The sequence below is a fragment of the Thalassovita mangrovi genome (assembly GCF_009857745.1).
GTDB classification, from domain to species: Bacteria; Pseudomonadota; Alphaproteobacteria; order Rhodobacterales; family Rhodobacteraceae; genus Thalassobius; species Thalassobius mangrovi.
On sequence record NZ_WWEN01000003.1, the window covers coordinates 56,338 to 168,209 of the forward strand.

Below are 111,872 nucleotides of genomic sequence, written 5' to 3' on the forward strand. Positions count from 1 at the left end.
TCCGAGATCGCCTATTTCGTCCGGATCACCCAGCTGGCAACCGATGCCGCCGATGACGCCTTGCAGCAATCCGACGAAGCGGCCCGGGCGAAGGGCGAATTCCTGGCCAATATGAGCCACGAGATTCGCACTCCGATGAATGGCCTTGTCGGGATGATCGAGGTGCTGGAAACCACCGACCTGACCGATCAGCAGACGCGGGTGATCGGCACGATCCGCAATTCGGCCTTTTCGCTGCTGCGGATCGTCGACGACATCCTGGACGCCAGCAAGGTCGAGGCGGGCAAGCTCACCTTGGAAGAAACCAAGACCGAGTTGCGCCCGCTTGTCGAAGGGGTGGCGCAGACCCTGCAAACCACCTCGGACCAGATGGGCGTTCATATCCGCATGCTGATCGACCCGGAGCTGCCGGACTGGATCATGACCGACCCCGGGCGGCTGCGGCAGATCTTGCTGAACCTGCTCAGCAACGGTGTGAAATACTCCTCCAAGCAGCTGACCGACCGTCAGGGCGAAGTGCAGATGCTGGCCGAGATGGGGCCCGACGACACCCTGCGGTTCCACTTCAAAGACAACGGCATCGGCATGAGCCGGGATTTTCTGAACAAGCTGTTTGACCCCTTCACCCAGGCCGAAGCCTCATCCCACCGGATTGTCGGGGGCACCGGGTTGGGATTGGCGATCACCCGCAGCCTGATCGATATGATGGGGGGAAGCATCGCCATCGACAGCGCCCAGAACAAGGGCACCGAGGTGACGCTGGACCTGCCGCTGGCCCCCGTCGACGGGCCAAGCAGCATGCCCGACCTGTCCGGGCTGGAAGTGGTCTGCTTCGACCTGCTGGACGAAGCGGCGCGCGACGGCATGAAACGGCTGGTGTCGAAGGCCGGGGCGCATATCAGCTTCGTGCGCAATGTCGAAGACATGATGCGCCTTGACGGCGCCGTGACGGACAAGCCGATCGTCCTGCTGCCGACCAGCAGCGACGCCCAGTCAAAGTCCCTGCAGACCGCAGTGACGGCACAGGTGCCGAATGCGAAATTCGTCCGGTTTTCCTCAAGCAGAACGGCGCGCTACGGATTGCTGAGCGGTTCCTGCTACCTGATCCAGATCTTCCCGATGATGACCAGCGAACTGCTGCAGGCGATTGCCGTGCTGGCCGGGCGCGCCAGGGGTTCGGACAGCCCCCTCGGCGAAAGCGCGGCGCACGGCGGCCTGGCGGCGCCGGAAACCGAAACCGGGCTCGGCGACGCCAAGAACGTGATGATCCTGGTTGCCGAGGACAATGAGATAAACCAGATCGTGCTGAGCAATCAGCTGGATATCCTCGGCTACCCGCATGACATCGCCGCCAATGGCCGCGACGCTTTGACGAAATGGAAAAGCGGGCTTTACGACCTGGTCCTGACCGATTGCCACATGCCGCTGATGGACGGGTTCGAACTGACCAGCGCGATCAGGGAGCTCGAGACCGAACAAGACGCCAGCCATACGCCGATCATCGCGATCACCGCGAACGCGCTGGCCGGCGAAGCCGAGAAATGCATCGACATGGGTATGGACGGGTATCTGGCAAAACCGGTCGAACTGAACGAATTGAAGAAAAAACTCGGCCAATTTGCATTCTGATACAGTAGTATCCACCTATAGTTCTTCTGTCCCCCTGCATGAAGGGGCGGGGGCCGAAAGCCCCCGGAGCCGGTTAAAAACTCTTGCACTGTGGACGTATGTTATAGACTGGGGGAGTTGTGTTTAAGAAATTTTGGAGCGGCATAGCCTTGGCGCAAGGGACTCAACCCGCTGGCTTTTCTGACCTGGAACAAAGGGTCAGGTTCAGCAAATTCGCTCTGCTCCAATCCGCGGTCATGCTCGCTTTTTGGCTGGGCTATTTCGCCTGGATCGGCAACACCGAATATTTCTACATGGTTCTGCTGGCCAGCGCGTCCTGCCTGCCCACCGCGTTTCTGCACCTGCTGCGATGGGATTACCTTGCGCGGGTCGCCTGGAATATCGCGGTCCCCGCCATGTATCTGGCGCTATCGATCCGATACGGCAAAGACATCACGCCCGAATATTTCTTCTTCTTCCTGCTCGCCCTGCCCTTCCTGCTGTTTTCCTGGACCGAGGAACGGCGCACCCTGTTCTTCGCCGCGACGATCCAGACGCTCGTCAGCCTGTTCGCGCTGAGCCTCGATTTCCTCGACATTCCCCAGGGCGGGGGGCTCACCCCGCTGACCGAAGAACAGGCCCGCACGATCGAATGGAGCATCCGCATCGCCGTCGCGGCGCTGCTGCTGATTCAGATGGTCTATTTCTCGTGGCTGAACGGGCGCGCCCAGACCGAGGCGACCAAAGCCCTGAAAGAAGCGAATTACGCCGCCCGCACCAAGGGCGAATTCCTGGCCAATATGAGCCACGAAATCCGCACCCCGATGAACGGCGTGATCGGGATGATCGAGGTGCTGGAAACCATGGACCTCAATGCGCAGCAGGCGCGGTCGGTGGGCACCATCCGCAATTCCGCCTTCGCGCTGCTGCGGATTCTCGACGACATCCTCGACGCCAGCAAGATCGAGGCCGGCAAGCTGAACGTGGAAAAGACGAAGGTGGAACTGCGGCCGCTGCTCGAAGGCGTGTCGCAGACCCTGCAGGTCATGGCCGATGAAAAGGGCGCGGAACTGCGCCTGCTGATCGACCGCAAACTGCCGGAATGGATCTGGGCGGATTCGGGGCGGCTGCGCCAGGTTCTGCTGAACCTGCTCAGCAATTCGATCAAGTATTCGGCCAAGAACCTGACCGGCCATACGGGAACGGTCGTCCTGAATGCGCAAAGCCACCGGGGCAACCAGCTTGTCATCATCGTCAAGGACAACGGCATCGGGATGAGCGAAGAAGTCCAGTCCAACCTGTTCGAACCCTTCGTACAGGGCGAACAATCCACACGGCGCCGCGTCGGTGGCACCGGGTTGGGGCTGGTCATTTCGAAGAACCTCATCGAACTGATGGGCGGCACCATCAGCGTCGAAAGCAAGGACGGCGAAGGCACCAAGACGACCATCACCCTGCCGCTGGAACCCGCCGCCGGGCCCAGCCGCCTGCCCGACCTGACCGGGCTGAACGTGGTCTGCTATGGCATGGATGATCCGCTGATCCGGGAAGGCATGGGGCATATCCTGGGTGCCGGTGGGATTTTCAACAATTTCATCGACGAGAAACACATTGTCGAGGCGCAAGACCCCGAACGGATGAACCGATCGATCATCATCTTCCCCCCGATGGAGGAGGAAAAGCGCAACGAGCTGCAGGAGGATTTCGAAAATCTGTTCCCCGGCGCAGGCTTCATCCATTGCAGCCCGGTGCGCTCGGACCGGTTCGGACTGATTTCGAAAAACACCTACCGGATTCAGATCTTCCCGATGATGACGAGCGAACTTTACCACGCGCTGGCCGATCTGAGCGGCCGCGGCGACCATGGCGGCGACGCCGCCGCCGATACGGCGACCAATGCCGGGCCCGAACATGCCCCCGGAAATCATCGCATCCTTGTCGTCGAGGACAATGAGATCAACAAGGCCGTGCTCAGCAAGCAGTTGGAAATCCTGGGCTACCCGCACGAATTGGCCTCGGACGGGGTGGAAGGCTATGCCAAGTGGCGGTCGGGCGATTTCGATCTGATCCTGAGCGATTGCCATATGCCGCGGATGGACGGGTTCGAACTGGTCGGGGCGATCCGTTCCGAGGAACAGCGGGAAAACCTGCCGCGGGTGCCGGTCATCGCGATCACCGCCAATGCCCTGCAGGGCGAGGCGGAAAGATGCAAGGCGGCGGGCATGGACGGCTATCTTGCCAAGCCGCTGGAACTCAATGCGCTCAAGGCGCAGATCCTCAAGCTGCTCAAGACCCGTCAGCGGCAAGCGGACGTTTCGTGATCCGGCGCACCGCCCGGAAACGCAAACGGCCCGCCAGGATGGCGGGCCGTCCGAAACGATAAAGGCCGAAGCTTACAGGCTGCTGTCCAGCGCCGCGACGATCGCGTCGCCCATTTCGCTGGTCGACACCGGGGTGACGCCCTCTTCGCCCAGCAGGTCGGCGGTACGCACGCCATCGGCCAGCACTTTCTCGACAGCCGCTTCCAGACGATCGGCCTCGGCGCCCATGTCGAAGCTGTAGCGCAGCGCCATGGCGAAGCTGAGGATACAGGCGATCGGGTTGGCCTTGCCCTGACCCGCGATATCGGGGGCCGAGCCATGCACCGGTTCGTACAGGGCTTTCGGGCGGCCATTGGCCATCGGCGCGCCGAGGCTGGCCGAGGGCAGCATGCCCAGCGAACCGGTCAGCATCGCGGCGGCATCCGACAGAAGGTCACCGAACAGGTTGTCGGTGACGATCACGTCGAACTGCTTGGGCCAGCGGCACAGCTGCATCGCGCCGGCATCGGCATACATGTGGCTCAGCTCGACGTCGGGGTATTCCTTTTCGTGCACTTCCGACACCACGGCGCGCCACAGGATACCCGATTCCATCACGTTGGCCTTCTCCATCGAGCAGACCTTGTTGTTGCGCTTGCGGGCCAGTTCGAACGCCGAACGTGCGACGCGTTCGATTTCGCTTTCGGTATACCGCTGGGTGTTGATGCCGACCCGTTCGTTACCTTCCTCGAAGATGCCGCGCGGTTCGCCGAAATAGATGCCCGAGGTCAGTTCGCGCACGATCATGATGTCCAGACCGGCCACCACGTCCTTCTTCAGCGACGAAAAATCGGCCAGCGCGTCGAAACACTGCGCCGGGCGCAGGTTGGCGTAGAGGTCCATTTCCTTGCGCAGGCGCAGCAGGCCGCGTTCCGGCTTCACGCTGAAGTCCAGATCGTCGTATTTCGGGCCGCCCACTGCGCCAAGCAGAACCGCGTCCACCGATTGCGCCTTTTCCATGGTTTCGTCGGTCAGCGGGGTGCCATGCGCGTCGTAGCTGCAGCCCCCGACCAGACCTTCGCTGACGTCGAAAACCAGCCCGCGCTTGTCGCCGTACCAATCAATGATCTTGCGCACCTCGGCCATCACCTCGGGGCCGATCCCGTCACCGGGCAGAATAAGAAGCGAAGGGTTGGTCATTTCACTGTTCCTCGGTTTTAAATTCAGGCAAACGCCTATCCTTTAAAGCCGGAAAGATCAAGAAACGAAGGGCGCCAGACCGCTGCAAAGCCGGTCCCAGACCGCCGCGATCCGAGGCACGTGGCGCAGCCCCTGCGGCGCGGCCAGCCAGACCGGCAAGGGCGGGATCGTCACCCCGATATCCAGCAGCTCGACGCCCGGGTCGGCATCGATCAGATTGCGCTGCCCGAACCCCACGCCGCAGCCCGCCCGGATCAGTTGCCAATAGGCGTTCTGGTCATCGCAACGGGTGGTGAACCAGTCCCGCGTCGCCGGCCAGCCCAGATCGCGCATGCCGCGCAGGATCAGCTCGCTCTGATCGAAACCGACAAGCGCGTGATCCATCATGTCCTGCACCGTTTCCGGGCGGCCGTGCTTTTCCACATAAGACGTCGCGGCGCAGACCCCCATCCTGATCTCGCCCAGCTTGCGGGTGACGATTTCCAGCTGCTGCGGCTGGTACATCCGAACGGCGATATCGGCTTCGCGGAACAGCAGGTTGTCGCTGCGGTCCGACGCCACGAGGTCGATGGTGATCCCCGGCAGGGCTTCGCGGATATCGGCGACAATGCCGGGCAGGTAATTCAGCGCGGTGACTTCGCTGGCGGTGATCCGCACCGTGCCGCTGGTGCCCGCATCGCGCCCCGCCACCGCCATGGCGATTTCGCGCATCGCCTCCTGCATGCGGCGGGCGGCGGGCAGGATCGCCTGCCCCGCCTCGGTCAGGTCGAAGCCGCGCGGCTGCCGGACCAGCAGCGACACGCCCAGATCGGTTTCCATCTGCTTGATCTGGCGCCCCAGCGTCGGCTGGCTCAGCCCCAACTGCCGCGCCGCCGCCGATAGCGACCCCCGTTCGGCCACGGCAAGGAAACTGCGCACCAGCGCCCAGTCGGTTTGATCGAGATTTGCCATTCACAAATGAATACACAACCTTCTGTTTCAGGCAATAGGCATTCAAAACAGAACGGCATATTTCAGTGGCAGAAAATTCAGACAAGCAATTCAGAAAGGAACAGATCAATGCAACAGACAGTCCTGATCCTGGGTGCCAACGGCCGTTTCGGCAGCAACGCCGCCCAGGCCTTCGCCGCCGCCGGATGGCAGGTGCGCAAATTCGACCGCAGCCGCGACCGGCTGGAACAGGCGGCGCGCGGCGCCGATGTGATCGTCAACGCCTGGAACCCGCCCTATCACCATTGGGCCAAGGAAATCCCGGCGCTGCACGCAAGGGTGCGCCGGGCCGCTTTGGAAAACGACGCGACGGTGATCATCCCCGGCAATGTCTATGTCTTCGGCCCCGATGCGCCCTTCCGCTGGACAAGCGACACGCCGCATCTGGCGACCAACCCTCTGGGCAAGCTGCGGATCGATATGGAAAACGCCTATCGCCGCGACGGGGTGCGCACCATCGTGCTGCGCTCGGGCGATTACATCGACACCTCGGCCTCGGGTAACTGGTTCGACATGCTGATGGGCAAGCACCTGTCCAAGGGCAAATTCTACTATCCCGGCCGCGCCGACATTCCCCATGCCTGGGGTTACCTGCCCGATGTGGCGCGGGCGGCGGTGATGCTGTCGGAAAAGCGCGATCAGCTGAAGCGGTTCGAAGACGTGCCGTTTCCCGGCTACACCCTGACCGGTCAGGAACTGGTGGCGGCGATTTCCAAGGTGTCCGGCCGCGACATCAAGCTGAAGAAAATGCTCTGGTGGCCGATGAATTTCGCCCGGCCTTTCGCGCCGGTGCTGAACGGGATCTTCGAAATGCGCTACCTGTGGAACCTGCCGCACCGCCTTGACGGGGAACGGTTCAACGCCCTGCTGCCGGATTTCCAGCCCACCCCGATGGAAGAGGCGCTGGCCCGGGGCATCGCGCCGCTGATGCCCGATGCCGCATCGCCCAAGCCGCGCCGCGCCGCCGCCTGAGCGCTAGTCGGGCAGGGCCAGGTCGACCCAGACCAGCCGGTGCCGGCTGGCCGCCTCGGCCACCGGCGCGAAGGGATCGCCGGGGGCGGGCCACAGAACGCCCGCCCCCAGCACCTTCAGGTCGGCCGAGGGCAGGACGTAATCCACCCGCATCGGGCCGGTCGCCTCCCAGGCGACCGTCGCGGCGTGATGGGTGTCGGACAGCGGCAGAGGATCGCTCAGGCGCGGATCGCCCAGCAGCGCCCTGATCGCCGCTTTCCGCCCTTCGCCCCGTTCGGGATCGGCATTCGCATCGCCTGCCAGAACGAAGGCCCCTGTCACCGCCCCACCCAGATCGCCATCCAGATAGGCCCGCCACAGGCGCAGCTCGTCGGCGTTGCGGAACCCGTTGCGATCCTCCGGCCCGTCGAAAACCGGCGGCGTCGCGTGGAAGGTCAGCAACGTGATCCGCCGCCCCGAGGGCAGAACCACCGGCACCACCCAATGCCCGATCGAGCTGAGCCGTTGCACCCTCGCGGCCTCAACGCTCAGCACGCCCTCGGCCTTCGGCCCCTCGGCCCGCGCCAGATCGGCCCAGAGCAGCCCCGACAGATCGCGCACCCCGTCGTGGTCGATGGGAAAGCGCGACAACACCGCCATGCCGCCCTGCCCGGAAAACAGCCCATATCCCTGCGCATCACGCGGCCCGCCGATCCGCCCGTCGCCATCCAGGTCGATGCCGCTTTGCCAGCCGCTATTGGGCCGCAGGGTGAAAACATGGGGATACTCCAGCCCCGCCGCTGCGACCGCCTTGCGCAGCTCGGATAACGCGGCGCCGCCGTGATCGTAATCGATCCCCTGCAACGCCACGACATCGGCCCCGGCGCGGGCCAGCACCCGGGCCATCGCCCGCACCTGTTCATCGCCCCTGACGATATCGCGCAGCAGCAGGCCCGGGCCTTTCCGGCTCAGCTCGGTATTGAAACTGGCGATGCGCAGGGTTTCGGCCCAACCGGCCGATCCCGCGACAACCAGCGAAAGCAGAAGGATCAGGCGATATGCACCTTGGATTCGGCATAGGCGCGGCGGCGCTTTTCGCCGATCATGTCGGCGACGCGCCCCAGGGCGATCCCGCGCAGCATCATCAGGCTTGGCAAACAGGCCCATATCGTCACCGACCAGATCAGTGCATGCGGCTCAGACAGGATATCCAGGCTCATCGAACCCCAGATTCCCTTGATCACCGCCGGGATCAAGAATGGCAAAATGAAACCTAACATAACGTTAAGCCGGGCATCCCGCGTCAGCCGGGTCAGCACATCGCCCTGGGTCGGGTCGAACATCGGCAGGTTGATCCAGACGTTGAAGCCGCCATTGCCGCGCGGCCAGTTGCCCAGATGCACGGCGGCAAAGAAGAACAGCACCGCCATCGCGGAAATCGCATAGGCCATCGCCGCGGTCATCCGCAGCGTGCTGACCAGCGCCGCCGGCGTCTCGGGCGGCAGCGTCAGCAGCGCCAGCCGGATCGGCGAATAGGGGAAATCCATCAGGTTGCCGAGAATCCGCGCAAACGCGGTCAGTACCAGCGAAATCTGCGTCGGATAGGCTTCGGCCCGCAGGATCATCGCCAGGATGAAGACCACGATCAGGACGGTGGTGAAGCGCAGCCGGTTGAACGGCGCGGCATAGCGGAATTCGATCACCGATGGGTATTCCGCGATATATTCGAAGAAGATCATCGCACCGGCGAGGATCGCCACCAGAACGACCAAAGCCGAGGCATCGCCCGCCGTGCCCGGCAACAGCATGGACGGCATAGCGATAAGAAACGCTACAAGGAATGCACGGCTAGCCGCGCGTGCCACATGTTCGATCACTGCCCGATCCCTTAATCTTGGCCGGATGCAATTCTTTGCCGCATCCTGGTTCCAATTCGATCCCGCACGTTGGCGGACTGCCTCATTCTTGCCCCAATCCTGCCTTGTTTCGAAATTTGCCTCAAGATGGGATGATTGAAATCGCTGCAATCTCCACGCCTTACCGGGGGAAGTGGTGCCGGTTTGCATCATTGCGGCGGCCACAATTGGGGTTTTACGGCATATTTTGGGGCTGGATTGGACCGAAGCCATAGGCGGGGAAGCGGGGCACAGCCCGCCCCTAAACAAAAAAGCCGCCCCGAAGGGCGGCTTTCTCAAAGGGTGTTCTCAAAGGATCAGACCCAGGGGCGTTCGGTTGCCATCTTGTCTTCGAAGGACTTGATCGCACCGGCCTTTTCCATCGTCAGGCCGATGTCATCGAGCCCGTTCAGCAGGCAATGCTTCTTGAACGCATCCACTTCGAACTTGATCACTTCGCCGTCCGAGGTGGTGATTTCCTGCGCTTCCAGATCGACGGTCATCCGGGCGTTCGATCCCTTCTCCGCGTCCTTCATCAGCAGATCGACCTGTTCCTGCGGCAGCGCGATCGGCAGGATGCCGTTCTTGAAGCAGTTGTTGAAGAAGATGTCGGCGAAGCTGGTCGAGATCACGCATTTGATGCCGAAATCGGCGATCGCCCAGGGCGCGTGTTCGCGCGAGCTGCCGCAGCCGAAATTGTCGCCCGCCACCAGGATCTGGGTGTCGCGATATTGCGGCTTGTTCAGCACGAAATCGGGGTTTTCGTTGCCTTCGCGATCATAGCGCATTTCGTCGAACAGGTTCACGCCCAGCCCGGACCGCTTGATGGTCTTCAGGAACTGCTTGGGGATGATCATGTCGGTGTCGATATTGACCAGCGGCAGGGGCGCCGCGATACCGGTGAGTTTTTCAAACTTTTCCATATCTTCGGCTCCTCAGGCGTCTTCCAGTTCCATCAGCTCGCGCACGTCGGTCAGGTGACCGGTCACCCCGGCGGCCGCGGCCATGGCCGGGCTCATCAGGTGAGTACGGCCCTTGTAGCCCTGACGCCCCTCGAAGTTGCGGTTCGAGGTCGAGGCGCAGCGTTCTTCCGGCGCCAGCTGGTCGGGGTTCATCGCCAGGCACATGGAACAACCGGCCATGCGCCATTCCAGACCCGCATCGGTGAAGACCTTGTCCAGGCCTTCTTCCTCGGCCTGCGCCTTCACCAGGCCCGAACCCGGCACCACGATGCCGCGCACGCCCGGGGCCAGCTTGCGGCCCTTCAGCACTTCGGCAGCGGCGCGCAGATCCTCGATCCGGCCATTGGTGCAGGACCCGATGAAGACCGCGTCGATCTTGATATCGGTGAGCTTCTCGCCCACTTCCAGCCCCATGTATTCGATGGCGCGCTTGGCCGCGTCCACCTTGCCGCCGGTGAAATCCTCGGGCGCGGGCACGTTGGCCGAAATCGGCAGCACGTCCTCGGGCGAGGTGCCCCAGGTGACGACCGGTTCGATGTCTTCGCCCTTCAGCGTGACCACCTTGTCGAAATGCGCGCCCTCATCGGTGTAGAGCGTTTTCCAATAGGCCAGCGCCTGTTCCCAGGCAGCGCCTTTCGGCGCGTGCGGGCGGCCCTTGACGTATTCAAAGGTGGTTTCGTCCGGCGCGATCAGACCGGCGCGCGCGCCGCCTTCGATCGCCATGTTGCAGACGGTCATCCGGCCTTCCATCGACATGTCGCGGATCACCTGGCCGGTGTATTCGATGACATAGCCGGTACCGCCGGCGGTGCCGGTGGCGCCGATGATGGCCAGCGTCACGTCCTTCGGGGTCACGCCCGGCTTCAGCTTGCCGGTGATTTCCACCTTCATGTTCTTGGATTTCTTCTGGATCAGCGTCTGGGTGGCCAGCACGTGTTCCACTTCCGAGGTGCCGATGCCGTGCGCCAGCGCACCAAAGGCACCGTGGGTCGCGGTGTGGCTGTCGCCGCAAACAACGGTCATGCCCGGCAGGGTCCAGCCCTGTTCCGGCCCGACGATATGCACGATGCCCTGACGGACGTCGGTCACCGGGTAATAGTTGATGCCGAATTCCTTGGCGTTCTTGTCCAGCGCGGCAACCTGCACGCGGCTGTCCTCGGTCATCTGCTCGGGGTTTTCGCGGCCCGGCGTGGTCGGCACGTTGTGGTCCGGCACGGCGATGGTCTTGTCCGGCGCGTGCACCGGACGATGCGCCATGCGCAGGCCCTCGAAGGCCTGCGGGCTGGTGACTTCGTGCACCAGGTGGCGGTCGATATACAGAAGGCAGGTGCCGTCTTCGGACTGGTCGGCGACATGCGCATCCCAGATCTTGTCATAGAGTGTCTTCGGGGCGGTCATGGTCCTCTCCCGTGGATTGTCTTGGATGAATTCAGGGTGTGACAGAGATGGGCGCGCCTTATAGGCGGGCCAGAACAGTATGCGTGGCGCCGAAGAACCTCCAGGGCAGGCGCGCGCGATCATCCATGTCGAAAATCCGTTTCATGCTTGGGCAAATAGCGCCTCTGCCCGAGTCTTACAAGTGTCTTACAAGTGTCTTGCCGGATCGCGCGCCCCATGCCACCCTGCTTGCATGGACCAGACCCAGGCCGACACCGCCCTGCCGCAAAGCACCGAGGAACTGGCGCTCGGGCTGTGGGCTGATGCCGAGCGTTTCATTTCCAGCCTGCTGCGCCCCTGGAGCGCCTATCAGATTCTCATCGCGCTCGGCCTGTTCCTGGCCGCCCACCTGCTGCAAAAACTGATCGGGCCGAAGCTGCACGACTGGATGCGCAGCAAGGGGCACTGGCCCAACTGGCGGCTGCGCATCCTGGTGGTTCTGCACCGGCGGCTGCGGCTGATCCTGTTCGTGGCGCTGATCTGGCCCACGGTCTGGATCATGCGCGACCGCACCTGGCCCAGCCGGTCCTACATGCTGGGCATCCTGGCGCAACTGGCCTTCGCCTGGCTGGTGATCGCGGTGCTGACCCGGCTAATCGTCAATCCCTTCCTGCGCCAGGTGGTGCGCTATGCCGGCTGGATCTGGGTCACCCTGTCGATCCTCGGCCTGACCGAGGACACCCGCCTGCTGCTCGACAGCGCCGCGATAGACATCGGCGGCACCCACCTGTCGCTGTGGCTGCTGCTGCAGGCGGTGGCGGTGCTGACGGCGCTGTTCACCCTGGCCCGGGTCCTGTCGCGCGCCAGCGCCGACAGTATCCGCGGCAACAAGGATATCAGCCCCTCGATGCAGGTGCTGCTGATGAAGTTCCTGCAGGTGCTGCTGTACGGCGCGGCGGTGTTCATCGGGCTCAAGACGGTGGGGGTCGACCTGACCGGGCTGGCGTTTCTGTCCGGCGCCATCGGCGTCGGGCTTGGCTTCGGGCTGCAGAAGGTCGTGTCCAACCTGGTGTCGGGCGTCATCATCCTGATGGACAAGTCGATCAAGCCCGGCGACGTGATCTCACTCGGCCCCACCTTCGGCTGGATCGAGGCGCTCGGCGCGCGCTATGTCAGCGTGGTCACCCGCGACGGCAAGGAATTCCTGATCCCGAACGAGGACCTGATCACCGGGCAAGTGGTGAACTGGTCGCATTCCAACGATTACGTGCGGCTCGATATCCATTTCGGCACCGCCTATAGCGACGATCCGCACCGGGTGCGCGAGATCGCGGTGGAGGCCGCCAAAAGCGTCGACCGGGTGCTGACGATCAAGCCGCCGGTCTGCCATATCGTGGGCTTCGGCGACAGTTCGGTCGATTACGTCCTGCGCTTCTGGATCGAGGACCCGACCGGCGGGCTGACCAATATCCGCGGCAATGTCTTTCTGGCGCTGTGGGACGCGTTCAAGGAAAACGGCATTTCCATCCCCTTCCCGCAGCGCGAGGTCACCCTGCTGCCCGGATCGCAGGTCAGAACCGAAACCGAATGATCCCGGCCGGCGCCCGTGGCGAAGCGATTGGGGGCGCTGCCCCCAGACCCCCGAGGTATTTGAGCCAAGATGAAGCAAGAAAAGCTTGGTCGCTTCTCCTGTTTTTAAATATCCCCGCGCGGCAGGCCTCCCGAAAGAAAATGCTGCTGAGCATTTTCTTGAGATATCAAGCGCGCCCGGCACGGGCGCACAATCCGATCCGCCCGCGATCTTTGGCCGACCGGGATTGTCCCTTGAACCTGACATTGAGATTTATCATATGAAATGATAATCTGTATTTGTCTGGCGCCGGGACCTATCGCGGCGTGTGAAGCAAGGAGGACAATGTCCTGTCTCTTAACCATGACGCGGCGGGTGCCGCCGAACTGGGGGCCGCTATGACCCAGGCCCCCGCAAGCGTGACAAGCGAGCAGCTGCTTGCGCGCATCCTGAGCTCTCTCGAAGATGACAAGGCCGAAGACATCGTGCAGATCGACCTGCGCGGCAAGTCGTCGATCGGCGATTACATGGTCGTGTGTTCCGGCCGCTCGTCGCGCCAGGTGGCGGCAATCGCCGAAAAGCTGGTCGAACGGCTGAAGCAGGAATTTCACCGCACCAGCCGGGTCGAGGGCAAGGATACCGGCGACTGGGTGCTGATCGATACCGGCGACGTGATCGTTCACATCTTCCGGCCTGAAGTGCGCGAGTTCTACCAGATCGAAAAGATGTGGCAGCCCGCCGGGGCGTCCCCCGCCCAGGCCTGATGCGGGTCCATATCTGCGCGGTGGGCCGGTTGCGCACCGGCCCGGAACGCGCTTTGATCGACGATTACCTCACCCGCTTTGACCGCACCGGTCGCGGGTTGGGGCTGGGGCCTTTGACCATCCACGAAGTCGAAGACAAGAAGGGCGGCGGCATGGCCGCCGAGGCCGAGCTGCTGGAACGCGTCCTTCCCAAGGGCGCCGTCATCTGCACCATGGACGAACGCGGCAAGCTGATGAGCTCGCCCGATTTCGCCGATAAGCTGGCGGGCTGGCGCGATGCCGGGCGGGGCGATCTGGCCTTCGTCATCGGCGGCGCCGACGGGATCGACCCGTCCCTGCGCGCCAAGGCGGATTTCTCGCTCTCCTTCGGCAAGATGGTCTGGCCGCACATGCTGGCGCGGGTGATGCTGAGCGAACAGCTCTACCGCGCCGCCTCGATCCTGGCGGGAAGCCCCTATCACCGGGTCTGAACGCTTGCCCCTTGCGGGCTGGCCCCTTAGATGGGGGATAACTTCACGAAGGGCCGATCATGACATATCCCAAACCCGTTGTTCTGTGCATTCTCGATGGCTGGGGGCTCAGCGCCGAAACCAAGGGCAATGCCCCGGCGCAAGCCAATACCCCGAACTTCGACCGGATCATGGCCGATTGCCCGCATAACCAGCTGATCACCCATGGCCCCGATGTCGGGCTGCCCAGCGGCCAGATGGGCAATTCCGAAGTCGGTCACACCAATATCGGCGCCGGCCGGGTGGTGGCGATGGACCTGGGCCAGATCGACCTGGCGATCGAGGATGGCAGTTTCTTTTCCAACGAGGCGCTGCAGGGCTTCATCGCCAAGCTGAAGGCCTCGGGCGGCACCGCGCATCTGATGGGGCTGGTGTCGGATGGCGGGGTGCACGGGCACCTCACCCACATCATCGCCGCGATCAAGGCGATCACCGAGGGCGGCGTGCCGGTGGTTCTGCACGCGATCACCGACGGGCGCGACGTGGCGCCGAAATCGGCCTTCACCTATTTCGAGGAACTGGAAGCGGCGCTGCCCGAAGGCGCCCGGATCGGCACCGTCACCGGGCGCTATTTCGCGATGGATCGTGACAACCGCTGGGAACGAGTATCGGAGGCCTATGCCGCGATGATCAAGGGTGAGGGCGGCCATTCCGCCAGCGCCCATGCCGCCGTCGACGCGGCTTACCAGCGCGAGGAGTCGGACGAATTCATCACCGCCACGGTGATCGGCGATTACAAGGGCGCCAAGGATGGCGACGGGTTCTTCTGCCTGAACTTCCGCGCCGACCGGGCGCGGGAAATCCTGCGCGCCATCGGCGAACCGGGCTTTGCCGATTTCGACACCGGCACCCGCCCCGACTGGGCCGCTTTGCTGGGCATGGTGGAATATTCCGAAGGCCATAACGCCTATATGGAAACCGTGTTCCCGGCGCGCGACATCGTCAACACGCTGGGCGCCTGGGTCGCCAAGCAGGGCAAGCGGCAGTTCCGCCTCGCCGAGACCGAAAAATACCCCCATGTCACCTTCTTCCTGAACGGAGGCAAGGAAGACCCCGAGGTGGGCGAAGACCGCTACATGGCGCCCTCGCCCAAGGTGGCGACCTACGACCTGCAGCCGGAAATGTCCGCCGGTGAGGTAACCGAACATTTCGTCAAGGCGATCGAGGACGGTTACGACCTGATCGTGACCAACTACGCCAATCCCGACATGGTCGGCCATACCGGCGATCTGAAGGCGGCGATCAAGGCTTGCGAGGCAGTGGACCAGGGCCTGGGCCAGGTCATCACGGCGCTGGAAAAGGCGGGCGGCGCGATGATCGTCACCGCCGATCACGGCAATTGCGAACAGATGATCGACCCCGAAACCGGCGGGCCGCATACCGCCCATACGATCAACCCGGTGCCGGTGATCCTGGTCGGCGGGCCCGAGGGCGCCAAGCTGCGCCAGGGCCGTCTGTCCGATCTCGCCCCCACCCTGCTGGAGCTGATGGGCCTGCCGCAGCCGGCGGAAATGACCGGGAAAAGCCTGCTGGAATGATCCGCGCCTGTCTCACCGCCCTTTGCCTTGCCAGCGCTCTGCCCGCCTGGGCCGAACCCGATCCGGCTGCGCTGGCCGAAGCGGCGGCGGAACGGCTCGACACTGCGGCGACCGCCTTGTCGAAGGCCGACAGCGCCCGCGACCGGGTCAAGGCGCTGTCGGAAACGCTGCGCGCCTATGAGGACGGGCTGGAAGCGATGCGCGAAGGGCTGCGCCGGGTGTCGCTGCGCGAGGCGCAGTTGGCCAGCGAATTGCAGGCCCGCGAGGGCGAAGTCGCCCGGCTGCTGGGCGCGCTGCAATCGCTGTCGGCCACGCCCGCGCCGGTGCTGATGCTGCACCCCGACGGCCCCGCCGACACCGCCCGCGCCGGCATGTTGCTGGCCGATGTCACCCCGGCGCTGACCGAAAAGGCCGACCGGCTGCGAGCCCAGCTGGAAGAGGTGTCAACACTGCGCAGCCTACAGCAGAACGCGGTCGAGACGCTGGAAAAGGGACTGAACGGCGTGCAGCAGGCCCGCGCCGAACTGAGCCAGGCCATGGCCGACCGCACCAACCTGCCGCGCCGCTTCACCGAGGACCCGGTGAAGACCGCGATCCTGATCGCCTCGGCCGAAACGCTGTCGGGCTTCGCCAGCGGGCTGAGCCAGATCGCCGAGAACGAAGCCCCCGGCAGCCTGCCGGACATCGCCCATCGCAAGGGCCAGCTGCCGCTGCCGGCGCAGGGCGTGGTGCTGCGCCGCGCGGGTGAGGCGGACGCGACCGGCATTTCCCGCCCCGGCCTGATCCTGGCGACCCGGCCCCGCGCCTTGGTCAGCACCCCCACAGCGGCAACAATCCGCTACCAGGGGCCGCTGCTCGATTACGGCAATGTGATGATCCTTGAACCCCAGGCGGGGCTGTTGTTCGTTTTCGCCGGGCTCGATGTGGTTTATGGACAGATCGGACAGGTCCTGCCGTCGGGCAGCCCGATCGGGCTGATGGGCGGGCAGGACGCGGAAATCGGCGCCATTCTGTCCCAGTCGGGCAATGGGGCTGGTGCTGAGGCGACAGAAACGCTCTATATAGAGATCAGAGAAGACAACGTGCCGGTCGATCCGGAAACGTGGTTCACAACCGGGAAGGATAACTGAGCGATGAAGAAATTCGTCATGGCCGCGGTGGGCGGTACTCTGGCCGGGCTGATTGCCACCACCCAGGTGGCCGGGCCGCTGCTGGCGCAGGAAGCCGCGAAACAGACGAATGTCTATGAGCAGCTCGACCTGTTCGGCGACATCTTCGAACGCATCCGCGCCCAGTATGTCGAGGAAGTGGACGAGAAGAAACTGATCGAGGCGGCGATCAACGGCATGTTGACCTCGCTCGATCCGCATTCCAGTTACCTGTCGCCCGACGACGCAGCCGATATGCGGGTGCAGACCCGCGGCCAGTTCGGCGGATTGGGCATCGAGGTCACCCAGGAAGAGGGCTTCGTCAAGGTGGTGTCGCCGATGGACGGCACCCCGGCGGCCGAGGCCGGGATCGAGGCGGGCGATTTCATCACCCATGTCGACGGCGAAAGCCTGCTCGGGCTCGGGCTCGACGAAGCGGTCGACCTGATGCGTGGCCCGGTGGGCAGCGAAATCATCATCACCGTTGTGCGCGAAGGCGAAGCGGAACCGTTCGACGTTTCGATCATCCGCGACACGATCAAGCTGCAGGCTGTGCGCGCCCGCACCGAGGGCAACACCGTCGTGCTGCGGGTCACCACCTTCAACGACCAGACCTATCCGGGCCTCGAAGAGGGGCTGAAAAAGGCGGTCGAGGACCTGGGGGGCATGGACAAGGTGAACGGCTTCATCCTCGACCTGCGCAACAACCCGGGCGGGCTGCTGACACAGGCGATCCAGGTCTCCGACGCGTTCCTCGAAGGCGGCGAAATCGTGTCCACCCGCGGCCGTATCCCGTCCGAGGGCGACCGCTACAACGCCACCCCGGGCGACCTGGCGGAAGGCAAGCCCGTCGTGGTGCTGATCAATGGCGGCTCGGCCTCGGCGTCGGAAATCGTGTCGGGCGCGCTGCAGGATCACCACCGCGCCATCGTGGTCGGCACCAAGAGCTTCGGCAAGGGATCGGTGCAGACGGTGATGCCGCTGCGCGGTGACGGCGCGATGCGTCTGACCACGGCGCGCTATTACACGCCGTCGGGCCGGTCGATCCAGAACCTGGGCGTGTCGCCCGACATCGTGGTCGAACAGCCCCGCCGCGCTCCCGAGGCCGAAGCGGATGACACCGCCGCCCGCCGCACCCGCTCCGAGGCGGACCTGCGCGGCAGCCTGTCCAACGACAGCCTGAGCGAGGACGAGATCAAGCAGATCGAGGACGAACGCGCCAAGGCCGAGGAAGCCGCCAAGCTGCGCGAGGAAGATTACCAGCTCGCCTATGCGGTCGACCTGCTGATGGGCCTGTCGAAGATCGACCTCAAGGACTGATCGTCCGGAACAGACCGAAACAACGCCGCCCCCGCGACAGCTTCGCGGGGGCGCCTCCATCCCGGGACCAGGATCACCGATGACACCCGCAGAAATCGCCAAACTGCCCTATCGCCACTGCGTCGGCGTGATGCTCGCCAACCCGCAGGGCCAGGTCTTCGTCGGCCAGCGCATCGACACGCCCGGCCCGGCCTGGCAGATGCCCCAGGGCGGCATCGACAAGGGCGAAACCCCGCAACAGGCCGCGCTGCGTGAGCTGTGGGAAGAAACCGGCATCCCCGCCGATCTGGTGCGGATCGAGGCGGAAACCGAAGACTGGCTGACCTACGAGCTGCCGCATGACCTGGTGCCCAAGATCTGGAAAGGCCGCTATCGCGGTCAGGAACAGAAATGGTTCCTCGCCCGGTTCGAAGGCAGCGACAGCGACGTGAATATCGAAACCGATCACCCGGAATTTTCCCGCTGGCAATGGCTGTCGCCCGATCACCTGGTGGAAAACATCGTGCCGTTCAAACGCGCCGTCTATACCAAGGTGCTGAACGCCTTTCGCGCCAAGATCTGACCCTCATCCGAGCTTTTTCTTGGTCCAAGTACCCTAGCCGAAGGCGCGAGGCGCGCAACGCCTGCCGCGCGGCGCGACCCTCCCCTTGCCGCCCGCGCAACGGCAGACGCGCCGCCTCTCTTAAAAATCAGCAGAACCCGGCAGCGGGCCGGATGATCCCGGTGTCGATGGCGCGCCAGTTGCGGATCGGCGCGTTCATCCGCTTCAGCGTCGCCGGGTGGTTCGGGTCCAACAGCCCCAGCTTCACCAGGATCGCCGCGATGGCGCATTCCGCCCCGCGGGTCGATCCGTCGGTGACCTTCAGCGCCACGCCCAGCTTGCGCTCGGGGATGATGGCGATGAAAAACGCCTCCGCCCCGGTCTTCAGCGCCACCCGGCCGCCCATCGCGCGCATCAGTTCGGTACAGGCGCGGCCCTCGCCCGCCACCAGCTCGGGATAAGCCACCATCGCCTTGCGCAGCCGCGCCGCCGCCTCGGCGCGCACGCCCGACCGGTCCTCGGCGGAGGCGAAATAGGCCATCGCCCGCGCCATGCCGTGCAGCGACACGGCGAAATTGGGCGCCGAACAGCCGTCGATCACGTGACCGGGGCTGGGTTCGCCGCAGACATCCTCGAACGCCTCCAGGCAGGCCTGCTGCACCGGGTGGTCGAAATCGACATAGTCCGGCCCCGCCCCCAGATGCTTGGTCAGCGTCAGGAACCCGGTATGCTTACCGGAACAGTTGTTGTGGATCTGGCAGGGCTGTTGCCCGGCCCGGATCAGCGCATCGCGCATCTCGATATCGCGCGGTTCCTGCGCGCCGCAGCGGAAATCGTCTTCGCCCCGGCCGATATGATCCAGCCAGGCTTGCACCCGGTCGGTATGGATCGCCGCCGCGTTATGCGACGCACAGGCCAGCGCCAGGTGTTCTTCCCACAAACGATAGGCATCTGCCGCACCGCTTTCCACCAGCGGCAGGGCCTGAATCATCTTCGAGGACGACCGCGGCAGCACCACGATTTCAGGATCGCCCCAGGCCTCGACGATCTGACCGCTGTCGTCGCAGATCACCGCGTGACCATGGTGGACGCTTTCCAGAAAGTCGCCACGCCATACTTCTGCCATCGGGACCGGGTTTGTCATTGTCTGCCTCGTTTCAACTCTATGCGATCTCTGTGCGATTTTCCGCCAATTGCCCTTTCGCCGCTGGCGGCTTTCGGACTATTGTTGCAATGTCGAGCGCGATACGCCCTTTCGCCCCAAGACGCCACACCAAGGCGCGCGAAAAGGCAAGCAGGAATTGAGGCAAAGACAGCTGGAGGCTGGATCGAATGATTTCACGTTTTGTAAGCGGCATTGCCGGGGCCGCAATGGTGCTGGCCGCCACGGGTGCATGGGCGCAGCAGACGAGCGATAATCAGGTAGCCGCCAAGACGGACTGGAGCGTTTTCGAGGACAGCGATCCGCGCGAATGCTGGGCGGTGTCGTCACCGAAGGAAACCGTGAACACCAAGGATGGCCGCGTGGTCGCGGTGCGCCGCAGCGACATCCTGTTGATGGCCTTCTACCGCCCCGGCGCCGGGGCCAACGGTCAGATCACCTTCACCGGCGGCTATCCCTTCGCGCCCGGTTCCAACGTCAACCTGACCATCGACGACAACAGTTTCGAGCTGTTCACCGAGGGTGAATGGGCCTGGCCCGCCACCCCCACCGATGACGCCAAGATCATCACCGCAATGAAGCGCGGCAAATCCGCCGTCCTGACCGCGCATTCGTCGCGTGGCACCAACACCAAGGACACGTTTTCGCTGCTGGGCTTCACCGCCGCAGTGGAAGAGGCCGAAAAGCGCTGCAAGTAAGCGAGCCTTCAGTGTGGACAGACAAGGCGGCCTTTCGGGGCCGCTTTTTTATGTCGCACATATCTTTTGGCTTTGCCGTCCGAATCCTATATGAAGCGCATTCACCCTCGATAGGACTGAAGAAATGACGGCCGACGCACCGATCACCCAGGATGTTATGACGATCCCCCGGAAACTGCCCGAGGGGCCGGTCAACCTTGTCGGCCTGACCCGCGACAAGCTGCGCGAGGCTTTGCTTTCGATCGGCACACCGGAAAAGCAGGCCAAGATGCGGGTGAACCAGATCTGGCAATGGATCTATCAATGGGGCGTGCGCGATTTCGCCGAGATGACCAACCTGTCCAAGGCCTATCGTGCCCAGTTGGCAGAACATTTCGTCATCGAAATCCCCGAAGTGGTGTCGAAACAGGTCAGCGCCGACGGCACTCGCAAATACCTGGTCCGCATCGCCGGCGGGCACGAAGTCGAAGTGGTCTATATCCCCGAAACCGATCGTGGCACGCTTTGCGTGTCCAGCCAGGTCGGCTGCACGCTGACCTGCTCCTTCTGTCATACCGGCACGCAAAAACTGGTGCGCAACCTGACGGCGGGCGAAATCGTCGGCCAGATCATGATGGCGCGCGACGATCTGGACGAATGGCCCGAACCCGGCGTCGGCACCGGCGAAGCAGGTCCGCGCCTGCTGTCCAACATCGTGCTGATGGGCATGGGGGAACCGCTTTACAATTTCGACAACGTGCGCGACGCGATGAAGATCGCGATGGATGGCGAAGGCATTTCGCTGTCGCGCCGCCGCATCACGCTGTCGACCTCGGGCGTGGTGCCCGAAATCGCCAAATGCGCCGAGGAAATCGGCTGCCTGCTGGCGGTGTCGTTCCACGCCACCACCGACGAGGTGCGCGACAAGCTGGTGCCGATCAACAAGCGCTGGAACATCGAGACATTGCTGGACGCGCTGCGCGCCTATCCGAAACTGTCGAACAGCGAACGGATCACCTTCGAATACGTGATGCTGAAGGACGTGAACGACACCGATGAGGACGCCCGACGCCTGGTCAAGCTGATCAAGGGCATCCCGGCCAAGATCAACCTGATCCCGTTCAACGAATGGCCCGGGTCGCCCTATCAGCGTTCCGACTGGGACCGGATCGAAAAATTCGCCGACATCATCTACAAGGCCGGTTATGCCAGCCCGATCCGCACCCCGCGCGGCGAAGACATCATGGCTGCCTGCGGCCAGCTGAAATCGGCCACCGAACGCGCCCGCAAATCCCGCGCCCAGATCGCGGCCGAGGCGGGGCTGTCGGAATAAGCCACCCAAATCCCATGGTTTGAGACAGAGGCAAGGCGCTTTAAAACGCCTTGCTGCAAGCCTGTTCGAACGGGCTTGCCCCCGGCCAGGGGCAAGGTAGCCGCAACAATTCTGCCCCGAAGGGCCTATTGTTCCCCATTTTCACACAATTGCCCCGTTTCGGCACATTTTCAGCCGCACTCCGCTGGCACCAATTCTGCAGCAACTTAGGCGCAGGAGGTATTGCCATGATTGCGAATGAAATGACGACCCAAGCCGCAGAACAGCGCGAACTCTTGGCCCTGATCCGGTCCGAGCGGGAAAAATCCGTGTCGGTCCGCGAATGGAAACACCGCCTGGTGGGCTATGGCTATGCCGTCCGCAACACCGATCATGGCGACGTGATTTCGCGCTTCGGATCGCAGGAAGAACTCTGCGGCATTCCGGCCGAATTGCTGCATTAAGCCTCGACGTCGGGGATACGATCGCGCCGGGTTCCGGCCCATTGCCAGTCGGAGATGATATCGACCGCGTCCTGCGCCGTTTCGACAAAGCGAAACAGGTCCAGGTCCTCGGGTGAAATCGTGCCCGCGTCCTTCAGCGCTTCCCAGTTGACGATCCGGCGCCAGAAGGATTCGCCGAACAGCAGGAACGGCACCCGTTCCATCCGCCCGGTCTGAATCAGCGTCAGGCTTTCGAACATTTCGTCCAGCGTGCCGAAGCCGCCGGGGAAAATGCACACCGCCTTCGCCCGCATCAGGAAATGCATCTTGCGGATGGCGAAGTAGTGGAAATTGAAACTCAGGTCCGGCGTCACATATTCGTTCGGCGCCTGTTCATGCGGCAAGACGATGTTCAGGCCGATCGAAATACCGCCCGCTTCCGTCGCCCCTTTGTTGCCCGCCTCCATCACGCCGGGGCCGCCACCGGTGCAGATGACGTAATCGTGCTTGCCGTTGCCCAGCCCCTTCAGCGTCATCAGCCGGGAAAATTCCCGCGCCTCTTCGTAATATCTGCTGAGTTCGGCCAGGGTTTCGGTCTTCGCCGTATGCTTCCTGTCGGGGCTCGGGATTCGCGCGCCGCCGAACAGAACGACGGTGCTTTCCACCCCGTATTCGTCCAGCAGCATCTGCGGCTTCAGCAATTCCAGCTGCAGCCGCACCGGGCGCAATTCATCACGGCAGAGGAAATCGTTGTCGTTGAAGGCCAGCCGGTAGGATGGCGCTCGCGTCTGCGGCGTGTCCGGCACCCCACGCGAGGTTTCGATATCGGTCGGGGCGTCGCGAAATACGCTGCGGCGATCGTCTTTCATTCGGCGATCCTCCTTGCTGGAATAATGTTCCCAAGACCTAGCGCGGAACCGGCGGGGACGCCAGCGGCGCCGGGGGCCTGTCCCGATTATCCGCTTGTCGCGGGCGCTTGTCGAAATTATAGATAATCTATGAGCGAAACGCCTGCCATCACCGCCGACCGCATCTATGACACCCTCTCGCAACGGATCATCCGGGGCGAATTGGCGCCGGGCGAAAAGCTGCGCCAGGATCATATCGCGCGGGAATTCGACACCAGCCACGTACCGGTGCGCGAAGCCCTGCTGAAGCTGCAGGCGCATGGGCTGGCGGTCAGCCAGCCGCGGCGCGGGATGCGGGTTTCGGCGCTGGACCCGGCCGAGCTGCGCGAGATCACCGAAATGCGCGTGGTCCTGGAAGACCTGGCACTGCATCACGCCTGCTTCCAAATGACCAACGCCGATTTCGCCAAGGCCGATGCCGCCCGCAAGGCCTGCGATGAAGCCGAGGACCTGCCAACGTGGGAAGCCCGCAACCGGGCCTTTCATCGCGCGATCCTTGCCCCGTGCGGTATGCCCCGGCTGATGGCCGCGATCGACGACCTGCACATGGCCAGCGCGCGGCACCTGCTGGCCAGCTGGCAAAGCGGCTGGCAGCAGCGCGAAGACAAGGAACACGCGGCGATCCTCATGCTGATGCGCCGCCGCGATGCCGAAGGCGCCGCCGACCTGCTGCGCCGCCACCTGCGCCGCGCCGACCGGATTTCCCGCCGATAAACCCCTGACCGGGCAGGCATTTCAACCCCGCTCAAATTCCGCCTTGCAAAATTATCTATGAATGCAATCATGCGCCGCAACATGGAATCATTTTTATCTATAAAAAGGAACGGGACATGACTTCCACCCCCACTTCTCAAACCGCCGCCCCCGGCGCAACGCGGACCGGACAGGCGCTGCGCGTCCTGGCGGGCGTCGCCCTGCTGACCGCCAGCGCCAAGATCCAGGTGCCGTTCTGGCCGGTGCCGATGACGCTGCAGATCGCCGCGATGATGGTGCTGGCCGCCGCGTACGGGCTGCGGCTGGGCAGCGCGACGATGATCGCCTACCTGGCCGTCGGCGCGGCGGGTCTGCCGGTCTTCGCCGGTACGCCGGAAAAGGGCATCGGGCTGGCCTATATGCTGGGCGGCACCGGCGGGTATCTGGCCGGGTTCCTGGCCGCGACCGTGATCGTCGGCTTCGCCGCCGACCGGCTGGCGAAACTGGCGCTGTGGCCCGCGATGGCGATGGGACTGGTCGCGATCTATGCGCTTGGCCTCGGCTGGCTGGCGCAATTCGTGCCGGGCGACAAGCTGCTGGCCTATGGCTTCACCCCGTTCATCCTGGGCGACGCGGTGAAGATCACCATCGCCGCACTGCTGGTCTGGGCCGCGCCCAAGGCGCTGATGGTGAAGTTGCGGGGCGCCGGGCTGGATCGCTGATATCCGGCCCAGCCCTTCCCGGTTGAAACACCGCATGCACCGCGCGAACGCGGTGCATGCCCTAGACGACAGCGTCAGCCCCGCCGCTTCGTCACGCGGACAGCAAGCGCGAAGGCCAGAGGCGAGACCCCCTGCGTCAAGATGAAGGCGATAGGCCAGGCCGTAATCGCCTGCCGGGGCCAGCCGGCCAGCCATTCCGCCGTCGGCCCGATGGCGATGAGGGACATGAAGCCAGACATGAGCACCGCCATCATGACGGTGATCAGGAGTTGCGCGACAATCAGCGTTTTTCGATCCATTGAGATGCTTTCCGTAATTGCGGTCGGTCGGGGCAGTGTCGACTCCCCCGGCACCGACCATGTTTCAGGTCGATGCCGCGGGTTCGCGCTTGGGCGCGACTGGATCTCTGACAGGCAGAGGGCCGGAATAACCAAACCGGCCTCGCAATCTTTTCGGCCCTTGGGAAATACGCCCGCGTCCCGCGCCGTGCAACCGCGAAAGGGGCCCGATCCGGCGTTTCAGGCTTACCCCGCGTCGGTTTGCGCCTTGAGCCGCGCGACCAAATCGTACAAAGACGGTGCAACTTATTTTCCGAAGGAGACCGAGACCATGTCGAACGCCCAACTGGAGCAAGCGATCGAAGCCGCGTGGGACGCACGCGACACCATCACCCCGGCCACCACCGGCGAAACCCGCGAGGCCATCGAAGAGACGCTGAACGCGCTGGACAGCGGGACGCTGCGCGTCGCCGAGAAAATGGAAAACGGCGACTGGCACGTGAACCAGTGGGCCAAGAAGGCCGTTCTGCTGGGCTTCCGCCTGAAGGACATGGAAATCCAGGACGGCGGCCCGCAGGGTTCCGGCTGGTGGGACAAGGTCGACAGCAAGTTCAAGGGCTGGGGCGAAAACCAGTGGAAGGCCGCGGGCTTCCGCGCCGTGCCGAACTGCGTCGTGCGCAAATCGGCCTTCATCGCGCCGGGCGTGGTGCTGATGCCGTCCTTCGTGAACCTCGGCGCCTACGTGGATGAAGGCACCATGGTCGACACCTGGGCCACGGTGGGCAGCTGCGCCCAGATCGGCAAGGGCGTGCACCTGTCGGGCGGCGTCGGCATCGGCGGCGTGCTGGAACCGATGCAGGCGGGCCCGACCATCATCGAGGACAACTGCTTCATCGGCGCCCGCTCGGAAGTGGTCGAAGGCGTGATCGTGCGCGAAGGCTCGGTGCTGGGCATGGGCGTGTTCATCGGCCAGTCGACCAAGATCGTCGACCGCGAAACCGGCGAAGTCATGTATGGCGAAGTACCGCCCTATTCGGTGGTCGTCGCCGGGTCGATGCCGTCGAAGAACGGCGTCAGCCTGTACTGCGCGGTGATCGTGAAGCGGGTCGACGAACGGACCCGGTCGAAAACCGGCATCAACGAATTGCTGCGCGACTGATCGCAGCCAAATCGCGAATTTCGGAAAGGGCGGCCTGCGGGGCCGCCCTTTGCATTTGCAGCATCCCCCTTGACATTTCGCAGCGCGGAAGAAATTTCTATGCATGCGACCCGAGGCCCTTTGCCCGGCGCATCCTGTCCGAAGGCCGCGTTCCATTCCTTACCGCCGTCCACCACGGCAGATCGCGACATTCCGATGAAACCCAAACTGCTCACCACGCTGCAGACCTATAACCGTTCCCTGTTCCTGTCCGACCTCTTCGCCGGGATCAGCGTTGCCATGGTGGCGCTGCCGCTGAGCATCGCCATCGCCATCGCGTCCGGCGCGGGGCCGGAAAAGGGGCTGATCACCGCCATCGTCGCGGGGTTCCTGATTTCCGCCCTGGGCGGCAGCCGGGTGCAGATCGGCGGCCCGACCGGGGCCTTCATCGTGGTGGTCTTCGGGGTGATCGCCGAACATGGCTATGACGGGTTGGTGCTGGCCACCTTCATGGCGGGGATCATCCTGCTGATCGCCGGGTTCCTGCGGCTGGGCAACCTGATCCGCCATGTGCCCGAACCGGTGATCGACGGCTTCACCATCGGTATCGCGGTGATCATCGCCACCAGCCAGTTGAAGGACCTGCTGGGCCTGCCGCTGGACAAGGTGCCGGCCGATTTCATCGCCAAGCTGGAAACCCTGTGGGGCGCGCGCGACGGTCTGAACCTGGCCGCGCTGCTGATCGGGCTGGTGACGATGATCCTGATCGTGACCCTGCGCCGGATGGCGCCGCGCTTCCCGGGGCTGATCCTGGCGGTGGCGGCAACCTCGGCCGTGGTGGCGCTTGCGCAGCTGCCGGTCGACACGATCTTCAGCCGCTACGGCGCTTTGCCCAGCACCCTGCCGATGCCGGCCCCGCCCGATCTCAGCGCCGCGCGGATCGCCGAATTGCTGCCCTCAGCCTTCGTCATCGCCTTCCTCGCCGGGGTGGAATCGCTGCTGTCGGCGATCGTCGCCGACCGGATGAGCGGCGGCAAACACCGGCCCAACGCCGAAGTGCTGGCACAGGGCTGGGCCAACATCGGATCGTCGCTGTTCACCGGCATGCCCGCGACCGGCGCCATCGCCCGCACCGCCACCAATGTGAACGCGGGCGGCAAGACGCCGGTGGCCGGGCTGATCCATGCGCTGACCATCCTGGTGGTGATGATGGTCGCCGCGCCGCTGGCCGGGTACCTGGTGATGCCGGCACTGGCCGGGCTGCTGATGATAACCGCCTGGAACATGAGCGAGCCGCATAAATGGCATAACTACCTGTCGATGCGACGTTCCGATCAGTTGCTGCTGGTGCTGACCCTGGTGCTGACCGTGCTGGCCGACCTGACCGTGGCGATCGGGGTGGGCGTGGCGCTTGGCCTGGCGCTGCGGCTGCGCCGCCGCGAGGTGCAGCCGCCCGAATGGACGCCGCCGGAACGCTGAGGCGTTAAATCCAAAGCGCCGCGGCGCGATTTGCGCGAGTGGTCTTGATCGCGCGCGCGGCCCGGCGTATTGGCGAAGAATGAGCGAGAAAAAGCAAAAGAAACCGTCCCGGCAGCAGGTTTACACCCTGCTGGTACAGGTCGGCCGCAAAGACGGCGACGGGCTGCCCGAGGGCGCGACCGGCGCGGCGCTGATGGTCTATTCCAGCGGCGTGGACGAAGCCGAGGCGGTGCGCGAAACCGTCGCCATCCTGAAACAGGCCGACATGGCGCCGCTGGACGTGACCGGCTACGGCACGCTGGACGAACGGCTGGAACAGGGCCACGACATCAACGCCGAGGAACGCGAACTGATGGACCGGGCGCTGGCGGAAAACGCGGTGATCGTGGCGCAGATGACGCCGTTTTTCGAAGACGAGTGAGAGTGATTTTAGACAGGTGTTTGTCTAGCTGAGCGATACGAGAAACGACCGACGCAAGCGACGCGCTCAAATCAGATGCTCCGCCCGGCTGAAGGCTGGGCAGCCCCCGACCGCCCCCATGGGCGGGGGCTTCACCCCCACCCGCGGCCGGGGGATGCCCTTAGCGATCTTATTTGCTTGTCTGCCGCATTTCCCGGAACCACGCCTCACGCCGCCCGCAGATCGGCCAGCGTGTTGGCTTCGAAATGATCCAGCACCGGGAAGGCGGGCGCGGCATGTTCGGGCAGGCGCGACCGGTCGCACCCGGCCAGAAGGCTGGCCCCGATCACATCGCGATTGCGCCGCAGCCGCCCCATGAACAGCGTTTCCAACGGCGCGCCCGCGGCCAGAACCGGTTCGTTGCCGGGCAGCAGGACCTGGTAATAGCTCGCCGTTTCCGCCTTGTCGTGACGGATCGCCGACACGCCGTTGACCAGATGCCCGGCGGGCACCAGCACGTTTTGTTTGCCGAACAGGTATTCCACCGCCGATCCCCCGATCCGCAGCCGCTGTTCTGCCCCCACGACGATATCCTGCTGCAGCCCGAAATAGGGCGCGCGCAGGCGTACCGGGCTGAACGATCCGCGCGCGGGTACCGTGCGCCGGATCACCGCCAGCACCGGCTGCGCGCCATGGCCCGGCGAGCGGATCAGATCGCCGCGCCGGATCTGGCTCGCCCGGCGATATCCCTGCGCCGTCAGCACCGGAACCGACCCCGACAATCCCGGCATCGGCCCGACCGGTTCGATTTCGGTGGAAATGGCAAAGAAGGTCACGCCGCGATCCATCTGCCGCTGCAGCGGGTCCAGCGTCATCACCCGCAGGTCCGACAGCAAGAGCGGCTTGGGATCGCGCAGTTCCTGCACGAACACCTGGCCCGAGGCGATCCGTTCCACCGCCAGCCGCCCCCAGCGCGCAGGCGCATCCCAGGAATAGGTCACCCGCAGGGTTTCGGTTTGCGACACCGCCCCGTGTTTCAGCACGGTGTGGAACACGTCCTTGCCCTGCGCCACCACCAGGACGATCCCGCCCGAGGGCAATTCCTGCACCGACAGGCTGCTGACCCAGGGGTGATCGCGGTGATAGCCGATCAGATTGCGCGGCCGCCCGTCGCCGGGCAGCTTGGTTTCGAACAGGATGCTGCCACGGGTCAGCAGGCTGTTCGGGGTCAGGTCCTGCCGCGCCGGGCCGCCATTACCGCCGTCGATCCCACCGAGGTCGAAAATCTGCCGGTCCTGATCTGACAGCGCGATCCAACTCATTCAGGCCACCTCGAGTCCCCGGCTGATCAGCCGGGCCTCGTATCCGCGCAGAGTGCGCCGCGCCGCCGGGCCATAACCTTCGCCGCTTTCGGGGTCGAGTTCGGGGAACAACTCGCAAATCTCGGCCATGGTTTCGCGTTCGAAACTGTCGCACATCTGCGGCCCCGGCAGGAAGCTTTCGGTTTCCAGCCCCTCGGACCAGATGATCTGGTGCTCGTCGAACATCACGTGGACATAGGTCACGCTGTCGCCCTCGATCTGCTGCACCGAATGGCCGTTGACCAGTTCGCGGGCGGCGACCAGAACCTCGGGCGTGCCGAACAGAAGGTCGCTCAGGCTGTCGCGCACCAGCACCCGGTGCAGCGGCGACACCCACAATTCGCGGTGATTGCCGAAGGTCTTCTTGGCGATGCGGATCGGGGCGTAATCGCCCGTGGCCGCGACCTCGCGCGATCCGATCCAGCTGACCGGCTGCGGCCCGTTATCCTTGGTCAGCACCAGATCGCCGGGCTGCAAGGATTCGACCGGCACCGCCCCGTCAGGGGTGCGGATGCGGGTGCCTGCCACGAAACAGGGCACCTGATTGATGGTGACGAAGGCGGTGTCGGACACGCCGGTATCCGATTCCACCGTGTAGGAGAAGATTGCGCTTTCCTCGTCGCCATCGGCGATCACCGTGATGGTGCCGTCGGCATTGACCTGCAATTGCTGCCCGGTCGACAGGGTCACCACCGAACCGGCCGAAACCGCCTGCCCATTGATATGGGTCAGGGTCAGGCTGCTGCCCGCCGGGCCGTTGTCATTCGCCATGACATCGACCGTCTTGCTGCCGCCGGGGGCGACATCCACCACGTCATCGCCCGCGATCAGCGCGGTCTGAATGCTGCCGCCCGCGATCAGCAGGTTGGAATCGTAGGACGAATCCGACACGTCGGCGATGCCGATCCGGATCGAATTCACCTCGCCCGGATTGACCGACATGGTCAGGGTCATGGTGGCGGTGAACCCGTCCATTTCCGTGTTGTATTCGTCGTTCAGGTTGGAAATGAACAGGCTTTGGTTATTGCCGCTGTTGATGTTGGCGGGGTCGATATCGCCGTCGCCGATGCCAAGTTCGACGAATTCGTCGTTCACCCAGACGCCGATGAAATCCTGGTACAGGCTGTCGGTATATTCGGGGTATTCCTCGGACGAAAACACGAACTGGATCGTCATCGTATCGCCATCGGGGATGAATTCGACGTCGAGGAAAGACGCGTCATAGGTATTGGTGCCGGCGGCCGCGTTAAAATCGGCGTTATTATTGATGCCGCTGGTATTGGTCGAGGTGTTGCTGGCCTGGTTGGTGTCGGTGTTGGTATTGCCCCAGTTGCCGCCATTGCCGTTGCCGTTATTGCCCCAGCTGTTGTTATTGCCGTTATTGCCCCAGCCGTTCCACCCGTTCCAGCCGCCCCAATTGCTATCGCTGCTGCCATTGGTGAAATCGCTGGCATGACCGGTGGACAGGATCACCCCGGTATCGCCGGGGGTGACATCCGGTGCGATGCTGTCGCCGTCGGAATAGATGCCCGACGACTGGTTGTCGCCGGAATAGCTGGCACTGACGACGGTGACGCCCGCGCCGAAGATTTCCTCCGCCATCTCGACGGCGGACGCACTGGTATCGATCGTTAGTTCCTGCGCCGTTGGCATGCTCTGCCCCATTCCTCTTGCGGCAGCGCACATTGACGGCAGCAAACCGGCGATACCGGTTCGTTTTCCTTGAAATCTGCTCGTCCGGGCCTTTTGGCCTTCGGTTTTTGCGCCCTGCCTCGGGTCATTTTCCTGCAGGAATACACCCGAAAGTATATGTTTGTTAAGTGCTTGTTGGCTTCCGGTCCTGCGCTTCTGCGCGACAGATGCAATCGGGTAACAGCTGCGCCTCGCGCCAATTGCGGTTTGCCCCGTTTCACGCTACCCCAACCCCAAGCAAGGGAGCCCGCCATGACCCAGAACCATCCGTCGCCCATCGATCCGGCCAAACTGACCGCCGACCTGATCCGCTGTCCTTCGGTCACCCCCGAAGAAGGCGGCGCGCTGCAGCTGCTGCAGGCGCTGCTGGAAGACGCCGGTTTCGCCTGCACCCGGGTGGACCGCAACGGCACCCCGAACCTGTTCGCCCGCTGGGGCGACAAGGGGCACGCGAAAAGCTTCGGCTTCAACGGCCATACCGACGTGGTGCCTGTGGGGGACGAAGCGGCCTGGACCGTCGGCCCGTTCAGCGCCACCGAAAAGGACGGCATGATCTGGGGCCGGGGCGCAACCGACATGAAATCGGGCGTCGCGGCCTTCGCCGCGGCGGCGGTTGATTTCGTCCGCCAAACCCCGCCCGAGGGCGCCGTCATCCTGACCATCACCGGCGATGAGGAAGGCGATGCGCTGGACGGCACCACCGCCCTGCTGGACTGGATGGCGGATGAGGGCGAGGCGATGTCGGTCTGCCTGGTCGGCGAACCCACCTGCCCCAACGAGATGGGCGAGATGATCAAGATCGGCCGGCGCGGATCGATGACCGTGTGGTTCAGCTTTACCGGCGTGCAGGGCCATTCCGCCTATCCGCACCGCGCCAACAACCCGCTGCCTGCGATGGCGCGGCTGATGGACCGGCTGTCGTCGCATGTGCTGGACGAAGGCACCGATCATTTCGATCCCTCGACGCTGGCGGTGGTGACGATGGATACCGGAAACCCGGCCACCAACGTGATCCCGGCGCGCAGCAAGGCGACGGTGAACATCCGCTTCAACGACGCCCATTCCAGCGACAGCCTGACCCATTGGCTGCAGCAGGAAGCGAACCGGATCACCAAGGAAACCGGGATCGAGGTGGACATGGAAATCAAGGTGTCGGGCGAAAGCTTCCTGACCCCGCCGGGGCCGCTGTCGGACCTGGTCGCGAAATCGGTCGAGGCCGAAACCGGCACCATCCCGGAACTGTCCACCTCGGGCGGCACCTCGGATGCGCGGTTCGTCAAGGATCACTGTCCGGTGGTGGAATTCGGGCTGGTGGGCAAGACCATGCACCAGGTCGACGAACGGGTGCCGGTGGACCAGATTCACCAGCTCAAAGCGATCTATACCCGCATCCTGTCGGATTATTTCGGATGAGCTGGGACATCTCGGAAAGCCCCGACCTGGCCGCCTGCCACGCGCTGCGGCGGGAGGTGTTCATCGAGGAACAGGGGATCGCCGAACCCGACGAATGGGACGATCTGGACGATCAGGCGGTGCATCTGCTGGCCACGATCGACGGCGTGCCGGTGGGCACCGCGCGGCTGCTGACCGACGGCAGCACCGGCAAGATCGGCCGCATCTGCGTGGTGAAATCGCAGCGCGGTACCGGGCTCGGCGCGGCGCTGGTGCGGGAAGGGATCGACCGCCTGTCGGCGATGGAGGGGATCGAAACGATCCGGCTCGGCGCGCAGCAATACGCGATCGGGTTTTACGAAAAGCTGGGTTTCGCGGTCTGCGGCCCGGTCTATGACGATGCCGGCATTCCCCATAGTGACATGGAACGCCCGGTGTGAACCCGCAACTGGTCGTCATGATCAAGGAACCGCGCCCGGGCCGGGTGAAAACCCGGCTGGGCCGCGACATCGGCATGATCAGGGCCGCCTGGTGGTTCCGCCATCAAACCGCTCGCCTGCTGCGGCGGCTGCAGGACCCGCATTGGGATTTAGTGCTGGCCGTTAGCCCCGATCACGAAGGCCTGTCGTCGCGCATCTGGCCCGCGCATCTGGAACGGATGCCGCAGGGCGCGGGCGATCTGGGCGACCGCATGGCGCGGGTGTTCCGGTCGCGCCCGCCGGGGCCGGTCTGCATCATTGGCGCCGACATTCCCGGCATCACCCCCGCCCATATCGCCCGCGCCTTCCGCGCCTTGGGCAATCATGACGCGGTGTTCGGCCCGGCGCCGGATGGCGGCTATTGGCTGGTCGGGCTGAAACGGGTTGCTCCGCCGCCCGCCACCCTGTTCCAAGATGTCCGCTGGTCCAGCGAACACGCGCTGGCCGACACGATCGCCACCCTGCCCGGCCTTCGCATCGCCCGGATCGATACCCTGCATGATGTGGATTGCGCGGCAGACCTGATCGCCGCGCGTCAGCCCTGACGGGCAGTTTCGCCGCCTAGCTTCGCCGCCGCGCGATTTCCCGGTACAGCGCTTCCCGGCTGACGCCCAGTTCGGCGGCCAGCGCGCTGCGCCCTCCCTTGCCGGGCAGGTCCCCGTTCAGCGCCAGCCACATGTCCAGCCGCTGCGCCACCGTCTTCAGCCCGCGGATTTCGGCCCGCGCCCGGGCCGCCTGGATGCCGCGCGCAAGATGGGAAACCCATGCCCTTTCAAGCGCCGCATCCCGGCTCAGCAGATCGAGGAAAACGGGCTTGGGCAGGACCTTGCAGAGACTGTCCTCCAACGCGATCCCGTCGCAGTGATAGGCATCGGAATAGACCGAGGCCTCGGCCAGAACGTCGCCATCACGGGCGGTCTGCATGATCATTTCGGCACCGGTTTCGGCCACCCGGCGCAGGGCAAGACAGCCGGAGGACACGCAATAGACCCGCCGCACCGGGTCGCCGACATGGAACAGGCTGTCGCCCGCGACGATGGCAACCGGCTGCGCCGTTTCAAATAAGCGTGAAATCGGATCGGACATGATCATTATCATATCTTGTGCCGACCGCCTGCGGCAAGCTCCCCGCGATCATCAAACGGAGCCCGTCATGCGACCCCATATCCTTGTCCTGTCCCTCGCGATGCTCGCCTTGCCGGTTGCGGCGCAGCAGGCGATGCCGATGGATCATGCCAGCCACATGATGGAGGGGCACGCGATGACCCACGACATGCCCGCCCCGGAACAGGCCGCCATGTCCGGCCCGCGCGAACCCGGCCAGTCGGCCTTCGCCGCGATCCAGGAAATCGTGAACCTGCTGATGGCCGATCCCGGCACCGACTGGGATCAGGTGAATATCGACGGGTTGCGCGACCACCTGGTCGACATGGACAACGTCACCCTGCACGCCGCCGTGAAAACCGAACGGATCGAAGGCGGCGCGCGCTTCACCGTGACCTCGCCCGATCCGGCCGTGGCCGCATCGATCACCCGGATGATCAGCGCCCATGCGGGCACGATGGATGGCGTGACCGGCTGGCGGATGACATCCATGCCGCTCGACACCGGGGCGGAAATGGAAGTCACGGGCGACGCCGGTGAGGACGCGAAAATCAGGGCACTCGGCTTCTTCGGGGTGATGAGTTTCGGGATGCATCACCAGGCCCATCACCTGGCGCTTGCCACCGGGCACAATCCGCACCAGCACTAGGCGATGACACCCGCCCGGCCACTGTTTTCCCGCGTGACGCCACGCCCGCGCCGTGCTACGCCAAACGCATGAGCAAACTGCCGACCAAGGACGAAATCCTGCAATGGATTTCGGACAACCCGACCCTCACCTCGAAACGCGATATCGCCAAGGCCTTTGGCATCAAGGGCGCTGCGCGGATCGACCTCAAGCGCATTTTGAAAGAGCTCGAGGATGAAGGCCATCTGCAGAAGCGCAAGAAGACCTATCGCGATCCCGACAAGCTGCCCCCGGTCAGCGTGCTGCAGATCACCGGCACCGATGCCGACGGCGATCTTTACGCGCGGCCGATGGAATGGCAGGGCGAAGGCGTCGAACCCATCATCCTGGTGATCCCGCGCGCCTCGGACCCGGCGCTTGGCGAAGGCGACCGCATCCTCGGCCGCTTGACCGAGGTGAAGGGCGAGAAACACCATTACGAGGCCCGGCTTATCCGCCGCATCGGCACCAACCCGCACAAGGTGCTGGGCGTGTTCAAGAAAACCGCCGAGGGCGGCCGCATCCTGCCGATCGACAAGGGCGACGGCAAGGAATGGCAAGTCCCCCCCGGCGCCACCGGCGGCGCCAAGGATGGCGAGCTGGTCGAGGCCGAACAAAGCGGCCCCAAGGGCCGGATGGGCCTGCCAAAAGCGCGTATCGTGACCCGGCTGGGCGATCCCACCGCGCCCAAGGCGGTGTCGCTGATCGCGATCCATCAACACGGCATCCCCGACGATTTTCCCGACGAGGTGATCGCCGAGGCCGACAAGATGAAACCGGCGGGCCTGAGCGGGCGCGAGGACATGCGCGACATGCCTCTGGTGACCATCGACCCGGTGGATGCGCGCGACCACGACGATGCCTGCTGGGCGCATGAGGACGACGATCCGAAGAACGACGGCGGTTACGTCATCTGGGTCGCCATCGCCGATGTCGCCCATTACGTGACCTCGGGCAGCGCGCTGGACCGCGAGGCGCGCAAGCGCGGCAATTCCAGCTATTTCCCCGACCGGGTTGTGCCGATGCTGCCCGACCGGCTGTCGGGTGACCTGTGTTCGCTGCACGAAGGGGTGCCGCGCGCCTGTATCGCAGTGCGGATGCAGATCGACGCCAAAGGCGACAAGGTCGGCCACCGTTTCGTGCGCGGGCTGATGCGTTCGGCCGCGTCGCTGAATTATCAGGAGGTGCAGGACGCCCGCGACGGCAAGCCCAACGACAAATGCGGCCCCCTGATGGAGGACGTGATCGACCCGCTTTACGAGGCCTATGCGCTGCTGGTGAAGGCGCGCAACCGGCGCCAGCCGCTGGACCTGGATCTGCCCGAACGCAAAGTGGTGCTGAGCGACGAGGGCAAGGTGCTGAGCGTCAATTTCCGCGACCGACTGGATGCGCATAAGCTGATCGAGGAATTCATGATCCTCGCCAATGTCGCCGCCGCTGAAACGCTGGTCACCCGCCGGTCGCCGCTGCTGTTCCGGGTGCACGAGGAACCGAGCCCCGAAAAGTTGGAAGCCTTGCGCGAAACCGCCCAGGCCTCGGGCCTGGTGCTGGCCAAGGGGCAGGTGCTGCAGACCCGGCACCTGAACCAGCTTCTCGCCGCCGCCGAGGGCACCGATTACGACGAGCTGATCAACATGTCGACGCTCAGGGCGATGACGCAGGCCTATTACAGCCCGGCCAATTTCGGCCATTTCGGGCTGGCGTTGCAGGCCTACGCGCATTTCACCTCGCCGATCCGGCGTTATTCCGACCTGATCGTGCACCGGGCGCTGATTTCGGCGCATCAATGGGGCAAGGACGGGCTGAGCCCGGGTGACGCCGAAATCCTCGAACAGACCGCAACCCATATCAGCGAAACCGAACGCCGCTCGATGATGGCCGAACGCGACACCACCGACCGCTATCTCGCCGCCTTCCTGTCGGAACGGGTGGGCAACGAATTCAGCGGCCGGATCAGCGGCGTGGCCAAGTTCGGCGTCTTCGTGCGGATGGACGATACCGGCGCCGATGGCTTGATCCCGATCCGCACCCTGGGCAGCGAATATTTCCACTTCGACGCCGAATCGGGAACCCTGATGGGCGCCGATACCGGGTTGACCCTGTCGCTGGGCCAGCGGGTGACGGTGAAACTGACCGAGGCCAGCCCGGTCACCGGGGGCATCGCGCTGGAACTGGTCAGCCTGGAAGGCGAAACGGTGCCACGCGGGCCGGTGCGCGGCCGCGGCAAACCGGCCAAGCGCCGCGCGGTCAAGGCCAAGCGCAAGGCGGACAAGGTCAAGCGCAAGGTGGAACGCCGTCGGCGCTGATCCGCCGGAAATCGGCGGCGCTTTGCGCGCCGGTCCGCGTTCCGCGTTTGCATCCTTCCTTGCGCTTCGCTTTCACGCTACCATTTACCCAAGCAAAGCCGGTTTTAACGGGGCGCGAGCAATGGTCATGTTTAAATTTCTGCCCGCAATCACGGGCATCGTATGTCTTTCCACTTCGGCAATGGCCGATCCGGTCGATCAGTCGTTGCGCCCGCAGCAGCGCCCGGGCGCTGCCGCGCAGGTCGCTGGCGAAGCCGTTCAGGTGTCGAGCAAGAACCTGGGCTTCGAACGCTGGATCGCGGGTTTTCGCAAACGCGCCAATGCCGCCGGGATTTCCCAGGCCACCTTCGACCGCGCTTTCCGGGACGTCAAATACAATGCCGACGTGATCCAGAAGGACCGCAACCAGTCGGAATTCACCAAGACGATCTGGGAATACCTCGACAGCGCCGCTTCGGATACGCGGGTCAGCAACGGCCGCAAGGCGCTGCAACAGCACGGCCGCACCCTGCGCGCGATCGAAGCCAAGTATGGCGTCGACAAGGAAGTCGTCGCCGCCGTCTGGGGGCTGGAAAGCGCCTATGGCACCTATCGCGGATCGACCAACGTGATCGAGGCCTTGGCGACGCTTGCCTATGACGGTCGGCGCGGCCGGTTCTTCGAGGCGCAGCTGATCGATGCGCTGAAAATCCTGCAAACGGGCGACACCACGCCGCGCAACATGACCGGCAGCTGGGCAGGCGCGATGGGCCATACCCAGTTCATCCCCTCCTCCTACCAGGCCTTCGCGGTGGATTTCACTGGCGACGGGCGGCGCGACATCTGGTCGGACGATCCCGCCGACGCGCTGGCCTCCACCGCGTCCTATCTGGCGCGGCACGGCTGGACCAAGGGGCAACCCTGGGGGGTCGAGGTGAAGCTGCCGCAGGGGTTCAACTATGCGCTGGCCAACCGCAAGACCCAGAAAATGCCGTCGGAATGGGCGCGCATGGGGGTGACCGGGATGGACGGCCGCCCGGTACGCGATTACGGCGCGGCCTCGGTACTGCTGCCGGCGGGGGCGCAGGGCGCGGCCTTCCTGATCTTCAAGAACTTCGCGGTGATCGAACGCTACAACACGGCGGATGCCTATGTGATCGGAGTCGGCCATCTCAGCGACCGGCTGAAGGGCGGCCCGAAGATCAAGTCGAAATGGCCGCGCGGCGACCGGGCTCTGAGCTTTGCCGAACGCAAGGAAATGCAAAAGCTGCTGACCCAGAACGGGTTCGACACCCAGAAGATCGACGGCAAGATCGGGCCGCTGACGATCCAGGCGGTGCGCGGATACCAGCGCTCGGTCGGGATGGAACCGGACGGTTACGCCTCGCTCAATATCCTGAAAAAACTGCGCCGGAACTGATTGCCAAACGCGGCAGCACTTGGCATGGTCACCCCGTTCTCAGGGCGGGGTGAAATTCCCCACCGGCGGTAAGGGTGAAACGCCCCGAGCCCGCGAGCGCCTTGGCGGTTCCGTCGAGGGTCAGCAGATCTGGTGCGATTCCAGAGCCGACGGTCACAGTCCGGATGGAAGAGAACGACAGAGGACCGGTTTCCCGGCCCTTTCCTGTCGTCTGCCGCCTTGGGTGACATGTGTCGATAGGAAAGGAAAACGCATGACACTCAACCGCTATGCCTTCGTCAAGGCCAACTGGCATTCCGATATCGTCGATCAGGCGCTTGTCGGGTTTACCGAATTGATCCCCGCCGAGCAGGTCGACGTGTTCGACGTACCCGGCGCATTCGAAATGCCGCTGGTGGCGCGCGATCTGGCCGAATCGGGGCGTTATGCCGCCGTCGCGGCGGCCGCCTTCGTGGTCGATGGCGGCATCTACCGGCACGATTTCGTGGCGCAGGCCGTGGTCGACGGGTTGATGCGCGCCGGGATGGATAGCGGCGTGCCAGTTCTGTCGGTGTCGCTGACCCCGCACCAGTATCAGGAAACCGACCATCACAACGCGATCTACCGCGCGCATTTCGTGGAAAAGGGCCGCGAAGCCGCCCGGGCTGCGCTGATGATCGGCAAGACGCGGGCGCAACTGGCCGCCTGATTCTCACCCCCGGTCAGGTTTTGGCCGGGGGGTTCGCCGCTCCCTTGCGGGCGCGTCTCGCAACGAGGCAGCCCGCACAGGGCTGACGCGTTACTTGGCTACGAATTCCGACTTGGCGTAGCCCTGCACGTACAGCAGCGAGGTCAGGTCGCCGAAATTGATCCGCACGTCGCATTGCGCCGCGACGGTGGGTTTCGCGTGCAGCGCCACGCCGGTTCCGGCGCGGCCCAGCATGCCCAGATCGTTGGCGCCGTCGCCCACCGCGATGACATCCGATTCCTCGATCTGCAGGTGCTTGGAAATCCGTTCCAACGCCTCGACCTTGGCTTCGCGCCCCAGGATCGGACGGGCCACGTCGCCGGTCAGAAAACCGTCCTCGGCAAGCAGGATATTGGCGTGATTTTCGTCGAAATTCAGTTCCTTGGCGACCTTGCGGGTGAAGGCGGTGAAGCCGCCCGACACCAGCGCAGCATAGCCGCCCGCCGCCTTCATCGTCGCGATCAATTCGCGCCCGCCGGGCATGAAGGTGATGCGTTCTTTCAGCACCTTGTCGATGACGCTTTCCTGCAGCCCCTTCAGCAGCCCGACCCGTTCCAGCAGCGCGCCTTCGAAATCCAGCTCGCCGTTCATCGCGCGCGCGGTGATTTCCGACACCCGCTCGCCGACGCCGGCCTCATCGGCCAGCTCATCGATGCATTCCTGCCGGATCATTGTGCTGTCCATATCAGCCAGCAGCATCGTCTTGCGGCGCCCCGCGACCGGCTGCACCACCATGTCCAGACCCATGCGCTGGACGTCTTCCCAGACGTCCCAGCGGTTGCCCGGAACCTGCGGAATTTCAAATTCCGCCGCCTCGTCCGGGGCCAGCCAGACCACATCGCCGCCGCCCCAGGCATTGCGCAGCGAATCAAGCAAGGATGCCTGCAGATGCGGCTCATCGGGATTGCTCAGGAGGGTCACGACATACATGTGAAAGTTTCCGATCGTAGCTGTTTGGGGTCGCAAATCGACGCTCGAGCGGCGCTATAGCGGCATTTTGGCTATTGTGAAAGCGGATCAACGCGACTATTTCCAGCAGTGGGACACCTCTCCCCAACGAGAGGCGCTTATCTGGAAGGGTAGCATTCATGGCTATTGAACAACCGGCAACGCGGCCGGCAAACCCGCGTTTTTCCTCTGGCCCCTGCGCCAAGATCCCCACATTCACCCTGGATAAACTTTCCGATGCCGCACTGGGCCGGTCGCACCGCGCCGCCGTCGGCAAGGACAAGCTGAAAGCGGCCATCGAAGGCACGCGCGAAATCCTGGGCATCCCCGCAGATTACAAGATCGGCATCGTTCCCGCCTCGGATACCGGCGCGGTCGAAATGGCCATGTGGTCGCTTCTGGGCGAACGCAAGGTCGAGATGCTGGCCTGGGAAAGCTTTGGCTCGGGCTGGGTCACCGACGTGGTGAAACAGCTGAAACTCGACGCCGAGGTCAAGACCGCCGAATACGGTCAGATCGTCGATCTGACTTCGGTCGATTGCAACAACGATGTCGTCTTCACCTGGAACGGCACCACCTCGGGCGTGCGCGTTCCCAACGGCGACTGGATCGCCGACGACCGCGAAGGCCTGACCATCTGCGACGCCACCTCGGCCGCTTTCGCGATGGACCTGCCCTGGGACAAGCTCGACGTGGTGACCTTCTCCTGGCAGAAGGTGCTGGGCGGCGAAGCGGCGCACGGCATGCTGATCCTCAGCCCCCGCGCCGTCGAACGGCTGGAAAGCTACACCCCGGCATGGCCGATGCCGAAAATCTTCCGCCTGACCAAGGGCGGCAAGCTGATCGAAGGCATCTTCCGCGGCGAAACCATCAACACGCCCTCGATGCTGGCGGTGGAAGATTACCTGGTCGCGCTGGACTGGGCCCGCGAAGTCGGCGGGCTGCAGGGCCTGATCGCCCGCGCGAACGCCAACACCAAGGCGATCGCCGATTTCGTCGAACTGCACGACTGGATCGATTTCCTGGCCCACGACCCGGCCACCGTGTCGAACACCAGCGTTTGCCTGAAGTTCACCGACGACCGGATCAAGGACGGCGCAGCCTTCGCCAAGGCCGTGGCCAAGCGGATGGAAGCCGAAGGCGCGGCGCTGGATATCGGTGCTTACCGCGACGCTCCGGCGGGTCTGCGTATCTGGTGTGGTGGCACGGTTGAGCTTTCGAATATCGAAGCGATGCTGCCCTGGCTCGAATGGGCCTTCCAGACCGAGATCGAGGCTCAAGGCTAATATCCGTGATCGAGGTCACCTTCGATACCGGCTTTGCAGAAGTCAGGTTTTGGGCAAAAGGTGAGGGTATATCGGGCCACAGGAGCGGCCCAAAAACCTGGCCGAAACCCGTAACTCCCGGTCCTATCGACTGGTGTCATCTTGATGCCCTCGTGCTGAACTGCAGCGCTGGATCGGTCTTCGAAGTTGGCCTCGACTACACGGAAAAACATGGCTGGAAAGCATGGGAAGAAGGTGGCGAAGCCCTCATGTGCGCTCTGTTCGAACATGTCGATGGACACCAGGCTGCGATTGGCCTGCGCGACTATGAATGGGCTGAAGAGCACATGAACCTCACGGTTCAGGACGCCGCCAAGCTCCCTGCCAAAGCTTGGGCAAAATACAAAGCGAACTCGTCAGCGGAGCGTGAATTCGAAATTTCGCTGGCACTCACAAACTCTCCGGCTGATGACATGGAGGCACTGTCTCCATGGCTTTACGTCGACAAGATACTCAAATTCTAAAAGGACGTCCCAAATGGCTCCCAAAGTACTCATCTCCGACAAGCTGTCCGACGCCGCCGTTCAGATCTTCAAGGATCGCGGCATCGACGTGGATTTCCTGCCCGACGTGGGCAAGGACAAGGACAAGCTGGCCGAAATCATCGGTCAGTATGACGGCCTGGCGATCCGGTCGGCCACCAAGGTGACCCCGACCATCCTGGAAAACGCCACCAACCTGAAGGTGATCGGCCGCGCCGGCATCGGCACCGACAACATCGACAAGGAAGCGGCGTCGAAAAAAGGCGTGATCGTGATGAACACGCCCTTCGGCAACATGATCACCACCGCCGAACACGCCATCGCGATGATGTTCGCCGCCGCCCGCCAGCTGCCCGAGGCCAGCGCCTCGACCCATGCCGGCAAGTGGGAAAAGTCGAAATTCATGGGGGTCGAGCTGACCCACAAGACGCTGGGCGTGATCGGTGCGGGCAATATCGGCGGCATCGTCTGCGACCGCGCCCGCGGCCTGAAGATGAAGGTCATCGCCTATGACCCCTTCCTGAGCCAGGAAAAGGCCGACATGATGCAGGTCGAAAAGGTCGAACTGGACGATCTGCTGGCACGCGCCGATTTCATCACCCTGCACGTGCCGCTGACCGACGGCACCCGCAACATCCTGAGCCGCGAAAACCTGGCCAAGACCAAGAAGGGCGTGCGCATCATCAACTGTGCCCGCGGCGGCCTGGTCGACGAAGAAGCGCTGGCCGACCTGATCAAGTCGGGCCATGTGGCAGGCGCCGCCTTCGACGTGTTCTCGGAAGAGCCGGCGAAGGAAAACCCGCTGTTTGGCCTGCCCAACGTGGTCTGCACCCCGCACCTGGGCGCGGCGACCACCGAAGCGCAGGAAAACGTCGCCCTGCAGGTGGCCGAGCAGATGTCGAACTACCTGCTGGACGGCGCCGTCGAGAACGCGCTGAACATGCCATCGATGACCGCCGAGGAAGCCAAGGTCATGGGCCCCTGGGTCGCTCTGGCCGGTCACCTGGGCAGCTTCATCGGTCAGCTGACCGAGGAACCGGTCAAGGCGATCAACATCCTCTATGACGGTGTGGTGTCCGAAATGAACCTGCCGGCGCTGAACTGCGCCGTGGTGGCGGGGATCATGAAGAAGGTGAACCCGGATGTGAACATGGTGTCGGCCCCGGTCGTCGCCAAGGAACGCGGCATCCAGATTTCGACCACCAACCAGGATAAATCGGGCGCCTTCGAAGGCTACATCAAGGTGACCGTGGTGACCCCGGAACGCGAACGCTCGATCGCGGGCACCGTGTTCAGCGACGGCAAGCCGCGCTTCATCCAGATCAAGGGCATCAACATCGACGCCGAAGTCGGCGGCAACATGCTCTACACCACCAACGAGGACGTGCCGGGCATCATCGGTACCCTGGGCGGTGTCCTGGGCCAGAACGGCGTCAACATCGCCAACTTCACCCTGGGCCGCGCCGAAGCGGGCGGTGAAGCCATCGCGCTGCTTTACGTCGACAACGTCCTGGAACAGAAGGTTCTCGACGATCTGGCCGCGACCGGCCTGTTCAAGCAGATCCGGCCGCTGTCCTTCGACGTGGCCTGATCACCGCACAGATGAGATGAAATGGCGCCGTCCCCGACCGGGGCGGCGCCTTTTCTTTGCCGGTCACGCCCGGGCGCGCGATTTCAGCACCACCGCCAGAAAGATCAGCATCGAAATCAGCGTCAGGATCGATCCGACCTTGGCGAAGGTCTCGCCCTGATGGCGCAGCGCCATCACGATCCCCGGCACCATTGTCGTGACGCCGAAAAACGCGGCGCCCAGATGAAGTTTCGGCAAGATGCCCTCGGCCGCTGACGGCACCGTGTGATAGTAGAAGGCGAAAAGCGCCATCGTCACCCATCCCACCAGGTTCAAATGCGCATGCGCCGGGGCCAAGGTATAGGTATGGGTTGCCGACATCTGGATGCCCCAGCCCATCCCGAGAACGACCGCCATAGCGGCCAAAACCATGAAATAAAAAGCTATTCCCTTCATTATCCGTCCCTCGCTGTGATCAATACGCCCGGCGCTTACGGCCGGATCTTTATGTGGCTTTTCAGCCGTTTAAATCTTTTCGGCCTGGCCGCGCCTGATATCCGCGCCCGGGGGCCGTTTCGTTCAAAATGACGTCTTCAATGGCATCGCGCCCTGGCGCGAAATGGCGCCATCATGCCCGATGTTCGCATTTCGGCCAAGCTGCAGCGCAATACCGCCCCTTCAGCGCCCGCCCGGACGGGCGCATCTGCCGCGCGTTCCGCCCTTCCGGTCCGGTCCGATCCGCGATAGCGTCGCGCCGCAAAGCAAACCCCGAGGACGACGAATGACCGATACCCCGATCTACGCGGTGGGCGATATCCACGGCTATCTGGAGCAGCTGGACTGGGCCATCGACCTGATCGAAAGGGACGGCGGCAAGGAGGCGCGCATCGTCTTTCTGGGCGACCTGGTCGACCGTGGGCCGGACAGCCGCAAGGTGATCGACCGGCTGATGGCGGGGATCGAGGCGGGGCGCGACTGGACCGTGATGCGCGGCAATCACGACGAGGTGTTCAAGAATTTCCTCGAATCCGGCATCGCGGATCATCCCCGCATCCGGCCCGGCGTCGACTGGTTCCATGAAAGGGTCGGCGGGCGGGCCACCCTGGCCTCCTACGGGGTGGAAGACCTGGACCGACCGCTTGAAGAGCTGTGGAAGGACGCGCAGGAACGGGTGCCGCAGCGGCATCTGGATTTCCTGAAATCGCGCCCGTTCAGCAAGGAAATGGGGCAGTTTCTGTTCGTCCATGCCGGTATCCGCCCCGGGGTGGCGCTGGACCGGCAGGACCCGCAGGATATGATCTGGATCCGCAACGAATTCCTCGATTTCGAAGATCCGCACCCCTGGCTTGTGGTGCATGGCCACACCCACCGGCCCACCGCCGAACATCACGGCAACCGGGTCAATCTCGACAGCGGCGCGGGCTATGGTCAGCCGATCACGGCCGCCGTGTTCGAAGACGGCCGGGTCTGGACGCTTACACCGCTGGGCCGCGAGGAACTGCAGCCTAAGTAGAACTACCGAAAGCGGCTTCTGACGGAACGTTCCCGCTGTTATTGCGCCGCCGATCCGCTAGGTTTGCCGCAACCTTTGCAAGGGAGAGGACTCATGACCGATATCGTAATCCTGGACGGTGTGCGCACCGCAATCGGCACTTTCGGCGGATCGCTGGCCGGGGTGCCCCCGACCCAGTTGGCCGCCATCGCCACCAAGGAAGCCCTAGCGCGTTCTAACGTGGACGCGGCGCAGATCGGCCACGTGGTGTTCGGCCACGTGATCAACACCGAACCGCGCGACATGTATGTCAGCCGCGTCGCGGCGATCGAGGCGGGCATTCCCGACAGCACCCCGGCGATGAACGTCAACCGGCTGTGCGGCTCGGGCGCGCAGGCCATCGTTTCGGCCACCCAGAGCCTGATGCTGGGCGATGCCGATTTCGCCGTCGCCGGCGGCGCCGAATGCATGAGCCGTTCGCCCTATATCGTTCCGGCGCAACGCTGGGGCCAGAAGATGGGCGACATCCAGACCATCGACATGATGCTGGGAACGCTGAACTGCCCGTTCGGGTCCGGCCATATGGGCGTGACGGCGGAAAACGTCGCCTGCGAACATGGCATCAGCCGCGAAGACATGGACGCCTTCGCGATGACCAGCCAGGAACGCGCGGCGGCGGCTATCGAAGCGGGGTATTTCAAGTCGCAGATCGTGCCGGTCGAGGTGAAGGTCAAGCGCGACACGGTGATGTTCGACACCGACGAACACCCCAAGCGTTCGACTCTGGAAGGGTTGGCGGGCCTGCGCCCGGCCTTCAAGAAGGACGGGTCGGTCACGGCGGGCAACGCCTCGGGCATCAATGACGGCGCCGCGGCGCTGGTGTTGGCCCGGGCCGATGCAGCCGAAAAGGCCGGGCTGAAGCCCAAGGCGCGGGTCATCGGCTATGCCCATGCCGGCGTGCGCCCCGAGGTGATGGGCATCGGCCCGATCCCGGCGGTCGAAAAGCTGCTGGAAAAAACCGGGCTGAAAGCCAGCGATTTCGACGTGATCGAATCGAACGAAGCCTTCGCCGCCCAGGCCATCGCGGTGAACCGGGCGCTGGATCTGGACCCGGCCAAGGTGAACCCCAACGGCGGCGCCATCGCGCTTGGCCACCCGGTCGGGGCGACCGGCGCTCTGGTCACCGTGAAGGCGCTTTATGAGCTGGAGCGGACCGGCGGGTCCAAGGCGCTGATCACCATGTGCATCGGCGGCGGTCAGGGCATCGCGCTGGCCATCGAGCGTCTGTGAACCAGAAAGCCGGGGCGATATCGCCCCGGCCTGAAATCTTGTAGGGCGGGTGCCGCGGCGCCCGCCTTATTTCATCAGCACCACTGGCACCTTGCAGGTGCGGATCATCTGTTCCGTCGTCGACCCGATGATCAGGCTGCGGATGCGGGAATGGCCATAGGCCCCCATCACCAGCAGATCATAGCCTTCACCATCGACGAGATCGCCAAGCGCCGTTTCCGGCTGGCCTTCGATCACCTTGACCTCGGCCTGATGCCCGCCTGCGGCCAGCGTCGCCTTGGCGTCGTCCAGCCCGCGCTTGATCGCATCGCTGGGCTTGCCCACCGTCACCACGGTGCAGGCCAGCCCGGCGAACAGCGGATCGCGCGCCACGTAATCCACCGCCTTCATCGCGCTGACCCCGCCGTCGAAGGCGATCAGCACTTTTTCGATCGGCTTGAACGCCCGGTTGGCGACAAACACCGGCGTCTTCGCCGCCCGCACGATCCGTTCCAGGTTCGACCCCAGATGCATCTTAGCGAAATCCGCCGCCTCGCCGCGCTTGCCGATCACGATCAGGTCGGCATCGGCTTCCTGGCTGGTCACCGTTTCCACGATGTCGCCGTTGCGCAGATGCGGGGTGACGGCGGCCACGCCATCGCCCTCGATCAGCGCCTTGGCGTCGTCCAGGATCGCCCGCCCCTGCGCCTGCGCCAGCTTGGCGCGCTGCGCGTCAAGCTCGGCCAGGTCGGCCATGATCTTGCTCCGCGCGCCGAGGCGCAGGTTGCCGCTCAGGTCGCCATTGGTCCCTTCGCGCCGTCCCAGCACGTGAAACAGATCGACCGAGGCGCCGATCCGGCCCGCGATCCATCCGACATGGTGGCAGACGCTTTCGGAATAATCCGACCCGTCCACCAATGCGATGATCTTGCTCATATCCGCCCCCCTCAATGCGCCAGCAGCTTGTCAGCCGCGCCGGGCTTGTCATGCTCGCCCAGCTTGTCGACGATGGTGCGCGACGCTTCGTTCATGCCCTTGATTTCCACCTCGGCGCCGTCACGGCGGAACTTGAGCACAGCCATGTCCAGCGCCGCAACCGAAGAAATGTCCCAGATATGGGCGCGGCTGACATCGATCACGACCTTTTCCAGCGCCTCGCGGAAATCGAAGGCCTTCATGAAATCGTCGGACGAGGCGAAGAACAGCTGCCCCTCGACGATATAGGTGCGCTGGCGCCCGTCCTCGGACAGTTCCGAACGCACCGCGAACAGCTGCGCGATCTTCCAGGCGAAGAAGATGCCCGACAGCAGCACGCCGACCAGCACACCGATCGCCAGGTTATGGGTGAACACCACGAAGACCACCGTCGCCACCATCACGATGGAAGACGAGGCGGGATGTTCGCGCAGCGAGGTGATCGACGACCAGCTGAAGGTGCCCACCGACACCATGATCATGATCGCCACCAAGGCCGCCATCGGGATGCGCGCCACCAGATCGCCCAGGAACACCACCAGGATCAACAACACAGCGCCCGCGATGAAGGTCGACAACCGCCCGCGCCCGCCCGATTTCACGTTGATCATCGACTGGCCGATCATCGCGCAACCGGCCATGCCGCCAATGAAGCCGGTGCAGAAATTCGCCACGCCCTGGCCGATACATTCCTGGTTCTTGCTGGAATTGGTGTCGGTCAGTTCGTCCACCAGGTTCTGGGTCATCAGGCTTTCCAGCAGGCCCACCGCCGCGACCGCCGCCGAATAGGGCAGGATGATCATCAGCGTTTCCATGTTCAGCGGAATGTCGGGCAGCAGGAAGATGGGCAAGGTGTCGGGCAATTCGCCCATGTCCCCCACCGTGCGCAGGTCGAGGCCGAGGCTGAGCGATACGATGGTCAGGATGACGATGCAGACCAGCGGCGACGGGATCGCCTTGGTCAGCAGCGGGAAGGTATAGATGATGACCAGACCTGCCGCGACCATCACGTAAGTCAGCGGCGGCACGTCGATCAGTTCCGGCAGCTGCGCCATGAAGATCAGGATCGCCAGCGCATTGACGAAGCCCGTCATCACCGACCGCGACACGAAGCGCATCACGTAACCCAGCCGCAACAGCCCGGCCCCCACCTGCAGCACGCCTGCGAGGATCGTCGCGGCCAGCAGGTATTGCAGCCCGTGATCCTTCACCAGCGTCACCATCAGAACGGCGGTCGCGGCGGTGGCCGCCGAAATCATCCCCGGACGGCCGCCGACGAAGGCGGTGATCACGGCGATCGAGAACGACGCGTAAAGCCCTACTTTCGGGTCGACGCCTGCGATGATCGAAAAGGCAATCGCTTCGGGGATCAGCGCCAGGGCCACAACCAGCCCCGACAGCAGGTCGGCGCGGATATTGCCGAACCATTCATGCTTGTAGGAAGAAAGGGACATCATCGGCAATCTGGCCTCCGTTCCCGGCCGCCCATGACGGGGACCGGCTGTTCAGTTTCTCGCGAATTGGGCTAATCGGGGCCGTTTCCGGCCCCTTCCCGCACTTGCCCGCGCTTATATCCCGCCGCCGTCAGATCGCAACCCGCAGGCCGATTTCGGGGACCATAAAGGGCCAATCGAGACAATTTGAGCCGTCCCGACCCCGTTTCGTGCTATTCTCTACGCAGGCCGGTGTCATTTTCGACCACGCCTTCCTGACCCGAAGACGCGGCCCAAGAGCATTTTCCACCCGCCGGCCTGCCTTGGACAAGGGAGGACTGACTATGGTCAAGACAATCGGAAACCCGCTCAGCTGGGGCGCCGCGGCGCTCACGGACGCGGGGCATGCCATCGAAACGGCGGCCGAAAACATCGGCAGTCACCACCAGGCGATACCGGAGATCCGGCCGCTCACCCTGGCCGATATCCGCATGGCGCTGCGCAAGGGGATCGACGACTTCGCCCATTTCCGCAGCGACGTGATGGTGATGGCGCTGCTCTATCCCGCCATCGGCATCCTGCTGGCCTTCGCGGCGTTTCACCGCGACATGCTGCACCTGTTCTTCCCGATGGCGGCAGGGTTCGCGCTGATCGGGCCGTTCGTCGCCACAGGGCTATATGAGCTCAGCCGCCGCCGCGAAGCGGGCGAACCCGCCAGCTGGGCGCAGGCGCTCGCCGTGTTCCGCCCGGCGGTGGCCGGACCGGTGCTGGCGCTCGGGCTCTACCTCGCCGTGCTCTACGCGATCTGGCTCTACGCGGCGGCCTGGATTTATGAAATCACCATGGGCCCCGACCTGCCCGACACCCTGCGCGGCTTCGCCACCGAGGTGACGACAACCTCCGAAGGCTACGCGATGATCATCCTCGGGCTGGCGGTGGGCCTCGTCTTCGCGCTCCTGGTGCTGGTCAGCAGCCTGATCTCGTTTCCGATGCTGATCGACCGCCGCGTCGGGTTGCCCGTCGCCGTGGCGGCCTCGTTCCGGCTCGCGCGGCAAAGCCCGCGCGCGGTCTGCTTCTGGGGACTCACCGTCGCGGCGATCCTTATCGTCGCCTCGATCCCGGCCTTCCTGGGGCTGATCCTGGCGCTGCCGATCCTCGGCCACGCCACCTGGCACCTCTACCGCGCCGCGGTCCGGTTCCCGGACTGACCCGCAGCCGGTTTCTTCTTGGCCAAAATACTCCGGGGTGAATGCGCGGCTCCGCCGCGCAGAGGGGCAGCGCCCCTCCGCCCCGGCAGCTATCAGACCGAATAGGTCGGGTGGAACGTGCCCGCCGGCGACAGGGTAAAGATGTCGAACCCGTCCGCCGTCACGCCGATCGAATGCTCGAACTGCGCGCTCAGCGACTTGTCGCGGGTCACCGCGGTCCAGTCGTCGGCCAGAACCTTGGTTTCCGGGCGGCCCAGGTTGACCATCGGTTCGATGGTGAAGAACATGCCTTCTTCCAGCACCGGCCCGGTGCCGGGGCGGCCGTAATGCAACACGTTGGGGGGCGCGTGGAACACCCGGCCCAGCCCGTGACCGCAGAAATCGCGCACCACACTCATCCGGTGGGCTTCGACATAGGACTGGATCGCGTGGCCGATATCGCCGAAGGTGTTGCCGGGCTTGACCATCTCGATCCCCTTGAACAGGGAATCATGGGTCACCTGGATCAGCCGCTCGGCCTTGCGGCTCAGCTTGCCGGCCACATACATCCGGCTGGTATCGCCGTACCAGCCATCGACAATCACGGTAACGTCGATATTCAGGATATCGCCATCCTTCAGCTTCTTGTCGCCGGGGATGCCGTGGCAGACCACGTGGTTGAGGCTGATGCAGCTGGCGTGCTTGTAGCCCTTGTAACCGATGGTGGCCGATTTCGCCCCGGCCGCGTTCACCTTGTCTTCGATGATCCGGTCAAGTTCCTCGGTGGTCTGGCCGGGGAACACATGTTCCGCGATCTCGTCGAGGATCTGCGCCGCCAGATGCCCGGCCTTGTGCATGCCCGCGAAATCGCCCGCTTCGTGGATGCGGATGCCATCGCGCGTGATACGTCCCTGATGCGTGTCGTTCACCGGGTTCACCTTTTCATCGAAATTTCTACAGTGGCTCCCTACTTAGGACAGATGGCGGCCAAGGGCCAGCCCCCGTCAAAGCGGCAAGCTGCACGCCGCCTAGCCGGTCACGAAGGGCAGCGGTTTGCCCAGCTCGATCTCTTCCGGCGAAATCCGGCAATCGAAGGCCAGAACCTCGACCCCCGCCGCGCGCGCCTGCGCCAGCCCCGCCGCATAGGCCGGGTCGATATCGCCCGCGATCCCCACGCGGTCGCAATCGGTGCGCTGCACCAGGTACAGCATCACCGCCCGGTCGCCCGCCTGCGCCACCGCCGACAGCTCGCCCAGGTGCTTCAGTCCGCGCGCGGTTACGCTGTCGGGGAATTCGGCAAATCCCGGCTGGCGCGACAGCGTTACCGATTTCACCTCGACAAAGGCGCGCCTGTCGCCATCCGACAGCAGGAAATCGATGCGGCTGTTTTCACCGTATTTCACCTCCGGTCGAACCTCCGGATATTCCAATCCCGGCACCTCGCCCGCCATCAGCGCCGCCTTCAGCGCCCGGTTCGGCACCGAGGTGTCGACGCCGGTGAAATCGCCGCCGTCGTGTTCCACCAAACGCCAGCCGAATTTCAGCTTCTTCTTGGGATCGTCATTCGGTTCCAGCCAGATCCGCATCCCCGGGTCTGCCAGCCCCATCATGCTGCCGGGATTGGCGCAATGGGCGGTGATTTCGCGGCCGTCCTCAAGCCGGGCATCGGCCAGGAACCGCTTGTAGCGGCGGATCAGCACTGCGGGCACAAGAGGGGTTTGAAAGCGCATGTCCCGCGCCTATACCGGGAGCTGAGTTTTCGCAAGGAAGGGCGACATGACCAACCCAACCGCCGCCATGCTGGTGATCGGCGATGAAATCCTGTCGGGGCGCACCCGCGACAGCAACATGCACCACCTCGCGACCGAGCTGACCAAGCACGGCATCACCCTGGCCGAGGCGCGTTTCGTCGCCGACGACGCCGATGCCATCGTCGCGGCGGTGCAGGCGCTGTCGCAGGCGCATGATCATGTCTTCACCTCGGGCGGGATCGGGCCGACCCATGACGACATCACCGCCGATTCAATCGCGGCGGCCTTCGACACACCGATCGACGTACGCGACGACGCCCGCGCGCTGCTGGCGGATTATTATCAACGCAGCGGGACGGAACTGAACGACGCTCGCCTGCGCATGGCCCGCATCCCCGAAGGCGCTGCGCTGATCGACAACCCGATTTCCGTGGCGCCCGGTTTCACCATCGAAAACGTCCATGTGATGGCGGGCGTGCCCACGATCTTCGAGGCGATGGTGGCCAGCGTGTTGCCGACCCTGACCGGGGGCGATCCGCTGCTTTCGCAAAGCCTGCGGGTCGAACGCGGCGAAGGCGAAATCGCCGAACCGCTGGGCAAGCTCGCCGGGGAATTCCCCGACCTGTCCTTCGGGTCCTACCCGTTCAATCAGAACGGCATCTACGGCACCAATATCGTGGTGCGCGGCCAGGACGGCGCGCGGGTCGACGCGGCGATGACCGCGCTTGCCAAAATGGTGACCGCATGACGACGCCCACAATCGAACAACTCTATGACGTGATCGACGCCACCTGGCCCGCCGCCTCGACCCGCGAAATGGGGCCGTGGCTGATCCGCGAAGGCCAGGGCGGTGGCCAACGGGTATCCGCCGCCAGCGCGAGGCGCCCGGTCACGGGCGACGAGATCGCCCAGGCCGAAAAGGCGATGCAGGATCTCGGCCAGCCGCGCCTGTTCCAGATCCGCGAAGAGCAGCATCAACTGGACGCGATGCTGGTCGAACGCGGCTACGTGGAGGTCGACCCGGTGAATTTCTGGATCGCCCCGGTGGGCGACATCGCCACCGAATTCCCGCCCCCCGTCACCGCCTTCACGGTCTGGGAACCGCTGGCGATCCAGATCGATATCTGGGCCGCGGGCGGCATCGGGCCGGGCCGCATCGCGGTGATGAACCGCGCCGCAGACCCCAAGACCTCGCTCTTGGGTCGTCTGAACGACAGCCCCGCCGGCACCGCCTTCGTCGGCATCCATGACGGCATCGCCATGCTGCACGCGCTCGAAGTGCTGCCGCATCAGCGCAAACAGGGCATGGCGCGCTGGTTCATGCGGCTTGCCGCCTTCTGGGCGCGCGATAACGGCGCCAAGTATCTTTCCGTCGTCTGCACACAAGAAAACGCGGCAGCCAACGCGCTATACCGGTCCCTGGGAATGTCCCTCGCCGGGCAATACCATTACCGCAGACATGAGGAGGACCTGTCATGAGTAAGAAAACCGCGATCACCGCCCTGAACCTGCAGCCCGTCGATCCGCTGCCCGAAAAGACACAGAAATATTTCGACATCTGCGAGGAAAAGCTGGGGCTGGTGCCCAACGTGCTGATGGCGCATGCCTTCGACGTCGACAAGCTGAACGCCTTTTCGGGGCTCTATAACAACGTGATGCTGGCCGAGAGCGGCCTTTCCAAGCTGGAACGCGAAATGATCGCGGTGGTGGTGAGTTCGGAAAACAAGTGCTTCTACTGCCTGACCGCCCATGGCGCTGCAGTGCGCGAACTGTCGGGCGACCCGATGCTGGGCGAAATGCTGGTGATGAATTACCGGGTGGCCGACCTGCCGCCGCGGCAGAAGGCGATGCTGGATTTCGCCGTGCTGCTGACCAACGCCCCGGCCACGATCGAGGAAGAAGACCGCCAGGCGCTGCGCGATGTGGGTTTCAGCGATCGCGATATCTTCGACATCGCCAACACGGTGGGGTTCTACAACATGTCCAACCGCGTCGCCGCCGCCATCGACATGCGCCCCAACGACGAATACCACGCCAGCCACCGTTGATGCGCGGCATTGCCCTCATAAGCCTGGCTTTTGGCCTGGGCCTTTGCGCCCCGGCCGGGGCATTGGAACTGACCCTTCCCGCCGCCGCCACCGCACTGAGCGATGAACGCGTGGCGATGGACAGCTACGATCTGCCGACCGGCCCCTATGCCGATGGGCAAATGCCGAAGGAAAGCTTCGAGGGCCATGTCACCCGGCAAAGCTGGCGGGTGGCGGCGCAGGGGCTGACCTCGCTGCAGCTGCTGGCGCCGCTGCGCGAACAGCTGCAGGACGCCGGTTACGACATCGTGTTCGAATGCGACACGCTGGATTGCGGCGGCTTCGATTTCCGGTTCGAGACCGAAGTGCTGCCGGCCCCCGCGATGCATGTCGACCTCAGCGATTTCCGCTTCCTGTCGGCGCAGAACGGGCCCGACGATCATCTTGGCCTGCTGGTCAGCCGCAGCGCCAATGCCGGGTTCATCCAGCTGATCCGGGTGACCAAGGACGCGCAGGCGCTGCCGGTGAAACCCTCCACTGGTGCGGTGCTGCCGGGGATCGCCGAAACGCCCCGCCCCCTGCCCTCCGACCCCGTCGGCGTGCTGGTCGCGCAGGGTCATGTGGTGCTGGGCGATCTGACGTTCGAAACCGGCTCCGCCTCGCTGGGCGAGGGGCCTTATGCCTCGCTCGACGCGCTGGCGGAATTCCTGCTGGATGATCCCTCGCGGCGCATCGCGCTGGTCGGCCATACCGATGCGGTCGGCGCGCTGGACAACAATATCGCTTTGTCGAAACGCCGCGCGGCGTCGGTGCTGGAACGGCTGGCGGCGCGCTACGGTGTGCCGCGCGGACAGATGAGTGCCGAAGGCATGGGCTATCTGGCCCCCATCGCGCCGAACCAGACCCCCGAGGGCCGCGAAACCAACCGCCGGGTCGAGGCGGTTTTGCTCAACACCGACTAACCCGGCGTCAGCCGTCCCCCCGGATCAAGATCGCCCGGAAATCGTTGACATTGGTTCCCGTCGGCCCCGGCTCGAACAAGCCGCCAACCGCCGCGAAGGCGCTGTAGGCGTCGTTCTCCGCCAGCGCCCCTGCCGGATCCACCCCGGCCAATCGCATCGCCCGCGCGGTGCCGCCATCGGCGAAGGCGCCCGCATTGTCCTCGGACCCGTCGATCCCGTCGGTATCGGCGGCCAGCGCGGTCACGCCATCCACCCCGTCGATTTCCAGCGCCAGCGACAGCAGGAATTCGCTGTTGCGCCCGCCCCTGCCCTGGCCGCGCAGGGTCACCGTGGTTTCGCCCCCCGACAGCAGCACGACGGGCGGCGCGAAGGGCCGCCCCTTCGCCGCCACTTCGCGGGCGATGGCGGCATGGACCTTGGCCACTTCGCGCGCCTCGCCCTCCACTGCGTCCGACAGGATCGCGGCGGGGATGCCCTCGGCCTCGGCCAAAGCCGCCGCCGCCTCCAGCGACTTGGCGGCGGAGGCCACGACATGAACCTCGTTGCGGGCGAAGCGGGGATCGTCGGGGCTCGGCGCGTCCTCGGGCGCGGTATCGAGGAACTCGGTCACCCGCTCGGGCAATTCGATGCCGTAATCGCGGATCGCGGCCCAAGCCTCGGCCCGGCCCACGGCATCGGGCACGGTCGGCCCGCTGGCCACCTGCGCGGGATCGTCGCCGGGCACGTCCGACACGATCAGCGACACCACCTTAGCCGGGTACGCCGCCGCCGCCAGCCGACCGCCCTTGACCCGGCTCACCTGCTTGCGGATGGCATTCATCGCCCCGATCGGCGCGCCGCTGGCCAGCAGCGCCCGGTTCAGCGCCACCTCGTCATCGAAGGTCAGCCCCTCGGCGGGCCCGGCCAGCAGCGCCGATCCGCCGCCGCAGACCAGCGCCACGACCAGATCGTCCTCGCCCAACCCCTCGACAGCCGCGAAAAGCGCCTCCGACGCGGCAAGCCCGGCGTCATCCGGCACCGGGTGGGCGGCCTCCAGAACCTTCACATGCCGGGTATCGCAGGAATAGCCATAGCGGGTCACCACCACCCCTTCGACCGGGTCGCCCCACAAGTCCTCGAACGCCGCGGCAAGCTGCGCCGCCCCCTTGCCCGCGCCGATCACCACCACGCGCCCCTTGGGCCGTTCCGGCAGATGCGCGCGCAACGCCTCTTTCGGGTCCGCCGCCCGGATCGCCGCGCCGAACAACCGCGTCAGGACCGCCCGTTCATCCATTCCAATCTCCCTCTTTGCCCGCCAGCCTAGGCAGCGGGTCCCGGAATGAAAAGCGCCCCGCTTTCTTCTTGGCCCAAATACTCCCGCCGGAGGCGCAGCTTTCCGCAGGCGTCCCATTTCTGGACCTAAAAGACCTCGCCAACTGGCGCTATCCAATCCCCCCGCTTCGCGTGTGAAATAGGTCCAAAGGCGCCAGGACGAATCCGTCCGCGTCCCCCTCATGACAGATGGAGTTCCCGATCATGGACGGCAAATTCGAAAACGACATTCAGGCGGTGGTGGATGCCGACCGCGCCCATGTCTGGCACCACCTGGTGCAGCACAAACCCTTTGAAACCGGCGAACCGCGCATCATCGTCGAAGGCAAGGGGCTGAAGGTCTGGGACCAGAAGGGCAAGGAATATATCGACGCCGTGTCCGGTGCGGTCTGGACCGTCAACGTGGGCTATGGCCGTGAAAGCATCGCCGACGCGGTGCGCGACCAGCTGGTCAAGATGAACTATTTCGCCGGGGCCGCGGGCAACGTGCCGGGCGCCGAATTCGCCGAGCGGCTGATCGAGAAGATGCCGGGCATGACCCGGGTCTATTATTGCAACTCGGGGTCGGAAGCGAACGAGAAAGCCTTCAAGATGGTGCGCCAGATCGCGCATAAGAAATACGGCGGCGAGAAGCACAAGATCCTCTACCGCGACCGCGATTACCACGGCGGCACGCTGGCCGCGATGTCGGCGGGCGGGCAAGATGAACGCAACATGCAATACGGCCCCTTCGCGCCCGGTTTCGTGCGCGTCCCCCATTGCATGGAATACCGCAAGGAAGAACTGGGTCTTGGGCACCTGTCGGGCCGCGAATTCGGCATCGCCGCAGCCAACCTGATCGAGGACGTGATCCTGCGCGAAGGCCCCGAAACCGTCGGCGCGCTGTGCCTGGAACCGGTGACGGCGGGCGGCGGCGTGATCACCCCGCCGGAAGGATACTGGGAGCGAGTGCAGGAGATCTGCAAGCAATACGATATCCTGCTGCATATCGACGAAGTGGTCTGCGGCATCGGCCGCACCGGCACCGAATGGTTCGGCTATCAGCATTACGGCATCAAACCCGACTTCGTCACAATGGCGAAGGGCGTGGCCTCGGGCTATGCCGCGATCGCCTGCTGCGTGACCTCCGAGGCGGTGTTCGACCTGTTCAAGTCCGATCCGTCGGACAAGATGGACCATTTCCGCGACATCTCGACCTTCGGCGGCTGCACCGCGGGCCCGGCGGCGGCGCTGGAAAACATGCGCATCATCGAGGATGAGAACCTGCTGGAAAACTGCACCGCGATGGGCGAGCGTTTCATGTCCAACCTGCAGGCGCTGATGGACAAGCACGCCGTCATCGGCGACGTGCGCGGCAAGGGGCTGTTCCTGGGCGCCGAACTGGTCAAGGATCGCGAAACCAAAGAACCGGTGTCCGAGGCGGATGTCGGGGCCGTGGTCGTCGAATGCGGCGCCCTGGGCGTGATCATCGGCGCGTCGAACCGGTCGATCCCGGAACGCAACAACGTGCTGTGCTTCTCGCCCGCGCTGATCGTGACCGCGCAGGAGGTGGACGCGATCACCGACGCGGTGGACAAGGCGCTGACCAAGGTGTTCGGCTGAAAGCGGGGATGAGGGGCGCTGCCCCTCTGCGTTGAAAATTGACAAATTTTCAACGCATTCACCCCGGGATATTTTTTAAACAGAAGAAGGGCGGGCCGGTTCTTTTCGGTCTGCCCTTTCTTTGTTCAAATGCATCGAAAAGTGGCGCTGCGCCTGCTTTTCCCTTGTGGCGAATGCCGCCCCATGGTTGTTTCCGCCCAGGCATGACCCATACTGGGATGCCGGTTGACCAAATGAGGGACCCAATGAAACGACTGATCTTTATTCCTGCCGTCCTGGCCGCGACGCCCGCGCTGGCGCATCTCGATCCCGACACCCACGGATCGGTGGCCGCCGGCCTGTCGCATCCGCTGTTCGGGCTGGACCATATCCTGGCCATGGTCGTCGTCGGCCTGTGGGCGGCGCAGATCGGCGGCCGCGCGATCTGGGCGGTTCCGGCCAGCTTTGTCGGCGTGATGATTGTCGGTTTCGGACTGGCCCTCGCCGGCCTGCCGCTGCCGATGGTGGAACCGATGATCCTGGCCTCTTCGGTGGCGCTTGGGCTGCTGGTCACCATGGCGGTGCGGCCCGACCCGAAGATCGCGGCGGTGGTTGTCGGCCTGTTCGCGCTGTTTCACGGCCATGCCCATGGCGGCGAGCTCGGCTCGGCCGAGGCGGCGACCTTCGGGCTGGGCTTTGCCGTTGCCACGGCGGCGCTGCACGGTATCGGCGCCGGGGTCGGCCTGCTGCTGAAAGGCCAGCAAAAGGCGCTGCGCATCCTGGGCGGCGGCACCGCCCTGGCCGGGCTGCTGATCGCCTTCGCCTGATCGGAATACGGAACGGGGCGCCCTGCAGCGCCCCGATCCAATCGTCATACCAGCTGGAACAGCACCCCGGCGATGATCGCGCCGCCGATGCCGAGCCCCAGATAGGCGGCGAAGACCCGCGGCTTCACCAGCGACCACACCGCCGCCATCGCCGGGATCGAGCTGACCGCCCCGGCGATCATGAAGGCCATCGCGGCCCCCGCCGTCATCCCCTGATCAATCAGCCCCGCCAGCAGCGGCGGCGCGACATAGGAATTCAGGTAGGCGGGCATGCCGACCAGCGCGGCGATGACGATCGGCAGCACCCCTTCGCCGCCCACCGCGCGGGCGATCAGGTCGGCGGGCACGTAGTCGACCAGCAGAGCCTCGAGCACATAGGCCAGCGCCAGCCATTTCAGCAGGAACAATCCGTTGGAGATGAATTCCTCGCGGAACCGCGCCCGGCGGTCGGTTTCCTGCCAGAAGCGCCAATGCGGTTTGCCATCGAGCTTCGGCCCGCTGCAGGAACAGCAGCCGGTGCTTTTGCGCGGCTTCAGCGGGTCGGCGAAGGCGCCCCGCCCGATCAGCCCCTTGACGACGAAACCGCCGAACAGGCCCAGGGCGACGGCGAAGACCGCCTTGCCGATGGCGAAATCCCAGCCCAGGGCACCTGCGGTGATCAGCAGGGTCGGCGGGTCGATCAGCGGCGAGCTGAGCCAGAAGGCCATCACGGCGGACAAGGGCGCGCCAAGCGCCAGCAGCCCGGCGATGAACGGGATCACCTCACAGGAACAGAACGGCGCCAGCCCGCCAAACAGGGCGGCCAGCAGGATCATCCGCACCTCGCGCCCCTCGAAGGCGCGGGCGACCATGACCTCGGCCCCCGTCGCCTTGAGATAGGCCAGCAGCAGCACCGCGAAGAGGATGTATTGGCCGGTATGGGCCAAGGCCTTGGCGGCGAAGACGATCACCGTGCCTAGGTTGCCAGGATCGAGCACCGCCACCGCCAGCAGCAGGGCGACGATCACCGCCCAGGGCGTTTTCAGGACGTCGGCCCATTTCCAGTTCCGGCCGGGATTTTGTGTCAGATCAGCCATCGTTCGCCGCCTTTCCGTTCATGTCCGCGCAGCATTCGCAGAGGATGAAATTCGCCAGTTCCTTCAATTCGTCGAACCGGGCGCGGTTGAAGGTGCTGCGCCCGATCTTCTGCTGTTCCACCAGCCCGCCGGCGGCGAGGAATTTCAGGTGATGCGCCAGGGTCGAGGGCGCGATTCCGGTGCGTTGCTGGATTTCACCGACGGTTAGGCCGGGTTCGCCCGCCCGCACCAGGATGTTGAGCACTTGCAGCCGCGCCTCGGATCCCATGGCGGAAAATCCGTTGGCCGCTTCTTCCCAGTTCATTGGCTTGGCTCCTCAATTGATTCGATATAACTAGTTTTATAGTTATATTGGGCAGCCGGTCAAGCGGGGAGCCGAAAATGACGCCAGCGCAGTCTCAGCCCAGCTTCGTTTCCGCCAGTTTCACCAGCGCCGTCAGGGTCTTGTTGATCGGGGTCGGCACGCCCAGTTCGCGGCCCTTGCGGACGATTTCGCCGTTCAGGAAATCGATCTCGGTCATCCGCCCGCGTCGCAGGTCCTGCGCGGTCGAGGAATATTGCCCCGGCATCGCCTTCGCGATTCCCCGCACGTTATCGAGCAGCCCGTCTGGCAGGGCGACGCCCGCCGCTTCGGCCACCGCGCGGCATTCGGCGACGTTGTCTTCCAGCAGCTCGGGAATGCCGTCCTGCGCGACCAGCGGGCCGTAGGGCATGTCGGCCACCGCCGACAGCGCGTTATAGGCGCAGTTGAGGATCAGCTTGACCCATTGCGCGGCGATGATATCGGGCGACACCACGGTTTCCACCCCGGCGCCATTCAGAACCTCGGCCGCCGCATCGCTGCCCGGTCCGCCGATCGCCAGGTCGCCGCGCCCTTCATGGCGCACCACGCCCGGCCCCGCCATCGCCGAGGCGACATAGACCACCGTGGGGATCACCGCGTGACCGGTCACCGCCTGCAGCCGTTCGGGATTGCTGACGCCGTTTTGCAGGCTTAACAACAGCGTGTCGTCCGACAGGTACGGCGCGATCTGGCGGCCAGCGTCCTCGGTATCGCTGGATTTGACGCAGAACAGGACCATCCCGGCCCCGGCGATGGCAGCGGGATCATCCGACACCTCGACCGCGATCACGTGGCTTTCACCGCCCATTTCCAGGATCAGCCCGTTGGCCTGTACCGCCTCGACCAAGGCCGGGCGGCCGATCAGCACCACCTCGTGCCCGGCCCGCGCCAGCATCGCGCCGTAATAACACCCGACCGCACCGGCCCCCATCACTGCGATTTTCATCCGCATCCCTCCGAAACCTTATTCGCCGCCACCCTGCCGAAGCGGGCGCCGATTGTCACCCGCAACCGTCTAAGGCCAGTTTACCCGTCCGATAAGACCAGATAACTTGCACAAATGGTGATCCCCGTTGAGACATTTTTCCTCGATCCGCAGGCCCAGGGCACGTTGCAGGCCCAGGTCCAGCAGATGATTTCCGCGGGCATCCTGTCGGGGCGGTTCCGGCGCGGGGAAAAGTTGCCCTCGACCCGGAAACTGGCGCAGCAGCTGGGGATCAGCCGGATCACCGTGACGCTGGCCTATACCGAACTGGTGGCGAACGATTACCTGACATCGCGCGGGCGGTCGGGCTATTTCGTGTCCGACAACGCGCCGGAACCGATGCCGGAACGGTCCGAACCGGGCGGCGGCGTGCCGGTCGACTGGTCACGCGCCATCGGGCAGCATTATACATCGAATTTCGCGCTGGAACGGCCGCTGGACTGGTCCCGCTACCGCTATTCCTTCCTTTACGGGCAGACCGATCCGACGCTGTTCGATCACGCCCATTGGCGGCTGTGTGCCCTGCGCGCGCTTGGGCAGAAGGATTTCCAGGCGATGACGGCGGACCTGTACGATCAGGACGACCCGCAGCTCATTGAATTCATCCTGCGCCACAGCCTGCCGCGCCGGGGCATCCATGCGCGGCCCTCCGAGGTGTTGCTGACGCTGGGGGCGCAGAACGCGCTGTGGCTGACCGCACAGGTGCTGCTGAACCGGCAGCGCAAGGCGGCGATTGAAAACCCCTGCTATCCGGCGCTGCGCGATATCCTGACCCAGTCGCGTTGCCAACTGGCGGCAATCGACGTGGATGAACACGGCCTGCCGCCCGAGGCGATCCCGGACGGCACCGACGTGATCTTCACCACGCCGTCGCATCAATGCCCGACCTCGGCCACCATGCCGGTCGACCGCCGCCGCCGGTTGCTGGCTCGCGCCCGCGACATGGGCGCGCTGATCGTCGAAGACGATTACGAATTCGAAATGTCCTTTCTCGCGCCCGCATCCCCGGCGTTGAAATCTCTCGATGCGGACGGGCGGGTGATCTATGTCGGCAGCTTTTCCAAATCGCTGTTTCCGGGGCTGCGGCTGGGATATCTGGTCGGGTCCGAACCCTTCATCCGCGAAGCCCGCGCTCTGCGTGCCAGCGTGCTGCGCCACCCGCCCGGCCATATCCAGCGCACCGCCGCCTATTTTCTCAGCCTCGGCCATTACGACGCGCAGATCCGGCGGATGAGCAAGGCTTTGGCCGAACGCCGCGCTGTGATGGAAGAGGCGATCCGGCAGTACGGGCTGGACATCGCCGGAACCCGGTCCTTTGGCGGGTCGTCGCTGTGGATGCGCGCGCCGGAGGGCACCGACATGCGCGAGGTGGCGGCCCGGCTGCGCCAGCAAGGCGTGCTGTTCGAAACCGGCGACAGGTTCTTCAACGGGCCGGACGTGCCGCAGAACTATTACCGGCTGGCCTATTCCTCGATCCCGGCGGAGCGAATTCCGCAGGGGATCAGGTTGATCGCCGAGGCGTTGCGCATGAAAGACGGCGACTAACCCCGCTGCCTCACTTTTTCGATTTCCAGCTGTCCAGCCAGCGCCCGATCCGGCCGCGCTTTTCCGCCAGCGAATCCGAGGCGGCGTCATAGCTGTCTTCCAGCTCCTCCAGCACCGGGTCGATCCGGTTGCGGCGGAACCGGCGCCAGCGCGCCCAGATCGCCCAGACCAGGGCGAAGAACAGGGTCAGGATCACGATGTTCAGCCACGGGATGATGCGCACATCCGGCCCGGCGACCGGCTTGATCGACACCGCGTTGGGGAAGATCGACAGGAATTCGTTGCGCCAACCGTAATGCTTCACCGCATACCATTCCGGCGCCGCCTTGGTGGAAACGGCATCGCTTGCCTCGGCATAGAGGTTCGAGGTGTCGAACTTGAAATAAGGCGGCCAGCCCCAGCCGGTATCTTCGTTGCGATAGACCCGGATATCGCCCTCGGGCGTCACCGCGTGGATGAACTGCACATCGCGGTTGATCAGGTCGACCGACTGGTCGTCGGGCGTGGCCCAGAACATCCGGGTCCAGTCGTTCAGCTCCTGGCGCTCCACCTCGGTGTTGACGATCCGGACGATATCGTTCTGCGGCAGCGTGTAATGGAAAAACGCCGCCACGATCAGCCAGAACGTGCCCCAGAATGCCCATTTGAAATAGACCATCTCAGGTCCTCCTCAGTAGAAATTCACAAGATAGACGATGACGCCGATCAGCAGAATCGGCACGACATAGACCAGCAGGATCAGCCGCCGGCGCAGCGAATGGGAATAGTCCTCAAGCCCCTCGTCGATGAAGGCCTCGCGGTCGCCCTCGCGGATTTCCTCGTCCCATTCGCGGGCCAGCTTACGCTTGCGCACCGAACGCGACCACAGCGAAACCGCCACGAAGACCGCCGTCATGAGGACAAAACAGATGATGAACAGACGCGCCAGTGCCAGCATTTTCGTTTCCTATCCGCCTTATCCGCCCCACGGGCCTTTGACCGGGTTCTTCACCGGGCCCCGGCTGGGCCGCACCGCGCCCCAAGGGCCGACCCGGCCGATCATATCGTCTTTGTCCGGTTCGCGCATCGGCGCGTCGTGACCGAACAGGGCCGCCCGCGCCCCCGCCTTGTCCACCAGATATTCCCGATCGAGGAAATCCGCCACATAGGATTTCTTCGCCTCGCTCCAGCCCTGATAGGCGCGGTAGAAGGCTTCCTTGTGACAGATGAACAATTGCCGCACATCCTTGGGCGCCAACTCCGCCAGCAGCATGTTCACCAGGTCGCGGTCGGGATGATCCGCCGCCCGCAGGGAATAGAAATAGGCCGGGTGGTCCGAGGTGATCCGCGGCCACGGCCCTTCCTCCTCGGCCCACCTGAGCAGCGCCTGCAACCCGTGGAATTCCGGCGGCAGGGCGTCGGCATGGGCCCGCGCCAGCGCCCGGATATCGCGCCGGGTGGCGCCGGTCAGGTCGATGCCGGTATCCTGCGCCGCGTCGACGATGATGAAATCCAGCTTCTGCCGCAGGATCGCCCCGGCATCGATGCCGCGCGCCTTGACGATGGGTTCGACCAGATCGTTGTCGTCGAGGAACCGGGCGATCTGGTTGCGGTCGGCGAAATCAAGCAGGCTTTCCACCGGCAATTCGCCCAGCTTCATCTTGTCCCCCACAGCGATCGCCGTCGCCGGGTGAACCAGCCCGCGGAAGATATAAAGCCCGCCGAAATGCGCGGTCCAGAAATTGTCCTGCGCGAATTCCATCTGCTGCAGCCGCACCGGGTTGCGGGTCACGTCGCCGGTTTTCTTGGCCAGCCCGATCATCTCGGCGATCAGCACGTCGTCGAACCAGGCGTCGTCGTCGGCCATGAAGCGGTCGATCTTTTGGCCCAGCTCCTCGGCGTCCTTGACCGTGCCCGCCGTCGTATCGGCCTCGATCCTGAGCGTGCGAATATCGAACAGCGCCTTGGGATCACTGACCGAATAGACGGAATTCAGCAATTCCCCCGCCACCGCATCCCGCGCGGTCAGTGCGAAAAGCTGCGCCTCGTTTTCCTCGATGAACCGGCGCAGGATCGACCGGGACATGGAGAATTTGACGTTCAGCAGCGGCGCGGTCTTCTGCGCCGTGCTCAGCAGGATGAACTGCCGGTTGACCCCGTTGGGGTTGAGATAGAGGGGGTCGGACAGTTCATCGCCCACTTCCGGGGAATATCCGGAAATGTCGATATGAAAATCGGTGAGCCCGGTGCGCTTGCCGGTCAGATGGGCCAGCGCGCGGTTATAGCGCTCTACCAAGGCGGGGCTGCTGACATGGATCAGGTTGCCGAACATCAGGCCACGGTCGATGAGGCGTTTCATGGCTTCATATTCTCAACATAGACAGGCAACTGAACAGGGCCTGAACCATCAATAACTAAATTTTCCGGGAATGGAATTTGCAACTCAACCGGTCGGCATTCAGGGAACCTGTTTAAAACCAATCGTTCTACTAAGCGCACGTGGAATACAGTTAAAACGTTTGCAACGGACTCCGCCCAACCGAACCAACATTCGATGAGGTCGCCAACGCTGTGCTGATCATCAATCAGAGCACTCAACTGCCCAAAGATAAACGCTTCTTCACCCAAAGAATAAAACGAATTATGGCGATTGGCGGTGTCTAAAAACGTAATTTCTAGTTCATCGGCCAGGGTATCAGCAGCCTGCTTTGCATCCTTCAGGCTCGTATGAGCGGTAGCTGTGTCCCTAATTTTGCTAGCGACATCATAGCCGACGCTATCTTCGATCCAGAAAAATTCAGTCGTTACTTCACATGCTATCTCACCAACATCACCATTCTGGTTCTTACACCGTTGTATGAACCTCCAGAATTCGAAGAGGCGTATTGTGAGCGCGCGAAGAAGGCCTACTTCTTGCCCATATTTCATCCAGTCAATAGCCGTGCTCCCAGAAGGCTCAAAATTCGAGAGCCAAGTGAGCTTACTGAAGTTGTTCACATCACTAGCGCAATAGGAAGAAACGGACAGCGCCGCCAATTCAGAACGGGACAATTTTTGACGAAGTTCGCCCACCGTGATTTTTGTTTCAAAATATGTTTTTTCGATAGGCATTTAGGTTGGCTTCCCCTCCAGATACCGCCGCTTCGCTTCCTCCTGCCGTCCGAACTCCCGCACCATCGCCTCGATGGCCACCTCGTCCGACTTGTCGGCATAGCGGAATTCGGAATCCGCGTAGCGGTTGATTTCCTGCAGCACCATGTCGGTGGTGATCGGCACCCGCAGCGCCGCGATCATGTCCTTTTTCCGCTCGTAGCTCTGGAACAGGAAAAGATCGGGCTTTTCCATCCATTCGTCGGGCAGTTCGAAATCCATCGCGCGGACCTTCACCGCGTCGGTGATGTTCTTGATCGCGCGGCCGGTGAAGCGTTCGTCGGCTTCCTGAATGGCCTTCAGATAGGTGCCCATCTTGGCAATGGTGTCCAGTTCGCCGATCCGTCCCTGCACCCGGTCGAACACGTTCAAGAGGCCTTCCTCCTGCGGTTTCGAATGCGACTCGAAGGACCGCGCGACGGCCTGTCTAATTTCCTGCGCCGCGTAAAGGTCGTGATCGCCCAGCGGGATGTCGTGGTTCTTGCCCATCAGCAGGTGCAGGATGTCGATGTAATCCTCGCGTGACTGCGGCCCGTCGACCAGGAACCGGGCACCCGCCCTTTGCCGCAGCGCGTCGTCCACGTTTTCGGGGTAATTGGAAAACATCCCGAAGGTGCAGTTGCCGCGCACCACCGTGTTGGCCCCGGCGAAGCTTTCCATCAGAACGGCGGTGATTTCCAACTGACCCGCAGACGACTGCCTGTCGCCGCGCTTGCCCGCCAGTTGGTCAATATCGTCGATGGTGCCGAAACCGATCACGTTCGGATCGACGATGTTGTCGATGAAGGCCTTGGCGTTCTGCCCCGACTTGCCCTGGTAGCTGTCGATATTCTCGGTGCTCAGGTTCTGGTAGCGGAACGGGTAATCGGCGACCGCGCAGTAATCGTGGATCAGCCCCGCCATCATCTGGATCAGCGTCGTCTTGCCGGTGCCCGGCTTGCCGTCGCCCATGAAGGTGAAGATGAAGCCCCCCAGTTCGGCGAAGGGGTTCAGTCGGCGGTCGAAATCATAGGCCATCAGCATCTTCGAAAGCCGCATCGCCTGATACTTGGCGATGTGATTGCCCACCACCTGGTGCGGCTTCTTGAACTGCATGGTCAGTGTCGTGCCGCGCGCCTTGCGCGCGGGGGTGAAGCCCTGGATCGCGAAATCGTCCGCCTCGACCTTCCAACTGGTATTGCCGAAGGCTTCCAGCCGCCCCATCGTCTGGGCGCGCAGGGCGGCCTTTTCCATCAGCTGTTCGGCAAAGGCCGTGACAGTGGCGATCAGCGTCGCGTCGTCCTTGGCAAACGCCGCCAAGTCCTGGTCCAGTTCCCAGAGCGCGCCATGCAGGGCCAGCTGCGCGTTGTCGGTCAGCACCTCCTCGACCTGGCCCAGCTCCACCGTCACCTCGCTCATATGCGGCGCCAGCAGGAAGGCCGCGGCATTGGCGAAGACATGCAGGCACACCAGCGCTTCTGCCGCCAGAAGCCCGGAAAATTCCTGCTTGCGGTCGGCGGGCAGGGCGCCTTCCAGATTGGCCCGTTTCAGCGCATCCAGGCCGGTCTGCGCCGAATAGGCCGCCCCCATCGCCAGCGATATCGCCAGCGCCCGGCGCAGCGCGTTCATCACATGCGCCTGCAGCGGCGAAATCAGCGCGCCTTCGCCATCCGCCGCCTCGATCCGTTCGATCAGCCGCACCCCTTCGGGCCGCGCCACCGAGCGGGTCACCATCCCCGGCGTGGTCGACCGGAACCGCCGATGCCCGGAGATCCCCGGCGACCGCCCCGATGCCACCGGCGCGTCCTTGCCCTTGGCGATACGCGGCGTGTGATCGATCCCTTCCAGCATCGCCAGGGCGGCACCGTAATGGGCGCGGATGTCTTCCTCGCGCAGTTCCATCTGGTCGCTTGTCAGGCTCATCAAATCACCTTCTTCTTGGCTCAAATACTCCCGCCGGAGGCGCGGGAAATTTCCAATTTCCCGGCAAATTCTGCATCAGAATCTGCCGGCTCCAACCTCACCGATAACTCAGCACCCGCCCCGCATTGCTCACCACGAACTTGCGCACATTGGCGAACCCCGCCGGGTTCTTTTCCGCCAGCACCTGGTAGGGGCGTTCGGGCAGGATGATGCTGCGCTCGGTGCGCGTCGCGCCGGTATCCGCGCCGCGCCCGCCGAACGGGTCGAGCGCGAAAACCTCGCGTTCGACGGTGGAAAACCAGCCCGATTTTTCCTCTTTCACCCGCTCGCTTTCCAGCTCCTCCACCGTCCAGGCCAGTGCCCAGTCCTGCCCCTCGGGGCTCTCCGCCTCGGCCAGGACCTCGCGCAGGGGCCCGGATTGCCGGGTGAAGGCGTGGGAATACATCGGCCCCAGATGCAGCCGGCTGAACCGTTTCGGGTGCAGGTCGTCGAAGCGTTCATCGAACCCCTTGGCAATGGTCACCAGCTTCAGACCGCCCAGGGCCTGCCCCATCAGATGCGCCTGGACCTCGGGCCAGCGCGCTTCGTCCTTGGGCAGCCCGTGGCGGCCGGTGTCTTCCAGCTCCATCAGGTAGATGACCGGCAGGTTGACCTGGCTGTCGTACACGGCCCAATGCAGCAGGTAGCGGCGGCGCTCATCCCCGCCCAGCCAGACCGCGCGCGGGTCGTTGCGGGCCCAGAACAGGTGTCCTTTGACCAGTTCCTCGTAATAAAGCCGCTGCGAGAGGGCGAATTGCAGCCGGGTCGGGATCTCCCGCTCGCCCACGATCTTGCCCACCATCTGCCGTTTCAGCGCTTCGACCGAGGGCATGTTTTCCAGGTGGCGTTCGGCCTGCATCGCGTCATTGGCCATCACCAGCAGTTCGTTGAAAACCGGGAAACCGCTGTCGACCGTGTCGATGGAAAGCGATCCGAAGAACTGCCCGGTATCGCGCCCGGCCAACAGGTATTTCATGCTGAGCGCACGGAAGGTGAAACCGATCTCGGCCATGTAGCGGGTGAGGATCTTGACCTCTTCCGCGCCCAGATCACCCTCGGCCTGCATCTGCGCCGCGATGCTGCCCAGATGCGAGGTGATGACCTCGAACTTGCGGAAATAGCGGCGGCTGGCGAAGGTGTCGGTCAGGCCGGCGTGGTCAGCTGATACGTCAATCACTTTCGCAAACTTCCATCTGAATTGATGCCGCTCCACCAGACAATCACACTACCCAATGGGCCTTGGCTGCTCTTTTGCCACCGCTTGAAAAAATACTCGTTCTCAGCCATGTGCATTGCGACCCACATTCCCCTATTCAAAAGGGGACCAGCCCCAAGAAGCCAAAAGAAGAACAGAATGGACAGGGCGGCCAGTGGTCTCGCTCCTCCAGGACAAGGGCCATTCTCAAAGGCGCATGGATCAATGGAATACGCCTTTACTCCCAAGGCGACGCCCAGAGCCATAAACATATAACAGCGACGGCGGAAACTCATGCCCCATACAGGTTCTTGTCATGCTTCTCGACAATCGCCTGGAACCGGCGGGCGAAGCGTTCATCGGCCTTGGCCTTGGCTTCCAGCACCTCGCGGGCAAACACCATGTGTTCCTCGTGCTTTTCCATCATGTCGGCCATGCGCTGGTTCGTCGCCGTGCCGATCGCGGCCATGGCGGCCTGCGCTTCCTTGTCGGTCTGCACGCCGATTTCGTTGATCCGGTGCGCCACGTCCTGCTGCTGCGCCGTCTTCAGCGATTTCGACAGGGCGTCATACAGCACCACCCGTTGCTTGGTATCCGTCTGCAGCTTGTTGATCAGCACCATCTGGGTCGCCGCCTGGTTCTGCAGACTGTCCACCCAGGTCTTGCCCTTCTCGATATACCGCTCCAGCGTCTGGGATTTGGCCAGCTTCACCTGCTCGGCCTGCACCAGTTCGTTATAGGCCTTGTTCATATCGGCCAGTTCGGTTTCCAGCTTGGTGCGTTCGGCCGCGTCCTGGGTGACCGAGATCTTGTTTTCCAGTTCGATGATCTTCGGGTCCATCGCCACGATCTGCGCGCGGGTGTCTTCCAGCTCGCTCACCGTCAGTTCGCGGTCGCTCAGCGTTTCGGACAGGTTGGTTTCGACCTGCACCTTCTGGTCGTTCAGCGTCGCCAGCTGGCTTTCCAACAGCTTGGTGATCACGTCCGATTTCGCGATCAGATCCTGCAGCTTGTCGTCGATATTGGCGGTGCGCATCCGGTCCTGGCGCATCGATTCCGACTTCGCCCTGGAAAACACGCCGACGAAGCTTTCCCAGCCCGTCTTGTTGCGCATTTCGTCGAAATCCTTGGAAAAGGCGGCGGTGACGTCGTCCAGCCCCATGATCAGTTCGGCGATATTGGCGTTCATCACATCGGTATGGGCGTGGACGTCTTCCAGCGTGGCGTTTTCGATGTCGATCATCGCATCCTCGCCGGTGGATATCTTGCCGCGCGCGGTTTCGATGCGCGAAGTCAGCTCCGCGATCTTGGCCTGCGCTTCGGCCATCTGTTTCTGGGATTCCATCACCTGGGCATCGAAATTCGCCATCATCTTCTTCCTTTGGGTCAATACCTTAGCGCATATATGGGGAATGTTATAATGATTTACATCCCCTGCCATGCCGAATTCATCAGGAGTGTGTCAAACTCAACCTAAAAAAGAAAGCGGCAAGACAGGCTTGCCCGGCGCCGGGGCTTGGCGCTAAATGCCTATGAATAATTTGATCAAATCAAGGAATGCCCACCATGCTCCATTTCCCGGTCACTGCCGCAGGCCCCGGCGAAACCGAACGCCCCGACGCTGGGAAACTGATCTCGGGCGATCCGGAATTCACCACCTGGAACCTGGAAGAGCGCGACGGGCTCTATTGCGGGATATGGAAATCGACGCCCGGCAAGTGGCGCGTCAGCTATGACGAATGGGAATATTTCCGCATTCTCAGCGGCGTTTCAGTGCTGACCGATGCCGAGGGGCAGGAAATCCGGCTGCAGGCGGGCGATGCGCATGTGATCCGGCCCGGGTTCAGCGGCACCTGGGAAGTGATCGAAACCACCACCAAGGATTACGTGATCCGCTTGTAAGCGCGCTTTTCGCTCATGCCGGCGCGGCCAGTCTGGTTTTCCGGACTTGCTAGTCATTGCGCCCCAGATAGCTTGACAGAATGAACATCGAAAACAGAACTCCGAGAATACCCGTTTGGATTCACCCCGTTGGCGTTCTCGGATTAGCGGCTCTGCTCGCAATCATGCTGGTCGCTCTGCAACGTGGCCTCGAACCGTTCGACCGCCAAGTGCACCACATTCAGAACCTTCTGGTCATTTACCTGTTATGCGTTGCCATCGGGGCTTGCCTTTGGTGGGCCGTGCTTGGTTTGCGCCAACGAACGCCACCGGTTCCTTTGCTGCGTCCGGGAAGAGCACGCATTCTGGGAACTGTACTGCTATGGCTGTTCGTACCCGTGGGCTATGGCTTCGGTATCCCCATTACCAATCTCTGGCTATGGGCGCATATCATTTTGAGGAAAGGCGCGACCGATCAGCCTTTAGTATTGATCTCCTTGACGCTTCTCATCCTTTGCTACGTCATTGCATCGACGCTCATCAGCGTGACGAAACGCGGGGGTAAACGCATACTCGCCTTTGTCATCGCGGGCCTCTGCATTGCATGCGCGGTCTACATCGTGGTTGGAAGTGCCAGTCTCTGATCCTCGGAAAAGGCGTCAACCGGCACTCCCCAATGTTTCAGGCGTCTAGCCCACCACGTTGAAATCCGGCCCGTAGGGATAGCCGGTGATGTTTTCGTTGCCGTCCTCGGTGATCACCAGGATATCGTGTTCGCGATAGCCGCCCGCGCCGGGCTGACCGGCGGCGATGGTCAGCATCGGTTCCATCGAAATCACCATGCCGGGTTCCAGCACCGTGTCGATATCCTCGCGCAGTTCCAGCCCCGCCTCGCGGCCGTAGTAATGCGACAAGACGCCGAAACTGTGGCCATAGCCGAAGGTACGGTATTGCAGCAGGTCGCGCTCGGCGAAGAGGGCGTTGATCTTCTCGGTCACCTCGGCGCAGCTCACACCCGGTTTCAGCAGGCTCATCCCGTATTCATGCGCGGCGACGTTGGCTTGCCAGATTTCCAGGCTCGCCGCGTCCACCTCGCCCACGAACATGGTCCGTTCCAAAGCGGTGTAATAGCCGCTGATCATCGGAAAGGTGTTGAGGCTGAGGATATCGCCCCTTTGCAATGCGCGGCTTGTCACCGGGTTATGCGCCCCATCGGTGTTCAGCCCCGACTGGAACCACACCCAGGTGTCGCGGTATTCGGCGTCGGGGAAGCTGCGCGCGATCTCCGCCTCCATCGCGTCGCGCCCGGCCATGGCGACGTCGATTTCCCGCACGCCCTCCTTCACCGCGTCGCGGATCGCATAGCCGCCGACATCGGCCACCCGCGCGCCTTCGCGGATCAGGGCGATTTCCGCGGGGCTTTTATGCATACGCTGGCGCATGGTGGCTTCATATACATCGGCCATGCGGATGGGTTTCAGGAAGGTCTCCAACTTGCCCAGCTGCAGCAGGGTTAGGTGATCGGCCTCGTAGCCCACCGCCTTGCCTTCGCCGGTGACCGACAGAATCGCGCGCCAGTAATTGTCGCGCTGCCAGTCGGTATAGGTGATGTTGTCGCCGTGGCAGCGCCGCCAGGGCTGCCCGGCATCGATGCCCGCGCTGATCGTCACGCTGTCGCTGGCGGTCACCACCAGCCCATAGGGCCGGCCGAAGGAACAATAAAGAAAACCGCTGTAATAGGCGATGTTGTGCATCGAGGTCATGACGACGGCATCAAGGCCCTGGTCGGCCATGATCCGGCGCAGGCCCGCAAGGCGCGCCTCGTATTCCGCGGGCGCGAAAGGCAGCGGGGCCTTTTCGCCATTGTGGTAACGGTACATTTCTGGACGGGATGTCATTTCGACCCTCCTTGGAAAAGAAAGGTCCCGGCGTACAGGACGGGTTCCGGGCGCATGGCGCTTGCCATGTGGCGACGCCATCGCCCCGCCCTGATCCCGACCTTGCCGATCCCGCGCGATCTGGCAAGATGTTTTGCGACATTTGACGAGGGAATTCAGACCATGACCGATCAACCCCGCCCCGGTGCCCGCAATCTGATCACCGATGTCGCGGGGTTCCGCGTCGGCAACGCGCAGGATGCGGCGATCAAGACCGGCGCGACGGTGCTGGTGGCGGATGCGCCCTTCACCGCCGGTATCCACGTGATGGGCGGCGCGCCGGGGACGCGGGAAACCGATCTGCTGGCACCGGACAAGACGGTGGAGCAGATCGACGCGCTGGTGCTGTCGGGCGGGTCGGCCTTCGGGCTCGACGCCGCATCGGGCGTGGCGGATGCGCTCAGGGCGCAGGGGCGGGGGTTTGCGGTGGGCGATCAGTTGGTGCCGATCGTGCCCGGCGCGATCCTGTTCGACCTGATCAATGGCGGCGACAAGGACTGGGCCGACAACCCGTACAAGCGGCTCGGGGCCGAGGCGTTGGCGCAAGCAGCGGCTGACTTCGATCTGGGCAGCGTCGGCGCGGGCACCGGCGCGACCACCGCCAATTTCAAGGGCGGGCTGGGATCGGCCTCGGTCACCTTGCCTTCTGGACACACGGTGGGCGCGCTGGTCGCGGTGAACGCGCTTGGATCGGCGGTGGTGGGCGAGGGGCCGCATTTCTGGGCGGGGCCGTTCGAGCAGGGCGGCGAATTCGGCGGGCGGGGCGTGGCCGCAAGCTATCCCGAACCGCACCTGCCGCCGACCAAACTGGCCGCCCATGCCAACACCACCATCGGGATCATCGCCACCGACGCCACGCTGACCCAGGCGCAATGCGCCCGGTTGGCGACCGCCGCCCATGACGGGTACGCCCGGGCGCTTTTCCCGTCGCATACGCCGATGGATGGCGACCTGATCTTCGCCGCCGCATCTGGTGCCAAGCCGCTGGAAAACCCCATCGTTGATACGCTGTACCTCGGCCATGCCGCCGCCACCTGCATGGCCCGCGCCATCGCCAGGGCGGTGTTCCACGCAAGCCCCGCGATGGGCGATCTGCAACCTTGCTGGTCGGACAGACACGGATAAGCCGGGCCAGCGCCAGTCCTCGGGGTGGCGCTGTGCAGCCGTGAGCATGGCAGTTTATGCCAGCCACATCCGGGCGCCCTGTCGGCGATAGAGCTTAGCTCACCACAGCGGCAGCCCGGGGGGCGGACTGCCGCTGGCCCGGCGGCCTTCGGCCTTGTTCCGGGCCGGAGTGCCTCGTTCCCGGCATCTTATCCCGGCAGCAGCAGCTCCAGCATCCGGCTGTCGGGATCGGCAAGCCCGTCGATCACATTGAAATGGTGCTTGCCCGGATCGATATGCAGCTCGCAGCGCCAGGCCTCGGCCAGCGCGGTCGCTTGTTCCAGGAACACCGGCCGTTCCTCGGCACCGACCCAGACCACCACGTCCATGCCGGGCATCGGCAGCATCAGGGTCGGGCTTTCCATCGCGGCATCGGCCATTTCCATCTTGAAATCGGCATTCATCGAGGTCTTCACCATCGGCCTGAGATCGGCCACCGGCGAAATCGGCATGATCCGCGCCACCCGTACCGCCACCTGCGCCGGCAGCATCCCCGGCGTCGCCATCCGTGCCACCAGGTGCCCACCCGCCGAATGGCCCGCCAGCAGGATCGGCCCCGACACCATCGCGGCGGCCTGCGGGATCATATGGGCGATCTGGCGGCTGATATCGGCGATACGCACCTCGGGGCACAGATCATAGGACGGCATCGCCACCGCCCAGCCCTTTTCCAGCGCCCCGGCGGCCAGATGCGACCAGTAGGATTTATCGAATTTCAGCCAATACCCGCCATGCACGAAGACAAACAGCCCCTTGGCCCCGCCTGCGGGCTGGAACAGATCGAACACCTGCCGCGGGCTGTCGCCATAGGGAATGTCCAGCTCGGCCAGCCCCTGTTCCAGCATCCCTTCGCGGAACCCCGCCGCGTCTGCCGCCCACCGGCCCGGATACGCCTCGGCGCCTTCGATATACGCCGCATTGGCGTAGGCATCGTCCAATTCCATGTTTTGCCTCTTAGTTTTTCTGGACAACCCTAGCGCCAGATGTTTTGCCTGTGCCAGCACAAAAAACCGGAGGGCAGCCCGATGCTGGATCAAAAAACCGATCTGAAATCTCTGTTGAAGGACCCGTCGCTTCTGGCGGAACAAGCGTTCATCGCCGGGGAATGGGTCGCCGCTGAAAACGGCGCGACCTACGAGGTCACCAACCCCGCGCGCGGCGACGTCATCGCCACCGTGGCGGACCCGACCCGCGCACAGGTCGCCTATGCCATCGAAAAGGCCGCCGAGGCGCAGAAGGAATGGGCGCAATGGACCGGCAAGGAACGCGCCATCGTTCTGCGCCGCTGGTTCGACCTGATGATGGAAAACCAGGACGACCTGGCCACCATCCTGACCGCCGAACAGGGCAAGCCGCTGGCCGAAGCCAAGGGCGAAATCGCCTATGGCGCGTCCTTCGTCGAATTCTTCGCCGAGGAAGCCAAGCGGATCTATGGCGAAACCATCCCCGGCCACCAGCGCGACAAGCGGATCACGGTGATGAAACAGCCGATTGGCGTCGCCGCCTCGATCACGCCGTGGAACTTCCCCAACGCGATGATCACCCGCAAGGCCGGCCCGGCGCTGGCCGCCGGTTGCGGCTTCGTGGCGCGCCCGTCTGAACTGACGCCGCTGTCGGCGCTGGCCTTGGGCGTGCTGGCCGAACGCGCGGGCCTGCCCAAGGGCATCCTGTCGATCGTGCCGACCTCGGACGCGCCGGGCACCGGTCAGGAATTCTGCGAAAACCCGACCGTGCGCAAGATCACCTTCACCGGGTCCACGAACGTGGGCCGCATCCTGCTGCGCCAGGCCGCCGACCAGGTGATGAAATGTTCGATGGAACTGGGCGGCAACGCACCCTTCATCGTGTTCGACGACGCCGATCTGGACGCCGCCGTGGAAGGCGCGATCATGTGTAAGTTCCGCAATAACGGCCAAACCTGCGTCTGCGCCAACCGGATCTATGTGCAAGACGGCGTCTACGACGCCTTCGCCGAGAAGCTGAAGGCCGCGGTCGAGAAGCTGAAGATGGGCGACGGGCTGGAAGCGGGCACCGACCTAGGGCCGCTGATCAACGACAACGCGATCAAGAAGGTGCAGGAACATGTCGCCGACGCCACCGCCAAGGGCGCGCAGGTGATCCTGGGCGGCGGCGATCCGATGCAGGGGCCGGGCAATTTCCTGCCCCCCACCATCGTGACCGGTGCCACCAACGACATGCTGTTCGCCACCGATGAAACCTTCGGGCCCTTGGCGCCGCTGTTCCGCTTCAAGGACGAGGACGAGGTGATCGCGATGGCCAACGACACAATCTTCGGTCTGGCGTCCTATTTCTATGCCAAGGACCTGAGCCGCGTTTACAAGGTGGCCGAGGCGCTGGAATACGGCATCGTCGGCGTCAACACCGGCATCATCTCGACCGAAGTGGCGCCGTTCGGCGGCGTCAAGCAATCGGGGCTGGGCCGCGAAGGCAGCCATCACGGCATCGAGGAATACCTCGAAATGAAATATGTCTGCATGTCGGTGTGACCGGCAGCACAGGCAGGACATGAAAAGGGCGGGGCCTTGGCCCCGCCCTTTTTCTTTTGTCCGCGTGAGAACTCAGGCGGCCGGTTGCAACCGGCGCATTCCCGGCGTTTCGATCCGCGCCATCGTCCTGACCTCGCGCCCGCTCAGCACCGGCGCGGCGCGCGGGCCATACAGGCTTTCCACCGGCATATCGCCGTCCAGCGCAGGTTTCAGCTCCGGCGCATGACGCAGGATATCGGCGCGGCTTTCCGGCCCGACCGCCGCCATCGCCATCGGGCCGGGCCACATGCTTTCCACCACCGCGCCCTCGGCCAGCAACAGCGCGTGCCGCGGCAGCAGCAGGTGATGATAGGACACCGATTTCATCCCGTGCGCGACGCGGAAGCTGCCGCCTTCCCGCTGAGCCAGATGGGTGGCGCGGGCCAGCCTCATGCCCTCCGGCGTGTCCAGAGCAACCGCGTGCTGCGGCGACAAGCGCAGTTCACGGCGGTTGCCGAGGCTGCCGAACTGGATCGCCACTGGCCGCAGCTGCGGGTGCGCCTGCAGTTCGGCTTCGCCCAGGACGCGCCCGCCGGCCCATGTGATCGGCAAGACGGACCCATCGGCGCAGACCACCTCATCGCCCGCGCGCAGCCGTTCGACCGGCACCGCGCCATCGGGTGTTTCGATCAGTGTTCCCTTGACGAAGCAGGGAATACCCATCGCATAAAGCTGGCCGGGATCGGACACCGATTGGGCTGAAATCCCCTTCAAGACGATCTGTTCGCCATTCGGGAAGGTGAGAACCGCGTTGCCGTTCTCATCGCTGCCGACGCTGACATCCCAGGTTTCGACCGTCTCACCATTCGCATCCCGCAAGGTGGACACATCCAGCTGGTCGTTGGTGAACCCGTCCAGGTCATCGTCGCCCAAGTCGAAATCGCTGATGGTGTCCGCCCCGGAGGTATTCACATAGGCGGCCCCTTCGGGTTCGGTCCCCAGCATCGCGTTCGACTGCTGGCCCTCAAGCGAAAAGACATCGTGCCCGTCACCGCCGGACAGAAGATCGGCGCCGCTGCCGCCGATCAGCGTGTCGTCACCGGTCCCGGCATAGATCGTGTCGTCGCCAGCGCCACCGTAAAGCAGGTCGTCGCCATCCTCGCCGGTACCCTCTTCCTCGACGAATTCCGCATCCCAGCGGCTTTGCGCCAGGGTGTTGATCGTATTGGGATCGTTGCCCGAAAGCAGCGAGTTCAGCGAGATCGACTGGATCGGGCCTGCTTCCAGCGCCTGCTGATCGCTGTTGTAGGTCATCTCAGGCGCCAGGAAGAGATCGCCATCGACGGTCTGGAATACAACCGCGCTGATCGGTGCGGTGGTGCCGTCCTCGTAGGTGATGGTGGCGTCGTAAACCAGCACCGAGTCGATATAGGTTTCAACGCCATTGACATAGATCGCATCCGCCGGGGCGCCGGTACTGTCGGTGGTGACCGACCAGGACCCGTCGACATAGCTCGTGGCGTTGGGCGCATCCATGGCTGCGAAACGCCCGTTCAGCGGATCGCTTTCATCCCCATAGCTGCCGACCGCGGCTCTCCAGTTTTCGGCGCCGTAATTAGCATGGTCCTGCCCCCCGTATTCATAAGGGTCCAGATCGGCCACATTGCCCAGGTTGATCACCGTGTATGACGTCGAACTGCCGCCGCTTCCGGTCGTCGTCGTTTCACTGCCGCTGCTGGTGATCAGGTCGTTGCCATCACCGCCATAGAGCGTGTCATTGCCTGTACCGCCTTCGATCTGGTCATCGCCGCTTTCCCCATAGACCAGGTCATTGCCGTCACCGCTGTCGATGGTGTCGTTATCCGCCCCGGCGTAGATCGTGTCCTGGCCGGAGCCCCCTTCGACACTGTCTTTCCCGCTTTCGGAATAGATCAGGTCATCGCCACCATCGCCGCTGACCGTATCGGCCCCGCCAGCGGCATATATGGTGTCGTTACTTTCGCCCCCCGAAAGCGATTCATCCCCGCCGCTGCCATTGATGGTATTGGCATCGGCAGATTCGTAGGTCTGTGAATCGATCTCCGCGGCGTTCGGGGCGTTGTACTGGTTCACATCCTCGACGCTGGTGACTTCGTAATGGACGCCGGGGGTCATATCCCCGTCCACGATCGTGCCGACGAACCGACCGTTGATTTCGACCGTGTAGACATTGATCGTGCTTCCGTCCGGCCCGGACAAGGTGAGGCAGCTTTCCAGATACCCCCGGCCCGAGCCGGTGACATTGCCATTGGCATCCCTGACGGTCAGATACTGATCTGAATCGTTGCCCACTTCATTATTGGCGGAATCGCCGTCGAGCGTGGTGTCGCCCCCGTCGTTGAACGTGAAGCTGTAGGCATCCGTCGAATTGCTCCAACTGGAATCAAGTACAACCGTGTCGCCGACGCCGACCGAGGTGCCACCATTCGCATTGGTGAGCTGACCGGGACCGAAACCGGCAAAAGAATTTACGTTGCTGTCTGTTGTCTGAGTAGAATCTGGGGGCGGATAATCGTGGGGCATACGGAAACCTTGCTAAAACTACTTCACAAGTTACGAACGACGCCCCAGCCGCCCGTCTTACCGCCCCGAACCGCCTCAAAAGGGTGTCCGCCTATCCATTGGGATAAATCGAATATTCAAAAGTTGATTTCACCCGGCAAAGCCCGACAGGTCACAGCGCTTGCCGGGCGGAACGCCCCATCCAGACGGCGTCAGGTTTCCGGCAGATGCTTGCGCAGAACCTGGCCCAGCCGGGTGATGCCTTCCTCGATCTGCTCGGGCCCGGGGCTGGAAAAGTTCAGCCGCAGCGTATTGCGCCCCGATCCGTCGGCATAGAACGCCGCGCCGGGCACGAAGGCCACCCGTACGCTGCGCAGCGCCTCGGCCAGCAATTCGGCCGCATCCAGACCCTTGGGCAGGGTCATCCAAACGAACATGCCGCCCTCGGGGCGGGTCCAGTCGACGCCGTCGGGCATATGCCGTTCCAGCGCCGCCAGCATCCGGTCGCGCTTGACCCGGTAAGCGTTGCGCAGGGTGTCGACATGATCGTCGAAGCCGTCCGCGACCACCTCGGCCACCGCGATCTGGTTCAGGGTCGGGGTGTGCAGATCGCCCGCCTGTTTCAAAAGCACCATCTTGTCGATCACCGATTTGGCCGCGCAGACCCAGCCGATCCGCAGCCCCGGCGACAGGGTCTTGGAAAACGACCCGCAATAGATCGTGCGGCAGGCGTCGATATCGCCCTGCTGCTGCATTTCCAGCGCCAGGATCGGCGGCACGGAATCGCCGTCGTAACGCAGCGACTGATAGGCCGCGTCCTCGATCACCGTGCAATCCAGATCGCGCGCCATTTGCAGCACGTTTTCGCGTTCCGCTTTTGTCAGCGTCACCCCGGTCGGGTTGGCGAAATCCGGCGACAGGTAGGCAAATTTCACCCGCCCGCCTTCTGCCTCGGCCTGGGCCGCGAAATCCGCCGCCGTACGGTTGCTGTTCGGGTCCAGCCGGTCGTAATTCGGTTCATAAGCGTTGAAGGCGCCAAGCGCGCCCAGGTAGGTCGGCCAGCCGACCAAAGCGGTGTCGCCGGGCGACAGGAACAGCTTGCCCAGGTAATCCAGCGCCTGCTGCGATCCGGAAGTGATCAGGATATTGTCCTCGCCGCACTCGACGCCCAGCTCGCGCATATGCGCCGCGATCCAGCGGCGCAGCGGTGGGTAGCCTTCGGAGGTGGAATATTGCAGCGATACGCCCGCCTGCCCGTCGGCAAGCGCCCGCGCCATCGCATCGCGGAACGCCGCGGCGGGGAACAGGGCCGGGTCGGGGATGCCACCGGCAAAGGAAATGACGTCGGGCTGGTCCAGAAGCTTCAGCAATTCCCGGATTTCCGACGCCTTCATGCGCCCCATGCGCGAGGCGAAAAACTGATCAACCGACATGATGATCCTCCTGTCATGGAAGATGATCTTCCCGCCGATTTAAGTCAATCTGCCTGACATAAATCGTGATCGGCGCCCGATCACGAAAAAGGGCGGGCCAAGGCCCGCCCCGTACTCTTCACGGTACAACCCGGATCAGTTGACGGCCTTGGCGTCGACCACGTCCTTTTCGGCGGCCTGGCCGCTGGCGATCTCAATGCGGCGCGGTTTCAGCGCCTCGGGCATTTCCCGGACCAGATCGATATGCAGCATACCGTCGGCATGGGTGGCCCCGGTCACCCGCACATGATCGGCCAGCGTGAAGCGGCGTTCGAAGGCGCGGGTCGCGATGCCACGGTGCAGATAGACGCGTTCCTGGTCCTCATCGGCCTTGCGGGCCGCGACGACGAGCGCGTTTTCCTTCACCTCGACCGACAGGTCGGCGTCGGAAAAACCAGCCACCGCGATCGAAATGCGGTAGGCGTTTTCATCGGTCTTTTCGATATTGTAGGGCGGATAGCTGTTCTGCGGCGCCTCGTTGGCGAAGACGCGGTCCATCATGTCGGCGATCTGGTCGAAGCCGACACTGGCACGATACAGCGGTGCAAAATCAAATGAGCGCATAGGGGTAATCCTCCGTTCTGAGCGATACCAGGTTGGTGCCTTCCAATCGGACAGGCGAGAATGGCGGAACCCAAAAAGGCGTTCCGGTACAGCATCATGTGGGGGGTGGGAATGGGGGTTTCAACCCCCGCCGGGGCGGATGAAACGCGCCCCGGTATTGTCGCGCCCGGTGCCGGGTTTCAGCCGGATGATGCGCCGGTCCGGTGCCGCGACCGGATCGCGGCGCAACTGCGCCTTCAGCTCGGCGATCCGCTTCGGCAGGGCCATGCCGAAGCCCACCTTCCTGCCGTTGACATTGCCGCCCGCCGACACCAGCGACAGGATGCGCCCCCGGCCGCCCACCCGGGCGAACACCGGCGCGCCGGAGGACCCGAAGGTCACGTTGCAGTCGAACGCCATCACCTCGTCCCGCTGGCCCAGCAGGGTGCAAACGCGCTGCCGCGACAGCGCCTCGGCCCGGCCGACACCGTAGGAGGTCACGGAAATCTCCGTCCCGGCATTGCCGCCGGAATGGATCGCGAAAGGATCGGCGTCGCGGCTGGTGATCGGCTGCTCCAGCCGGACAAGGGCAACATCGTGGCGGATGTTGTCGGTATTCGGCGGCAGGGCCGGGTTGTAGCCCGGATGCGCCGCGATCTGCAGCCCGCTCCGTTCGGCGATCGCCACCCCGTCGCGCAGCCCGGCGCGGAACACGATGCGGTCGGCCGGACGCAGCGCGTTCGTCCGCCGGTCATAGACGCAATGCGCGGCGGTCAGCACCAGATCGGGCGCGATCAGGGTACCGGTGCAGAACCCCTTGCCGTCCAGATCGAGTCGCCCGACCGCTTCCCAGCCCAGCAGGTCGTCGCGATCCGTCAGCCGCCGCAGCCCGTCCGCCGCCGCCGGCAGCGCCAGGGCGAAAGCGGCCAATACCGCAAGGACAGGACCGCCCCGCCTCATTGCTTGAGGAACTTTGCGCCCGTGGTGTCGCGCGCATCGCCCACCCGGACGCGCCGGGCCTGCGATATGGTGGGTTTCAGGATGCCGACATTGTTTTCAAGCTGGCTGCGCAGCAAATCGATGCTGCCGTCGAGCTGGCTACCCAGGGCCACCCGTTCGCCCTCGGCCTGCGCCTTGGCGGAAATCACCGACACGATCCGCGCCTGCCCGTCGGCGAAGCTGAACACCGGCGAACCCGACGATCCGAAATCGATATCGCAGGTCATCACCAAAACGCCCTGCTGGCGGCCCTTCACCCGGCAGATTTCCTGCATCGACGGCGCCTCGGCCCGGTCGCGGGCATAGGACACGACGCCGACCCGGTCGCCGGTGCGGGCATCGCGCGCCACCTTGAACGGGGTGACCGATCCGTTGCGAATGGGCTGTTCCAGTTCCAGCAGCGCCAGGTCGTTGCGCACCCGGTCGGCCGAAACCGGCCCGTCATAGCGATAGGACGGATGCACCACCGCCCGGCGGACCCAGCGATAGGCCTCGGCCCGGCCATTGCGCAAACCGGCCTGGAATTCGATCTGGCTCTGGTCGATGCGCTCGCCGCTGTCGGGATCGAACAGGCAATGCGCCGCGGTCAGCACCAGGTCGGGCGCGATCAGCGCCCCGGTGCAGAACCCGTTTCCGGCCAGCTCCAGCCGCCCGACCGCTTCCCATCCCTTGCCGTCCTCGCCGGTATCGAGCCGGCGCAGCATCGTGTCCTGCGCCTGGGCGAAACCCGCGGCGAATACAATCGAAAGCGCGATGAGAAGTCGGTGAAGCATGCGGGGCCTTTCCTGATCTCCCGCATCCTTAACGGCGAGTTTTGGCAAAATTTTGGCGTCAGCGCAAAATCGGCGCCCCGCCCAGTGCCGGCGGCTTCGGCCCGCCCGTCGCCCAGTCCAGCAATTCCACCGTATGCACCACCGGCACGCCGGTGCCCGACCCGATCTGCATCATGCAGCCGATGTTTCCGGCCGCAATCACGTCGGGGTTCTTGGCCTCCAGCGTGCGCACCTTGCGGTCCTTCAGCTGCTTGGAAATCTCCGGCTGCATCAGGTTATAGGTCCCCGCCGAACCGCAGCACAGGTGGCTGTCGGCCGGTTCGACCACGGTGAAGCCCGCCTTTTTCAGCAGGTCCTTGGGATGGGTCTTGATCTTCTGGCCGTGCTGCAGCGAACAGGCGGCGTGGTAGGCCACGGTCAGGCCCTTGTCGGCCCCTTCCGGCAGGTCCAACTGCATCAGCACCTCGGACACGTCCATCGCAATCTCCGACACCCGCTTGGCATCCCCGGCCAGCGCATCGTTGCGGAACATGTGGCCGTAATCCTTCACCGTGGTGCCGCAACCGGATGTGTTGATGACGATGGCATCCAGGCCTTCGCCATCCATCTCCGCCACCCAGGAGCGGATGTTCTTGGCTGCCGTCGCGTGGCTTTCATCGGTCTTGCCCATGTGATGGGTCAGCGCGCCGCAACACCCCTGCCCCTTGGGGATCACCACGTCGCAACCCAGCCGCTTCAGCAGCCGGATCGTGGCGTCGTTGATGTCGGTGTTGAGCGCGCGCTGCGCACAGCCGGTCATCAGCGCCACCCGCTTGCGGCGCGGCTGTTCCGCCTGAAAGGTCTGCGGGTCGTCGTTGCGGCTGACCGGCGGGATATGTTTCGGCGCCATTTCCAGCATCGCCTTCAGCCGCGCATCGGGCATCAGGAAGGCGAAAGGCCGCCCGATCTTCGCCCCCAAAAGCGCCAGCCGGAACCGACCGGGATAGGGCAGGATACGCGCCAGAATCCAGCGCAGGGCGCGGTCGGAGAAGGGGCGCTTGTAATTCTTCTCGATATAGTCGCGCGCGTGATCGACCAGATGCATGTAATGCACCCCCGACGGGCAGGTCGTCATGCAAGCCAGGCAGGACAGGCAGCGGTCGACATGCTTGACCGTCTTGGCATCCGGCACGCGTTCGTTTTCCAGCATGTCCTTGATCTGGTAGATCCGGCCGCGCGGACTGTCCAATTCGTCGCCCAGCACCTGATAGGTCGGGCAGGTCGCGGTGCAGAACCCACAATGCACGCAGGCGCGCAGGATCTCGTTGGCCCGCTGGACGCCGGGATCCTGCAGTTGTTTTTCAGTAAAATTCGTCTGCATCGCTTACCCCATAAGCCCCGGATTGAGGATACCGCGCGGGTCGAACTTGGCCCGCACGCCCTGAGACAGGGCCGCCACCGGCCCCGGTTCCGGCTGGAATACCGGGATGGTCTTGCGCGTCTCCTCGCTGGCCCGCACCAAGGTCGCGTGACCGCCGATCCCGGCCAGTGCCGGACGAATATCGCGCCCCGCGCCGACCAGCGCCCAGACCAACCCGCCACCCCAATCGTAAATCAAACCTTCCGCCTTGAGCGCCGCCCCGAGCGTCGGCGCGTCCGAGGGCTTCACCGAAATCCGCCAGACATCGCCGGGCTGCCCGGCGAAGGCCTCCACGTCGCGCAGCCGCTTCCAGTCGGCGGCGATCTTTTCGGCCCCGGTGTCCACCGCGACCTCGCCGAATGCCGACAGGCGGGATTTCAGCTGCTCCGCCCGATAGGCCACCGATTTCTCGAACCCCTCGACGCGGATCATGGTCAGTGCCGCGCCCTCCGGCCCTTGCGGCAGATGCGCCGCGCCCGACACGTCGAAGGGCGATCCCAACGCGGCCGCCATCGCCGCGACGGCCCGTTCATCGCTCAAGCCTGCGACCCGGATCGTGGCGGCGGTTTCCGGCTTCGGCAACACCTTGAAACTGACCTCGCTCAGCACGCCCAGGGTGCCGTAGGACCCGGCCATCAGCTTGACCAGGTCGTAACCGGTCACGTTCTTCATCACCCGGCCGCCATTCTTCAGCACCCGGCCCATGCCGTCGACAAACCGCACGCCCAGCATGAAATCGCGGCAGGCCCCGGCCTGGATGCGCCGCGGCCCGGAAACATTCGCCGCAGCCATGCCGCCCACGGTCGGTTCGCCCGACGTGCCCAGCAGCACCCGGTGATCCATCGGTTCGAACGGCAAACGCTGGCCCTCGGCGTCCAGCGCCGCCTCGACCTCGGCCAGCGGCGTACCCGCCTTGACCACCAGCGTCAGCGCGCCGGGCTCGTAAAGGTCGATCCCGCTCATCCCGCCGGTCTGCAGCAACTCGCCCTCGACCGGAACGCCGATGGGCCGCGTGCCGCCGCCCTGCACCTGCAACGGCCCCGCCGCGCCCGCGATGATCTCGGCCAGATCGGCCTCTGTCTGTGGTGTCATCATCTTCTTCTGTTCCAAAATATCTTGGGGGGAATGCGCGCGCCCCGCGCGCAGGGGGGCAACGCCCCCTATTCCGCCGCCATCCGCCGCGCTTCACTTGCCGCCAGGGGGAACACCTTGGCCGGGTTCAGCAACCAATCGGGGTCGAACACGTCCTTCACCGCCATCTGGATATCCAGGTCGTCCGGATCGAACTGATCGACCATCAGGTCGCGCTTTTCGATCCCCACCCCGTGTTCGCCGGTCAGGCAGCCACCCACCTCGACGCAGAGTTTCAGGATGTCGGCGCCGAAGCGTTCGCACAGTTCCAGGTCACCCGGCTTGTTGGCATCAAACAGGATCAGCGGGTGCATGTTGCCGTCGCCCGCGTGGAACACGTTGCCGACGCCCAGCCCGTATTGCTGGCTCATCTCGCCGATCCGGCGCAGCACGTAGGGCAGCTGGTTCACCGGAATGGTGCCGTCGAGGCACATGTAATCGTTGATCTGCCCCATCGCGCCGAAGGCCGATTTGCGGCCCAGCCAGATGCGGGCGCTTTCATCGGCATTGGTGCTTTCGCGCAGCTCCACCGGGTTATGCGACCGGGCGATGGCGAGGATCTTGTCGAGCTGTTCGGCAATCTCCTCCTCGCTGCCTTCGACCTCGACGATCAGCAGGGATTCGCAATCGGGATAACCGGCGCCGGCAAAGGCCTCGGTCGCGCGGATGACGGGGCGGTCCATGAATTCGATCGCCACCGGCAAAACGCCCGCCTTGATGATGTCGCTGACGCACTGGCCCGCGACCTCGTTTGAATCGAATCCCATCAGAACCGGCCGCGCCCCTTCGGGCTTGTGCAGGATGCGCAAGGTGGCCTCGGTCACCACGCCAAGCTGGCCTTCGGAACCGCAGACGACACCCAAAAGGTCAAGCCCCCCGGCATCCACATGCGCGCCACCCAGTTCCACCACCGTGCCATCCATCAGCACCATGGTCACGCCCATCAGGTTGTTGGTGGTCACGCCGTATTTCAGGCAATGAGCGCCGCCCGAATTCATCCCGACATTGCCCGCGATGGCGCAGGCCAGCTGCGAGGACGGATCGGGGGCATAGAAGAAATCGTTTTCTTCCACCGCGCCGGTGACGCTTAGGTTGGTGCGCCCGGTCTGGACCCGGATGAAACGGTTTTCGTAATCGGTTTCCAGAACCTCGTTCATCCGCGACACGCCAAGGATAACGCTGTCGGCGGTGGGCAGCGACCCGCCCGCCAGCGAGGTGCCCGCACCGCGCGGCACCACCGGCACGCCCATGTCGTGGCAGATCTTCATCACCGCAGCGACCTCTTCGGTGTTGGCGGGCAGAACGGCGGCCAGCGGCGGGCAGCGATAAGCGGTCAGCGCATCACATTCATAGGCGCGGGTTTCGGCCTCTTCATGGATCACCGCGTCCGTGGGCAGAACCTGCTGCAGACGTTTCACCAATAGCGATTTGCTGGCCAGAACACTGGCGTTGGGCTGGGGCATGTCCATGGGGGGCTCTCCTGGCAATTGGTAAAATAATATAACCAAAACGGCGGATGCCGCAATTCTTTTCCGCAGCCCTGTCCGCGGCCCTTGCCTAAAGGGGGCGGCGCGGGCAGTAAAGGGCCATGGATTGGGTCAAGATCATTCACATTCTTTGCGTCATGGGCTGGATGACCAGCATCTTCGCCGTGCCGCGCGCGCTGATCTACTGGAAGCGCGAATATGACAGGCTGGGCGAATTCGGCCCCCTTGGAGACCTGACGATTCGGCTTTACCGCTTTTCCGCCGGGCTGGCGGTGATCGCGCTGATCACCGGGCTGTGGCTGGCCTGGGGCTTGGATTTCCCCGCCTGGGTCTGGCTGAAGCTCGCCCTGGTGGCAGCGCTGGCGGCGCATTACGTCTGGACCGGCAAGCTGGTCATGGCGGCGCGCAAGGGCGTGTTCCGCGAAAGCGACCTGTTCCTGCGCATCTTCAACGAAGTCAGCGTTTTCGGCGCCATCGCGATCCTTTGGGTCGTGGTGGTGAAACCGTTCTGAGCCATGGCGATCACCGACCACCTGGCCCTGTTCGCCCCGCTGGATTTCGCCGCCGTCGGGCTGTTGTTCCTGACCTGGCTGGTGATCGGCTGGCTGATCCAGCATCCGGGCCGCAAGAAACCGTCGGTGTCGATCCTGATGGCACAATACCGGCGCGAATGGATGCGCCAGATGGTCACCCGGCAGCCGCGCATCTTCGATTCCCATACCCTGTCGACCCTGCGCCAAAGCACCTCGTTCTTTGCCTCTGCCTCGCTGATCGCCATCGGCGGGGCGCTGGCGGCGATCGGCAATGCCAGCCAGCTCGCCACCGTGGCCCAGGACCTGACGCTCAGCGCCGATCCCAGGATGGTCTGGGAAGTCAAACTGCTGATCACCCTGCTGCTGCTGACCGCCGCCTTCCTGAAATTCGTCTGGTCGCACCGGCTGTTCGGCTATTGCGCGGTGCTGATGGGGGCGGTGCCCAACGATCCCGAAGACCCGGTCGCCATGCCGCGCGCGTTAAAGGCGGCAGAGATCAACATCACCGCCGCGCGCAGCTACAACCAGGGCCTGCGGGCGATCTATTTCGCGCTGGCCAGCACTGCCTGGCTGCTTGGCGCGATACCGCTGATCGTCGCCACCCTGGTGACCTTCGCGATCCTGTGGCGGCGCGAATTCGCGTCGATGTCGCGCTCGGTCCTGGTGGGCAATGAGGACGGCATGGGGCACACGCCATCGTGACCGCGCCGCGCCCGTCCGGATGCTAAGCTGACCGCATGAAACGCATCCTGTTTCCCCTGTTCTGCATCGCCTTGTCCGCCGGCCCCGTGCTGGCCGATGACCCGCAGATCGTCGCGGTCGAAGCGGCGCGCGCGGGCATGGGGTGGCGCATCGACGTCACGCTGAGCCACCCCGATACCGGCTGGGATCATTACGCCGACGGCTGGGAGGTTCTGGATGAGAATGGCAACCGGCTGGGCATCCGCAAGCTGATGCATCCGCATGTGACCGAACAGCCCTTCACCCGGTCGCTGTTCGACGTGATGGTGCCCGACGGCACCCGCGAAGTGTATATCCGGGCCCGCTGTTCGGTATCAGGCTGGGGCAAGGACATGGTCGCGGTGCGGCTGGAACACTAGCGGCTCAGCGCCGGCCCTCGCGCAGCCAGGCGGCCAGGATCAGCCCCAGCGTCAGGATCAGCACCAGCCAGGGCGGCAGCAGCGGAATGCGGGTGACCGACCGGGTTTCGGACGCTTCGCGCGGGGTGATGCCGATCCACCCGCGCCCCGAGGCGGGACGGCCCGCGCGCACGTCGCGGATGCGCGGCACCCCGTCCGACAGATTCAGCACCCCGCCGCGCAGCGGATCGATCACCGGGCGCAGCACATCGCCCGTGGCGATAGTGGCCTCAAATTCGCGCGGCGCCGCCGGGCCCAGCCCGATCACCGTTTCGGCCTCGCCCTGTTTCAAACGATACAGCCCGATCTCGGCGCCCTTGTATTTCGCTTCGAACTGCCCCGGCGCGACCTGCCGCATCTCGAGCGTCACCGTGTCACCCGAGGGCGAGGTGACCTCGACCGGGCCGACGGTTTCTTCCAGCGTGCGGCGCAGGATGCGCATGTCCTGCCCGACGGCCGAGGCGGTCAGCACCTCTTCTTCCAGCGCCGGTTCCTTCATCATCCAATGGGCCAGCCGCCGCAGCAGTTCCAGCTGCGGCCCGCCGCCCTCGAACCCCCGCGCCCAGAGCCAGGCCTGATCCGACGCCAACAGCGCGATCCGCCCCTCGCCGACCCGGTTCAGGATCAACAGCGGCGCGTCTTCGGCACCGCTCATCACCACGGTGCCTTCCTGCGGCTCGACCTCGATCTGGCGCAGCCAGCGGCCCCAATCGCCCTGCCATTCGCCATGCAGCCCGGCGGTGACCGGGTGGCGTTCGCCCAGATCGGTGACCTCGGGGCGGTAGCCGCGTTCGATCACGCGCGCGGTGGGCCGCGCCGGCACCACCGTGGCAAGCGGCGAGCGGAACAGCGACGCGGCGCTGGCGAAATCGGGCCCGGCGGCGATCAGAACCGCGCCGCCGTCGCGCACGTAGCGGGCGACGTTTTCCAGGTAGAGCGACGGCAGGATGCCGCGCCGCTGGTAGCGATCGAAGATGATCAGGTCGAAATCGTCGATCTTTTCGAGGAACAGTTCGCGGGTCGGAAAGGCGATCAGCGACAGTTCCGCCACCGGCACGCCGTCCTGTTTTTCCGGCGGCCGCAGGATGGTGAAATGCACCAGGTCGACCGAACTGTCGGATTTCAGCAGGTTGCGCCAGGTGCGCCCGCCGGGATGCGGTTCGCCCGACACCAGCAGCACCCGCAAGCGGTCGCGCACGCCGTTGATCTGCACCAGCGCGGAATTGTTGCGATCGGTCAGTTCGCCCTCAATCGCGGGGGTCGAAATCTGGATCACGTTGCGGCCGCCATGCGGCAGGGTGATCGGCAATTCGAAACTGGCCCCCAGCGGCACCATCACCCGGGTCGGGTCCTGCCCGTCCAGCGCGATTTCAAGCGGCACCTCGAAGAGGCCGGGCGGGGCGTTGCCGGTATCCTCAATGCGGAATTTCAGCGTGACCGGTTCGCCCAGGATGCCAAAGGCCGGGGCGGCATCGACCACCAGCCTGCGGTCCCAATCCTCGGGCCGGCCGCTCAGCAGCAGGTGCATCGGCGCGGGCAGGTCGGGCAGCCGGTCCAGATCGTGCACCCGCCCGTCGCTGATCGCGACGATCCCGGCGATCCGGCCGCGCGGTTCCTGCGCCAAGGCCTCGTTCAGCGCGCCCAGCAGCAGGGTCCCGGCATTGTCCGGCCCGTCGCCGACCTCGACCCGGCGCACCTCGGTATTCGGGCGGGCGGTCAGCCGCGCCTCCAGCGCGTCGGCGGCGGCACGGCTTTGCGCGGCGCGGTCGGACAGGTTTTGACTGGCGGACTTGTCTTCCAGCAGCAGCACGATATCGCTCAGGCTATCGCGCTCTTCCTGCCGCAGGGACGGGCCGGTCAGCGCAGCGACGATCACCACGCCCGCCAGCAGCCGCAAGGCCCAGCCCGCCAGACCCCGCCAATAGGCCAGCCAGACCGCCACCAGCACCACCGCCCCCAGCACGGCCAGAACCGGCCAGGGCAGCAGCGGATCGAATGTGATTTCCCCGGTCATTGGCCCAACCTGTCAAGCAGCGCAGGCACATGGACCTGATCGGATTTGTAATTACCGGTCAGCACATGCATGACCAGGTTGACGCCGAAGCGATAGGCCAGTTCGCGCTGCCGTTCGCCGGAAAAGCCGCGCCCGACCGGGAAAAGCGGATTGCCCTCATCGTCGGTGGCCCAGGCCGCGGCCCAGTCGTTGCCGCCGATCACCACCGGCGTCACCCCGTCGTTGAGGTTGCGGAACGGCATGCCCTCGATCTTTTCGGCATCGGGCGGCGATGCTTCGACCCAGATGTCGCGGCCCGAAAACCGGCCAGGGAAATCCTGCAGCAGGTAGAAGGTGCGGGTCAGCACGTGATCGCCCGGCAAGGGTTCCAGCGGCGGGATCGCCAAAGGTTCGGCCAGTTGCCGCAGCTTGCGCCCGTTCGGGCTGGCCGCGCCAAAGCCCGCGATATCGGCATCGCGTGTGTCGAACAGGATCATCCCGCCGGTGCGCAGATAGGTGTTCAGTTTCTCATAGGCCGCGGCAGACGGCATCGGCTGATCCCCGGTGATCGGCCAGTAGAGCAGCGGGAAGAACGCCAATTCGTCGCGTTCCAGATCGACGCCCATCGGCGGGTTCGGTTCGACCGAGGTGCGGAAGAACAGCGTGTCGGACAGGCCCAGCATCCCGGCACGGGAGACATCGTCGACCGCGCGGTTGCCGGTGATGACATAGGCCAGCACCACCTCGGCGGTGGCGTTCAGCGCGAATTGATCGTCCTGCGCCCGCGCCTGGTAGGGCGTCAGGGACACGAGGCACAGCACCACGCCCAGGGCCGCCTGCCGTCCGCGCAGCGACAGCCGCCCCGACAACGCCAGCGCGGCCACCACATCAGCCAGCAGGATCAACAGCGCCAGCGCCAGAAGATACCCCGCCAGCGGCACCTGTTCGGGTCGGTCCAGTCCCGCCACGGCGACCGAGGCGGGCCAGGTCGCGGCGATCAACTCGCGGCCGGGTGTCATCACGTTGCGCGCCAGTCGGCGGGTTTCGCCCTCGTAAAGACCGGGGCGCAGATCGGGGCCCAGCGGCGCCTCCACCAAATCCTCACCCGCCACCCCGGCAAGGTTAGCGGCGTCCTGCATCCGGCCGAACCCGTCGAGGACGCGCAGCGGCTGCCACACCGATCCGGCCAGGTCCGCGGCTTCGGGCTGCCCGGTGACGGACGAAACCGCCAGACGGTCCAGCATCCGCACGAACAGCCCCGACAGCGGCAGGGTCGACCATTCGGCATTGGCGGACACATGGAACAGAACCACCCGTCCCTGCCCCAGCGATTTGGCGGTCACCAGCGGCGTGCCGTCGGTCAGTTCGGCGATCACCCGTTCGGCCAGCGACGGATCGGGCTGCGCCATCACCTGCGACGACACGGTGACGTCTTCGGGAATCGGCAGGCCGTAGAAGGGGCTTGTTTCGGCAAAGGGTGCCAGTGCCTTGGGTTCGCCCCAGCTCATCGCGCCGCCGACGCTGCGCCCTCCGGCGCGCAGCCGCACCGGCATCAGCGGGTGTTCGGCGCTACGGCTCAGATCGCTGGCGGCCAGGCGCGGCCCGGCGAAGCGCAGCAGCATGCCGCCCGCCTCGACCCAGTCCTGCAGCGCCCGTTCCTCGGCGGCGGGCAGGCCCGCGACATCGGCCAGAACAATCACGTCCGGATTGGCGGGCAGGATATCGGTCAGCGCCCCGTGCAGCAGGTCGGCGGAGGGTTCCAGCGCCTGTTGCAGGTAATGCAGCGGCGACAACAGCTCCAGCCCCTCGCGGTCGTCGCGCAGGGTGATCAGCGCCACTTCGCGGCGGCGCAGGCTGTCGTCGCTCAGCGCCACGGCGCCGGCGCTGCGCTGGCCCGCGATGTCGAAGCGGCTGACCCGCGCGCGCAGCTCGGCGGGCAGCGACAAGCGCGCCTCGCCACTTACCGCCCCGGCCTCGATCCGCAGCGGCAGGGTGGCCAGCACCCGCTCGGTCCCCGCCGGGTCGCGGCCATGGGCGCGCAGGTCCAGCGTCAGGTCGGATTGCGCCCGGCTGCGGGCGGCGGTCAGGACGATTTCGCCATCCTCGAAGGCGGGCGGCAGCAGCGCCACCGCGCCGCGCCCGTCCTCGAACACCTGCACCCGCCCGCGCTGCGCCAACGTATCGACCAGCCGGTCATGCCCGGCGAAATCCAACCCATCGGACATCCACACCGTGTCGAAATCGCCCGCGATGCCCTGTGTCAGCTCCAGCGCCTTGTCCGCCATCGCCCCGGTGGGTTCCCACGGCGCCGGTTGCAGCCCGGCCAGAAGCGGGCGCAGATTGCCTGCGGGCTGGAACAGCGGCGGCTGGGGATCGGTCAGGGTCAGCAAAGCGGCGGTGCGGCCGTCGCGATCGGCCTCGGCCAAGACCCGGTCGGCCAGCTCCACCCGCGCATCCCAGTCGCGCGCGCCCGCCCAGCCGCCATCCAACACCAGCAGCAACGGCCCGGATCGCGCCTGTTCGCCGCCTTCGGGGTTCAGCACCGGACCGGCCAGCCCGACGATCACCGCCGCCGCCGCCAGCATCCGCATCAGGATCAGCCACCAGGGCGTCTTGTCGGTGACGCTGTCATCATCCTTCAACCCCAGCAGCAGCACCACGCCGGGAAAGCGGCGGCGCAAAGGCGCAGGCGGCACCGCGCGCAGCAGCAGCCACAGGACCGGCAGCAGCACCAGCGCCCATAACAGGTAGGGCGCGGCGAAGCCGATCTGCGCCAGCCAGCCCATCACGCGGTGCCCCGGTTCAGCGCCTGCCACAGCCAGAGCAGCGCCACCTGCGCGCTGTCGCTGGTGTGATGGGTGTGGAATTGCCATCCGGTGGCGGTGCACAGATCGGCCAGCGCGGCCTTGCGCCGTTCCAGCCGCTTCAGATAGCGGTCGCGCAATTCGCCCGCCTTCAGCGTCTCATGGGAAACCGTGCCGCCGATGCTTTCGAAAATGGTGCGGCCCTGGAACGGAAACGCCTCCTCGGACGGGTCGAGGATTTGCAACAGGATGCCGCGCACGCCGCGATCGGCGGCCTTGGTCAGCGCCTCGCGCACCGCGTCGAGATCGCCCATGAAATCGGACAGGAAAACGGCCCGCGCCTGCGGGATCATCGCGCGGGCTTCGGGCACGCCGTAATCGGCATCGTCGTCCTGGGCAAAGATTTCGGCCAGCCGCAGGATTTGGTTGTTGCCCCGGCGCGGCGGCAGCAAGGTGCCGGTCAGCCCGACCCGTTCGCCCCCCCGCACCAGCAGGATCGCCACCGCCAGCGCCAGCAGCCGCGCGCGGTCGGCCTTTTCCGGCAGGTTCTTGTTCGAGGTGAACCGCATCGAGGCCGCCTGATCGACCCAGAGCATCACGCTTTGCGCGATCTGCCATTCGCGTTCGCGCACGAATTGAGTATCGCCGCGCGCCGAGCGCCGCCAATCGATCATCCGGCGCGAATCGCCCGGCTGCACCGGCCGGTATTGCCAGAAATCATCGCCCATCCCGGACCGCCGCCGCCCGTGTTCGCCCAGCAGCATGTTCCCGGCCAGATGTTCGGCCCGGGCCAGCAGGGGCGGCAGCAGCGCGGCCTGTTCTTCGGCCCGCGCCCGGAGGGGCGTTAAGGGTGTCAAGCGGCGGCCTCGATCCGGGTGGTGCGCGCCACGGTGGTTTCGATCAGCTCGGCCAGGCTGTCACCGCGCGCGCGCGCGGCGAAGTTCAGCGCCATCCGGTGGCTCAGCACCGGGCGGGCCATCGCGGCGACGTCTTCGACCGAGGGGGCCAGCCGCCCCTGCAGCATCGCCCGCGCCCGCACCGTCAGCATCAAGGCCTGCGCCGCGCGCGGCCCCGGGCCCCAGGCGACGGTCTGTTTCACCCGCTCATCCGCGGTTTCGTCATCGGGACGGAAGGCTCGGACCAGATCGAGGATCGCCTCGACCACACTATCGCCCACCGGCATCCGCCGCAGCAGGGTCTGGGCACGGATCAGTTCCTCGGCGGTGAAGACCTCATGCGCTTCCTCCTCGGCCACCCCGGTGGTGGCCAGAAGGATGTCGCGTTCGGTCTGCCGGTCGGGATAGGCCACGTCGATCTGCACCAGGAAGCGGTCGAGCTGCGCCTCGGGCAAAGGATAGGTGCCTTCCTGTTCGATCGGGTTCTGCGTCGCCAGCACGTGGAACGGTTCGCCCAGCACCCGGGTTTCGCCCGCCACGGTGATGTGATGTTCCTGCATCGCCTGCAGCAGCGCCGATTGCGTCCGCGGGCTGGCGCGGTTGATTTCGTCCGCCATCAAGAGCTGACAGAAAATCGGCCCGGGCACGAAGCGGAACGACCGGCGCCCCTCGGCATCGGTTTCCAGAACCTCGGAGCCAAGGATATCTGCCGGCATCAGGTCGGGGGTGAACTGGATACGGTTGCCGTGCAGCCCCATGACGGTACTCAACGTATCGACCAGCCGGGTCTTGCCCAATCCCGGCAGACCGATCAGCAGCGCGTGACCGCCGCACAGCAGCGCCGACAGGGTCAGGTCGACGACCTGTTCCTGACCGATGAACCGCCGGGTGATCGATGCCTTCGCCTCCGCCAGCTTGGATTCGAGCGCTTCGATTTCGGCCAGCAGGTCGGTGGCATCGGACATGGTCAAACTCCGCTGTGAACTATATTGGTAGAATTGAGTGTATCGCGCCAAACGCAAATGGCAAAAGCAATGAGCCAACAAATGTCCGTGAAACCGTCGACCGAAAGCCTGACCGCCGCCGCCCGCGCCGCTTCCAAGGGCAAGGGCCTGCCGCCTGTGCATTTGTGGAACCCGCCGTTCTGCGGTGATCTGGACATGCGTATCGCCCGTGATGGGACATGGTTTTATCTGGGCACCCCGATCGGGCGGCCCGAGCTCGTCCGCCTGTTTTCCACGATTCTGCGAAAGGACGATGACAGGTATTTCCTTGTCACCCCGGTGGAAAAGGTCGGCATCACGGTCGAGGACGCGCCCTTCGTGGCGGTGGATTTCGAGGCCGAGGGGGAAGGCCGCGACCAGGTGCTGCGCTTCACCACCAATGTGGGCGATCAAACCAAGGCCGGCCCCGACGCGCCGATCCGCGTGGTGCGCGACAGTGAGACCGGCGAACCTTCGCCCTATGTGCTGGTGCGCGCCAATCTTGAGGCGCTGATCGACCGCAAGAGCTTCTACCGGCTGGTCGATCTGGGCGCCCATCACGAGGTGGATGGCGAAAGCTGGTTCGGGCTGTGGTCGGGCGGCGCGTTCTTCCCGGTGATCCCGTCGGCCGAATTGCCGGACTGACCCCGCTTTCCACCGGCCCAAACCTTTTTAACTTCTCCTGAATACTGCTGACAGAATGCTGTCAGCAGCCTTGTGTCATACCCTCCTTGTCATTCACACAAGGAGTTCGCGCAATGACCCAACAGCCAATCGTCGTCTGGTCCGAAATCCCGGTTTCGGATATGCAGAAATCCATCGCCTTTTACGAAACCGTCTTCGGATACGACATGAAACTGGATGAAACCGGACCCAACCCCATCGCCGTTCTGGGCAGCGCATTGAATGCGGTGGGCGGGCATCTCTACCCGGGCAAGCCGGCCGAGGCCGGTCAGGGTCCGACCCTGCATCTGGCGGTGCCCGGCGCGCTGGAAGACGCCGCCACGCGCTGCGCTCAGGCGGGCGGCACCGTGTTGAGCGGACCGGTTGCGATCCCGCCCGGCCGCTTCGTCTACGCCCGGGACCCGGACGGCAATTCGCTGGGCCTGTTTGAACCGAAGGTGGCCTGATGCGCCGCGCCGACCGCCTGTTTCAGATCGTGCAATACCTGCGCGGCGGGCGGTTGGTGACGGCGGCGCAATTGGCCGAGAAACTGGAGGTCACGCCGCGGACCATCTACCGCGACGTGGCCGACCTGATCGGGTCGGGCGTGCCGATCGAAGGCGAGGCCGGGGTCGGGTACGTCATGCGTGACGGTTACGACCTGCCGCCGCTGATGTTTTCGTCGGACGAAATCGTGGCTCTTGTGGCCGGGGCGCGGATGATCCGCGCGTGGGGCGGCAGCTCGATGGCGACCGCGGCCGAGGAAGCGCTGGTCAAGATCAACGCGGTGCTGCCCGAGGCGGCCCGGTCAAGGGCCGAAGAGGTGCAGGTTCACGCCCTGGCGCTGCAGGACATGACCGACGCATTGCGCGACCGGATCGACCGCGTCGAGGCCGCCGCCAACAGCAATACAAGACTGCACATCGCCTATGAGGATGAAAGCGGCAACGCGACCAGCCGCAGCATCCTGCCGCTGGGGCTGTGGTTCTGGGGCAAGGTCTGGACCGTGGTCTGCTGGTGCGAGCTGCGCGAGGATTTCCGCATGTTCCGGCTCGACCGCATTCAAAGCTTCAGCGAAGGCGGTACATTCAAACCGCGCCCGGGCCAAACCCTGCGCGATTTCTACCGGCTGGAAGCCTACAAGCGCCGGTCTTAATCCTTCAGATCGATATTCCGCACCAGACCTTCCTGCGCGGTGCTGGCGACAAGCCGCCCGTCGCGGGTGAAGATCTGGCCGCGGTTGAAGCCGCGCGCGCCGCCGGCCCAGGGGCTGTCCATCGCGTAAAGCAGCCATTCGTCCATGCGGAAATCGTCATGGAACCACATCGCGTGGTCGAGGCTGGCGAATTGCATGTCGGGATCGACGAAGGCCTTGGCGAAGGGCAAAACGCAGGTGCCCAGCAGGCCATAATCCGAAGTATAGGCCAGCGCCGCGCGGTGCAGATCGGGATCGTCGCCGAAATCGCCGCGCACCCTGATCCACATGTTCTGGACCGGTTCCTGCTTTTCGCGGGTGAAGGGCGGGCGCAGCCCCACCGGGCGCATTTCGATCGGGCGCGGCATGTTCAGCCAGTTCAGGAACGCCTCGGGCAGATCGCCGCGCATCCGTTCGCCCAGTTCCTCGTCGCTTTCCAGCTCCTCGGGGGGGGGCACGTCGGGCATCTGCACCTGGTGCGACAGGCCCGGTTCGGTAACGTGGAAGGAGGCGGCAAGGTTCAGGATCGGCTTGCCCGACTGGATCGCCACCACCCGGCGGGTGGCGAAGCTGCGGCCGTCGCGGTCGCGTTCCACACGGTAGAGAACCGGCTTGGTCGCGTCGCCCGGGCGCATGAAATAGGCATGCAGAGAATGCACCGGGCGGTCCGGATCGGCGGTCCGGATCGCCGACATCAGCGCCTGGCCGATCACCTGGCCGCCAAAGGAGCGGCCCCGCCCCTGCGGCGTGGCGATGCCGCGAAAGAAATTGTCTTCGACGGTTTCGACCTCGAGAACGTCGTGAAGCCATTTGACCATATCGGTGCCGGTCTGTTCCGCCATCTTCTATCCCATCGCAGCCTGCGTTTCGTCCTAAACGACTGCAACGCGCGGAAAAGTGCAAGCTCTAACGGGACGTCACGACGCGGTGCCGTCGTCAGTGACCGATCAGCCGGGTGTCCGCACAGACCGATCCGAAGCTTTCCAGCTCCAGCACCGCATGGGCGATTCCGTGGCGGTCCTTCAGGGCCCGCTTGACCGCGATCTTGACCTCTTCGGCGTCGGTCGTGCCGTCCAGCACCACGTGGCTTTCCAGCGCGGTTTCGTGTTCCTGCATGCGCCAGACATGCAGGTGATGGATGTCGCCCACCCCATCGATCCCGCGCAAGGTCGCGGCGACCTCTTCCAGGTCGGTGTCTTCCGGCGCGCCCAGCATCAGGATGCGGATCACCGGCAGGATGCCCTGCCAGGAATGCCACAGGATGTAGCCCGAAATCAGCAGCGTCACGATCGGGTCGACCAGCCGCCAGTCATACAGCAGGATCAAGGTGCCGCCGACGATCACCGCCACCGATCCCATCGCATCGGCCAGATTGTGCAGGAAGGCCGCCCGCATATTCGCGCTGTCGCCGCTCAGCCGCCAGATCAGCAGCGCCGTGACGCTGTCGATCACCAAGGCGACGACGGCGACGATCACCACGATCCAGCCTTCGACCTCAGCCGGGTTGAACAGTCGCTGCACCCCTTCGGCCGCCAGGTAGAAGGCCACCACGATCAGCGTGGTGTAATTGATCAAGGCCGCCACCACCTCGGCCCGGCCATAGCCGAAGGTCATCGAGGCATCCGCCGGGCGCTTGCCGATGCGGCGGGCGAAGAAGGCGATGACCAGCGACAAGGCGTCGGACAGGTTGTGGATCGCATCGGCGATCAGCGCCAGCGATCCCGACACCACCCCCGCCACGATCTGCGCGAAGGTCAGCAGGATATTGACCGCCACCGCCCAGGCCACCCGCCGGTCGCCGCTGTCGAGATCGGGATGGTGGTGATGGTGCCCGTGGTGGTGATCATGCGGCATGTCGCGCCCTCAGCTTCGGGTCAGTTCCAGGAAGACGTCCTGAAGATCGGCCTCTTCGGTCTTCACGTCGCGGATGCGGATGCCAGCGTCGCGCACCGCCGCCAGCACCTGTTCGGCGCTGGTCTGATGCGCGTGGTAGCTCAGCGCCACGGCGCCGTCGGCGCGGGTTTCCACCGCGATGCCGGGGGCCTCGGGCAGGGTCGTCACCGCGTCTTCGGGGTGGATCACCATGGTCTTGGCGTCGATCCGGTTCAGCAAGTTGTCCTTGCTGTCGCGCGCCACCACCTCGCCCTGGTTGATGATGGCGATCTCGTCGCACATCTCCTCCGCCTCTTCGAGGTAATGGGTGGTCAGGATGATGGTCATGCCCTCATCGTTCAGCTTGCGCACATTCGACCACAGCATCTGGCGCAGCTCGATATCGACGCCGGCGGTGGGTTCGTCCAGCACCAGCACATGCGGCGCATGCACCAGGGCCTTGCCCAACAAAAGCCGCCGCCGCATCCCGCCCGACAGGGTGCGGGCATAGGCATCGGCCTTGTCCTCTAGCCCGATCAGCTTGAGGATCTCGTCGGTCCGCCGCTGTGCCTTGGGCACCGCATAAAGCCCCGCCTGCACCTCCAGCGCCGCGCGCGCGGTGAAAAACGCATCCAGGTTCAGTTCCTGCGGCATTACCCCGATCGAGGCGCGGCTTTGCCGCGGGTTCACGTCCTGATCGAAGCCCCAGATATTCACCTGCCCCGCGGTTTTCACCACCAGACCGGCCAGGATATTGATCAGCGTCGACTTGCCCGCCCCGTTCGGGCCCAGCAGCCCGAACACCGATCCCTGCGGGATATCCAGGTCGATGCCCTTCAACGCATGCTTTTCCGGCTGTCCCTTGGCGCCGCGATAGGTCTTGCGCAGACCGCGGATTTCGATGGCATTGCTGCCCATGGCACTACTTGCCCCCGGCTTTATGATCGCTCATAACAGCACCTAGATCATGTGCAGCCAAAAGGAAACGTCCCGGATGACGACCCAAGCGCCAGAAATCAAGATTGTCGAGAGCTCCAAGATTGCCTGCGACGGCGGCGAAGGCGTCCTGGGCCACCCCCGCGTCTGGCTGCACATCCCGGAAGAAACCGGTTACATCGAATGCCCCTATTGCGATGCGAAATACATCCTGAAGGGATCGGCGGCTGATCAGAACGGCTGACCCCGGACGGGTCGCAGTCGCGACACCGGCGGAATTCTGAGTATTTTTAGAACGATGAAAGGGCTGGGCGGATTGCCGTCTGGCCCAATGGGTTTCGGCATGGCATGAAAGGCCACGCGCAACAGAACCGGGGGAAAGAGCATGACATTCGGCAAGGGCTGCCACCTGCACCTGATCGACGGATCGGCCTTCATCTTCCGCGCCTATCACGCGCTGCCGCCGCTGACGCGGAAATCCGACGGCCTGCCGATCGGCGCGGTGGCGGGGTTCTGCAACATGCTGCAGCGCTATATCGACGGCAATAACGGCTCCGACGCCGCGACCCATGTGGCGGTGATCTTCGACTATTCCGGCAAGAGCTTCCGCAACGACCTTTACGACCAGTACAAGGCCAACCGCCCGCCCGCGCCCGAGGACCTGGTGCCGCAATTCCCGCTGACCCGCGAAGCCACCCGCGCCTTCAACATCGCCTGCGAGGAAATCGAAGGCTACGAGGCCGACGACATCATCGCCACGCTGGCGCATCAGGCGCGCGACGCGGGCGGCCGCGTCACCATCGTGAGTTCCGACAAGGACCTGATGCAGCTGGTCGGCGACGGCGTCGAAATGCTCGACCCGATGAAGAACAAGCGGATCGACCGCGAGGGCGTGATGGAAAAATTCGGCGTCGGCCCGGAACGGGTTGTCGACGTGCAGGCGCTTGCCGGCGACAGCGTCGACAACGTGCCCGGCGCGCCCGGCATCGGGGTGAAGACCGCCGCGTTGCTGATCAACGAATACGGATCGCTCGAGGAACTGTTGGACCGGGCCGAGGAAATCAAGCAGCCCAAGCGGCGCCAGACCCTGATCGAAAAGCGCGACCAGATCGAGATGTCGAAGAAGCTGGTGCAGCTCGATTGCCACATGGAGCTCGACTTCACGCTGGACGATCTGGAAGTGCGCGATCCCGATCCCGAGGTCCTGATGCATTTCCTGGCCGAGATGGAATTCCGCACCCTGACCAAGCGGATCGCCGATCAGATCGGAGTCGAACCGCCCGCGATCAAGGACACCGACCCGCGCGGCGCCGAACCGGGCGAAGCCGATACACCCGAGGAACTGCCCTTCAAACCCGAGGACTATGAATGCGTGCGCGACGCCGCCGCGCTGGCGGGCTGGATCGCGCAGGCGCGCGAACGCGGCTACGTGGCGGTGGACACCGAAACGACGGGGCTGGACGAAATGCGCGCCGATCTGGTCGGCATTTCGCTGTGCATCGAGCCGGGCAAGGCCTGCTATATTCCGCTGGCGCACAAGGACGGGGCGGATGACCTCTTTGGCTCCGACAACCTGGCCGAGGGGCAGATGCCGCTGGACGAGGCGCTGGACCTGCTGAAACCGGTCCTGGAGGACGAAAGCGTCCTGAAGATCGGCCAGAACATGAAATACGACGCCAAGATCTTCGCCCGCTACGGGGTGGATGTGGCGCCGATCGACGACACGATGCTGATGTCCTACGCGATGAATGCGGGGCTGCACGGCCACGGCATGGACACGCTGTCGGAACGCTACCTGGGCCACACGCCGATCCCGATCAAATCGCTGCTGGGATCGGGCAAGTCGCAGATCACCTTCGACCGGGTGCCGGTGGATGACGCGGTGAAATACGCCGCCGAAGACGCCGATATCACCCTGCGCCTGTGGCAGCTGTTCAAGCCGCAGCTGCACCAGACCCGCGTCACCACCGTCTACGAGACGCTGGAACGCCCGCTGGTGCCGGTGCTGGCGCGGATGGAAATGGACGGGATCAAGGTCGACCGCGATACGCTGTCGCGCATGTCCAACGCCTTCGCCCAGAAAATGGCCGGGTTCGAGGCCGAGCTTTACGAACTCGCGGGCCACGAATTCAACGTCCAGTCCCCCGCCCAGGTCGGCGCGATCCTGTTCGAGGAAATGGGGCTGGAAGGCGGCAAGAAGACCAAGACCGGTCAATGGTCGACCCCGGCGGATGTGCTGGAGGACCTCGCCACCGAACACGATTTCGCCGCCCGCGTGCTGGATTACCGCCAGCTGCAGAAGCTGAAATCGACCTATACCGACGCGCTGCAGGATCACATCCACCCCGAAACGGGCCGCGTTCACACTTCCTACCTGCAAAGCGGCGCCAACACCGGCCGGCTGTCCTCGAACGATCCGAACCTGCAGAACATCCCTGTCAGGTCCGAGGAAGGCCGCCGCATCCGCGAAGCCTTCGTCGCGGACGAAGGCAAGGTGCTGCTGTCGCTCGACTACAGCCAGATCGAGCTGCGGATCCTGGCCGAAATCGCCGGGATCGACGCGCTGAAACAGGCGTTCAAGGACGGGCTCGACATCCACGCGATGACCGCTTCGGAAATGTTCGATGTGCCGCTGGGTGAAATGACGCCGGAGATTCGCCGCCGCGCCAAGGCGATCAATTTCGGCGTGATCTACGGCATTTCCGCCTTCGGGCTCGCACGTAACCTGCGCATCCCCCGCGCCGAAGCGCAGGACTTCATCACCCGCTATTTCGAACGCTTCCCCGGCATCCGCACCTACATGGACGAAACCAAGGAATTCGCCAAGGAACATGGGTTCGTGAAAACCCTGTTCGGGCGCAAGATCAACACGCCGGAAATCACCGCCAAGGGCCCGCGCGCCGGTTTCGCCCAACGCGCGGCGATCAACGCGCCGATCCAGGGCACCGCGGCCGACGTGATCCGCCGCGCGATGATCCGGATGCCCGCCGCCATCGAAGGCCTGCCCGCAAAGATGCTGCTGCAGGTGCATGACGAATTGCTGTTCGAAGTGGACGCCGACCGCGCCGAGGACGTGATCGCCCGCGCCCGCGAGGTAATGGAAAGCGCCGCCGCCCCCGCCGTGCACCTGTCGGTGCCGCTGACCGTGGATGCCGGCCAGGGCGCCAACTGGGCCGAGGCGCATTGAGAATGAGCGCGCCTTTGGCGCGCGCTTGATGTCTCACGAATTTGCCTACGCCAAATTCGCTCGGAATTTCCGCCTCCGGCGGGAGTATTTGGACCAAGAAGAAACCTAAAAGACGTACGAAGACGCCCTAGCGTTTCTTCTTGGCGACAATACTCCGGGGGATTGGGGGCTGGCCCCCAATCCCGCATATCAGGCCGGTTGCAACATCCGGCCCAGCCGGCGCCCGCCCAGCACATGCACATGCAGATGCGGCACTTCCTGCACGCCGTTTTCGCCGGAATTGGAAATCAGCCGGAATCCGTCGCCGATTTCGCCCGCCTGCACCCCGGCGATCTTGCACACCTCGCCCACCGCGCGGGTGAAGCCGATGATTTCTTCGTCCGAGGCTTCCAGCGCAAAATGGTCGTAGCAGACATAGGGCCCCTTGGGGATCACCAGGATATGCACCGGCGCCTGCGGCTGGATGTCGTGGAAGGCCAGCGCGTGCTCGGTTTCCAGCACCGTGTTGTTGGGGATCTCGCCGCGCAGGATCTTGGCGAAGATATTCTGGTCGTCATAAGCGTAACTCATCGGTCCCCTCAGTCAGCAAACAAATAGTCTATTCCGACGATTTCTTGCGCCTTGTCCTCGGAAATGGCAAGGAACTGCGCCACTTCACTGGCATTTTCCTCCGTCCGGCCGGATTCCCGGATGCGGTGGTGATTGGCGAAATTGGCATCGCGGATGCGGTCGGTTTCGAACGCCATGTCGTGTCGGATGGTGGGCAGCAGCCGTTCCAGCGTTTCGGGCGGCGTCTGTTCCCCGGCCAGGCCGATCCGGGTGGCGTGGCCGACCAGGAAGTCGTCGCTGAACTCCACCTCGACCTCCAAGAGCTTGGTGGTCGACCGGTCGCCGCAGAAATCCTGCAGCAGGTCCAGCGCGCCGGGATCGAGGCAGATGATCAGCCGGTCGGTGGAATAATAATCGAACAGCATCCGCATCAGCGCGCGACGGTGGCGGTGGCGCTTGCCGATAGTTTTCTGGATGCCGCCCAGATCGGGCAGCGGCGTCGATTCCTCGTTGAACAGGTATTCGATCGCCGGGATATCGGTCGCCTTGCGGATCTGTTCCAGCAGCCGCTTGGCCACGTGCCATTTCTTGCACACCACGATGAGCAATTCGCGTTCGCGGCCCAGCGAGCTTTCGGTTTCCCAGAACCGCATCCCGAAGCGCCGCCCGATCCGGCCCCGCCCGGTGAGGAACTTGTACAGGCTGCGGCCCTCGTTGGAGATCTTGAATTCGACCCCCTCGGCGGCATAGAGCGCGCCCAGCCGCGCCTTCAACTCGCGCGCCTCGGGGCTGATCTTGCGGGCAAACAGGAAATCCTGGCTGAGCAGCAGGTCGTAGTGATCGTTGTAGAAGGTCACCGGCATGCCGTAGTCGGAAAACATCAGGAAGGTCAGCGTGCGGCTTTCGATTTCCTCCTCCGGCACGATGTGGCGCACCAGCGTCTGGAAAAAGGTCTCATCGGGAATCCAGGTGGTGCGGAAGAACCGCATCACGTCCTTGCGCGCCCGGGTGAAATCCATGATCCATTCGATGGTGCGGCGGCGCAGGCACCACCACTGGCTGCCGATCTGGATCTGCAGGTCCTGCGGGATTTCGCGTTCCAGCCCCAGCTTCTTCTGCAGGTTCAGCGCCCCGTAATAGCGCTTGGGCTGGGTCCGTTCGTTGAAGAAGTGGCGATAGATCAGCCGGCCTTCCTTCATCCCGGTCTTGATCCAGTCGCTGTCGAAGAAATCGAAGCTTTCGATGAAATCGCGGTCGTTATCGTCAAGGAAGTCATGCGAATACTGCGCCGATTTGATCGCCATGCAATCGCCCGACAGCATGTAGAAATGGGTGGCGCTCGGGAACGCCACCAGCGCCGCGTCGATCGCGTTCAGCGTCGCCTGCACCAGGGACCATTCGCCCCAGCCGCATTTGATCCGCTTGCGCGCGAAGGTGACGTTGGGATTGTCCTGCAGCGCTTCCTTGATCTGGCGGAAATGATCCGGGTTGGCGCGGGCGTCGAAGTGAATCGACATGTAATCGCCCGCCGCGGTGAGCCGTTCGGCCTGGGAAATGATGGCCTCCGGGTCCTTATGGCACAGAAGGATGAACGCGATTCTTGCCATCTATGGAAACGAAAGCCCCTGTTTTCCGTGATTGTTTACATAGATACGGCCGATCGAAGATTGAATAAACCGGGTTTCTTTGGTTTTTCTAAACAAAAGCAAAGCCCCTTCGTTGCAGGGGGACATAACCGGAGGCATAGGTTCATGGGATTTCCCGGCACTTGGATGACCGAAAGCGAAAGCGTGGTTTACCGCGTCGTGCCCAAATGCGCGTGTTCGACCATCGGTCAGATCATGTATTATTCGGATCACGGCACATTCTTCGACGGCGACATCCATGACGCCCAGGAGGGCATGCACAAATGGGCCTTCGAGGACAGCCAGCCGCTGATCACCCGCAACGTGCAGCAGCACCGCTCTTATGCCTTCACCTGCGTGCGCAACCCCTATAGCCGCATCCTGTCGAGCTTCTTCGACAAGATCTGCGGCATCCAGCGCAACGGCCGGCGCTATCGCGGCAACCTGGTGCCGATGCTGATCCAGAAATACGGCATCGAGGTCGGCGGCGAGGACGGCAAGGAGGAGTTCGACCAGATCAAGAGCTTCCGCCGCTTCCTGCTGTTCGCCCGCGACACCATCCGCTGGCGCAAGCCGATGGACCCGGACATCCACTGGTCGGCGATGTCGGGGCATGTTTCGACCTTCATCGTCAACGGCGGCAGCTACGACCAGATCTTCTTCACCGAGAAGTTCAACGAGGGCATGCAGGAGGTGCTGGATCATATCGAGACGCCGCACCCGGTCGACCTGGCCGCGATCCCGCGCTTCAACGAATCCGAAGGCCACGGCCCCAAGCGCGCCCATCCGATCGAGGACTATTTCGACGACCTGTCGATGCACCTGGTCTATGAAATCTACAAACGCGATTTCGAGCTGTTCAAATACGATTTCGAAAACCCGGGCAACAAGATGCCGCTGGGCGAGATCGACCTCGACGAGGTGCATGCAAAGCTGGGCGACTGAGGAAATGCCTTCGCCTGCGGCGGGCGGGTAGAGGGGCCCTGCCCCTCTTGGCCTGCGGCCAATTCACCCCGAGGTGTTTGCGCCAAGATGAAAAACCATTCCTTAACCGGAATCAGGGTTCACTCTCTACGCGGTACAGGCTGAGGAGCCGATGACCGCCCAAGGTGAAGTCGCCCCGCCACCGGAAAGCATCGGCCTTATTCCGACCGGCCGGTGACGGGGCGCATCCACAGCTTCATCTTGGTCCAAATACCTAATTCCGACCCGCGAGGGATCAGCCGATCAGCCCTGCCTGGCGGAACAGATCCTTCAGGTCCGCTTCGGGGCGGGCGCCGAAATGGCTGATCACCTCGGCCGCGGCGACACAGCCCATGCGGCCGGCCACGTCCAGCGGTGCGCCGGTGGCATAGCCATAGAGGAACCCGGCGGCGAACTGATCGCCCGCGCCGGTGGCGTCGACCGGGGTGATCGCGTTGACCGGCACCACCACCTCTTCTTCACCGCGCACCAGCACCACGTCATGGCCCGACCGGGTGCAGACCACCATGCCGGCATCCGCCGTCGCCTGTTCCAGCGCGGTGCTGAGATCGGTCTGGTAGAGCGATTCCCATTCGTGTTCGTTGCCGATCACGTAATCGAGGTCCTTCACCAGACGGCGGAAATCGTCACGGTGGCGGTCGACACAGAACGGATCGGAAAGCGCGATGCCGGCCTTGCCGCCCGACGCGCGGCACAGTTTGGCGGCGCGCTCGAAGGCTTCCTTGCCCTTCGGCTTGTCGTAAAGATAGCCTTCGAGGAACAGAATTTCCGCCGCGCCCGCCACGTCGTCAGACACGTCGTCGGGCCCCAGTTCCGAGGAAATCCCCAGATAGGTGTTCATCGATCGTTCGCCGTCGGGCGACACGAAGATCATCGAGCGCGAGGTCGGCAATTCGCCGCCCGCCACCGGCGGGTTGACGAAATCGGTACCGTCCTTGGCCATTTCATCGGCATAGAACCGGCCCAGCGCATCGTCATGCACCCGCCCGATGAAGCCGGTGTTCAGCCCCAGATTGCCCAGCCCCGCCAGCGTGTTGGCCACCGACCCGCCCGGCGCCTGGGTGCGGTTGGTCATCGACCCGTAGAGCAATTCGCCGCGGTCGCGCTCGACCAGCTGCATGATGCCCTTCTGGATCCCCATCAGGTCGAGGAAACTGTCATCGCTTTGGCTGATGACGTCGACGATGGCGTTGCCGATGCCGACAACCTGGTATTTCTTCATGGGGTTTTATCCTCGTATTGGCAAAGGTCGCGGATCAGGCAGGCATTGCATTTGGGCTTGCGCGCGACGCAGGTATAGCGGCCGTGCAGGATCATCCAATGATGCGCGTGCAGCTGGAAATCGACCGGGATATTGTCTTCGATGGCGCGTTCGACGGCGACGACATCCTTGCCCGGGCAAACGCCCGAACGGTTGCCGAAGCGGAAGATATGGGTGTCCACCGCTTGCGCCGGATAGCGCCACCACATGTTCAGCACCACATTGGCGGTCTTGCGCCCGACGCCGGGCAGGGCCTGCAGCGCAGCGCGCGAACAGGGCACCTCGCCGTCATAATCGTCGACCAGGATCTTCGCCATCTTCATGACGTTCTTGGCCTTGTTGCGATAGAGCCCGATCGTCTTGATATGTTCGACCAGGCCTTCTTCGCCCAGGTCCAGCATCTTCTGCGGCGTGTCGGCGATCTTGAACAATTCGGCGGTGGCCTTGTTCACGCCCTTGTCGGTCGCCTGCGCCGACAGCGCCACCGCCACCAAGAGCGTATAGGCGTTGACGTGATCCAACTCGCCCTTCGGTTCCGGTTCGGAGTCCTGAAAGCGGGTGAAGATTTCGCGGATGGTGTGATAATCGAGTTGCTTGGCCATGTCCGGTCGGGCTTGTTTGCGTCTTCTTCCCCTAGCCGGATATGCCCGCAATATCAACGGGACGCGGCGACGCGCAGCGCTTCCCATTCCGCCGGTGTTTCATCGCTGCCCTGCACGAAGCTGGCCACGGTCAGCCCCTGGTCGGGGAAATGCGCCACCAGGTTGGCCGAAAACGGGCCGCCGCCGGCATGACCCAGAATCGGCACATCGCCTTCGGATTGGCCGATCATCAGGCCGAGCCCGTAACCTGTCCGTTGCCAGATGCGCCCGGCGATGGCGCCGCCCTGCATGTAGGGCGTGCTCATTTCCTCGACCAGACGGGGCGGCAATAGCCCACCGGCCAGAATCCCGTGCAGCATCCGCGCGGCATCGGCGGCACTGCCGATCAGGCAACCGTGATAGACCCATCCGGGGTGATAGCCGCCACTGTCCCAGACAAGCCCCTCGAAATCGCGCGGACTGCGCGCCAGCCGCACGGTTTGCAATCCCAGGGGGCGCGCCAGCCGCCGGGTGACGATCTGTTCCAGGTCGGCGCCTTCGCTGACCTCCAGCGCGAAACGCAGCAGCATGTAGCCGATATTGGAATAGCGCCAGACGCTGCCCGGTTTGCCGAGCAGATCATCGGCATGCGCTTCCTCCAGCATCCGCGCGACCGGCCAGGGGGCTTCGCCCGCCTCGACCGCCGCGCGGTAGCGCCCCACCGTGCCGTAATCCCTGAGCCCCGATATATGCGCCATCAGATGCCGCAGGGTGAAGGGATGGCCCTGCATCGGCGCATCAAGATCGAGCGCGCCTTCCTCGGCGCGCAGCAGCAGGCAGGCGGCAATCGCGGTCTTGGTGAAGCTCCACCACGGCAGCACCGCGCTTGGCGCTTCGTCGCGCCAGAGCGTGCCGGTATCGTCCAGCGCGGCGGATATGAACCGAGGAGCCTTCATCGGGCCAAGGTGATCCGAAGCGGTCAAAAGCGCAAGTTCCGGGTCGCGCGGTGAGGCCGCGATGGGGTAGAGTTTGACAGAAGGAAGGACCCGAAATGCTGCACCAGACGCCCGAAACCGGTTACCACTACAACGTCATGCGCCGCGCCATCGAATTGATCGATGCCGCCGGGCCGGGGATGAGCCTCAACGACCTGGCGGCGCAGATGGGGATGAGCCCGGCGCATTTCCAGCGATTGTTTTCGCAATGGGTCGGCGTGTCGCCGAAACGCTACCAGCAATACCTGACGCTGGACCACGCCAAGGCGCTGCTGCGCTACCGCATGACTACGCTCGACGTCAGTCACGAGGTCGGCCTGTCCGGCAATGGCCGGCTGCACGACCTGTTCGTGAGGTGGGAAGCGATGAGCCCCGGCGAATATGCCCGCGCGGGCGAAGGATTGGATATCTACTGGGGCTGGTTCGACAGCCCGTTCGGGCTGGCGCTGGTCATGGGCACCTCCAAGGGGCTGTGTGGCCTGGCCTTCGCCGCCGAAACCGGCACCGAGGCGGCGCAGGAAGACATGGTCGCGCGCTGGCCCAATGCCAATTTCATCGAAGACCCGGCCATGCTGAAACCGCTGGTCGACGCGGCCTTCGCGCAGAAGGGCGAAACCGCGCTGCACATGATCGGCGCCCCGTTCCAGATCAAGGTGTGGGAGGCGCTGCTGCAGGTGCCCTCGGGCCATGTCACCACCTATTCGGAAATCGCCAATCGTATCGGCAAGCCCAAGGCGGTGCGCGCGGTGGGCACCGCCGTCGGGCGCAATCCCGTAAGCTGGCTGATCCCCTGCCACCGGGCGCTGCGCAAATCCGGCGCCCTGGGCGGTTATCACTGGGGACTGCCGGTGAAACGCGCGCTGCTGGCCTATGAGGCGGCCCGCGCCGACGGCGACGCAGCCCCGCAGGGCTGAGAAGCCCTTATCATACGCGGATTGCTGCCGATCCTGACGCAGAGTTGTATTTCATAGCGCAAACAAAGGTCTATATTGCCCCTGACCCGCTATCGCGGAGACTCATGAGAGGCACGAAGATATGACCCGAGCATCCAAATTTGTCCTGTTCCTGGGCGGCGCATCGCTGCTGACCGCCACCGCTTGTACCGATCCCGCGATGATGGACGGCAGCGATCCCTATCAGCACACCAAGGAAGGCGCTGCTCTCGGCACCGTGCTGGGCGCGATCACCGGCGCCGCGATCAGCAAGGACAGCGGCAAGGGCGCCGTCATCGGCGGCATCCTGGGCGGCGTAACCGGCGCCGCCATCGGCAGCGACCTGGACAAGCAGGAAGCCGAGCTGCGAAACAGCCTCGACAACCGCGTCGCCATCACCAACACCGGTGACCGGCTGATCGTGTCGATGCCGCAGGACATCCTGTTCGACATCGACAGCACCTATGTGCAGCCGGTACTGCGCGACGACCTGCGCGCCGTGGCCACCAGCCTGCGCCGCTATCCCAACAGCACCGTCCAGGTGGTGGGCCATACCGACAATACCGGGTCGGCCGAATATAACCTCGACCTCAGCCAACGCCGCGCCGCCGCCGTGTCTTCGATCCTGATCGAGTCGGGCGTGTCGGCATCCCGCGTGCTGACCATCGGCCGCGGCGAAGACCAGCCGATCGCCACCAACCTGACCCCGGAAGGCCGGGCGCGGAACCGCCGCGTGGATATCGTGATCCTGCCGAACTGATCCGGTTCTGTGTGAAAATGTACGGGCGGCTTGCAACGGCCGCCTGTACCTGAGCGCCCCGTGCATTAGATTGCCACGCGACAAGTGAGGCAAAAAGGGGCCGTCATGACAACGCTTCTGACGATTTCAGGCTCGCTGCGCGCGGGCAGTTTCAACCGCAAGCTTCTGACCGAGGCTGTGGACTTGTTCGGCCCCGCCGACCGGATCGACGCCGACCTCAACCTGCCGCTTTACGATGGCGATCTGGAAGACCGCGACGGGCTGCCCGCCGCGGTGATCCATCTGGCCGATCAGATCGCGGCGGCCGATGCCGTGATCATCGCGTCGCCTGAATATAACAAGGCGATCACCGGGGTTCTGAAAAACGCGCTCGACTGGATCAGCCGCGACAAGCGGGGCGTTCTGAAGGACAAACCGGTGGCGGTGATGTCGGCCAACGCCGGGCGCACCGGCGGCGAGACCGGGCAGTATATGCTGCGGTCCTGCCTGGTGCCTTTGCAGGCGCGGGTTCTGGCCGGTCCCGGCGTGATGATCGCCAATGCGGCAAAGGAATTCGAAACCGGCAGGCTGGAAAACGAACGATACCTCAAGACGCTCGGCGAATTGATGGACCGGCTGCGGGCCGAAGCCAGCTGACTCAGACCCGGTTGGAAACCTCGATCAGGTTGCCGTCGGGATCGCGCAGATACAGCGACAGGATCGGCCCCATTGCGCCGCTGCGCCCGACCGGGCCTGCCTCGAGCGGCACGCCCATATCGGCCAGGTGATCCATCCAGTCGTCAACCGACGTATCGCTCAGGAAACACAGGTCCGCCGATCCTGGCGCCGCGTGCCGCGCCTTGGGCAGGAATTCCGCCCCGGCCTGATGCAGGTTGATCTTCTGCGACCCGAAATACAGCGCCCAGCGGCTGCTGCCATCGGCGGCGTCGAACCGTTCGGCCCGCATCCCCAACACCTCGGAATAGAAGCTCACGGTTTCGGCAATATCCGAAACCGTCAGAACCAGATGATCGAGCGCGGTAAGTGCAGGCGTCATTTTCCGTTTGCCCCCAGAAGACCTGACTTCTACCTTCCCGCCATGACCGAGATCGCGCAAGAAGAATCCCGCCAGAGCGATGTGATGGACCCGGCCCGCGCCAGCGCGCTGCAGGTCACGCTGGGCCTGCCCGCCGATATTGCCGCAGGCACTCCGCTGCCGCCGTTCTTCCACCAGATCTATTTCTGGCAACCGGAACCCGCGCCGCGCCTGGGCCGCGACGGCCATCCGAAAACCGGCCTCGGGCTCATCCCCGATCTGGGCCTGCCGCGCCGGATGTGGGCCGGCGGACGGCTGGACTTCCACGCGCCCCTGCTGGCCGGTGTCGCGGCGGAAAAACGCACCACCGTGGCCAAGGTCAGCCGCAAGGAGGGCCGCAGCGGCCCGCTGGGTTTCGTCACCCTGAAACACGACATCCATCAGCAGGACCGGCTGTGCGTCACCGAATACCAGGATCTGGTCTATCGCGAAGACCCCGCGCCGGATGCGCCGAAACCACAATCCCCCGCCGCCGCCAGTGATGAGGACCGCACCGAACAGGCCGCATTCACCTCGACGCAGCTCTTTCGCTACTCGGCGCTGACCTTCAACGGTCACCGGATACACTACGATCTGGATTATGCCCGTGACGTCGAAGGCTACGCCGGCCTGGTCACCCACGGCCCCCTTCTGGCGCAGCTGTTGATGCTGATGGCCGAACGGCAGATGGGCCCGCTCAACCGCTTCAGCTTCCGCGCCACCGCGCCGCTGATGCACTATGAGCCCGCCA

At 64.3% G+C, this 111,872-nt stretch carries 107 protein-coding genes and 1 riboswitch (2 of these 108 only partly in view); of the genes, 55 read left to right on the plus strand and 52 right to left on the minus strand.

Annotation, left to right across the window (positions count from 1 at the left end; translation table 11 throughout):
* Both GR167_RS06830 and GR167_RS06835 read left to right on the plus strand, forming a co-directional pair.
* Positions 1-1,629: the 3' portion of an ATP-binding protein gene (locus GR167_RS06830; protein WP_160972724.1), read on the plus strand. It extends 531 nt beyond the left edge of the window; 1,629 of the gene's 2,160 nt are visible here — the last part of the coding sequence; its start codon lies beyond the left edge, outside the window; the stop codon is at positions 1,627-1,629.
* Between the two features lie 236 nt (positions 1,630-1,865).
* On the plus strand, positions 1,866-3,929 hold the full coding sequence (locus tag GR167_RS06835; protein ID WP_160972725.1) for an ATP-binding protein: 2,064 nt from the start codon (positions 1,866-1,868) through the stop codon (positions 3,927-3,929).
* 72 nt (positions 3,930-4,001) lie between these two features.
* Here GR167_RS06835 and leuB read toward each other — a convergent pair whose 3' ends face one another.
* Together leuB and GR167_RS06845 are read right to left on the minus strand one after the other, a co-directional pair.
* On the minus strand, positions 4,002-5,108 hold the full coding sequence (gene leuB / locus GR167_RS06840) for a 3-isopropylmalate dehydrogenase (RefSeq protein WP_160972726.1): 1,107 nt from the start codon (positions 5,106-5,108) through the stop codon (positions 4,002-4,004).
* A 57-nt stretch (positions 5,109-5,165) separates the two neighbouring features.
* Positions 5,166-6,059, minus strand: a complete 894-nt coding sequence (locus tag GR167_RS06845) for a LysR family transcriptional regulator (protein WP_160972727.1) — start codon at positions 6,057-6,059, stop codon at positions 5,166-5,168.
* A 108-nt stretch (positions 6,060-6,167) separates the two neighbouring features.
* Here GR167_RS06845 and GR167_RS06850 point away from each other — a divergent pair, with 108 nt between their 5' ends.
* Positions 6,168-7,070 (plus strand): Rossmann-fold NAD(P)-binding domain-containing protein, encoded by a 903-nt coding sequence (locus GR167_RS06850; protein WP_160972728.1) that lies wholly within the window; start codon positions 6,168-6,170, stop codon positions 7,068-7,070.
* A 3-nt stretch (positions 7,071-7,073) separates the two neighbouring features.
* Here the strand turns inward: GR167_RS06850 and GR167_RS06855 are convergent, their stop codons facing one another.
* From GR167_RS06855 to leuC, 4 genes are all read right to left on the minus strand, one after another.
* Entirely contained in the window at positions 7,074-8,120 is a 1,047-nt protein-coding gene (locus GR167_RS06855) for an endonuclease/exonuclease/phosphatase family protein (protein ID WP_370741290.1), read from the minus strand.
* The gene (locus GR167_RS06860) at positions 8,099-8,866 is read right to left on the minus strand and encodes a hypothetical protein (protein WP_212769876.1); all 768 of its coding nucleotides are present in this window, start codon (positions 8,864-8,866) and stop codon (positions 8,099-8,101) included. Before GR167_RS06860 ends, GR167_RS06855 begins: the two co-directional genes overlap by 22 nt.
* 395 nt (positions 8,867-9,261) lie before the next feature.
* On the minus strand, positions 9,262-9,867 hold the full coding sequence (gene leuD / locus GR167_RS06865) for a 3-isopropylmalate dehydratase small subunit (protein WP_160972731.1): 606 nt from the start codon (positions 9,865-9,867) through the stop codon (positions 9,262-9,264).
* A 12-nt stretch (positions 9,868-9,879) separates the two neighbouring features.
* Positions 9,880-11,304, minus strand: a complete 1,425-nt coding sequence (leuC, locus tag GR167_RS06870; RefSeq protein ID WP_160972732.1) for a 3-isopropylmalate dehydratase large subunit — start codon at positions 11,302-11,304, stop codon at positions 9,880-9,882.
* A 232-nt stretch (positions 11,305-11,536) separates the two neighbouring features.
* Between leuC and GR167_RS06875 the strand changes: the two genes are divergently transcribed.
* From GR167_RS06875 to GR167_RS06905, 7 genes are all read left to right on the plus strand, one after another.
* Positions 11,537-12,874 (plus strand): mechanosensitive ion channel family protein, encoded by a 1,338-nt coding sequence (locus tag GR167_RS06875; RefSeq protein ID WP_160972733.1) that lies wholly within the window; start codon positions 11,537-11,539, stop codon positions 12,872-12,874.
* 377 nt (positions 12,875-13,251) lie between these two features.
* Positions 13,252-13,617: a ribosome silencing factor gene (rsfS, locus tag GR167_RS06880; protein ID WP_370741262.1), complete on the plus strand. Its 366-nt coding sequence runs from the start codon at positions 13,252-13,254 to the stop codon at positions 13,615-13,617.
* On the plus strand, positions 13,617-14,087 hold the full coding sequence (rlmH, locus tag GR167_RS06885; protein ID WP_160972734.1) for a 23S rRNA (pseudouridine(1915)-N(3))-methyltransferase RlmH: 471 nt from the start codon (positions 13,617-13,619) through the stop codon (positions 14,085-14,087). Before rsfS ends, rlmH begins: the two co-directional genes overlap by 1 nt.
* A 59-nt stretch (positions 14,088-14,146) precedes the next feature.
* Entirely contained in the window at positions 14,147-15,664 is a 1,518-nt protein-coding gene (gene gpmI, locus GR167_RS06890; RefSeq protein ID WP_160972735.1) for a 2,3-bisphosphoglycerate-independent phosphoglycerate mutase, read from the plus strand.
* Positions 15,661-16,794 carry a murein hydrolase activator EnvC family protein gene (locus GR167_RS06895; RefSeq protein ID WP_160972736.1) on the plus strand — a complete coding sequence of 378 codons (1,134 nt, stop codon included), beginning with the start codon at positions 15,661-15,663 and terminating at the stop codon, positions 16,792-16,794. The genes gpmI and GR167_RS06895 overlap by 4 nt, the downstream gene beginning before the upstream one ends.
* A 3-nt stretch (positions 16,795-16,797) precedes the next feature.
* Positions 16,798-18,132: a S41 family peptidase gene (locus tag GR167_RS06900; protein ID WP_160972737.1), complete on the plus strand. Its 1,335-nt coding sequence runs from the start codon at positions 16,798-16,800 to the stop codon at positions 18,130-18,132.
* 79 nt (positions 18,133-18,211) lie between these two features.
* Complete coding sequence (locus GR167_RS06905) at positions 18,212-18,694, plus strand: RNA pyrophosphohydrolase (RefSeq protein ID WP_160972738.1); 483 nt, start codon at positions 18,212-18,214, stop codon at positions 18,692-18,694.
* Between the two features lie 127 nt (positions 18,695-18,821).
* Here the strand turns inward: GR167_RS06905 and GR167_RS06910 are convergent, their stop codons facing one another.
* Entirely contained in the window at positions 18,822-19,817 is a 996-nt protein-coding gene (locus GR167_RS06910; RefSeq protein ID WP_160972739.1) for an asparaginase, read from the minus strand.
* A gap of 188 nt (positions 19,818-20,005) precedes the next feature.
* On the opposite strand from GR167_RS06910, the gene GR167_RS06915 reads away from it, so the two are divergent.
* From GR167_RS06915 to GR167_RS06925, 3 genes are all read left to right on the plus strand, one after another.
* Positions 20,006-20,533 carry an invasion associated locus B family protein gene (locus GR167_RS06915; protein ID WP_160972740.1) on the plus strand — a complete coding sequence of 176 codons (528 nt, stop codon included), beginning with the start codon at positions 20,006-20,008 and terminating at the stop codon, positions 20,531-20,533.
* 124 nt (positions 20,534-20,657) lie between these two features.
* Positions 20,658-21,845, plus strand: coding sequence for a dual-specificity RNA methyltransferase RlmN (gene rlmN, locus GR167_RS06920; RefSeq protein WP_160972741.1), 1,188 nt, complete (start codon positions 20,658-20,660; stop codon positions 21,843-21,845).
* A 227-nt stretch (positions 21,846-22,072) separates the two neighbouring features.
* Positions 22,073-22,288 carry a hypothetical protein gene (locus GR167_RS06925; protein WP_235915872.1) on the plus strand — a complete coding sequence of 72 codons (216 nt, stop codon included), beginning with the start codon at positions 22,073-22,075 and terminating at the stop codon, positions 22,286-22,288.
* Here GR167_RS06925 and GR167_RS06930 read toward each other — a convergent pair.
* On the minus strand, positions 22,285-23,136 hold the full coding sequence (locus GR167_RS06930; RefSeq protein ID WP_160972742.1) for an LOG family protein: 852 nt from the start codon (positions 23,134-23,136) through the stop codon (positions 22,285-22,287). The genes GR167_RS06925 and GR167_RS06930 overlap by 4 nt on opposite strands.
* A gap of 129 nt (positions 23,137-23,265) precedes the next feature.
* Between GR167_RS06930 and GR167_RS06935 the strand changes: the two genes are divergently transcribed.
* Entirely contained in the window at positions 23,266-23,889 is a 624-nt protein-coding gene (locus tag GR167_RS06935) for a GntR family transcriptional regulator (protein ID WP_160972743.1), read from the plus strand.
* Between the two features lie 116 nt (positions 23,890-24,005).
* Positions 24,006-24,590 carry a biotin transporter BioY gene (locus GR167_RS06940; RefSeq protein WP_160972744.1) on the plus strand — a complete coding sequence of 195 codons (585 nt, stop codon included), beginning with the start codon at positions 24,006-24,008 and terminating at the stop codon, positions 24,588-24,590.
* Between the two features lie 74 nt (positions 24,591-24,664).
* On the opposite strand, the gene GR167_RS06945 is transcribed toward GR167_RS06940, so the two are convergent.
* Positions 24,665-24,889 carry a DUF2798 domain-containing protein gene (locus GR167_RS06945; RefSeq protein ID WP_160972745.1) on the minus strand — a complete coding sequence of 75 codons (225 nt, stop codon included), beginning with the start codon at positions 24,887-24,889 and terminating at the stop codon, positions 24,665-24,667.
* A gap of 310 nt (positions 24,890-25,199) precedes the next feature.
* Here GR167_RS06945 and dapD point away from each other — a divergent pair, with 310 nt between their 5' ends.
* The 3 genes from dapD to GR167_RS06960 all read left to right on the plus strand — a co-directional run bounded on the left by dapD (position 25,200) and on the right by GR167_RS06960 (position 27,906).
* Positions 25,200-26,027 carry a 2,3,4,5-tetrahydropyridine-2,6-dicarboxylate N-succinyltransferase gene (dapD, locus tag GR167_RS06950; protein WP_160972746.1) on the plus strand — a complete coding sequence of 276 codons (828 nt, stop codon included), beginning with the start codon at positions 25,200-25,202 and terminating at the stop codon, positions 26,025-26,027.
* Between the two features lie 195 nt (positions 26,028-26,222).
* Entirely contained in the window at positions 26,223-27,485 is a 1,263-nt protein-coding gene (locus GR167_RS06955; RefSeq protein ID WP_160972747.1) for a SulP family inorganic anion transporter, read from the plus strand.
* A 79-nt stretch (positions 27,486-27,564) separates the two neighbouring features.
* Positions 27,565-27,906 carry a DUF8846 family protein gene (locus GR167_RS06960; protein WP_160972748.1) on the plus strand — a complete coding sequence of 114 codons (342 nt, stop codon included), beginning with the start codon at positions 27,565-27,567 and terminating at the stop codon, positions 27,904-27,906.
* Positions 27,907-28,112: 206 nt separating this feature from the next.
* Here the strand turns inward: GR167_RS06960 and GR167_RS06965 are convergent, their stop codons facing one another.
* Both GR167_RS06965 and GR167_RS06970 read right to left on the minus strand, forming a co-directional pair.
* Positions 28,113-29,207 (minus strand): Hint domain-containing protein, encoded by a 1,095-nt coding sequence (locus GR167_RS06965; protein ID WP_160972749.1) that lies wholly within the window; start codon positions 29,205-29,207, stop codon positions 28,113-28,115.
* Positions 29,208-30,899 (minus strand): Hint domain-containing protein, encoded by a 1,692-nt coding sequence (locus GR167_RS06970; RefSeq protein WP_160972750.1) that lies wholly within the window; start codon positions 30,897-30,899, stop codon positions 29,208-29,210.
* Between the two features lie 291 nt (positions 30,900-31,190).
* Here GR167_RS06970 and dapE point away from each other — a divergent pair, with 291 nt between their 5' ends.
* Genes dapE through GR167_RS06985 form a run of 3 tightly spaced genes read left to right on the plus strand, consistent with a single transcriptional unit; the run spans position 31,191 to position 33,354 of the window.
* Positions 31,191-32,351 (plus strand): succinyl-diaminopimelate desuccinylase, encoded by a 1,161-nt coding sequence (dapE, locus tag GR167_RS06975; RefSeq protein WP_160972751.1) that lies wholly within the window; start codon positions 31,191-31,193, stop codon positions 32,349-32,351.
* Entirely contained in the window at positions 32,348-32,770 is a 423-nt protein-coding gene (locus tag GR167_RS06980; RefSeq protein WP_160972752.1) for a GNAT family N-acetyltransferase, read from the plus strand. Before dapE ends, GR167_RS06980 begins: the two co-directional genes overlap by 4 nt.
* A 17-nt stretch (positions 32,771-32,787) precedes the next feature.
* Positions 32,788-33,354 carry a TIGR04282 family arsenosugar biosynthesis glycosyltransferase gene (locus GR167_RS06985; protein ID WP_212769877.1) on the plus strand — a complete coding sequence of 189 codons (567 nt, stop codon included), beginning with the start codon at positions 32,788-32,790 and terminating at the stop codon, positions 33,352-33,354.
* A 16-nt stretch (positions 33,355-33,370) separates the two neighbouring features.
* On the opposite strand, the gene GR167_RS06990 is transcribed toward GR167_RS06985, so the two are convergent.
* Positions 33,371-33,895: a Crp/Fnr family transcriptional regulator gene (locus tag GR167_RS06990; RefSeq protein ID WP_160972754.1), complete on the minus strand. Its 525-nt coding sequence runs from the start codon at positions 33,893-33,895 to the stop codon at positions 33,371-33,373.
* Positions 33,896-33,962: 67 nt separating this feature from the next.
* Between GR167_RS06990 and GR167_RS06995 the strand changes: the two genes are divergently transcribed.
* The 4 genes from GR167_RS06995 (at position 33,963) to GR167_RS07010 (ending at position 38,973) form a co-directional block, all read left to right on the plus strand.
* Positions 33,963-34,562, plus strand: a complete 600-nt coding sequence (locus tag GR167_RS06995; protein ID WP_235915873.1) for a hypothetical protein — start codon at positions 33,963-33,965, stop codon at positions 34,560-34,562.
* 68 nt (positions 34,563-34,630) lie between these two features.
* Positions 34,631-36,886, plus strand: a complete 2,256-nt coding sequence (rnr, locus tag GR167_RS07000; protein ID WP_160972755.1) for a ribonuclease R — start codon at positions 34,631-34,633, stop codon at positions 36,884-36,886.
* A gap of 127 nt (positions 36,887-37,013) precedes the next feature.
* Positions 37,014-38,285, plus strand: a complete 1,272-nt coding sequence (locus GR167_RS07005) for a lytic murein transglycosylase (protein WP_235915874.1) — start codon at positions 37,014-37,016, stop codon at positions 38,283-38,285.
* A 31-nt stretch (positions 38,286-38,316) separates the two neighbouring features.
* A riboswitch (FMN riboswitch) is annotated at positions 38,317-38,465 on the plus strand.
* A gap of 73 nt (positions 38,466-38,538) precedes the next feature.
* Entirely contained in the window at positions 38,539-38,973 is a 435-nt protein-coding gene (locus GR167_RS07010) for a 6,7-dimethyl-8-ribityllumazine synthase (protein WP_160972757.1), read from the plus strand.
* Between the two features lie 90 nt (positions 38,974-39,063).
* On the opposite strand, the gene serB is transcribed toward GR167_RS07010, so the two are convergent.
* The gene (serB, locus tag GR167_RS07015) at positions 39,064-39,942 is read right to left on the minus strand and encodes a phosphoserine phosphatase SerB (protein ID WP_160972758.1); all 879 of its coding nucleotides are present in this window, start codon (positions 39,940-39,942) and stop codon (positions 39,064-39,066) included.
* Positions 39,943-40,100: 158 nt separating this feature from the next.
* Here serB and GR167_RS07020 point away from each other — a divergent pair, with 158 nt between their 5' ends.
* The 3 genes from GR167_RS07020 to serA are packed head-to-tail and all read left to right on the plus strand — an operon-like array spanning position 40,101 to position 43,358.
* The gene (locus tag GR167_RS07020; RefSeq protein WP_160972759.1) at positions 40,101-41,246 is read left to right on the plus strand and encodes a phosphoserine transaminase; all 1,146 of its coding nucleotides are present in this window, start codon (positions 40,101-40,103) and stop codon (positions 41,244-41,246) included.
* 5 nt (positions 41,247-41,251) lie between these two features.
* The gene (locus GR167_RS07025) at positions 41,252-41,749 is read left to right on the plus strand and encodes a hypothetical protein (RefSeq protein WP_160972760.1); all 498 of its coding nucleotides are present in this window, start codon (positions 41,252-41,254) and stop codon (positions 41,747-41,749) included.
* Positions 41,750-41,762: 13 nt separating this feature from the next.
* Positions 41,763-43,358, plus strand: a complete 1,596-nt coding sequence (serA, locus tag GR167_RS07030; protein WP_160972761.1) for a phosphoglycerate dehydrogenase — start codon at positions 41,763-41,765, stop codon at positions 43,356-43,358.
* A gap of 63 nt (positions 43,359-43,421) precedes the next feature.
* On the opposite strand, the gene GR167_RS07035 is transcribed toward serA, so the two are convergent.
* Entirely contained in the window at positions 43,422-43,754 is a 333-nt protein-coding gene (locus GR167_RS07035; protein ID WP_235915875.1) for a hypothetical protein, read from the minus strand.
* 364 nt (positions 43,755-44,118) lie between these two features.
* Between GR167_RS07035 and GR167_RS07040 the strand changes: the two genes are divergently transcribed.
* Complete coding sequence (locus tag GR167_RS07040) at positions 44,119-44,850, plus strand: metallophosphoesterase family protein (protein ID WP_160972763.1); 732 nt, start codon at positions 44,119-44,121, stop codon at positions 44,848-44,850.
* A gap of 93 nt (positions 44,851-44,943) precedes the next feature.
* On the plus strand, positions 44,944-46,119 hold the full coding sequence (locus GR167_RS07045; protein WP_160972764.1) for an acetyl-CoA C-acyltransferase family protein: 1,176 nt from the start codon (positions 44,944-44,946) through the stop codon (positions 46,117-46,119).
* A 66-nt stretch (positions 46,120-46,185) separates the two neighbouring features.
* Here the strand turns inward: GR167_RS07045 and GR167_RS07050 are convergent, their stop codons facing one another.
* Together GR167_RS07050 and GR167_RS07055 are read right to left on the minus strand one after the other, a co-directional pair.
* The gene (locus GR167_RS07050) at positions 46,186-47,034 is read right to left on the minus strand and encodes a universal stress protein (protein WP_160972765.1); all 849 of its coding nucleotides are present in this window, start codon (positions 47,032-47,034) and stop codon (positions 46,186-46,188) included.
* 11 nt (positions 47,035-47,045) lie between these two features.
* Entirely contained in the window at positions 47,046-48,530 is a 1,485-nt protein-coding gene (locus GR167_RS07055; RefSeq protein ID WP_160972766.1) for a SulP family inorganic anion transporter, read from the minus strand.
* Positions 48,531-48,850: 320 nt separating this feature from the next.
* Between GR167_RS07055 and GR167_RS07060 the strand changes: the two genes are divergently transcribed.
* Entirely contained in the window at positions 48,851-49,714 is an 864-nt protein-coding gene (locus GR167_RS07060) for a DUF2189 domain-containing protein (RefSeq protein WP_160972767.1), read from the plus strand.
* Positions 49,715-49,806: 92 nt separating this feature from the next.
* Here GR167_RS07060 and map read toward each other — a convergent pair whose 3' ends face one another.
* Together map and sfsA are read right to left on the minus strand one after the other, a co-directional pair.
* A complete protein-coding gene (gene map, locus GR167_RS07065) occupies positions 49,807-50,622 on the minus strand; it encodes a type I methionyl aminopeptidase (protein ID WP_160972768.1) in 816 nt (271 codons plus the stop codon).
* Between the two features lie 99 nt (positions 50,623-50,721).
* Positions 50,722-51,423: a DNA/RNA nuclease SfsA gene (sfsA, locus tag GR167_RS07070; protein ID WP_160972769.1), complete on the minus strand. Its 702-nt coding sequence runs from the start codon at positions 51,421-51,423 to the stop codon at positions 50,722-50,724.
* A gap of 46 nt (positions 51,424-51,469) precedes the next feature.
* On the opposite strand from sfsA, the gene GR167_RS07075 reads away from it, so the two are divergent.
* The 4 genes from GR167_RS07075 to GR167_RS07090 all read left to right on the plus strand — a co-directional run bounded on the left by GR167_RS07075 (position 51,470) and on the right by GR167_RS07090 (position 54,433).
* Positions 51,470-52,192: a competence/damage-inducible protein A gene (locus GR167_RS07075; RefSeq protein ID WP_160972770.1), complete on the plus strand. Its 723-nt coding sequence runs from the start codon at positions 51,470-51,472 to the stop codon at positions 52,190-52,192.
* Positions 52,189-52,923, plus strand: coding sequence for a GNAT family N-acetyltransferase (locus GR167_RS07080; RefSeq protein ID WP_160972771.1), 735 nt, complete (start codon positions 52,189-52,191; stop codon positions 52,921-52,923). Before GR167_RS07075 ends, GR167_RS07080 begins: the two co-directional genes overlap by 4 nt.
* On the plus strand, positions 52,920-53,492 hold the full coding sequence (locus GR167_RS07085; protein WP_160972772.1) for a peroxidase-related enzyme: 573 nt from the start codon (positions 52,920-52,922) through the stop codon (positions 53,490-53,492). The genes GR167_RS07080 and GR167_RS07085 overlap by 4 nt, the downstream gene beginning before the upstream one ends.
* Before the next feature lie 62 nt (positions 53,493-53,554).
* A complete protein-coding gene (locus tag GR167_RS07090) occupies positions 53,555-54,433 on the plus strand; it encodes an OmpA family protein (RefSeq protein ID WP_235915876.1) in 879 nt (292 codons plus the stop codon).
* Between the two features lie 7 nt (positions 54,434-54,440).
* Here GR167_RS07090 and GR167_RS07095 read toward each other — a convergent pair whose 3' ends face one another.
* Entirely contained in the window at positions 54,441-55,706 is a 1,266-nt protein-coding gene (locus GR167_RS07095) for a glycerate kinase type-2 family protein (protein WP_160972774.1), read from the minus strand.
* A 242-nt stretch (positions 55,707-55,948) separates the two neighbouring features.
* On the opposite strand from GR167_RS07095, the gene GR167_RS07100 reads away from it, so the two are divergent.
* Together GR167_RS07100 and GR167_RS07105 are read left to right on the plus strand one after the other, a co-directional pair.
* Positions 55,949-57,346 carry an aminotransferase family protein gene (locus GR167_RS07100; RefSeq protein ID WP_160972775.1) on the plus strand — a complete coding sequence of 466 codons (1,398 nt, stop codon included), beginning with the start codon at positions 55,949-55,951 and terminating at the stop codon, positions 57,344-57,346.
* A gap of 245 nt (positions 57,347-57,591) precedes the next feature.
* Positions 57,592-58,152 carry a HupE/UreJ family protein gene (locus tag GR167_RS07105; RefSeq protein WP_160972776.1) on the plus strand — a complete coding sequence of 187 codons (561 nt, stop codon included), beginning with the start codon at positions 57,592-57,594 and terminating at the stop codon, positions 58,150-58,152.
* Positions 58,153-58,196: 44 nt separating this feature from the next.
* On the opposite strand, the gene GR167_RS07110 is transcribed toward GR167_RS07105, so the two are convergent.
* The 3 genes from GR167_RS07110 to GR167_RS07120 all read right to left on the minus strand — a co-directional run bounded on the left by GR167_RS07110 (position 58,197) and on the right by GR167_RS07120 (position 60,517).
* The gene (locus GR167_RS07110; RefSeq protein ID WP_160972777.1) at positions 58,197-59,228 is read right to left on the minus strand and encodes a permease; all 1,032 of its coding nucleotides are present in this window, start codon (positions 59,226-59,228) and stop codon (positions 58,197-58,199) included.
* Positions 59,221-59,532: an ArsR/SmtB family transcription factor gene (locus GR167_RS07115; RefSeq protein ID WP_160972778.1), complete on the minus strand. Its 312-nt coding sequence runs from the start codon at positions 59,530-59,532 to the stop codon at positions 59,221-59,223. The genes GR167_RS07110 and GR167_RS07115 overlap by 8 nt, the downstream gene beginning before the upstream one ends.
* A gap of 94 nt (positions 59,533-59,626) precedes the next feature.
* The gene (locus GR167_RS07120; RefSeq protein WP_160972779.1) at positions 59,627-60,517 is read right to left on the minus strand and encodes a ketopantoate reductase family protein; all 891 of its coding nucleotides are present in this window, start codon (positions 60,515-60,517) and stop codon (positions 59,627-59,629) included.
* Between the two features lie 114 nt (positions 60,518-60,631).
* Between GR167_RS07120 and pdxR the strand changes: the two genes are divergently transcribed.
* The gene (pdxR, locus tag GR167_RS07125; RefSeq protein WP_160972780.1) at positions 60,632-62,101 is read left to right on the plus strand and encodes a MocR-like pyridoxine biosynthesis transcription factor PdxR; all 1,470 of its coding nucleotides are present in this window, start codon (positions 60,632-60,634) and stop codon (positions 62,099-62,101) included.
* 10 nt (positions 62,102-62,111) lie between these two features.
* Here the strand turns inward: pdxR and GR167_RS07130 are convergent, their stop codons facing one another.
* The 7 genes from GR167_RS07130 to GR167_RS07160 all read right to left on the minus strand — a co-directional run bounded on the left by GR167_RS07130 (position 62,112) and on the right by GR167_RS07160 (position 69,735).
* A complete protein-coding gene (locus GR167_RS07130) occupies positions 62,112-62,759 on the minus strand; it encodes a DUF1523 family protein (protein ID WP_160972781.1) in 648 nt (215 codons plus the stop codon).
* 12 nt (positions 62,760-62,771) lie between these two features.
* Positions 62,772-63,038, minus strand: a complete 267-nt coding sequence (locus GR167_RS07135; RefSeq protein ID WP_160972782.1) for a hypothetical protein — start codon at positions 63,036-63,038, stop codon at positions 62,772-62,774.
* An 18-nt stretch (positions 63,039-63,056) separates the two neighbouring features.
* Positions 63,057-64,439: a DUF6638 family protein gene (locus GR167_RS07140; protein ID WP_160972783.1), complete on the minus strand. Its 1,383-nt coding sequence runs from the start codon at positions 64,437-64,439 to the stop codon at positions 63,057-63,059.
* A complete protein-coding gene (locus GR167_RS07145; protein ID WP_160972784.1) occupies positions 64,436-65,191 on the minus strand; it encodes a hypothetical protein in 756 nt (251 codons plus the stop codon). The genes GR167_RS07140 and GR167_RS07145 overlap by 4 nt, the downstream gene beginning before the upstream one ends.
* Complete coding sequence (locus GR167_RS07150) at positions 65,192-67,132, minus strand: ATP-binding protein (protein ID WP_160972785.1); 1,941 nt, start codon at positions 67,130-67,132, stop codon at positions 65,192-65,194. It lies immediately after the preceding gene.
* A gap of 97 nt (positions 67,133-67,229) precedes the next feature.
* Positions 67,230-68,348 (minus strand): hypothetical protein, encoded by a 1,119-nt coding sequence (locus GR167_RS07155; protein ID WP_160972786.1) that lies wholly within the window; start codon positions 68,346-68,348, stop codon positions 67,230-67,232.
* Between the two features lie 310 nt (positions 68,349-68,658).
* On the minus strand, positions 68,659-69,735 hold the full coding sequence (locus GR167_RS07160; RefSeq protein ID WP_160972787.1) for a coiled-coil domain-containing protein: 1,077 nt from the start codon (positions 69,733-69,735) through the stop codon (positions 68,659-68,661).
* Between the two features lie 197 nt (positions 69,736-69,932).
* Here GR167_RS07160 and GR167_RS07165 point away from each other — a divergent pair, with 197 nt between their 5' ends.
* Both GR167_RS07165 and GR167_RS07170 read left to right on the plus strand, forming a co-directional pair.
* Positions 69,933-70,268 (plus strand): cupin domain-containing protein, encoded by a 336-nt coding sequence (locus GR167_RS07165; protein ID WP_235915877.1) that lies wholly within the window; start codon positions 69,933-69,935, stop codon positions 70,266-70,268.
* A gap of 80 nt (positions 70,269-70,348) precedes the next feature.
* Entirely contained in the window at positions 70,349-70,891 is a 543-nt protein-coding gene (locus GR167_RS07170) for a hypothetical protein (RefSeq protein ID WP_160972789.1), read from the plus strand.
* Between the two features lie 45 nt (positions 70,892-70,936).
* Here the strand turns inward: GR167_RS07170 and GR167_RS07175 are convergent, their stop codons facing one another.
* Positions 70,937-72,145 carry an aminopeptidase P family protein gene (locus tag GR167_RS07175; protein ID WP_160972790.1) on the minus strand — a complete coding sequence of 403 codons (1,209 nt, stop codon included), beginning with the start codon at positions 72,143-72,145 and terminating at the stop codon, positions 70,937-70,939.
* 162 nt (positions 72,146-72,307) lie between these two features.
* On the opposite strand from GR167_RS07175, the gene GR167_RS07180 reads away from it, so the two are divergent.
* Positions 72,308-73,309, plus strand: a complete 1,002-nt coding sequence (locus GR167_RS07180; protein ID WP_160972791.1) for a P1 family peptidase — start codon at positions 72,308-72,310, stop codon at positions 73,307-73,309.
* Positions 73,310-73,497: 188 nt separating this feature from the next.
* On the opposite strand, the gene GR167_RS07185 is transcribed toward GR167_RS07180, so the two are convergent.
* On the minus strand, positions 73,498-74,292 hold the full coding sequence (locus GR167_RS07185) for a hormone-sensitive lipase (protein WP_160972792.1): 795 nt from the start codon (positions 74,290-74,292) through the stop codon (positions 73,498-73,500).
* Between the two features lie 81 nt (positions 74,293-74,373).
* Here GR167_RS07185 and GR167_RS07190 point away from each other — a divergent pair, with 81 nt between their 5' ends.
* Positions 74,374-75,855 carry an NAD-dependent succinate-semialdehyde dehydrogenase gene (locus tag GR167_RS07190; protein ID WP_160972793.1) on the plus strand — a complete coding sequence of 494 codons (1,482 nt, stop codon included), beginning with the start codon at positions 74,374-74,376 and terminating at the stop codon, positions 75,853-75,855.
* A 72-nt stretch (positions 75,856-75,927) separates the two neighbouring features.
* On the opposite strand, the gene GR167_RS07195 is transcribed toward GR167_RS07190, so the two are convergent.
* The 8 genes from GR167_RS07195 to GR167_RS07230 form a co-directional block, all read right to left on the minus strand.
* Positions 75,928-78,396, minus strand: a complete 2,469-nt coding sequence (locus GR167_RS07195) for a Hint domain-containing protein (RefSeq protein WP_160972794.1) — start codon at positions 78,394-78,396, stop codon at positions 75,928-75,930.
* Between the two features lie 191 nt (positions 78,397-78,587).
* Positions 78,588-79,808 carry an aminotransferase-like domain-containing protein gene (locus GR167_RS07200; protein ID WP_160972795.1) on the minus strand — a complete coding sequence of 407 codons (1,221 nt, stop codon included), beginning with the start codon at positions 79,806-79,808 and terminating at the stop codon, positions 78,588-78,590.
* A 135-nt stretch (positions 79,809-79,943) separates the two neighbouring features.
* Positions 79,944-80,411, minus strand: coding sequence for an Hsp20 family protein (locus tag GR167_RS07205; RefSeq protein ID WP_160972796.1), 468 nt, complete (start codon positions 80,409-80,411; stop codon positions 79,944-79,946).
* A 120-nt stretch (positions 80,412-80,531) separates the two neighbouring features.
* Complete coding sequence (locus GR167_RS07210; protein WP_160972797.1) at positions 80,532-81,350, minus strand: trypsin-like serine peptidase; 819 nt, start codon at positions 81,348-81,350, stop codon at positions 80,532-80,534.
* The gene (locus GR167_RS07215; protein ID WP_160972798.1) at positions 81,347-82,162 is read right to left on the minus strand and encodes a trypsin-like serine peptidase; all 816 of its coding nucleotides are present in this window, start codon (positions 82,160-82,162) and stop codon (positions 81,347-81,349) included. The genes GR167_RS07210 and GR167_RS07215 overlap by 4 nt, the downstream gene beginning before the upstream one ends.
* Before the next feature lie 58 nt (positions 82,163-82,220).
* The gene (glcF, locus tag GR167_RS07220) at positions 82,221-83,522 is read right to left on the minus strand and encodes a glycolate oxidase subunit GlcF (RefSeq protein WP_160972799.1); all 1,302 of its coding nucleotides are present in this window, start codon (positions 83,520-83,522) and stop codon (positions 82,221-82,223) included.
* A gap of 3 nt (positions 83,523-83,525) precedes the next feature.
* Positions 83,526-84,653 carry an FAD-binding protein gene (locus tag GR167_RS07225; RefSeq protein WP_160972800.1) on the minus strand — a complete coding sequence of 376 codons (1,128 nt, stop codon included), beginning with the start codon at positions 84,651-84,653 and terminating at the stop codon, positions 83,526-83,528.
* A gap of 68 nt (positions 84,654-84,721) precedes the next feature.
* The gene (locus GR167_RS07230; protein WP_160972801.1) at positions 84,722-86,161 is read right to left on the minus strand and encodes an FAD-linked oxidase C-terminal domain-containing protein; all 1,440 of its coding nucleotides are present in this window, start codon (positions 86,159-86,161) and stop codon (positions 84,722-84,724) included.
* Positions 86,162-86,280: 119 nt separating this feature from the next.
* Between GR167_RS07230 and GR167_RS07235 the strand changes: the two genes are divergently transcribed.
* From GR167_RS07235 to GR167_RS07245, 3 genes are read left to right on the plus strand one after another with little or no spacing between them, the layout of a single operon-like run.
* Positions 86,281-86,691 (plus strand): CopD family protein, encoded by a 411-nt coding sequence (locus tag GR167_RS07235; RefSeq protein ID WP_160972802.1) that lies wholly within the window; start codon positions 86,281-86,283, stop codon positions 86,689-86,691.
* A 3-nt stretch (positions 86,692-86,694) separates the two neighbouring features.
* Positions 86,695-87,414, plus strand: coding sequence for a DUF599 domain-containing protein (locus GR167_RS07240; protein WP_160972803.1), 720 nt, complete (start codon positions 86,695-86,697; stop codon positions 87,412-87,414).
* A 35-nt stretch (positions 87,415-87,449) separates the two neighbouring features.
* Entirely contained in the window at positions 87,450-87,812 is a 363-nt protein-coding gene (locus GR167_RS07245; protein ID WP_160972804.1) for a hypothetical protein, read from the plus strand.
* Between the two features lie 4 nt (positions 87,813-87,816).
* Here the strand turns inward: GR167_RS07245 and GR167_RS07250 are convergent, their stop codons facing one another.
* Genes GR167_RS07250 through GR167_RS07265 form a run of 4 tightly spaced genes read right to left on the minus strand, consistent with a single transcriptional unit; the run spans position 87,817 to position 94,509 of the window.
* Entirely contained in the window at positions 87,817-89,865 is a 2,049-nt protein-coding gene (locus GR167_RS07250) for a hypothetical protein (RefSeq protein ID WP_160972805.1), read from the minus strand.
* Entirely contained in the window at positions 89,862-92,630 is a 2,769-nt protein-coding gene (locus GR167_RS07255; protein WP_160973376.1) for a DUF4159 domain-containing protein, read from the minus strand. The genes GR167_RS07250 and GR167_RS07255 overlap by 4 nt, the downstream gene beginning before the upstream one ends.
* Positions 92,630-93,505: a DUF58 domain-containing protein gene (locus GR167_RS07260; protein WP_235915878.1), complete on the minus strand. Its 876-nt coding sequence runs from the start codon at positions 93,503-93,505 to the stop codon at positions 92,630-92,632. Before GR167_RS07260 ends, GR167_RS07255 begins: the two co-directional genes overlap by 1 nt.
* The gene (locus GR167_RS07265; RefSeq protein ID WP_160972806.1) at positions 93,502-94,509 is read right to left on the minus strand and encodes an AAA family ATPase; all 1,008 of its coding nucleotides are present in this window, start codon (positions 94,507-94,509) and stop codon (positions 93,502-93,504) included. The genes GR167_RS07260 and GR167_RS07265 overlap by 4 nt, the downstream gene beginning before the upstream one ends.
* Before the next feature lie 69 nt (positions 94,510-94,578).
* On the opposite strand from GR167_RS07265, the gene GR167_RS07270 reads away from it, so the two are divergent.
* The 3 genes from GR167_RS07270 (at position 94,579) to GR167_RS07280 (ending at position 96,346) form a co-directional block, all read left to right on the plus strand.
* Complete coding sequence (locus tag GR167_RS07270) at positions 94,579-95,172, plus strand: DUF1285 domain-containing protein (RefSeq protein ID WP_160972807.1); 594 nt, start codon at positions 94,579-94,581, stop codon at positions 95,170-95,172.
* A gap of 113 nt (positions 95,173-95,285) precedes the next feature.
* Entirely contained in the window at positions 95,286-95,657 is a 372-nt protein-coding gene (locus GR167_RS07275; protein ID WP_160972808.1) for a VOC family protein, read from the plus strand.
* Positions 95,657-96,346, plus strand: a complete 690-nt coding sequence (locus tag GR167_RS07280) for a helix-turn-helix transcriptional regulator (RefSeq protein ID WP_160972809.1) — start codon at positions 95,657-95,659, stop codon at positions 96,344-96,346. The genes GR167_RS07275 and GR167_RS07280 overlap by 1 nt, the downstream gene beginning before the upstream one ends.
* Here GR167_RS07280 and GR167_RS07285 read toward each other — a convergent pair.
* The 3 genes from GR167_RS07285 to GR167_RS07295 all read right to left on the minus strand — a co-directional run bounded on the left by GR167_RS07285 (position 96,343) and on the right by GR167_RS07295 (position 99,175).
* A complete protein-coding gene (locus tag GR167_RS07285; protein ID WP_160972810.1) occupies positions 96,343-97,227 on the minus strand; it encodes an acyl-CoA thioesterase in 885 nt (294 codons plus the stop codon). The genes GR167_RS07280 and GR167_RS07285 overlap by 4 nt on opposite strands.
* A 94-nt stretch (positions 97,228-97,321) precedes the next feature.
* Positions 97,322-98,239 carry a cation diffusion facilitator family transporter gene (locus GR167_RS07290; protein ID WP_160972811.1) on the minus strand — a complete coding sequence of 306 codons (918 nt, stop codon included), beginning with the start codon at positions 98,237-98,239 and terminating at the stop codon, positions 97,322-97,324.
* Positions 98,240-98,248: 9 nt separating this feature from the next.
* On the minus strand, positions 98,249-99,175 hold the full coding sequence (locus GR167_RS07295) for an ABC transporter ATP-binding protein (RefSeq protein WP_160972812.1): 927 nt from the start codon (positions 99,173-99,175) through the stop codon (positions 98,249-98,251).
* A 76-nt stretch (positions 99,176-99,251) separates the two neighbouring features.
* Here GR167_RS07295 and GR167_RS07300 point away from each other — a divergent pair, with 76 nt between their 5' ends.
* Together GR167_RS07300 and polA are read left to right on the plus strand one after the other, a co-directional pair.
* A complete protein-coding gene (locus GR167_RS07300; RefSeq protein ID WP_160972813.1) occupies positions 99,252-99,437 on the plus strand; it encodes a zinc-finger domain-containing protein in 186 nt (61 codons plus the stop codon).
* Between the two features lie 141 nt (positions 99,438-99,578).
* Positions 99,579-102,380, plus strand: a complete 2,802-nt coding sequence (gene polA / locus GR167_RS07305; protein WP_160972814.1) for a DNA polymerase I — start codon at positions 99,579-99,581, stop codon at positions 102,378-102,380.
* A gap of 189 nt (positions 102,381-102,569) precedes the next feature.
* On the opposite strand, the gene GR167_RS07310 is transcribed toward polA, so the two are convergent.
* A complete protein-coding gene (locus GR167_RS07310; RefSeq protein ID WP_160972815.1) occupies positions 102,570-102,950 on the minus strand; it encodes a histidine triad nucleotide-binding protein in 381 nt (126 codons plus the stop codon).
* Positions 102,951-102,958: 8 nt separating this feature from the next.
* A complete protein-coding gene (locus GR167_RS07315) occupies positions 102,959-104,536 on the minus strand; it encodes a DUF5928 domain-containing protein (protein WP_160972816.1) in 1,578 nt (525 codons plus the stop codon).
* A gap of 144 nt (positions 104,537-104,680) precedes the next feature.
* Between GR167_RS07315 and GR167_RS07320 the strand changes: the two genes are divergently transcribed.
* Positions 104,681-105,499, plus strand: coding sequence for a sulfotransferase family protein (locus tag GR167_RS07320; protein ID WP_160972817.1), 819 nt, complete (start codon positions 104,681-104,683; stop codon positions 105,497-105,499).
* Positions 105,500-105,773: 274 nt separating this feature from the next.
* Here GR167_RS07320 and GR167_RS07325 read toward each other — a convergent pair whose 3' ends face one another.
* Genes GR167_RS07325 through GR167_RS07335 form a run of 3 tightly spaced genes read right to left on the minus strand, consistent with a single transcriptional unit; the run spans position 105,774 to position 108,336 of the window.
* On the minus strand, positions 105,774-106,760 hold the full coding sequence (locus GR167_RS07325; RefSeq protein WP_160972818.1) for an adenosine kinase: 987 nt from the start codon (positions 106,758-106,760) through the stop codon (positions 105,774-105,776).
* Complete coding sequence (nth, locus tag GR167_RS07330; RefSeq protein WP_160972819.1) at positions 106,757-107,401, minus strand: endonuclease III; 645 nt, start codon at positions 107,399-107,401, stop codon at positions 106,757-106,759. Before nth ends, GR167_RS07325 begins: the two co-directional genes overlap by 4 nt.
* A 53-nt stretch (positions 107,402-107,454) precedes the next feature.
* On the minus strand, positions 107,455-108,336 hold the full coding sequence (locus tag GR167_RS07335) for a serine hydrolase domain-containing protein (protein WP_160972820.1): 882 nt from the start codon (positions 108,334-108,336) through the stop codon (positions 107,455-107,457).
* Positions 108,337-108,431: 95 nt separating this feature from the next.
* Between GR167_RS07335 and GR167_RS07340 the strand changes: the two genes are divergently transcribed.
* The 3 genes from GR167_RS07340 to GR167_RS07350 all read left to right on the plus strand — a co-directional run bounded on the left by GR167_RS07340 (position 108,432) and on the right by GR167_RS07350 (position 110,703).
* On the plus strand, positions 108,432-109,289 hold the full coding sequence (locus tag GR167_RS07340) for a bifunctional helix-turn-helix domain-containing protein/methylated-DNA--[protein]-cysteine S-methyltransferase (RefSeq protein ID WP_160972821.1): 858 nt from the start codon (positions 108,432-108,434) through the stop codon (positions 109,287-109,289).
* Between the two features lie 121 nt (positions 109,290-109,410).
* Positions 109,411-110,067 (plus strand): YiaD family glycine zipper/OmpA-like lipoprotein, encoded by a 657-nt coding sequence (locus GR167_RS07345; protein WP_160972822.1) that lies wholly within the window; start codon positions 109,411-109,413, stop codon positions 110,065-110,067.
* Between the two features lie 105 nt (positions 110,068-110,172).
* Positions 110,173-110,703, plus strand: a complete 531-nt coding sequence (locus tag GR167_RS07350; RefSeq protein ID WP_160972823.1) for an NADPH-dependent FMN reductase — start codon at positions 110,173-110,175, stop codon at positions 110,701-110,703.
* A 1-nt stretch (position 110,704) separates the two neighbouring features.
* On the opposite strand, the gene GR167_RS07355 is transcribed toward GR167_RS07350, so the two are convergent.
* Positions 110,705-111,103, minus strand: a complete 399-nt coding sequence (locus tag GR167_RS07355; RefSeq protein ID WP_160972824.1) for a VOC family protein — start codon at positions 111,101-111,103, stop codon at positions 110,705-110,707.
* A gap of 42 nt (positions 111,104-111,145) precedes the next feature.
* On the opposite strand from GR167_RS07355, the gene GR167_RS07360 reads away from it, so the two are divergent.
* Positions 111,146-111,872, plus strand: partial view of an HTD2 family dehydratase gene (locus GR167_RS07360; RefSeq protein ID WP_160972825.1) — the 5' portion only. 80 nt of this gene lie beyond the right edge of the window; the window shows 727 of its 807 coding nt (coding positions 1-727); it begins with the start codon at positions 111,146-111,148; its stop codon lies off the right edge, out of view.

What these genes read in the sequence shown, in the direction of transcription:
- GR167_RS07005 (WP_235915874.1), top strand. Translation starts at nt 37,014, where the DNA reads ATGTTTAAATTTCTGCCCGCAATCACGGGCATCGTATGTCTTTCCACT.
- GR167_RS07335 (WP_160972820.1), bottom strand. Translation starts at nt 108,336, where the DNA reads ATGAAGGCTCCTCGGTTCATATCCGCCGCGCTGGACGATACCGGCACG.
- GR167_RS06945 (WP_160972745.1), bottom strand. Translation starts at nt 24,889, where the DNA reads ATGGATCGAAAAACGCTGATTGTCGCGCAACTCCTGATCACCGTCATG.
- GR167_RS07035 (WP_235915875.1), bottom strand. Translation starts at nt 43,754, where the DNA reads ATGGCGGTCGTTCTCGGGATGGGCTGGGGCATCCAGATGTCGGCAACC.
- GR167_RS06900 (WP_160972737.1), top strand. Translation starts at nt 16,798, where the DNA reads ATGAAGAAATTCGTCATGGCCGCGGTGGGCGGTACTCTGGCCGGGCTG.
- GR167_RS07115 (WP_160972778.1), bottom strand. Translation starts at nt 59,532, where the DNA reads ATGAACTGGGAAGAAGCGGCCAACGGATTTTCCGCCATGGGATCCGAG.
- GR167_RS07100 (WP_160972775.1), top strand. Translation starts at nt 55,949, where the DNA reads ATGGACGGCAAATTCGAAAACGACATTCAGGCGGTGGTGGATGCCGAC.
- GR167_RS06980 (WP_160972752.1), top strand. Translation starts at nt 32,348, where the DNA reads ATGAGCTGGGACATCTCGGAAAGCCCCGACCTGGCCGCCTGCCACGCG.
- GR167_RS07075 (WP_160972770.1), top strand. Translation starts at nt 51,470, where the DNA reads ATGACCAACCCAACCGCCGCCATGCTGGTGATCGGCGATGAAATCCTG.
- GR167_RS06935 (WP_160972743.1), top strand. Translation starts at nt 23,266, where the DNA reads ATGAGCGAAACGCCTGCCATCACCGCCGACCGCATCTATGACACCCTC.
- GR167_RS06845 (WP_160972727.1), bottom strand. Translation starts at nt 6,059, where the DNA reads ATGGCAAATCTCGATCAAACCGACTGGGCGCTGGTGCGCAGTTTCCTT.
- GR167_RS06895 (WP_160972736.1), top strand. Translation starts at nt 15,661, where the DNA reads ATGATCCGCGCCTGTCTCACCGCCCTTTGCCTTGCCAGCGCTCTGCCC.
- GR167_RS07215 (WP_160972798.1), bottom strand. Translation starts at nt 82,162, where the DNA reads ATGCTTCACCGACTTCTCATCGCGCTTTCGATTGTATTCGCCGCGGGT.
- GR167_RS07055 (WP_160972766.1), bottom strand. Translation starts at nt 48,530, where the DNA reads ATGATGTCCCTTTCTTCCTACAAGCATGAATGGTTCGGCAATATCCGC.
- GR167_RS06860 (WP_212769876.1), bottom strand. Translation starts at nt 8,866, where the DNA reads ATGCCGTCCATGCTGTTGCCGGGCACGGCGGGCGATGCCTCGGCTTTG.
- GR167_RS06915 (WP_160972740.1), top strand. Translation starts at nt 20,006, where the DNA reads ATGATTTCACGTTTTGTAAGCGGCATTGCCGGGGCCGCAATGGTGCTG.
- leuC (WP_160972732.1), bottom strand. Translation starts at nt 11,304, where the DNA reads ATGACCGCCCCGAAGACACTCTATGACAAGATCTGGGATGCGCATGTC.
- GR167_RS07210 (WP_160972797.1), bottom strand. Translation starts at nt 81,350, where the DNA reads ATGAGGCGGGGCGGTCCTGTCCTTGCGGTATTGGCCGCTTTCGCCCTG.
- GR167_RS07095 (WP_160972774.1), bottom strand. Translation starts at nt 55,706, where the DNA reads ATGGATGAACGGGCGGTCCTGACGCGGTTGTTCGGCGCGGCGATCCGG.
- GR167_RS06910 (WP_160972739.1), bottom strand. Translation starts at nt 19,817, where the DNA reads ATGACAAACCCGGTCCCGATGGCAGAAGTATGGCGTGGCGACTTTCTG.
- GR167_RS07120 (WP_160972779.1), bottom strand. Translation starts at nt 60,517, where the DNA reads ATGAAAATCGCAGTGATGGGGGCCGGTGCGGTCGGGTGTTATTACGGC.
- nth (WP_160972819.1), bottom strand. Translation starts at nt 107,401, where the DNA reads ATGGCCAAGCAACTCGATTATCACACCATCCGCGAAATCTTCACCCGC.
- rsfS (WP_370741262.1), top strand. Translation starts at nt 13,252, where the DNA reads ATGACCCAGGCCCCCGCAAGCGTGACAAGCGAGCAGCTGCTTGCGCGC.
- GR167_RS06875 (WP_160972733.1), top strand. Translation starts at nt 11,537, where the DNA reads ATGGACCAGACCCAGGCCGACACCGCCCTGCCGCAAAGCACCGAGGAA.
- GR167_RS07345 (WP_160972822.1), top strand. Translation starts at nt 109,411, where the DNA reads ATGACCCGAGCATCCAAATTTGTCCTGTTCCTGGGCGGCGCATCGCTG.
- GR167_RS07255 (WP_160973376.1), bottom strand. Translation starts at nt 92,630, where the DNA reads ATGGGCTGGCTGGCGCAGATCGGCTTCGCCGCGCCCTACCTGTTATGG.
- GR167_RS06930 (WP_160972742.1), bottom strand. Translation starts at nt 23,136, where the DNA reads ATGAAAGACGATCGCCGCAGCGTATTTCGCGACGCCCCGACCGATATC.
- polA (WP_160972814.1), top strand. Translation starts at nt 99,579, where the DNA reads ATGACATTCGGCAAGGGCTGCCACCTGCACCTGATCGACGGATCGGCC.
- GR167_RS07050 (WP_160972765.1), bottom strand. Translation starts at nt 47,034, where the DNA reads ATGAGCAAGATCATCGCATTGGTGGACGGGTCGGATTATTCCGAAAGC.
- GR167_RS07275 (WP_160972808.1), top strand. Translation starts at nt 95,286, where the DNA reads ATGACCCAACAGCCAATCGTCGTCTGGTCCGAAATCCCGGTTTCGGAT.
- GR167_RS07080 (WP_160972771.1), top strand. Translation starts at nt 52,189, where the DNA reads ATGACGACGCCCACAATCGAACAACTCTATGACGTGATCGACGCCACC.
- GR167_RS07315 (WP_160972816.1), bottom strand. Translation starts at nt 104,536, where the DNA reads ATGGCAAGAATCGCGTTCATCCTTCTGTGCCATAAGGACCCGGAGGCC.
- GR167_RS07010 (WP_160972757.1), top strand. Translation starts at nt 38,539, where the DNA reads ATGACACTCAACCGCTATGCCTTCGTCAAGGCCAACTGGCATTCCGAT.
- GR167_RS07045 (WP_160972764.1), top strand. Translation starts at nt 44,944, where the DNA reads ATGACCGATATCGTAATCCTGGACGGTGTGCGCACCGCAATCGGCACT.
- GR167_RS06970 (WP_160972750.1), bottom strand. Translation starts at nt 30,899, where the DNA reads ATGCCAACGGCGCAGGAACTAACGATCGATACCAGTGCGTCCGCCGTC.
- GR167_RS07160 (WP_160972787.1), bottom strand. Translation starts at nt 69,735, where the DNA reads ATGGCGAATTTCGATGCCCAGGTGATGGAATCCCAGAAACAGATGGCC.
- GR167_RS07085 (WP_160972772.1), top strand. Translation starts at nt 52,920, where the DNA reads ATGAGTAAGAAAACCGCGATCACCGCCCTGAACCTGCAGCCCGTCGAT.
- GR167_RS07140 (WP_160972783.1), bottom strand. Translation starts at nt 64,439, where the DNA reads ATGAAACGCCTCATCGACCGTGGCCTGATGTTCGGCAACCTGATCCAT.
- leuD (WP_160972731.1), bottom strand. Translation starts at nt 9,867, where the DNA reads ATGGAAAAGTTTGAAAAACTCACCGGTATCGCGGCGCCCCTGCCGCTG.
- GR167_RS07295 (WP_160972812.1), bottom strand. Translation starts at nt 99,175, where the DNA reads ATGGGCAGCAATGCCATCGAAATCCGCGGTCTGCGCAAGACCTATCGC.
- GR167_RS07235 (WP_160972802.1), top strand. Translation starts at nt 86,281, where the DNA reads ATGGATTGGGTCAAGATCATTCACATTCTTTGCGTCATGGGCTGGATG.
- pdxR (WP_160972780.1), top strand. Translation starts at nt 60,632, where the DNA reads ATGGTGATCCCCGTTGAGACATTTTTCCTCGATCCGCAGGCCCAGGGC.
- GR167_RS07110 (WP_160972777.1), bottom strand. Translation starts at nt 59,228, where the DNA reads ATGGCTGATCTGACACAAAATCCCGGCCGGAACTGGAAATGGGCCGAC.
- GR167_RS07285 (WP_160972810.1), bottom strand. Translation starts at nt 97,227, where the DNA reads ATGGCGGAACAGACCGGCACCGATATGGTCAAATGGCTTCACGACGTT.
- GR167_RS06955 (WP_160972747.1), top strand. Translation starts at nt 26,223, where the DNA reads ATGAAACCCAAACTGCTCACCACGCTGCAGACCTATAACCGTTCCCTG.
- GR167_RS07240 (WP_160972803.1), top strand. Translation starts at nt 86,695, where the DNA reads ATGGCGATCACCGACCACCTGGCCCTGTTCGCCCCGCTGGATTTCGCC.
- GR167_RS07105 (WP_160972776.1), top strand. Translation starts at nt 57,592, where the DNA reads ATGAAACGACTGATCTTTATTCCTGCCGTCCTGGCCGCGACGCCCGCG.
- GR167_RS07150 (WP_160972785.1), bottom strand. Translation starts at nt 67,132, where the DNA reads ATGAGCCTGACAAGCGACCAGATGGAACTGCGCGAGGAAGACATCCGC.
- rlmH (WP_160972734.1), top strand. Translation starts at nt 13,617, where the DNA reads ATGCGGGTCCATATCTGCGCGGTGGGCCGGTTGCGCACCGGCCCGGAA.
- GR167_RS07060 (WP_160972767.1), top strand. Translation starts at nt 48,851, where the DNA reads ATGGTCAAGACAATCGGAAACCCGCTCAGCTGGGGCGCCGCGGCGCTC.
- GR167_RS07205 (WP_160972796.1), bottom strand. Translation starts at nt 80,411, where the DNA reads ATGCGCTCATTTGATTTTGCACCGCTGTATCGTGCCAGTGTCGGCTTC.
- GR167_RS07310 (WP_160972815.1), bottom strand. Translation starts at nt 102,950, where the DNA reads ATGAGTTACGCTTATGACGACCAGAATATCTTCGCCAAGATCCTGCGC.
- sfsA (WP_160972769.1), bottom strand. Translation starts at nt 51,423, where the DNA reads ATGCGCTTTCAAACCCCTCTTGTGCCCGCAGTGCTGATCCGCCGCTAC.
- GR167_RS06850 (WP_160972728.1), top strand. Translation starts at nt 6,168, where the DNA reads ATGCAACAGACAGTCCTGATCCTGGGTGCCAACGGCCGTTTCGGCAGC.
- rlmN (WP_160972741.1), top strand. Translation starts at nt 20,658, where the DNA reads ATGACGGCCGACGCACCGATCACCCAGGATGTTATGACGATCCCCCGG.
- GR167_RS07265 (WP_160972806.1), bottom strand. Translation starts at nt 94,509, where the DNA reads ATGTCCGATGCCACCGACCTGCTGGCCGAAATCGAAGCGCTCGAATCC.
- serB (WP_160972758.1), bottom strand. Translation starts at nt 39,942, where the DNA reads ATGTATGTCGTGACCCTCCTGAGCAATCCCGATGAGCCGCATCTGCAG.
- GR167_RS07170 (WP_160972789.1), top strand. Translation starts at nt 70,349, where the DNA reads ATGAACATCGAAAACAGAACTCCGAGAATACCCGTTTGGATTCACCCC.
- GR167_RS07340 (WP_160972821.1), top strand. Translation starts at nt 108,432, where the DNA reads ATGCTGCACCAGACGCCCGAAACCGGTTACCACTACAACGTCATGCGC.
- GR167_RS07020 (WP_160972759.1), top strand. Translation starts at nt 40,101, where the DNA reads ATGGCTATTGAACAACCGGCAACGCGGCCGGCAAACCCGCGTTTTTCC.
- GR167_RS07320 (WP_160972817.1), top strand. Translation starts at nt 104,681, where the DNA reads ATGGGATTTCCCGGCACTTGGATGACCGAAAGCGAAAGCGTGGTTTAC.
- gpmI (WP_160972735.1), top strand. Translation starts at nt 14,147, where the DNA reads ATGACATATCCCAAACCCGTTGTTCTGTGCATTCTCGATGGCTGGGGG.
- serA (WP_160972761.1), top strand. Translation starts at nt 41,763, where the DNA reads ATGGCTCCCAAAGTACTCATCTCCGACAAGCTGTCCGACGCCGCCGTT.
- GR167_RS07355 (WP_160972824.1), bottom strand. Translation starts at nt 111,103, where the DNA reads ATGACGCCTGCACTTACCGCGCTCGATCATCTGGTTCTGACGGTTTCG.
- glcF (WP_160972799.1), bottom strand. Translation starts at nt 83,522, where the DNA reads ATGCAGACGAATTTTACTGAAAAACAACTGCAGGATCCCGGCGTCCAG.
- GR167_RS06905 (WP_160972738.1), top strand. Translation starts at nt 18,212, where the DNA reads ATGACACCCGCAGAAATCGCCAAACTGCCCTATCGCCACTGCGTCGGC.
- GR167_RS07145 (WP_160972784.1), bottom strand. Translation starts at nt 65,191, where the DNA reads ATGCCTATCGAAAAAACATATTTTGAAACAAAAATCACGGTGGGCGAA.
- GR167_RS06985 (WP_212769877.1), top strand. Translation starts at nt 32,788, where the DNA reads ATGATCAAGGAACCGCGCCCGGGCCGGGTGAAAACCCGGCTGGGCCGC.
- GR167_RS07190 (WP_160972793.1), top strand. Translation starts at nt 74,374, where the DNA reads ATGCTGGATCAAAAAACCGATCTGAAATCTCTGTTGAAGGACCCGTCG.
- GR167_RS06925 (WP_235915872.1), top strand. Translation starts at nt 22,073, where the DNA reads ATGATTGCGAATGAAATGACGACCCAAGCCGCAGAACAGCGCGAACTC.
- GR167_RS06940 (WP_160972744.1), top strand. Translation starts at nt 24,006, where the DNA reads ATGACTTCCACCCCCACTTCTCAAACCGCCGCCCCCGGCGCAACGCGG.
- GR167_RS07230 (WP_160972801.1), bottom strand. Translation starts at nt 86,161, where the DNA reads ATGGACATGCCCCAGCCCAACGCCAGTGTTCTGGCCAGCAAATCGCTA.
- GR167_RS07130 (WP_160972781.1), bottom strand. Translation starts at nt 62,759, where the DNA reads ATGGTCTATTTCAAATGGGCATTCTGGGGCACGTTCTGGCTGATCGTG.
- GR167_RS06990 (WP_160972754.1), bottom strand. Translation starts at nt 33,895, where the DNA reads ATGTCCGATCCGATTTCACGCTTATTTGAAACGGCGCAGCCGGTTGCC.
- GR167_RS06835 (WP_160972725.1), top strand. Translation starts at nt 1,866, where the DNA reads ATGCTCGCTTTTTGGCTGGGCTATTTCGCCTGGATCGGCAACACCGAA.
- GR167_RS07300 (WP_160972813.1), top strand. Translation starts at nt 99,252, where the DNA reads ATGACGACCCAAGCGCCAGAAATCAAGATTGTCGAGAGCTCCAAGATT.
- GR167_RS07290 (WP_160972811.1), bottom strand. Translation starts at nt 98,239, where the DNA reads ATGCCGCATGATCACCACCACGGGCACCATCACCACCATCCCGATCTC.
- GR167_RS07200 (WP_160972795.1), bottom strand. Translation starts at nt 79,808, where the DNA reads ATGTCGGTTGATCAGTTTTTCGCCTCGCGCATGGGGCGCATGAAGGCG.
- dapD (WP_160972746.1), top strand. Translation starts at nt 25,200, where the DNA reads ATGTCGAACGCCCAACTGGAGCAAGCGATCGAAGCCGCGTGGGACGCA.
- GR167_RS06960 (WP_160972748.1), top strand. Translation starts at nt 27,565, where the DNA reads ATGAGCGAGAAAAAGCAAAAGAAACCGTCCCGGCAGCAGGTTTACACC.
- GR167_RS07165 (WP_235915877.1), top strand. Translation starts at nt 69,933, where the DNA reads ATGCTCCATTTCCCGGTCACTGCCGCAGGCCCCGGCGAAACCGAACGC.
- GR167_RS07040 (WP_160972763.1), top strand. Translation starts at nt 44,119, where the DNA reads ATGACCGATACCCCGATCTACGCGGTGGGCGATATCCACGGCTATCTG.
- GR167_RS07280 (WP_160972809.1), top strand. Translation starts at nt 95,657, where the DNA reads ATGCGCCGCGCCGACCGCCTGTTTCAGATCGTGCAATACCTGCGCGGC.
- GR167_RS06965 (WP_160972749.1), bottom strand. Translation starts at nt 29,207, where the DNA reads ATGAGTTGGATCGCGCTGTCAGATCAGGACCGGCAGATTTTCGACCTC.
- GR167_RS07250 (WP_160972805.1), bottom strand. Translation starts at nt 89,865, where the DNA reads ATGACCGGGGAAATCACATTCGATCCGCTGCTGCCCTGGCCGGTTCTG.
- dapE (WP_160972751.1), top strand. Translation starts at nt 31,191, where the DNA reads ATGACCCAGAACCATCCGTCGCCCATCGATCCGGCCAAACTGACCGCC.
- GR167_RS07185 (WP_160972792.1), bottom strand. Translation starts at nt 74,292, where the DNA reads ATGGAATTGGACGATGCCTACGCCAATGCGGCGTATATCGAAGGCGCC.
- GR167_RS06995 (WP_235915873.1), top strand. Translation starts at nt 33,963, where the DNA reads ATGCGACCCCATATCCTTGTCCTGTCCCTCGCGATGCTCGCCTTGCCG.
- GR167_RS07180 (WP_160972791.1), top strand. Translation starts at nt 72,308, where the DNA reads ATGACCGATCAACCCCGCCCCGGTGCCCGCAATCTGATCACCGATGTC.
- leuB (WP_160972726.1), bottom strand. Translation starts at nt 5,108, where the DNA reads ATGACCAACCCTTCGCTTCTTATTCTGCCCGGTGACGGGATCGGCCCC.
- GR167_RS07225 (WP_160972800.1), bottom strand. Translation starts at nt 84,653, where the DNA reads ATGACACCACAGACAGAGGCCGATCTGGCCGAGATCATCGCGGGCGCG.
- GR167_RS07350 (WP_160972823.1), top strand. Translation starts at nt 110,173, where the DNA reads ATGACAACGCTTCTGACGATTTCAGGCTCGCTGCGCGCGGGCAGTTTC.
- GR167_RS07325 (WP_160972818.1), bottom strand. Translation starts at nt 106,760, where the DNA reads ATGAAGAAATACCAGGTTGTCGGCATCGGCAACGCCATCGTCGACGTC.
- GR167_RS07195 (WP_160972794.1), bottom strand. Translation starts at nt 78,396, where the DNA reads ATGCCCCACGATTATCCGCCCCCAGATTCTACTCAGACAACAGACAGC.
- GR167_RS07135 (WP_160972782.1), bottom strand. Translation starts at nt 63,038, where the DNA reads ATGCTGGCACTGGCGCGTCTGTTCATCATCTGTTTTGTCCTCATGACG.
- GR167_RS07245 (WP_160972804.1), top strand. Translation starts at nt 87,450, where the DNA reads ATGAAACGCATCCTGTTTCCCCTGTTCTGCATCGCCTTGTCCGCCGGC.
- rnr (WP_160972755.1), top strand. Translation starts at nt 34,631, where the DNA reads ATGAGCAAACTGCCGACCAAGGACGAAATCCTGCAATGGATTTCGGAC.
- GR167_RS07270 (WP_160972807.1), top strand. Translation starts at nt 94,579, where the DNA reads ATGAGCCAACAAATGTCCGTGAAACCGTCGACCGAAAGCCTGACCGCC.
- GR167_RS07175 (WP_160972790.1), bottom strand. Translation starts at nt 72,145, where the DNA reads ATGACATCCCGTCCAGAAATGTACCGTTACCACAATGGCGAAAAGGCC.